This is a genomic window from Rhizobium sp. L1K21 (assembly GCF_024055895.1).
Taxonomy (GTDB): domain Bacteria; phylum Pseudomonadota; class Alphaproteobacteria; order Rhizobiales; family Rhizobiaceae; genus Ensifer_A.
In genome coordinates this window covers 2,378,519-2,492,595 of sequence record NZ_JAMXLE010000001.1, presented here as the reverse complement: position 1 = coordinate 2,492,595, position 114,077 = coordinate 2,378,519, and the positions used below count along the sequence as shown (strand labels likewise).

General features: G+C 57.6%; 105 protein-coding genes (1 of these 105 cut by a window edge). 57 read left to right on the top strand and 48 right to left on the bottom strand.

Annotated features, from left to right (window positions below; translation table 11 throughout):
• Positions 1 to 86 precede the first annotated feature (86 nt).
• Both NHF56_RS12050 and NHF56_RS12045 read right to left on the bottom strand, forming a co-directional pair.
• Complete coding sequence (locus NHF56_RS12050; protein WP_252804602.1) at positions 87 to 980, bottom strand: SMP-30/gluconolactonase/LRE family protein; 894 nt, start codon at positions 978 to 980, stop codon at positions 87 to 89.
• Positions 981 to 1,009: 29 nt separating this feature from the next.
• Entirely contained in the window at positions 1,010 to 1,777 is a 768-nt protein-coding gene (locus NHF56_RS12045; protein ID WP_252804600.1) for an SDR family NAD(P)-dependent oxidoreductase, read from the bottom strand.
• A 140-nt stretch (positions 1,778 to 1,917) separates the two neighbouring features.
• Between NHF56_RS12045 and NHF56_RS12040 the strand changes: the two genes are divergently transcribed.
• From NHF56_RS12040 to NHF56_RS11960, 17 genes are all read left to right on the top strand, one after another.
• Complete coding sequence (locus tag NHF56_RS12040) at positions 1,918 to 2,514, top strand: ANTAR domain-containing response regulator (protein WP_252804598.1); 597 nt, start codon at positions 1,918 to 1,920, stop codon at positions 2,512 to 2,514.
• Complete coding sequence (locus tag NHF56_RS12035) at positions 2,511 to 3,668, top strand: CmpA/NrtA family ABC transporter substrate-binding protein (protein WP_252804597.1); 1,158 nt, start codon at positions 2,511 to 2,513, stop codon at positions 3,666 to 3,668. Before NHF56_RS12040 ends, NHF56_RS12035 begins: the two co-directional genes overlap by 4 nt.
• A 358-nt stretch (positions 3,669 to 4,026) precedes the next feature.
• A complete protein-coding gene (locus NHF56_RS12030) occupies positions 4,027 to 5,421 on the top strand; it encodes a CmpA/NrtA family ABC transporter substrate-binding protein (protein ID WP_252804595.1) in 1,395 nt (464 codons plus the stop codon).
• Between the two features lie 80 nt (positions 5,422 to 5,501).
• Positions 5,502 to 6,587: an ABC transporter permease gene (locus NHF56_RS12025; protein ID WP_252804593.1), complete on the top strand. Its 1,086-nt coding sequence runs from the start codon at positions 5,502 to 5,504 to the stop codon at positions 6,585 to 6,587.
• 18 nt (positions 6,588 to 6,605) lie between these two features.
• A complete protein-coding gene (locus NHF56_RS12020; RefSeq protein WP_252804591.1) occupies positions 6,606 to 8,363 on the top strand; it encodes an ABC transporter ATP-binding protein in 1,758 nt (585 codons plus the stop codon).
• Positions 8,364 to 8,368: 5 nt separating this feature from the next.
• Complete coding sequence (gene nirB, locus NHF56_RS12015; protein ID WP_252804589.1) at positions 8,369 to 10,816, top strand: nitrite reductase large subunit NirB; 2,448 nt, start codon at positions 8,369 to 8,371, stop codon at positions 10,814 to 10,816.
• A 12-nt stretch (positions 10,817 to 10,828) separates the two neighbouring features.
• Positions 10,829 to 11,161: a nitrite reductase small subunit NirD gene (gene nirD / locus NHF56_RS12010; protein WP_252804587.1), complete on the top strand. Its 333-nt coding sequence runs from the start codon at positions 10,829 to 10,831 to the stop codon at positions 11,159 to 11,161.
• Between the two features lie 159 nt (positions 11,162 to 11,320).
• Entirely contained in the window at positions 11,321 to 13,981 is a 2,661-nt protein-coding gene (locus tag NHF56_RS12005) for a nitrate reductase (protein ID WP_252804585.1), read from the top strand.
• Positions 13,950 to 15,071, top strand: a complete 1,122-nt coding sequence (locus NHF56_RS12000; RefSeq protein ID WP_252804583.1) for a siroheme synthase — start codon at positions 13,950 to 13,952, stop codon at positions 15,069 to 15,071. Before NHF56_RS12005 ends, NHF56_RS12000 begins: the two co-directional genes overlap by 32 nt.
• 123 nt (positions 15,072 to 15,194) lie before the next feature.
• Positions 15,195 to 16,328 (top strand): Mrp/NBP35 family ATP-binding protein, encoded by a 1,134-nt coding sequence (locus NHF56_RS11995; protein ID WP_252804581.1) that lies wholly within the window; start codon positions 15,195 to 15,197, stop codon positions 16,326 to 16,328.
• Positions 16,329 to 16,609: 281 nt separating this feature from the next.
• A complete protein-coding gene (locus tag NHF56_RS11990) occupies positions 16,610 to 18,508 on the top strand; it encodes a potassium transporter Kup (protein WP_252804997.1) in 1,899 nt (632 codons plus the stop codon).
• Positions 18,509 to 18,617: 109 nt separating this feature from the next.
• On the top strand, positions 18,618 to 19,790 hold the full coding sequence (locus NHF56_RS11985) for a cell wall hydrolase (RefSeq protein WP_252804580.1): 1,173 nt from the start codon (positions 18,618 to 18,620) through the stop codon (positions 19,788 to 19,790).
• A gap of 299 nt (positions 19,791 to 20,089) precedes the next feature.
• Complete coding sequence (locus NHF56_RS11980; protein WP_252804578.1) at positions 20,090 to 20,422, top strand: AtpZ/AtpI family protein; 333 nt, start codon at positions 20,090 to 20,092, stop codon at positions 20,420 to 20,422.
• Positions 20,423 to 20,492: 70 nt separating this feature from the next.
• Positions 20,493 to 21,254: a F0F1 ATP synthase subunit A gene (locus NHF56_RS11975; protein ID WP_252804576.1), complete on the top strand. Its 762-nt coding sequence runs from the start codon at positions 20,493 to 20,495 to the stop codon at positions 21,252 to 21,254.
• Positions 21,255 to 21,321: 67 nt separating this feature from the next.
• Positions 21,322 to 21,546, top strand: a complete 225-nt coding sequence (locus NHF56_RS11970) for a F0F1 ATP synthase subunit C (protein WP_252804574.1) — start codon at positions 21,322 to 21,324, stop codon at positions 21,544 to 21,546.
• A gap of 87 nt (positions 21,547 to 21,633) precedes the next feature.
• The gene (locus NHF56_RS11965; RefSeq protein WP_252804572.1) at positions 21,634 to 22,236 is read left to right on the top strand and encodes a F0F1 ATP synthase subunit B; all 603 of its coding nucleotides are present in this window, start codon (positions 21,634 to 21,636) and stop codon (positions 22,234 to 22,236) included.
• 11 nt (positions 22,237 to 22,247) lie between these two features.
• Positions 22,248 to 22,739, top strand: a complete 492-nt coding sequence (locus NHF56_RS11960) for a F0F1 ATP synthase subunit B (RefSeq protein WP_252804570.1) — start codon at positions 22,248 to 22,250, stop codon at positions 22,737 to 22,739.
• A gap of 238 nt (positions 22,740 to 22,977) precedes the next feature.
• Here NHF56_RS11960 and NHF56_RS11955 read toward each other — a convergent pair whose 3' ends face one another.
• The 3 genes from NHF56_RS11955 to NHF56_RS11945 all read right to left on the bottom strand — a co-directional run bounded on the left by NHF56_RS11955 (position 22,978) and on the right by NHF56_RS11945 (position 26,197).
• A complete protein-coding gene (locus tag NHF56_RS11955) occupies positions 22,978 to 24,201 on the bottom strand; it encodes a diguanylate cyclase (RefSeq protein WP_252804567.1) in 1,224 nt (407 codons plus the stop codon).
• A gap of 72 nt (positions 24,202 to 24,273) precedes the next feature.
• A complete protein-coding gene (locus tag NHF56_RS11950) occupies positions 24,274 to 24,939 on the bottom strand; it encodes a ribonuclease HII (protein WP_252804564.1) in 666 nt (221 codons plus the stop codon).
• A 100-nt stretch (positions 24,940 to 25,039) separates the two neighbouring features.
• On the bottom strand, positions 25,040 to 26,197 hold the full coding sequence (locus NHF56_RS11945; protein WP_252804562.1) for a PA0069 family radical SAM protein: 1,158 nt from the start codon (positions 26,195 to 26,197) through the stop codon (positions 25,040 to 25,042).
• 140 nt (positions 26,198 to 26,337) lie between these two features.
• Between NHF56_RS11945 and NHF56_RS11940 the strand changes: the two genes are divergently transcribed.
• Entirely contained in the window at positions 26,338 to 26,859 is a 522-nt protein-coding gene (locus NHF56_RS11940) for a glycosyl transferase (protein WP_252804560.1), read from the top strand.
• Between the two features lie 3 nt (positions 26,860 to 26,862).
• Here the strand turns inward: NHF56_RS11940 and moaB are convergent, their stop codons facing one another.
• From moaB to NHF56_RS11920, 4 genes are all read right to left on the bottom strand, one after another.
• The gene (moaB, locus tag NHF56_RS11935) at positions 26,863 to 27,411 is read right to left on the bottom strand and encodes a molybdenum cofactor biosynthesis protein B (RefSeq protein ID WP_252804558.1); all 549 of its coding nucleotides are present in this window, start codon (positions 27,409 to 27,411) and stop codon (positions 26,863 to 26,865) included.
• Position 27,412: 1 nt separating this feature from the next.
• Complete coding sequence (locus NHF56_RS11930) at positions 27,413 to 28,321, bottom strand: 4-(cytidine 5'-diphospho)-2-C-methyl-D-erythritol kinase (RefSeq protein ID WP_252804556.1); 909 nt, start codon at positions 28,319 to 28,321, stop codon at positions 27,413 to 27,415.
• Entirely contained in the window at positions 28,311 to 30,497 is a 2,187-nt protein-coding gene (locus tag NHF56_RS11925) for a tetratricopeptide repeat protein (RefSeq protein WP_252804555.1), read from the bottom strand. The genes NHF56_RS11930 and NHF56_RS11925 overlap by 11 nt, the downstream gene beginning before the upstream one ends.
• A 149-nt stretch (positions 30,498 to 30,646) precedes the next feature.
• Positions 30,647 to 31,663, bottom strand: coding sequence for a polyprenyl synthetase family protein (locus NHF56_RS11920; RefSeq protein WP_252804552.1), 1,017 nt, complete (start codon positions 31,661 to 31,663; stop codon positions 30,647 to 30,649).
• Between the two features lie 105 nt (positions 31,664 to 31,768).
• On the opposite strand from NHF56_RS11920, the gene NHF56_RS11915 reads away from it, so the two are divergent.
• The 4 genes from NHF56_RS11915 (at position 31,769) to NHF56_RS11900 (ending at position 33,942) form a co-directional block, all read left to right on the top strand.
• Complete coding sequence (locus NHF56_RS11915) at positions 31,769 to 31,999, top strand: DUF2007 domain-containing protein (RefSeq protein ID WP_252804549.1); 231 nt, start codon at positions 31,769 to 31,771, stop codon at positions 31,997 to 31,999.
• A 1-nt stretch (position 32,000) separates the two neighbouring features.
• Positions 32,001 to 32,768, top strand: coding sequence for a tRNA1(Val) (adenine(37)-N6)-methyltransferase (locus tag NHF56_RS11910; RefSeq protein WP_252804547.1), 768 nt, complete (start codon positions 32,001 to 32,003; stop codon positions 32,766 to 32,768).
• A gap of 78 nt (positions 32,769 to 32,846) precedes the next feature.
• Positions 32,847 to 33,713 (top strand): S49 family peptidase, encoded by an 867-nt coding sequence (locus NHF56_RS11905; protein WP_252804545.1) that lies wholly within the window; start codon positions 32,847 to 32,849, stop codon positions 33,711 to 33,713.
• Between the two features lie 37 nt (positions 33,714 to 33,750).
• On the top strand, positions 33,751 to 33,942 hold the full coding sequence (locus tag NHF56_RS11900) for a hypothetical protein (protein WP_252804543.1): 192 nt from the start codon (positions 33,751 to 33,753) through the stop codon (positions 33,940 to 33,942).
• Positions 33,943 to 33,948: 6 nt separating this feature from the next.
• On the opposite strand, the gene NHF56_RS11895 is transcribed toward NHF56_RS11900, so the two are convergent.
• The 5 genes from NHF56_RS11895 to NHF56_RS11875 all read right to left on the bottom strand — a co-directional run bounded on the left by NHF56_RS11895 (position 33,949) and on the right by NHF56_RS11875 (position 37,012).
• Positions 33,949 to 34,332: a RidA family protein gene (locus NHF56_RS11895; protein WP_252804541.1), complete on the bottom strand. Its 384-nt coding sequence runs from the start codon at positions 34,330 to 34,332 to the stop codon at positions 33,949 to 33,951.
• 84 nt (positions 34,333 to 34,416) lie between these two features.
• Positions 34,417 to 34,704 (bottom strand): YciI family protein, encoded by a 288-nt coding sequence (locus NHF56_RS11890; protein ID WP_252804539.1) that lies wholly within the window; start codon positions 34,702 to 34,704, stop codon positions 34,417 to 34,419.
• 24 nt (positions 34,705 to 34,728) lie between these two features.
• Positions 34,729 to 35,304 (bottom strand): TetR/AcrR family transcriptional regulator, encoded by a 576-nt coding sequence (locus tag NHF56_RS11885; RefSeq protein WP_252804537.1) that lies wholly within the window; start codon positions 35,302 to 35,304, stop codon positions 34,729 to 34,731.
• 79 nt (positions 35,305 to 35,383) lie between these two features.
• Positions 35,384 to 36,325 (bottom strand): DMT family transporter, encoded by a 942-nt coding sequence (locus NHF56_RS11880; protein ID WP_252804536.1) that lies wholly within the window; start codon positions 36,323 to 36,325, stop codon positions 35,384 to 35,386.
• Between the two features lie 93 nt (positions 36,326 to 36,418).
• Positions 36,419 to 37,012 (bottom strand): hypothetical protein, encoded by a 594-nt coding sequence (locus NHF56_RS11875; protein ID WP_252804534.1) that lies wholly within the window; start codon positions 37,010 to 37,012, stop codon positions 36,419 to 36,421.
• Between the two features lie 170 nt (positions 37,013 to 37,182).
• Between NHF56_RS11875 and NHF56_RS11870 the strand changes: the two genes are divergently transcribed.
• Together NHF56_RS11870 and NHF56_RS11865 are read left to right on the top strand one after the other, a co-directional pair.
• On the top strand, positions 37,183 to 38,139 hold the full coding sequence (locus NHF56_RS11870; protein WP_252804531.1) for a glycine--tRNA ligase subunit alpha: 957 nt from the start codon (positions 37,183 to 37,185) through the stop codon (positions 38,137 to 38,139).
• Between the two features lie 63 nt (positions 38,140 to 38,202).
• Positions 38,203 to 38,376: a hypothetical protein gene (locus NHF56_RS11865; RefSeq protein WP_252804528.1), complete on the top strand. Its 174-nt coding sequence runs from the start codon at positions 38,203 to 38,205 to the stop codon at positions 38,374 to 38,376.
• Between the two features lie 53 nt (positions 38,377 to 38,429).
• Here the strand turns inward: NHF56_RS11865 and NHF56_RS11860 are convergent, their stop codons facing one another.
• Positions 38,430 to 38,621: a hypothetical protein gene (locus NHF56_RS11860; RefSeq protein ID WP_252804526.1), complete on the bottom strand. Its 192-nt coding sequence runs from the start codon at positions 38,619 to 38,621 to the stop codon at positions 38,430 to 38,432.
• A 231-nt stretch (positions 38,622 to 38,852) separates the two neighbouring features.
• On the opposite strand from NHF56_RS11860, the gene NHF56_RS11855 reads away from it, so the two are divergent.
• Genes NHF56_RS11855 through NHF56_RS11845 form a run of 3 tightly spaced genes read left to right on the top strand, consistent with a single transcriptional unit; the run spans position 38,853 to position 42,643 of the window.
• The gene (locus tag NHF56_RS11855; RefSeq protein WP_252804524.1) at positions 38,853 to 39,401 is read left to right on the top strand and encodes a LemA family protein; all 549 of its coding nucleotides are present in this window, start codon (positions 38,853 to 38,855) and stop codon (positions 39,399 to 39,401) included.
• Positions 39,402 to 39,440: 39 nt separating this feature from the next.
• On the top strand, positions 39,441 to 40,700 hold the full coding sequence (locus NHF56_RS11850; protein ID WP_252804522.1) for a 3-phosphoshikimate 1-carboxyvinyltransferase: 1,260 nt from the start codon (positions 39,441 to 39,443) through the stop codon (positions 40,698 to 40,700).
• Positions 40,701 to 40,723: 23 nt separating this feature from the next.
• The gene (locus NHF56_RS11845) at positions 40,724 to 42,643 is read left to right on the top strand and encodes a DUF2207 domain-containing protein (RefSeq protein ID WP_373456299.1); all 1,920 of its coding nucleotides are present in this window, start codon (positions 40,724 to 40,726) and stop codon (positions 42,641 to 42,643) included.
• Between the two features lie 25 nt (positions 42,644 to 42,668).
• Here the strand turns inward: NHF56_RS11845 and NHF56_RS11840 are convergent, their stop codons facing one another.
• On the bottom strand, positions 42,669 to 43,166 hold the full coding sequence (locus NHF56_RS11840) for a hypothetical protein (RefSeq protein WP_252804519.1): 498 nt from the start codon (positions 43,164 to 43,166) through the stop codon (positions 42,669 to 42,671).
• 229 nt (positions 43,167 to 43,395) lie between these two features.
• Here NHF56_RS11840 and NHF56_RS11835 point away from each other — a divergent pair, with 229 nt between their 5' ends.
• The 3 genes from NHF56_RS11835 to NHF56_RS11825 all read left to right on the top strand — a co-directional run bounded on the left by NHF56_RS11835 (position 43,396) and on the right by NHF56_RS11825 (position 46,723).
• Positions 43,396 to 43,956, top strand: a complete 561-nt coding sequence (locus tag NHF56_RS11835) for a hypothetical protein (protein ID WP_252804517.1) — start codon at positions 43,396 to 43,398, stop codon at positions 43,954 to 43,956.
• A 99-nt stretch (positions 43,957 to 44,055) separates the two neighbouring features.
• Positions 44,056 to 46,173, top strand: a complete 2,118-nt coding sequence (glyS, locus tag NHF56_RS11830) for a glycine--tRNA ligase subunit beta (protein ID WP_252804514.1) — start codon at positions 44,056 to 44,058, stop codon at positions 46,171 to 46,173.
• A gap of 46 nt (positions 46,174 to 46,219) precedes the next feature.
• Positions 46,220 to 46,723: a DUF523 domain-containing protein gene (locus NHF56_RS11825; protein WP_252804513.1), complete on the top strand. Its 504-nt coding sequence runs from the start codon at positions 46,220 to 46,222 to the stop codon at positions 46,721 to 46,723.
• Between the two features lie 5 nt (positions 46,724 to 46,728).
• Here the strand turns inward: NHF56_RS11825 and NHF56_RS11820 are convergent, their stop codons facing one another.
• The 3 genes from NHF56_RS11820 to purD all read right to left on the bottom strand — a co-directional run bounded on the left by NHF56_RS11820 (position 46,729) and on the right by purD (position 50,238).
• The gene (locus tag NHF56_RS11820; protein ID WP_252804512.1) at positions 46,729 to 48,120 is read right to left on the bottom strand and encodes an MATE family efflux transporter; all 1,392 of its coding nucleotides are present in this window, start codon (positions 48,118 to 48,120) and stop codon (positions 46,729 to 46,731) included.
• 189 nt (positions 48,121 to 48,309) lie between these two features.
• Positions 48,310 to 48,855 (bottom strand): plant virulence effector HPE1-like domain-containing protein, encoded by a 546-nt coding sequence (locus NHF56_RS11815; RefSeq protein ID WP_252804511.1) that lies wholly within the window; start codon positions 48,853 to 48,855, stop codon positions 48,310 to 48,312.
• Positions 48,856 to 48,966: 111 nt separating this feature from the next.
• A complete protein-coding gene (gene purD / locus NHF56_RS11810) occupies positions 48,967 to 50,238 on the bottom strand; it encodes a phosphoribosylamine--glycine ligase (RefSeq protein ID WP_252804510.1) in 1,272 nt (423 codons plus the stop codon).
• Positions 50,239 to 50,362: 124 nt separating this feature from the next.
• Here purD and ubiA point away from each other — a divergent pair, with 124 nt between their 5' ends.
• Positions 50,363 to 51,322: a 4-hydroxybenzoate octaprenyltransferase gene (ubiA, locus tag NHF56_RS11805; protein ID WP_252804509.1), complete on the top strand. Its 960-nt coding sequence runs from the start codon at positions 50,363 to 50,365 to the stop codon at positions 51,320 to 51,322.
• A 126-nt stretch (positions 51,323 to 51,448) separates the two neighbouring features.
• Here ubiA and NHF56_RS11800 read toward each other — a convergent pair whose 3' ends face one another.
• Complete coding sequence (locus tag NHF56_RS11800) at positions 51,449 to 52,018, bottom strand: DUF6101 family protein (RefSeq protein WP_252804508.1); 570 nt, start codon at positions 52,016 to 52,018, stop codon at positions 51,449 to 51,451.
• Between the two features lie 256 nt (positions 52,019 to 52,274).
• Positions 52,275 to 55,145 (bottom strand): DUF1217 domain-containing protein, encoded by a 2,871-nt coding sequence (locus NHF56_RS11795; RefSeq protein ID WP_252804507.1) that lies wholly within the window; start codon positions 55,143 to 55,145, stop codon positions 52,275 to 52,277.
• Between the two features lie 231 nt (positions 55,146 to 55,376).
• Here NHF56_RS11795 and modA point away from each other — a divergent pair, with 231 nt between their 5' ends.
• The 3 genes from modA to modC are packed head-to-tail and all read left to right on the top strand — an operon-like array spanning position 55,377 to position 57,970.
• Positions 55,377 to 56,159 (top strand): molybdate ABC transporter substrate-binding protein, encoded by a 783-nt coding sequence (gene modA / locus NHF56_RS11790; RefSeq protein WP_373456276.1) that lies wholly within the window; start codon positions 55,377 to 55,379, stop codon positions 56,157 to 56,159.
• A 30-nt stretch (positions 56,160 to 56,189) separates the two neighbouring features.
• Positions 56,190 to 56,885 carry a molybdate ABC transporter permease subunit gene (gene modB, locus NHF56_RS11785; RefSeq protein WP_252804505.1) on the top strand — a complete coding sequence of 232 codons (696 nt, stop codon included), beginning with the start codon at positions 56,190 to 56,192 and terminating at the stop codon, positions 56,883 to 56,885.
• Positions 56,885 to 57,970, top strand: coding sequence for a molybdenum ABC transporter ATP-binding protein (modC, locus tag NHF56_RS11780; RefSeq protein ID WP_252804503.1), 1,086 nt, complete (start codon positions 56,885 to 56,887; stop codon positions 57,968 to 57,970). Before modB ends, modC begins: the two co-directional genes overlap by 1 nt.
• On the opposite strand, the gene NHF56_RS11775 is transcribed toward modC, so the two are convergent.
• The 4 genes from NHF56_RS11775 to NHF56_RS11760 all read right to left on the bottom strand — a co-directional run bounded on the left by NHF56_RS11775 (position 57,971) and on the right by NHF56_RS11760 (position 61,462).
• Complete coding sequence (locus NHF56_RS11775) at positions 57,971 to 58,330, bottom strand: LysR family transcriptional regulator (protein WP_252804501.1); 360 nt, start codon at positions 58,328 to 58,330, stop codon at positions 57,971 to 57,973. It lies immediately after the preceding gene.
• Complete coding sequence (locus NHF56_RS11770) at positions 58,327 to 59,754, bottom strand: FAD-binding oxidoreductase (RefSeq protein WP_252804499.1); 1,428 nt, start codon at positions 59,752 to 59,754, stop codon at positions 58,327 to 58,329. Before NHF56_RS11770 ends, NHF56_RS11775 begins: the two co-directional genes overlap by 4 nt.
• 21 nt (positions 59,755 to 59,775) lie before the next feature.
• Entirely contained in the window at positions 59,776 to 60,747 is a 972-nt protein-coding gene (locus NHF56_RS11765) for an L-threonylcarbamoyladenylate synthase (RefSeq protein WP_252804497.1), read from the bottom strand.
• 103 nt (positions 60,748 to 60,850) lie between these two features.
• Positions 60,851 to 61,462, bottom strand: a complete 612-nt coding sequence (locus NHF56_RS11760) for a DUF6656 family protein (protein ID WP_252804993.1) — start codon at positions 61,460 to 61,462, stop codon at positions 60,851 to 60,853.
• A gap of 302 nt (positions 61,463 to 61,764) precedes the next feature.
• Here NHF56_RS11760 and NHF56_RS11755 point away from each other — a divergent pair, with 302 nt between their 5' ends.
• The 3 genes from NHF56_RS11755 (at position 61,765) to NHF56_RS11745 (ending at position 65,199) form a co-directional block, all read left to right on the top strand.
• Positions 61,765 to 63,546 carry an acyl-CoA dehydrogenase gene (locus NHF56_RS11755; protein WP_252804495.1) on the top strand — a complete coding sequence of 594 codons (1,782 nt, stop codon included), beginning with the start codon at positions 61,765 to 61,767 and terminating at the stop codon, positions 63,544 to 63,546.
• Positions 63,547 to 63,571: 25 nt separating this feature from the next.
• Complete coding sequence (locus NHF56_RS11750; protein WP_252804494.1) at positions 63,572 to 64,333, top strand: crotonase/enoyl-CoA hydratase family protein; 762 nt, start codon at positions 63,572 to 63,574, stop codon at positions 64,331 to 64,333.
• A gap of 251 nt (positions 64,334 to 64,584) precedes the next feature.
• A complete protein-coding gene (locus tag NHF56_RS11745; RefSeq protein ID WP_252804493.1) occupies positions 64,585 to 65,199 on the top strand; it encodes an outer membrane protein in 615 nt (204 codons plus the stop codon).
• A 66-nt stretch (positions 65,200 to 65,265) separates the two neighbouring features.
• On the opposite strand, the gene NHF56_RS11740 is transcribed toward NHF56_RS11745, so the two are convergent.
• The 4 genes from NHF56_RS11740 to odc2 form a co-directional block, all read right to left on the bottom strand.
• Entirely contained in the window at positions 65,266 to 65,778 is a 513-nt protein-coding gene (locus NHF56_RS11740; RefSeq protein ID WP_252804492.1) for a GNAT family N-acetyltransferase, read from the bottom strand.
• 113 nt (positions 65,779 to 65,891) lie between these two features.
• Positions 65,892 to 68,450: a cation-translocating P-type ATPase gene (locus tag NHF56_RS11735; protein ID WP_252804491.1), complete on the bottom strand. Its 2,559-nt coding sequence runs from the start codon at positions 68,448 to 68,450 to the stop codon at positions 65,892 to 65,894.
• A gap of 189 nt (positions 68,451 to 68,639) precedes the next feature.
• Positions 68,640 to 69,269: a GNAT family N-acetyltransferase gene (locus tag NHF56_RS11730; protein WP_252804490.1), complete on the bottom strand. Its 630-nt coding sequence runs from the start codon at positions 69,267 to 69,269 to the stop codon at positions 68,640 to 68,642.
• A 210-nt stretch (positions 69,270 to 69,479) separates the two neighbouring features.
• Positions 69,480 to 70,610, bottom strand: coding sequence for an ornithine/lysine decarboxylase (gene odc2, locus NHF56_RS11725; RefSeq protein WP_252804489.1), 1,131 nt, complete (start codon positions 70,608 to 70,610; stop codon positions 69,480 to 69,482).
• A gap of 561 nt (positions 70,611 to 71,171) precedes the next feature.
• Here odc2 and NHF56_RS11720 point away from each other — a divergent pair.
• The 4 genes from NHF56_RS11720 (at position 71,172) to NHF56_RS11705 (ending at position 74,650) form a co-directional block, all read left to right on the top strand.
• Complete coding sequence (locus NHF56_RS11720) at positions 71,172 to 72,065, top strand: LysR family transcriptional regulator (protein ID WP_252804488.1); 894 nt, start codon at positions 71,172 to 71,174, stop codon at positions 72,063 to 72,065.
• 111 nt (positions 72,066 to 72,176) lie between these two features.
• Complete coding sequence (locus NHF56_RS11715; RefSeq protein WP_252804487.1) at positions 72,177 to 72,806, top strand: LysE family transporter; 630 nt, start codon at positions 72,177 to 72,179, stop codon at positions 72,804 to 72,806.
• Positions 72,807 to 72,917: 111 nt separating this feature from the next.
• Positions 72,918 to 73,565 carry a DUF1007 family protein gene (locus NHF56_RS11710; protein WP_252804485.1) on the top strand — a complete coding sequence of 216 codons (648 nt, stop codon included), beginning with the start codon at positions 72,918 to 72,920 and terminating at the stop codon, positions 73,563 to 73,565.
• Positions 73,562 to 74,650: a nickel/cobalt transporter gene (locus tag NHF56_RS11705; protein WP_373456298.1), complete on the top strand. Its 1,089-nt coding sequence runs from the start codon at positions 73,562 to 73,564 to the stop codon at positions 74,648 to 74,650. The genes NHF56_RS11710 and NHF56_RS11705 overlap by 4 nt, the downstream gene beginning before the upstream one ends.
• A 22-nt stretch (positions 74,651 to 74,672) precedes the next feature.
• Here the strand turns inward: NHF56_RS11705 and NHF56_RS11700 are convergent, their stop codons facing one another.
• The 3 genes from NHF56_RS11700 to NHF56_RS11690 are packed head-to-tail and all read right to left on the bottom strand — an operon-like array spanning position 74,673 to position 77,347.
• Entirely contained in the window at positions 74,673 to 75,284 is a 612-nt protein-coding gene (locus tag NHF56_RS11700; protein WP_252804991.1) for an exopolysaccharide biosynthesis protein, read from the bottom strand.
• A gap of 60 nt (positions 75,285 to 75,344) precedes the next feature.
• Complete coding sequence (locus NHF56_RS11695; protein ID WP_252804483.1) at positions 75,345 to 76,601, bottom strand: class I SAM-dependent RNA methyltransferase; 1,257 nt, start codon at positions 76,599 to 76,601, stop codon at positions 75,345 to 75,347.
• Positions 76,598 to 77,347, bottom strand: coding sequence for a TlyA family RNA methyltransferase (locus tag NHF56_RS11690; RefSeq protein WP_252804481.1), 750 nt, complete (start codon positions 77,345 to 77,347; stop codon positions 76,598 to 76,600). Before NHF56_RS11690 ends, NHF56_RS11695 begins: the two co-directional genes overlap by 4 nt.
• A gap of 455 nt (positions 77,348 to 77,802) precedes the next feature.
• On the opposite strand from NHF56_RS11690, the gene NHF56_RS11685 reads away from it, so the two are divergent.
• Together NHF56_RS11685 and NHF56_RS11680 are read left to right on the top strand one after the other, a co-directional pair.
• Positions 77,803 to 79,665: a methyl-accepting chemotaxis protein gene (locus NHF56_RS11685; protein ID WP_252804480.1), complete on the top strand. Its 1,863-nt coding sequence runs from the start codon at positions 77,803 to 77,805 to the stop codon at positions 79,663 to 79,665.
• Positions 79,666 to 79,757: 92 nt separating this feature from the next.
• On the top strand, positions 79,758 to 80,756 hold the full coding sequence (locus NHF56_RS11680; protein WP_252804479.1) for a DUF4424 domain-containing protein: 999 nt from the start codon (positions 79,758 to 79,760) through the stop codon (positions 80,754 to 80,756).
• A 4-nt stretch (positions 80,757 to 80,760) separates the two neighbouring features.
• On the opposite strand, the gene dxs is transcribed toward NHF56_RS11680, so the two are convergent.
• Entirely contained in the window at positions 80,761 to 82,680 is a 1,920-nt protein-coding gene (gene dxs / locus NHF56_RS11675) for a 1-deoxy-D-xylulose-5-phosphate synthase (RefSeq protein ID WP_252804478.1), read from the bottom strand.
• A 96-nt stretch (positions 82,681 to 82,776) separates the two neighbouring features.
• Positions 82,777 to 83,700, bottom strand: a complete 924-nt coding sequence (locus NHF56_RS11670; RefSeq protein WP_252804477.1) for a pirin family protein — start codon at positions 83,698 to 83,700, stop codon at positions 82,777 to 82,779.
• A 971-nt stretch (positions 83,701 to 84,671) separates the two neighbouring features.
• Here NHF56_RS11670 and NHF56_RS11665 point away from each other — a divergent pair.
• Positions 84,672 to 84,971 carry a GIY-YIG nuclease family protein gene (locus NHF56_RS11665; RefSeq protein ID WP_252804476.1) on the top strand — a complete coding sequence of 100 codons (300 nt, stop codon included), beginning with the start codon at positions 84,672 to 84,674 and terminating at the stop codon, positions 84,969 to 84,971.
• 180 nt (positions 84,972 to 85,151) lie between these two features.
• Here the strand turns inward: NHF56_RS11665 and NHF56_RS11660 are convergent, their stop codons facing one another.
• The 5 genes from NHF56_RS11660 to NHF56_RS11640 all read right to left on the bottom strand — a co-directional run bounded on the left by NHF56_RS11660 (position 85,152) and on the right by NHF56_RS11640 (position 88,357).
• On the bottom strand, positions 85,152 to 85,406 hold the full coding sequence (locus tag NHF56_RS11660) for an exodeoxyribonuclease VII small subunit (RefSeq protein ID WP_252804475.1): 255 nt from the start codon (positions 85,404 to 85,406) through the stop codon (positions 85,152 to 85,154).
• A gap of 2 nt (positions 85,407 to 85,408) precedes the next feature.
• Positions 85,409 to 86,341, bottom strand: coding sequence for a histone deacetylase family protein (locus NHF56_RS11655; protein ID WP_252804474.1), 933 nt, complete (start codon positions 86,339 to 86,341; stop codon positions 85,409 to 85,411).
• A 142-nt stretch (positions 86,342 to 86,483) separates the two neighbouring features.
• Positions 86,484 to 87,050, bottom strand: a complete 567-nt coding sequence (locus NHF56_RS11650) for a biotin transporter BioY (protein ID WP_252804472.1) — start codon at positions 87,048 to 87,050, stop codon at positions 86,484 to 86,486.
• 27 nt (positions 87,051 to 87,077) lie between these two features.
• Positions 87,078 to 87,683, bottom strand: a complete 606-nt coding sequence (locus NHF56_RS11645; protein ID WP_252804470.1) for an energy-coupling factor transporter transmembrane protein EcfT — start codon at positions 87,681 to 87,683, stop codon at positions 87,078 to 87,080.
• Complete coding sequence (locus NHF56_RS11640; protein WP_252804990.1) at positions 87,677 to 88,357, bottom strand: energy-coupling factor ABC transporter ATP-binding protein; 681 nt, start codon at positions 88,355 to 88,357, stop codon at positions 87,677 to 87,679. Before NHF56_RS11640 ends, NHF56_RS11645 begins: the two co-directional genes overlap by 7 nt.
• Positions 88,358 to 88,408: 51 nt before the next feature.
• On the opposite strand from NHF56_RS11640, the gene NHF56_RS11635 reads away from it, so the two are divergent.
• The 7 genes from NHF56_RS11635 to NHF56_RS11605 all read left to right on the top strand — a co-directional run bounded on the left by NHF56_RS11635 (position 88,409) and on the right by NHF56_RS11605 (position 95,465).
• A complete protein-coding gene (locus NHF56_RS11635) occupies positions 88,409 to 88,891 on the top strand; it encodes a DUF1284 domain-containing protein (protein WP_252804468.1) in 483 nt (160 codons plus the stop codon).
• 402 nt (positions 88,892 to 89,293) lie between these two features.
• The gene (locus NHF56_RS11630) at positions 89,294 to 89,503 is read left to right on the top strand and encodes a hypothetical protein (RefSeq protein ID WP_252804467.1); all 210 of its coding nucleotides are present in this window, start codon (positions 89,294 to 89,296) and stop codon (positions 89,501 to 89,503) included.
• Between the two features lie 398 nt (positions 89,504 to 89,901).
• Positions 89,902 to 90,369 (top strand): hypothetical protein, encoded by a 468-nt coding sequence (locus NHF56_RS11625; protein WP_252804465.1) that lies wholly within the window; start codon positions 89,902 to 89,904, stop codon positions 90,367 to 90,369.
• 174 nt (positions 90,370 to 90,543) lie between these two features.
• The gene (locus tag NHF56_RS11620) at positions 90,544 to 91,737 is read left to right on the top strand and encodes a winged helix-turn-helix domain-containing protein (protein ID WP_252804463.1); all 1,194 of its coding nucleotides are present in this window, start codon (positions 90,544 to 90,546) and stop codon (positions 91,735 to 91,737) included.
• A gap of 122 nt (positions 91,738 to 91,859) precedes the next feature.
• Positions 91,860 to 92,636 (top strand): gamma-glutamyl-gamma-aminobutyrate hydrolase family protein, encoded by a 777-nt coding sequence (locus tag NHF56_RS11615; RefSeq protein WP_252804461.1) that lies wholly within the window; start codon positions 91,860 to 91,862, stop codon positions 92,634 to 92,636.
• A 236-nt stretch (positions 92,637 to 92,872) separates the two neighbouring features.
• Positions 92,873 to 93,454 (top strand): hypothetical protein, encoded by a 582-nt coding sequence (locus NHF56_RS11610; protein WP_252804459.1) that lies wholly within the window; start codon positions 92,873 to 92,875, stop codon positions 93,452 to 93,454.
• 100 nt (positions 93,455 to 93,554) lie between these two features.
• The gene (locus NHF56_RS11605) at positions 93,555 to 95,465 is read left to right on the top strand and encodes a methyl-accepting chemotaxis protein (RefSeq protein ID WP_252804457.1); all 1,911 of its coding nucleotides are present in this window, start codon (positions 93,555 to 93,557) and stop codon (positions 95,463 to 95,465) included.
• Positions 95,466 to 95,621: 156 nt separating this feature from the next.
• Here NHF56_RS11605 and ribB read toward each other — a convergent pair whose 3' ends face one another.
• Positions 95,622 to 96,722 carry a 3,4-dihydroxy-2-butanone-4-phosphate synthase gene (gene ribB / locus NHF56_RS11600; protein WP_252804455.1) on the bottom strand — a complete coding sequence of 367 codons (1,101 nt, stop codon included), beginning with the start codon at positions 96,720 to 96,722 and terminating at the stop codon, positions 95,622 to 95,624.
• A gap of 10 nt (positions 96,723 to 96,732) precedes the next feature.
• Complete coding sequence (gene aroC / locus NHF56_RS11595) at positions 96,733 to 97,830, bottom strand: chorismate synthase (protein ID WP_252804453.1); 1,098 nt, start codon at positions 97,828 to 97,830, stop codon at positions 96,733 to 96,735.
• 220 nt (positions 97,831 to 98,050) lie between these two features.
• On the opposite strand from aroC, the gene NHF56_RS11590 reads away from it, so the two are divergent.
• The 4 genes from NHF56_RS11590 (at position 98,051) to NHF56_RS11575 (ending at position 102,254) form a co-directional block, all read left to right on the top strand.
• Positions 98,051 to 99,157, top strand: coding sequence for an ABC transporter ATP-binding protein (locus NHF56_RS11590; protein ID WP_252804451.1), 1,107 nt, complete (start codon positions 98,051 to 98,053; stop codon positions 99,155 to 99,157).
• 65 nt (positions 99,158 to 99,222) lie between these two features.
• Positions 99,223 to 100,143 (top strand): ABC transporter substrate-binding protein, encoded by a 921-nt coding sequence (locus tag NHF56_RS11585; RefSeq protein WP_252804989.1) that lies wholly within the window; start codon positions 99,223 to 99,225, stop codon positions 100,141 to 100,143.
• An 8-nt stretch (positions 100,144 to 100,151) separates the two neighbouring features.
• Positions 100,152 to 101,849, top strand: a complete 1,698-nt coding sequence (locus tag NHF56_RS11580) for an iron ABC transporter permease (RefSeq protein ID WP_252804449.1) — start codon at positions 100,152 to 100,154, stop codon at positions 101,847 to 101,849.
• Between the two features lie 144 nt (positions 101,850 to 101,993).
• Positions 101,994 to 102,254 (top strand): DUF1344 domain-containing protein, encoded by a 261-nt coding sequence (locus tag NHF56_RS11575; protein ID WP_252804447.1) that lies wholly within the window; start codon positions 101,994 to 101,996, stop codon positions 102,252 to 102,254.
• An 8-nt stretch (positions 102,255 to 102,262) separates the two neighbouring features.
• Here the strand turns inward: NHF56_RS11575 and NHF56_RS11570 are convergent, their stop codons facing one another.
• The 4 genes from NHF56_RS11570 to NHF56_RS11555 form a co-directional block, all read right to left on the bottom strand.
• Positions 102,263 to 102,862: a histidine phosphatase family protein gene (locus NHF56_RS11570; protein ID WP_252804445.1), complete on the bottom strand. Its 600-nt coding sequence runs from the start codon at positions 102,860 to 102,862 to the stop codon at positions 102,263 to 102,265.
• 2 nt (positions 102,863 to 102,864) lie between these two features.
• On the bottom strand, positions 102,865 to 103,683 hold the full coding sequence (fabI, locus tag NHF56_RS11565; RefSeq protein WP_252804443.1) for an enoyl-ACP reductase FabI: 819 nt from the start codon (positions 103,681 to 103,683) through the stop codon (positions 102,865 to 102,867).
• A 130-nt stretch (positions 103,684 to 103,813) separates the two neighbouring features.
• A complete protein-coding gene (locus NHF56_RS11560; RefSeq protein ID WP_252804441.1) occupies positions 103,814 to 104,695 on the bottom strand; it encodes a DnaJ C-terminal domain-containing protein in 882 nt (293 codons plus the stop codon).
• Between the two features lie 107 nt (positions 104,696 to 104,802).
• On the bottom strand, positions 104,803 to 105,252 hold the full coding sequence (locus NHF56_RS11555; RefSeq protein WP_252804440.1) for an RT0821/Lpp0805 family surface protein: 450 nt from the start codon (positions 105,250 to 105,252) through the stop codon (positions 104,803 to 104,805).
• Between the two features lie 45 nt (positions 105,253 to 105,297).
• Between NHF56_RS11555 and pdxH the strand changes: the two genes are divergently transcribed.
• On the top strand, positions 105,298 to 105,918 hold the full coding sequence (gene pdxH / locus NHF56_RS11550) for a pyridoxamine 5'-phosphate oxidase (protein ID WP_252804438.1): 621 nt from the start codon (positions 105,298 to 105,300) through the stop codon (positions 105,916 to 105,918).
• 23 nt (positions 105,919 to 105,941) lie between these two features.
• Here the strand turns inward: pdxH and NHF56_RS11545 are convergent, their stop codons facing one another.
• Positions 105,942 to 106,997 carry a polysaccharide deacetylase family protein gene (locus NHF56_RS11545; protein ID WP_252804436.1) on the bottom strand — a complete coding sequence of 352 codons (1,056 nt, stop codon included), beginning with the start codon at positions 106,995 to 106,997 and terminating at the stop codon, positions 105,942 to 105,944.
• Between the two features lie 89 nt (positions 106,998 to 107,086).
• Positions 107,087 to 109,906: a bifunctional diguanylate cyclase/phosphodiesterase gene (locus NHF56_RS11540; RefSeq protein ID WP_252804434.1), complete on the bottom strand. Its 2,820-nt coding sequence runs from the start codon at positions 109,904 to 109,906 to the stop codon at positions 107,087 to 107,089.
• Between the two features lie 865 nt (positions 109,907 to 110,771).
• Here NHF56_RS11540 and NHF56_RS11535 point away from each other — a divergent pair.
• Positions 110,772 to 112,817 (top strand): EAL domain-containing protein, encoded by a 2,046-nt coding sequence (locus tag NHF56_RS11535; protein WP_252804432.1) that lies wholly within the window; start codon positions 110,772 to 110,774, stop codon positions 112,815 to 112,817.
• 6 nt (positions 112,818 to 112,823) lie between these two features.
• On the opposite strand, the gene tldD is transcribed toward NHF56_RS11535, so the two are convergent.
• A protein-coding gene (gene tldD / locus NHF56_RS11530) for a metalloprotease TldD (protein ID WP_252804988.1) crosses the window boundary here: on the bottom strand, positions 112,824 to 114,077 show its 3' portion. Its footprint extends 162 nt past the window's final position; 1,254 of the gene's 1,416 nt are visible here — the last part of the coding sequence; its start codon lies off the right edge, out of view; the stop codon is at positions 112,824 to 112,826.

Here is a 114,077-nt window from a genome sequence, read left to right as displayed (position 1 = left end):
GAATGGCCGGGGCGGTTTACCGCCCCGGTTTCGTTTTATGGATCTGATCGATATCCGCTTGTAATCAGGATCAGCATACTCTGTCTCTAGAGCTTGAAGTCTGGCTCGAGCCGGCCGTTTACCGCCACCCCGAGTTCGAATGTAAAGCCAGCCTGCGGCTCTGCGGCGAGCTGTTCGGCGCTCATGTCTTCCTTTGCGCTCGTCACCAGCAGCCGGTCCGCGTTGGGTCCTATGAATGCCGGGCAGCTGGTCTGCGATGTCGGCAGCTTGTATGCTGCGGTCTTGATCCCTGATGGGTCGTAGACCTGAACCTCGCCGACTCCCCAGCGCGCGTTCCAGATATTGCCGTCAGCATCGCAAACCGAGCCATCACAACCGCCGGGGTTTTGGCGCTCATCGGAAAAGACCTGAGGTGCACCGGCAGGCAGTCCTGTTTTCGGGTCCAGCGCCACTTTCTTGAGGACGTTTTCCACCGTATCGACAAAATAGCCGGTCGATCCATCTGGCGAAAAGCAGATGCCATTGGGAATGGAAATGCCGGAATAGAGTTTCGTCACCTTTGTGCCGGCCACGTGGTAGATGGAGCCGGCCCCTTCACGCCCGTCACCCGTCTTGGTCATCGTGCCGAACCACAAGGCGCCGGAAGGATGCACGCGTCCGTCGTTGGAGCGCATATGCGCCTCGTCCTTTTCGATTGCCACGGCAAGCTCCATGGCACCGCTTTCAACATCGCGGATATAAATGCCATGCTCGGAAACAACCGCCTGGCGCTTGTCATCGATGCGCGCCAGAACCGAGCACATGGCGGGCAGGGCGTGAACCTGCTTTTCGCCGCTCGAAAGGTTCAGTTCGTGCAACTCCTTGTGCACGATGTTGAACCAGAAGGCCGTATTGCGCACCGGGTCGTATGAGGGGCCTTCGCCCAGTTCCAAACCCGTTTCACAAAGCGCGCGGCCCTTAAATTCGTGTGTCTTGATCATCTTTTCTCGCCATTCTCATGTTGTTTTTCTCAGCAAACCCCGCCATCGACGACGATCGACTGCGCCGTGATGGCCGCCGATGCCGATGAAGCCAGAAACAGGCATGGACCAACCATATCCTCCGCGCTCAGGCTTCGCTTGATACATTGTTTGCCAATAAAGTCGTTGATCGAATCATCCGTCAACCAAAGTTCTCTCTGCCGCTCCGTCACCACCATGCCCGGCAAAAGCGCATTCACGCGCACATTATCCGGCCCGTAACGCCCGGCCAATGTTCGTGTCAGCCCTATGATCGCAGCCTTGGCCGTTCCATATGCTGGCACCGTTCCCATGTTCAGAAGAAACGCAATCGACGAAAAATTGATGACAGAACCTCTGCCGCTCGCAATCAGATGGGGCATGGCAGCCTGCGTGACAAACATCACCGGATCGAGATTGACTGCCAATGAAGCGCGCCATTCATCTTCGCTCAGACTATCCGCATCGTGCCGGTCGTCGCGGGCAGCATTGTTGACCAGAACCTGAATGCCGCCAAGCGCCTCTGCCGCATCTTGCACGGCAGCCTTGGATGCGCCGACATCCGACAGATCCGCATGAACGAAAATAGGCGGATGTTTTGCCTCGGGGAACGCTGTGGAAAGGGCAGTTCCGGCTGTTTGATCAATATCGATAAATGCAACCCGCGCACCTTGGGCGCAAAATCCGGCAACCAAGGCAGCGCCAATACCGGAGGCCCCGCCGGTGATCAGCACTGGCGCATCTTGAAGACAGGTGAAGTGAGCATGTGGTTGTGTCATGGAGCCTCCAGCTCACGCTTATAGTCCCGGTTTCCGGGTGTGAAAAGCGTGCCTTTGGTTCTTTAAAAAGTGCGCAGAAAATTGTGCACTGCTCAATTTTGTTGCATTGCACAAAATTTCACATTAGTTGTTGTTTCAACATGGCCTCAAGTGACCTGACAATATTGGTTATCGACGAAAACAAGCTGCGCGCATCCGTCATTGAGGCGGGATTGCGCGAGGCAGGGCACGCGCGCGTTACGATATTGCACGAGGTCTATGGCGCGGCGCGGCGAATAGAAGCGCTGCAGCCGGATGTGATCGTGATCGATCTCGAAAGCCCCAACCGCGACATGCTGGAAGCCATGTTCCAGCTTTCCCGCACGGTCAAGCGCCCCATTGCCATGTTCGTCGACAAGTCGGATCAGCGCTCCATTGAGGAAGCGGTGGAAGCAGGCGTCTCAGCCTATGTGGTTGATGGCCTGAAGCAGGAACGCGTCAAGACCATTCTCGATATGGCTGTGAGCCGTTTCAACGCCTATTCACGCATGGAGCGCGAGCTGGCCGAGGCCAGAAGCGAACTGGAAAACCGCAAGGTCATCGACCGCGCCAAGGGCATATTGATGAAAACGCGCGGCCTGAGCGAAGATGCAGCTTATAAATTGATGCGCAAGACAGCGATGAACCAGAACAGAAAAGTGGCTGAGATTGCCCAAAGCCTCGTTATGGCAGCGGGTTTGCTGGGAGATGAACTATGAGCGGCACAGGCGAAATCGTAGCGGGCTTCATGCCTCTCTCCGACAGCGCTATTCTTGTTGCCGCCGCAGAGCTTGGCTTTGCCGAAAACGAAAACTTGAAACTCACCCTGGTGCGCGAAACCTCGTGGGCCAATATCCGCGACCGTGTGGCGGTGGGGCATTTTCAGGCCGCGCACATGCTCGCCCCCATGCCCATTGCGTCCAATCTCGGACTGTCTCCCTTGCCCGTTCCCATCGTCGTGCCGCTGGCCGTCGGCCTCGGCGGCAATGCCGTGACGGTATCGTCGGCTCTGTTTGAGAAAATGTCGGCCGTCAGCCATGTCTCCGTTCTCGATGCGGCAGGCCGGGGGAGGGCGCTGGCGGACGTGATTGCTGCACGCAAAGCTTCCGGCGAGCCCATGTTGCGTTTTGCGGTCGTGCATCCGTTTTCTGCGCATAATTACGAGTTGCGCTATTGGCTGGCAGCCAGCGGCATCCACCCGGAAAAGGACGTTGAAATCATCGTCGTCCCGCCCTCCTTCATGGCTGATGCTCTGAAGGCCGGCGTCATTGACGGTTATTGCGTGGGCGAACCGTGGAACAGTGTGGCCGTTGCTGAAGGAACCGGCCATTTCGCCACGGTGAAGGCTGCCATCTGGAAGCTGAGCCCGGAAAAGGTTTTGGGCCTGAAAAAGGATTGGGCCGAAAAGAACGAGGAAGCGCTGCATGCGCTGTTGCGCGCCATGTATCACGCAGCCGTCTGGTGCCAGGAGCCCGCAAACCGTTTCCAGCTCGCCCGTCTTCTGTCAAAGCGCCAATATCTGGGATTGCGGGAAGACGTGATCCTGCCGGCCCTGGAGGGCAAGTTGCAGATCGGCGGCGGTGAATCTGCCGACATTCCCAACTTCTTCGTCCCGGCCGCTCACCACGCGACCTTTCCCTGGAAGAGCCATGCGCTCTGGTTCTACAGCCAGATGGTGCGCTGGGGCCATGCCGATGGTTCGCCAACCAATCAGGCTCTGGCCCGCAATTCCTACCGGCCCGACATCTATCGCGCCGCCCTGCAGCCGCTGGATATCCCGCTGCCCGAAGCGGATATGAAATCCGAAGAGAGCGACGGCGTCAGCGCCTTTTTCGATGGCGCACAATTCGACCCCGAAAACCCGCTTGCCTGATCAATGATCAAGGGCAGAGTTTGTTTAAAAACTAAGCGAAGCATAAAATTTAATCAGTATGGCTGATTGCATGTTGTGCGGTCGCTTTTGTCAGTCTGTGTTTCAAGATATTGAAATATATGAATAAATATCACTATCTCAAAATTGGCACGCTTCCTGCATTCTTTAATTACAAGTCCAGAGGGGACTTTAAATAAAGCATCCAACGAAGGGTGCACAAAGGCAAAGCCGCCAGACGCTCCGGGAGTACACCCAAAGGGAAGTACGCCGGAACCGTCTGGCGGCTTTTTATTTGTGCATCCTCCACGCGTGACGATCCGAACGGACCTGCTTCCGTTCGCAACTGGAGAAAGCGAACATGAAGATTGCCAAGAGAACATTCCTGAAGTCCGCCTCGGCGCTGGGCCTTGCGCTCGCGCTTGGCTGTCCAGGTGCTGCGAGCGCCGAAATGCTCGACGTCGAAAAGGACGAGCTGAAGTTCGGCTTTATCAAGCTCACCGACATGGCGCCGCTGGCAATCGCCTATGAAAAGGGCTTCTTTGAGGATGAAGGTCTGTTCGTGACGCTGGAGCCGCAGGCCAACTGGAAGGTTCTCCTGGATCGCGTCATCATCGGCGAGCTGGACGGTGCGCATATGCTGGCGGGCCAGCCGCTGGCCGCCACCATCGGCTTCGGCACCAAGGCACATATCGTTACACCGTTTTCCATGGACCTCAACGGCAACGCCATCACGGTTTCCAATGAAATCTGGGACATGATGAAGCCGAACATTCCCGAAGAAAACGGCAAGCCGGTTCACCCCATCAAGGCCGACGCTTTGAAACCTGTGGTCGACAAGTTCAAGGCAGAGGGCAAGCCCTTCAACATGGGCATGGTGTTTCCGGTCTCCACCCACAATTACGAACTGCGTTACTGGCTGGCCTCCGGCGGCATCAATCCCGGTTATTATTCCGAGAGCGATATTTCCGGCCAGATCAAGGCCGACGCGCTTCTCTCCGTCACCCCGCCGCCGCAAATGCCGGCAACATTGGAGGCGGGAACCATCGTCGGCTATTGCGTGGGCGAACCCTGGAACCAGGCCGCCGTCTTCAAGGGCATCGGTGTTCCGGTGATCACTGACTATGAAATCTGGAAGAACAACCCGGAAAAGGTCTTCGGCCTCACCAAGGAATTCACCGAGAAATATCCCAACACCACGCTTGCGCTGACCAAGGCGCTCATCCGCGCCGCCAAATGGCTGGATGAAGACAACAATGCCAACCGCGCCGAAGCGGTGGAAATCCTCTCGCGCTCCGAATATGTGGGTGCCGACGCCGAAGTTATTGCCAATTCGATGACCGGCACTTTCGAATATGAGAAGGGCGACAAGCGCGACGTCCCGGACTTCAACACCTTCTTCCGCGAATATGCGACCTATCCCTTCTATTCCGACGCCATCTGGTATCTGACCCAGATGCGCCGCTGGGGTCAGATCCCGGAATTCAAGGATGATGCCTGGTACGCAGAAACCGCAAAATCGGTCTACCTGCCCGACATCTACATGAAGGCGGCGGAACTGGTAATCGCCGATGGCAACGCCACCAAGGAAGACTTCCCCTTCGGCTCCGATGGCTATCGCCCGCCGGTCCCGGCGTCTGATTTTATTGACGGCATTGCCTACGACGCCAAGGCACCGAACGCCTATATCGACAGCCTGCCAATCGGCCTGAAGGGCCAGCAGAAGGTCGACGGTTCTGAAATCGTCGGCGGCTGATCGGACTCAAGACTTCCGGTTCCGGCGTTGCCGGGACCGGTCCCAATCCAAGCAGAAATCAAACTGGCGGACTAAAAATCATGGCCGATGCAACCTACACAACTGGCAACGATGGTGCTGAACGCGCTGCCCGCAAGGAACGCATGTTCCAGCGGATCAACAGGGCCGCAGGCTGGTTCGATGCGCTGGGTCTGGCCTTTGTCACGCCGCTTCTGAAAATCGCTGCTGGTGACAGCGTGAGTGAGCAGCTTCATGAACTCAAACGCGTGCTGCTGATCCCGCTGATGGGCATCGCTCTCTTTATTGCTGCCTGGGGTGTTCTGGCCCCGCAGGTTCAAACCTCGCTTGGTGCGATACCGGGTCCGGTTGCCGTGGCCGAGCAGGCAGGCGTCCTCTGGCAGGATCACCTCGATGAGCGCGCGAAAGCCGCCGATTTCTATGAACGGCAGGATGAGCGAAACGCCAAGCTGATTGCCGCCGGCAAGGAAGACAAGGTCAAATACCGCACCTATACCGGCAAACCGACCTATCTCGACCAGATTGTCACCTCGCTTTTCACGGTCGGTCTCGGATTTCTCATTGCAACGGCAATCGCCGTGCCGCTCGGCATCGCCTCAGGTCTCTCCCGCACGGTTAACGGTGCCATCAATCCGCTGATCCAGATCTTCAAGCCGGTCTCACCGCTCGCATGGCTGCCGATTGTCACCATGATTGTCTCGGCGCTCTATGTGAACCCGTCTGATCTCATGCCGAAGTCGCTGGTCATCTCTGCCGTCACCGTCACGCTCTGTTCGCTGTGGCCGACACTCATCAATACGGCCCTTGGCGTTGCCTCCATCGACAAGGACCTCGTCAATGTCGGCAAGGTGCTGCAGCTTTCCACCTGGACGACCATCCGCAAGCTGGTTCTGCCGTCTGCTCTGCCGCTCATCTTCACCGGTCTGCGCCTCTCGCTGGGCGTGGGCTGGATGGTGCTGATTGCCGCTGAAATGCTGGCGCAGAATCCTGGCCTTGGAAAATTCGTCTGGGACGAGTTCCAGAACGGCTCATCGGACTCGCTTGCCCGCATCATGGTCGCTGTTTTCACCATCGGCATCATCGGCTTCATGCTCGACCGCATCATGTATGCGCTTCAGCAGGCCTTCACCTTCTCTTCGAACCGCTAGTTAAGCAGGGACTGATCCATGACCATTCTTGAACTCAGCGACGTTTCGAAAGGATTTGGCAATGGCTCAGCACGCAACGACGTGCTGACCGGCGTCAACCTGAAGGTCGAAGAGGGTGAATTCATTGCCATTGTCGGTTTCTCCGGCTCCGGCAAATCCACCCTCATTTCGCTTCTGGCAGGCCTGCAGATGCCCGACAGCGGCGTCGTGCTCTTTCGCAATGCGGAAGTGACAGGCCCCACGCCCGAACGCGGTGTGGTCTTTCAAAACTACTCGCTCATGCCATGGCTTTCGGTAAACGCCAATGTCGCGCTCGCCGTCGATAGCGTCCACAAGGGCAAGTCCAAGTCAGAACGCAAGGCGCTGGTCGAAAAATACGTCGAAATGGTCGGCCTGGCCCATGCGAGGGACCGCAAGCCAGCGGAACTGTCCGGTGGCATGCGCCAGCGTGTGGCCGTCGCCCGTGCGCTTGCCATGCAGCCCGAAGTCTTGCTGATGGACGAGCCGCTTTCGGCGCTTGACGCCCTCACGCGGTCAAAGTTGCAGGATGAATTTGCCGAAATCTCCGAAAAGGAAAAGAAAACCATCATCCTCATCACCAACGATGTGGATGAGGCGATCCTGCTGGCAGACCGGATTATTCCGCTCACCCCCGGCCCGAATGCATCGCTGGGTGAGAGTTTTGAGGTCAACATCCCGCGTCCCCGCGACCGTGGCGAAATGAACCACAATGACGAATTCATCCGCCTGCGCGGTCTCATCACTGAATATCTGATGGACCTGGGGGCCGAGCGCAATACAGGAGGTGAAAGCGGCATTGTCCTACCCAATGTCGTGCCGATCACCCAGCGCGCGGATAAACTGCCAGATGCTTATGCCAAAGCAGCCGTTTCGCCCATTGAAAAGCGCTATGTGGAATTCCACGAAGTGCGCAAAGTCTATCCCACACCCAAAGGGCCGCTCACCGTTGTCGACGGTTTCGATCTGCGGATGGACAAGGGCGAATTCATTTCCGTGATCGGCCATTCCGGCTGTGGCAAGTCGACTGTTCTTTCCATGGTCGCCGGCCTCAACCCGATCTCGTCCGGCGGCGTGGTTCTTGATGGCAAGGAAGTGTCTGGCGCCGGTCCAGACCGTGCCGTGGTTTTCCAGGCCCCCTCGCTTCTGCCCTGGTTGACTGCGCGCGAAAACGTGGCGCTCGGGGTCGACAGGGTCTATCCGGATGCCACGCCCGCCGAGCGCAAGGATGTGGTGGAATATTACCTCTCCAAGGTGGGGCTCGGTGATTCCATGCACCGCATGGCCGCCGACCTTTCCAACGGCATGAAACAGCGTGTGGGCATTGCCCGCGCCTTTGCTCTGTCTCCTAAACTGCTGCTCCTCGATGAGCCCTTCGGCATGCTCGACAGCCTCACCCGCTGGGAGCTGCAGGAAGTGCTGATGGATGTGTGGAAGCGCACGAAAGTCACCGCCATCTGCGTCACCCACGATGTGGATGAGGCAATCCTGCTTGCCGACCGGGTGGTGATGATGTCGAACGGCCCGAACGCCAAGATCGGCAATATCATGGAGGTGGACCTGCCGCGTCCGCGCAGCCGCAAGGCGTTGCTCTCCCATCCCGATTATTACGCCTACCGCGAAGAGCTTCTCGATTTTCTGGAAGCCTACGAAGGCGGCGCAAACCCCGATCCCGAAACGCTTGAAGCCATTCGCAACAAGCGGACCGCCCGTATCGCCGCAAAAGCGGCAAACCACCCTCAATTCGCTGCGGAGTAAGACCCATGACACAAAAGCTTGTCATCATCGGTAACGGCATGGCCCCGGGGCGCATGTTGGAACACCTCTTCGAAACCGATCCGAACGCCTATGAGGTGACGATCTTCAACGCCGAGCCGCGGGTGAACTACAATCGCCTCAACCTCTCCTATGTGCTGGCGGGTGAAAAGACCTATGAGGACATCATCACCCATAGCGATGACTGGTATGCCGAACACGGCATCACGCTGCACAAGGGTGCCAAGGTTTCGCAAATTGAACGTGACGCCAAGACGGTGACCTCGGAAAACGGCATCACAGCTTCCTACGACAAGCTGGTGATCGCCACCGGTTCCTCGCCCTTCATCATTCCAGTCCCCGGTCACGAACTGCCGGGCGTCATGGTCTATCGCGATCTCGATGACGTGGAAAAGATGATGGAGGTTTCAAAGGGCAAAGGCAAAGCAGTGGTGATCGGGGGAGGGCTCTTGGGCCTTGAGGCAGCGGCGGGCCTCAAGGAACAGGGTATGGACGTCACCGTCCTCCACCTGATGCCGACCCTGATGGAGCGCCAGCTCGATCCGGCTGCTGCTTATCTTCTCGAACGCGCTATTGAACAACGCGGCATCAAGGTCATGACCAAGGCTAACACCCACGCTATTCTGGGCGTCGACAAGGTGGAAGCTGTGAAGCTCGATGACGGTACGATATTGGACGCCGATATCGTCGTCATGGCCGTTGGCATCCGCCCATCCACGCAGCTTGCCAAGGAGATCGGTCTTGATGTCGGTCGCGGCATTCTTGTTGACGATGTCATGCGCACCTCCGACCCGGATATCTACGCGCTCGGCGAATGCGTTGAACACCGCAACATGGTCTATGGTCTTGTCGCGCCCCTTTATGAAATGGGCAAGGTGCTGGCCGATCACCTGACCGGCGGTGCCGCCGAATATGCAGGTTCGGTCACCAACACGAAGCTGAAAGTGTCCGGCATCAATCTCTTCTCCGGCGGAGATTTCGCCGAAGGCGATGACCGCGAGGAAATCGTCCTGCGCGATGCGGTCGCCGGTGTCTACAAACGCCTGATCCTGAAGGACAACAGGATCATCGGTATCGTGCTCTACGGTGAAACATCCGACGGCGCCTGGTTCTTCGACATGCTGAAGAAAGGCACCGACATTTCCGAAATGCGTGAAACGCTGATTTTCGGCCAGGCCTATCAGGGCGGTTCGCCGCTGGACCCTACGGCGGCCGTTGCAGCCTTGCCGGATGATGCAGACATTTGTGACTGCAACGGCGTCTGCAAGTCCCAGATCGTGGATGCGATCAAGGGAAAAGGCCTCACCACATTCGATGAAGTCAAAGCCCACACGAAAGCTTCGAATTCCTGCGGCACATGCGCCGGTCTCGTGCAGCAGGTCATGCAGCTCACATTGGGCGATGCATTCAATGCCGATGCGATTACCCCCATGTGCGGCTGCACCGATCTTGGCCACAATGAAGTGCGCCACCTGATCGTCACCAAGGGACTGAAATCCATTCCCGCGGTTATGCAGGAGCTCGAATGGAAAACCTCCTGCGGCTGCGCCAAATGTCGCCCGGCGCTGAACTATTACCTCGTCTGCGACTTCCCGGATGAATATGCCGACGATTATCAGTCGCGCTTCATCAATGAGCGTGTCCACGCCAATATCCAGAAGGACGGCACATATTCTGTCGTACCGCGCATGTGGGGCGGTGTGACCTCTTCCGATGAGCTGCGCGCCATTGCCGATGTGGTCGACAAGTTCAAGATCCCGACCGTGAAGGTCACCGGCGGTCAGCGCATTGATATGCTCGGCATCAAAAAGGAAGACCTTCCGTATGTCTGGGCCGATCTCGGCAAGGCGGGCTTCGTCTCCGGTCATGCCTATGCCAAGGGCTTGCGCACGGTCAAAACCTGCGTCGGCACGGATTGGTGCCGCTTCGGCACGCAGGATTCCACCGGCCTCGGCATCAAGCTCGAAAAGTTCATGTGGGGCTCCTGGACACCCGCCAAGGTCAAGCTCGCAGTCTCCGGCTGCCCGCGAAACTGTGCGGAAGCCACCTGCAAGGATATCGGCGTCGTCTGCGTGGATTCCGGCTACGAAATCCATTTTGCCGGCGCGGCTGGTCTGGAAATCAAAGGCACGGAAGTGCTCTGCCGCGTGAAAACCGAGGAAGAGGCGATGGAATACATCGTCGCGCTCACGCAGATGTATCGCGAGCAGGCCCATTATCTGGAGCGCATCTACAAATGGGCGAAACGCATCGGCTATGACGAAATCCGCAAGGCCATCGTTGATGATGCAGCCAAGCGCGCGGCCTACTACGACCGCTTCGTCTTCTCCCAGAAATTCGCACAGGTCGATCCCTGGTCGGAACGCGTTTCCGGCAAGGACAAGCACGAGTTCAACCCGATGGCCACTGTCGGCTTCCCCCAGGCCGCAGAATAAGGAGATCAGATCATGGAATGGTTCGAAATCGGTCACATCGACGATATCCCGCTTCGTGGCGCACGCTGTGTCATGACGCCGCAAGGCAAGATCGCCATCTTCCGCACCGCGGATAACGAAGTGCACGCCATCGAGGACATGTGCCCGCATAAGAAAGGCCCGCTCTCTCAGGGCATCGTGCACGATGCATCGGTCACATGCCCGCTGCACAATTGGGTGATTTCGCTGGAAACAGGTCAAGCCAGAGGAGCGGACGAAGGTTCGGTCAAGACATTTCCGCTGCGGGTGGAGAATGGAATGATCTTCATGTTGCTCGGTGAAGAAGCATTGGTGGCTGCGGAGTAAAGGCATGGTCGGGTGTCAACGAGCGCCCTTCTCCCCTTGGGGAGAAGGTGCCCCGAAGGGGCGGATGAGGGGTTCCCAAAATGCGACCGCGGTGAGAACCCCTCATCGCCTCGTTTCACTCGGCACTTCTCCCCAAGGGGAGAAGAGGGGCGTGCAAACATGACCACCGAAACCAGGACCACCTGTCCCTATTGCGGCGTCGGCTGCGGCGTCATAGCCACCAGGCACGATGACGGCTCCGTCACCGTCAAAGGCGACCCGGATCACCCGTCCAACTATGGCCGTCTCTGCTCCAAGGGCTCAGCGCTTGGCGAAACGCTCGATATGGACGGACGGCTTCTCTATCCGGAAATCAACGGCGATCGCGCAAGCTGGGATAGCGCGCTTGATATCGTCGCCGAAAAATTCCTCTCCAGCATCCGCGAACACGGCCCGGATTCGGTCGCCTTCTACCTCTCCGGTCAGAGCCTGACGGAAGATTATTACGTTGCCAACAAGCTGATGAAAGGCTTCATCGGTTCGGCCAATGTCGATACCAATTCGCGACTCTGCATGGCCTCCTCCGTTGCAGGCCACCGCCGTGCTTTCGGGTCCGACACCGTTCCCGGCATCTACGAAGATCTCGAGCTTGCCGATCTCATTGTGCTCACCGGCTCCAATCTCGCCTGGTGCCACCCGGTCATTTACCAGCGCATTGCAGCCGCCAAGACCGCGCGGCCACATATGAAGATCGTGGTGATTGATCCGCGCCGCACCATGACCTGCGATATTGCTGATATGCATTTGGGCATCAAGCCGGATGCCGATGTTGCCCTCTTCAATGGGCTTCTTGCTCATCTGGCCCGTTCGCCAGCGTTCAACGCTGCCTATGTCGCGGCTTACACCGAAGGTTTTGACGACGCGCTGGCTGCGGCAAAAGAGCAAAACGCTACCACATTGTCTTCTATCACCGGTCTTTCCTGGGAGGAGCTGACGGCCTTTTTCGAACTCTTTGAGCGCACGGAAAAGGTCGTCACCTGCTATTCGCAAGGCGTCAACCAGTCGATGAGCGGCACCGACAAGGTCAACGCCATCATCAACTGCCATTTCGCCACGGGCCGCATCGGCAGGCCGGGCATGGGGCCGTTCTCGCTGACCGGCCAGCCCAATGCAATGGGCGGACGGGAGGTGGGCGGCCTTGCCAATATGCTAGCCGCGCATCTGGCGCTGGAAAACGAAGATCATCGCAGACTGGTTCAGGATTTCTGGAAAGCGCCGGTCATGGCCACGCGCGCAGGCCTCAAGGCCGTCGATATGTTCCAGGCGGTTGCCGATGGCCGCATCAAGGCGCTCTGGATCATGTCCACCAACCCGGTCGTTTCTCTGCCCGAGGCCGACAATGTGAAGGCAGCACTTGCAGCCTGCCCCTTCGTCGTGGTCTCCGATATCCAGAAAAATACTGATACGGCGGCATTTGCCGACGTTCTTTTGCCCGCGCTTGGTTGGGGCGAGAAAGATGGCACGGTCACCAATTCCGAACGCCGCATTTCCCGCCAGCGTGCGTTTCTGGCAGAACCGGGCGAGGCCATGGCCGATTGGCGGCAATTGGCCGAAGTCGGCAGGCGTATAGGCTTTGAAAGCGCCTTCGCCTGGGAAGACGCCTCAGAGGTTTTCAGCGAACATGCCGCCCTTTCAGCCTTGGAAAACAATGGCACCCGCGATTTCGACATCGGCGCACATGCGGCAATCTCCAAAAATGGTTTCGACGCACTCACGCCCTTCCAATGGCCGCAACCGGCAAACAAGCCGCCCGTCGAAACCCGCTTTTTTGCAGAAGGTGGCTTCTACACGCCAAACCGCAAGGGCCGCTTCATCGCCGTGCGCCAACAGGCTCATGAAATCGAGCCTGCTTATCCCTTCACGCTGAACACGGGCCGCATTCGCGACCAGTGGCACACCATGACCCGCACGGGGAAATCGGCCCGCTTGTCGCAACACATTGCCGAGCCATTCTGCGAGATCAATCCGGCGGATGCGGCTGAGCTTGGCGTTGCGCCCGCAAGTCTCGTGAAGATCGAAAGCCCCCATGGCACAAACATCGTGCGGGCCTTGGTGACACCCCGCCAGCGGCGCGGCTCTATCTTCATGCCCATGCACTGGACCGCCCAATTCGCATCGAGCGCGCGTGCCGATGTGCTGGTGAAAGCCAAGGTCGACCCGCATTCCGGCCAACCAGCATTGAAGCAGGCTGGCGTTTCCCTCAAGCCGTTCGCTGCGGGAGCATACGGCTTCGCCGTCACCGCGGAAAAGCCGGAGCATCTGGAAAACGTGCCATACTGGGCGCTTGCCAGAGCAGACAGCGGCTGGCGCATTGAACTCGGCTTTGACGAGCCTGTGGAGGATTGGGGCGCATGGTGCCGCAATGCTTTCGGCCTGTCCGGCGACGCCGAAATCATCGGCTACACGGATCGCCAAAAAGGCGTCGCGCGTCTTGCCTTCTTCGAGGGTGAAAAGCTGCTTGCAGCACTTTATGTCGCCACCGAACCTGTCGAAGTCTCGCGAAACTGGGCCGTCGCGCAGTTGGGCAAACACCATGGCAACACGCGCACCCGCTTCGCAATTGCCGCGGGCCGTCCGGGTCAAGACCAGCCGGACCCCGGTGCCATCGTCTGCTCGTGTTTTTCCATCGGCATCAACCAGATCACCAGCGCCATAGAGGCCGGTCATGCAACGGTCGAAGCCATCGGCGAATGCACGAAAGCCGGCACCAATTGCGGCTCCTGCCGTTCCGAAATCAGGGGGATGATCCATGAACACCGCCTTCCAGCAGCCGCAGAATAACAGGCCCGCTCGCCGGGTCGCCCGCATGGAGCCGCTCGCCAAGCTGCCCGTCTTCTGGGATTTGAACGGCAAGCCGGCTCTGATCGCCGGGGCCACGGACGCCGTTGCCTGGAAAGCAGAGCTTCTGGCGGCATGCGGCGCAGCGGTTCATGTTTACCTGGGCGACGAAAAGCCGACGCAAGAGCTTTCGTCCATTGATGGAAATCAAGGCAATATCGTTCTGGTGCAGGAAGATTGGCATGTGGCAGACCTGAGCGCCTTCGCAATGGCTTTAGCCGATTGCGCAGACGATCTGGAGGCGCGGGCATTCTACGAGGCTGCCCGCGCCGCCGGTGTCCCGGTCAACGTTATCGACAAGCCGGAATTCTGCCAGTTTCAATTCGGTTCTATCGTCAATCGCTCGCCCGTTGTGATCGCGATTTCCACCGATGGCGCTGCCCCCATTCTGGCGCAGGCGATCCGCCGGCGCATCGAAACGCTGCTTCCACCGGCGCTCAAAGGTTGGGCCGAGCTTGCCCGCAAGTTGCGCGGTGAGGTGACGGATCGGCTGGGGGCAGGCACGCCAAGGCGCCTTTTCTGGGAGCGTTTCGTCGACATGGCCTTTAAAGGCAACAACCAGCCCGACGAAGCCGACGAGCGCACGCTCATTGAAAGCATCGACAAGATTTCGGCCTTGGGCGAAAGCCTGGCAGGCAGCGTCACCTATGTTGGGGCAGGTCCGGGCGATGCCGAGATGTTGACACTGAAGGCTGTGCGTGCGTTGCAATCGGCAGACGTTATTCTCTATGAGGGTGGCGTGACAGCAGACGTGCTCGAACTTGCCCGCCGCGAAGCCAAGCGCCTCTTCGTCAGCGAATGCGGGGAAGGGGAAAATGCGGTTTCCAACGCGACCATCTCGCTCGTGCGCGCAGGCAAGCGTGTGGTGCGTCTGGTATCAGGAGATGCATCCCCGACACGGGAAATCGAGCGTGAAATGCAGGCTCTTGCCCGCCTTGGAGTTAACGCAAGCGTCGTTCGTGGCGTCAGTGCAGCGTCAGACAATTGGCAGGCAGAGCACGCTTTGCCGCAAAGGGGCAAGGCCTCGGCCTGACAGTTGACCGCGTTGGGTTCACTTCGGAAGAGATCGAAGCTCATCTATGTAGTCAGCCTTGATTTTGACGCCTGCATACATAGATTGCGCGCAAGCGCAAAAACCTGAAAGGCGACCGATCTCATGACTGACAAGGCCATCACCTCCATCAAAGACAGATTGCGCTCCCTGACCTTTCCAGGCGCGGACGGTGATATTGTCAGTCTCGGTCTTGTGTCTGATATTTTCGTCTCCGATGGAAAGGCTTATTTCTCGCTCTCCGTTCCTGCCGCCAGGGCTCAGGAGCTTGAACCTCTGCGTGAAGCGGCTGAAAAGGCAGCACTTTCCGTCGATGGTATCAAGAGCGCCGTCGTCGTCTTGACCGCCGACAAGAAAGCAGGCGAAGCGCCCGCGCAGCCAGCGCGCCCGGCACAACAAACACCCCGCCAGCCGCAGCGCCCGCAACAGCCCGCCAAGCAGGAAATCCCCGGCATTGGCGCGATTGTGGCGGTCGCCTCGGGCAAGGGCGGTGTGGGTAAATCGACAACGGCAGTCAATCTCGCGCTCGCCTTCCAGGCCAATGGTTTGAGGGCAGCGATTCTGGATGCCGATATTTACGGCCCCTCCATTCCGCGCCTTCTGCAGATTTCCGGCAAGCCGAAAACCTCTGACGGCCGGCGCATCATTCCGATGGAGAATTATGGCCTCAAAGCCATGTCCATGGGCTTCCTCGTGGATGAGGGAACCGCCATGGTCTGGCGCGGCCCGATGATCCAGTCTGCCCTTTTGCAGATGCTGCGCGAGGTCAATTGGGGCGATCTTGATGTGCTGGTGGTGGATATGCCGCCCGGCACCGGTGATGTTCAGCTCACCATGGCCCAGCAGGTGCCGCTTGCCGGCAGCGTTATCGTGTCGACCCCGCAGGATCTGGCGCTTCTCGATGCCCGCAAGGCCATCAACATGTTTGCCAAGGTGGAAATCCCGGTTCTGGGTGTTGTTGAAAACATGAGCTATTTCGTCTGCCCCGATTGCGGCGGTCGCCACGACATTTTCGGCCATGGCGGTGTGCGTCAGGAAGCCGAGAAGATCGGCGCGCCTTTCCTGGGCGAAATTCCGCTGGATATGGCCATCCGCGAAACCTCCGATGCCGGCACACCCGTCGTCGCAAGCGCACCCGATGGCGTGCATGCAAAGGCCTATCGTACGATAGCAGAAAATGTCTGGAACGCGATCAGCTCACGCAAACCCCGCTCAGCACCTGAGATCGTCTTCGAGTAAAAGCCGCCGATCCATAAGAAACTAAAGGCAATACTCTGCCCGAAAGGTTCACCAATGCGGCAATTGTGCAGCAACAATTTGCTTGGCACGGGGCCGCCATTGTGCTTTGACAATCTCAAAGTTTGACGGTTGGTCACAGCCAACCGCCTTTTCAACAACCATCGGGACAGCGCACCCTGTGTGACACTGACCGTGTGAGAGGATTTTCCGGGTTGTTTTTCAGTAAGCACGTTTTGCTGTCACTTCTTTCAGATCAATAAGACATCGGATTCGACATGGATATGACTGCCGAAGGCCATACGCATGGCGGTAATTCGGGCATCAAAGGGTTGCTGCTCGGCTCTTTGGGGTCGATTGGCGTCGTTTACGGCGATATCGGAACGAGCCCACTCTATGCTTTCAAAGAGGCACTGAGACCCGTGGCCGACGACGGGATCGGCCGCGGCGAGGTCATCGGCATCGTATCGTGCATGCTCTGGACGCTGACAATCATCGTCACGGTCAAATACGTTCTTTTCCTCATGCGCGCAGACAATGAAGGCGAGGGTGGAACGCTCTCCCTGTTGGCACTTTTGATGAAATCGGCGCGCGGCAGTCTTGTTCCGCTCATTTTCATGGGCATTGCCGGTGCAGCGCTTTTCATGGGTGATGCCATGATCACGCCGGCGTTGTCGGTGCTTTCTGCGATCGAAGGAACCGAATTCATCGAGCCCGGCATGGCCGATTATGTCTTGCCGGTTTCGCTAGGCATTCTCATTGCGCTCTTCCTGGTTCAGCGGCGCGGCACGGGCTCCGTGTCGGCCTTTTTTGGCCCGCTGACACTTCTCTGGTTCATCATGCTGACCGCTGTGGGCCTCTACCACGTCTCCGACGATTGGGACATTTTCCTGGCTTTCAATCCCGTTCACGCCATCGGCTTCCTGCTTGGCGAAGGCTGGCGCGGCATGGTGGTTCTGGGCGCTGTTTTCCTGACGGTCACCGGGGCAGAAGCGCTTTATGCCGATCTCGGACATTTCGGACGCAAGCCGATCCAGCTTGCCTGGTTCGCCGTTGTCTTCCCGGCCCTTGCAATCAATTATCTGGGGCAGGGGGCCTTTGTTCTCAAAAATCCCGCGGCGGCGTCCAACCCATTCTTCCTCATGTTTCCGGATTGGGCCCTGCTGCCAGCCGTGATCATGGCAACGATTGCCACGATCATCGCCAGCCAGGCTGTCATCACCGGCGCATTTTCGTTGGCCAGCCAGGCGATCCACATGGGTTTTCTGCCGCGCATGGAAGTACAGCACACCTCAGAACGGCATACGGGCCAGATTTATCTGCCGGCCATCAACGCCATTCTGGCAATCGGCGTCATCGTGCTGGTGCTGACATTCCGTAGCTCCGATGCTCTGGCCACCGCTTATGGCATTTCGGTAACCGGGGCGATGGTCATCACCACGCTGCTCGCGGGCGCTTATCTGCGGGCGAAGATGCGCTGGAACATCGGCCTGGTTACACTCATCCTGTTGCCACTGCTGGCGCTCGAGATTGTTTTCCTCGGGGCCAACCTGGTGAAGATCATCGACGGCGGTTACGTGCCGGTCATCGTTGCCGGCGCGTTCACACTCGTGATGTGGAGCTGGTGGCGCGGCAGCCAGCTTCTGATGGTCAAGGCGCAGCGTGGCGCGCTTCTTCTCGAAGAGTTCATTCCCATGATCTCGCGTGATGGCGAGCATGCGCCTGTGCGTGTTCCCGGCACCGCCATCTTCCTGACCAGCGATCCGGAATATACCCCGCCGGCGCTGATGCATAATCTCAAGCACAATCACGTGCTGCACCAGCAGAATATCATCCTGGTCGTCAGAACCGCGCGACGCCCCTATGTCGGTGAGAATGAGCGCTATCGCATCAGCCCGATTGCGGAAAGTTTCGAAAAGCTGGAAATCACCTTCGGTTTCATGGAAACGCCCAATGTTCTGCAGGCGCTCAGCAAAATCCGCAAGGAAGCCATGAAGTTCGAGATCATGTCGACCTCGTTTTATCTGGGCCGCAGGCAGCTGGTTCCCAGCCGCAACGAAGGCATGCCCTTCTGGCAGGACAGGATATTCATAGCGCTCGCCAATCTGGCAACCCGCCCGTCTGACTATTTCCGCCTGCCGAGCAACCGTGTCGTCGAACTCGGCACGCAAGTCGTCATCTGAACCTGTCCTTGGCGTTCAGCGGTCAATTCTGGCACGGCCTATTAACCATGTATCAAGGTTAATGATTCATTCTGCGCGACAGTTTGTATTTGGTTGTGGAGTTGAGTACGTGCGTAACAGAGTAGCGAAGCGTCGCGCGCATTCTTCGGTCGGACGCTTTTTGGTCACGCTTGCACTCGGTGCAGCGATCTATTCAGCCCTCCCGGAAAATGTTGGAAGATCCGATATCGCCGCCTATCTCGCCGGTATCAACAACAATGGCGAAGGCCGCGTCTACCTGACCCCGTCGCCCGCCGGCTCCATCCAGACTGTCGATATGGTCTTTGCCGATCCGGTCAAGACGGGATCGGTCATGCAAAGCGGTGGCGTGGAACTGCCCGGTGGTGAAAAGATTGCCATGCGCACGGAGGGCAAGCCCTACGAGACGACACCGGATGAAGATCGCGTTACCCGTGGCCTGAAAAAAGGCCGTGTTGTTGCCATCGCACCCGTGCAGCCGCCGAAAGACTTTTCTGCCGGCACAGTGCTTGATCGCGCAGCGTCGCTCTTGAAGCCTGTGGAAAAGGTCTCCCGCGAGACGGCCTTTCTCAAGCCCGCAATCAAGGGCAAGGAGCTGACGATTGCGCAGGCATTTTACGAACGCAAGCCGGTTCGGCAGAACCCCGGCGTGCCGCGTGAAATTGCAAGTCTGGTCAACAATGATCACGCCGATGTTCTGGCAACGGCCTATGCACCGCCCAAGCCGGATTATTCACGTCAGTCGCCCTTTGATTCCATTCTGAAAGCCGACAAGAACGCTGGACGCTTTATTCCCGAGGTTGGTCCAGGTGATCACGAGTGGGTGGCAACAGCACTTCCCGCTGATGTGTTTTCCGACAAGGAACAGCAATGCCTGGCCTCAGGCATCTATTTCGAAGCGCGCGGCGAACCCGTAAAGGGGCAGGCAGCCGTTGCCCAGGTCATTCTCAATCGCGTGCGCAATCCCACCTATCCCGGCACCATTTGCGGCGTCGTCTATCAGAACAAGCAATGGCGCAACCGCTGCCAGTTCTCCTTTGCCTGCGACAATATCCGCGACCGCATCCGCTCCAAGAGCAATTGGGAAACCGCCCGTGATGTGGCAATGGCCGTAACAGCCGGCAAGATCTGGCTGAAGGAAGTCGGCTCCGCCACCCATTATCACGCCACTTATGTACATCCGCGCTGGGCCCGCACCATGCAGAAGGTCGGTCGCATCGGTCTTCACATCTTCTATCGCACCTATGGCGGCGGTTGGTCTTAGACCGTCAGCTCCTTTCCAGCCTTTGAGCCCTCCACTGAGAGGGCTTTTTTGCATTGCATGATGCAATGCTGCGCCTCCCGGCATCTGCGAATTTGCAGATTTCCTTGAATAACGCATTAAGCGATTGTTTTAATGAGAGAAAAATCATTGCAATCAAGTTAACGCAATGCCTTGACTAAGGTGGCGGTCAAAACTATGTTGCGCCCGACTTCAAAGCGGGGCCAAATGCCACCAACGCTTGACCGTCGCGTCTGGTCTCGGCCGGATTTGTAAGGCGGAACACGGGTAGGAGCGGCAGAATGGATGAGCAGGGAGAAAGTCTCGACGAGCGCCTGAAGAAACTCGATAGCCAATTGGCTTCGAAAAAAGGGAAGGCGAACGGCGATGGGGAAAAAGAAACGTCGGGGCGTGGCAAAGGCTACACCACGGCGGTAAAGCTTTCCTCAGAGTTCATCGCAGCCATTGTGACGGGTGCGGTGTTGGGCTATCTCCTCGACTACTTCCTCGGTACGAAGCCGTGGGGCATGGTGATCTTCCTGCTCATTGGCTTTGCGGCCGCGATTTTGAACATGCTGCGTGCATCTGGCTATGTGGAAACACCTGAGCCGAAGCCGCGGGATAAGAAAGATTAAGCGGGCAGGCAACTGCCTTTGAGATAACGGAATATGCCCATTTGGGCGCTGAAACGAAAGAGAGAAACTCGTGTCAGGCGGCAAGGTCGATCCACTTCACCAGTTCCAGATTCAAGAACTTGTTCCGCTGCATTTCGGCGATTTGAATCTGTCGTTCACGAACTCGTCCCTGTTCATGGTGATTACGGTTCTGGCAGCCTCGCTCTTTCTGTATGTTGCTACATCCAGCCGCGCGCTCATTCCGGGTCGTCTGCAGTCCACGGCAGAACTTTCATACGAATTTGTCTCGAATATGTTGCGCGATGGCGCAGGAACCGCTGGCATGCGTTTCTTCCCGTTCGTTTTCTCGATCTTCATGTTCGTCCTGGTCGCCAACCTCTTCGGTATGGTGCCGTACTTCTTCACCGTCACCAGCCACATCATTGTCACCTTTGCGCTGGCCATTCTGGTGATCGGCACCGTCGTGATCTACGGTTTCTGGAAAAACGGCCTCAGCTTCTTGAACATTTTCGTTCCAAGCGGTGTCCCGGTGGCTCTGCTGCCGCTGGTTTCGCTTATTGAGCTTGTATCCTTCCTCTCTCGTCCGGTTTCGCTGTCTGTTCGTCTCTTCGCGAACATGCTTGCCGGCCACATCACGCTGAAAGTTTTCGCAGGCTTCGTCGGTATGCTGGGCGCCATGGGCGCGATCGGTATCGGCGGTGCAGTTCTGCCTCTTCTCATGACCGTCGCACTGACGGGTCTGGAATTCCTCGTGGCCTTCCTGCAGGCATATGTCTTTGCAGTGTTGACCTGCATGTATATCAACGATGCAGTCCACCCCGGTGGCCACTAAGGAATGAAGTCGCTGGCGCGGCAACGCGCCATCAAAGCCGCAACAACCATTTCTAAGGAGATCTAATATGGACGCGGAAGCAGCAAAATACATCGGCGCAGGTCTTGCTTGCCTTGGTATGGCCGGTACGGCTCTTGGCCTTGGCAACATTTTCGGCAACTATCTGGCAGGCGCTCTGCGCAACCCGTCAGCTGCTGATGGCCAGTTCGGCCGCCTGATTTTCGGCTTCGCCGTTACGGAAGCTCTGGGCATCTTCTCGCTGCTCATCGCTCTTCTGGCTCTCTTCGGCTAAGAAGCTCAAAACGACAGACCTTGGGCGCCTTCTTCGTTTAAGGTGCCCGGTCTGCTTTCTGGTCCTATTGCGCACCTGGAGGTGACAATGTTTTTTGTGACACCGGCATATGCCGAGGAGTCATCCGCGCATTCCGAAGGCGGTGACGCGGCGTCTCAGACGCACACCGAAACCGGCGTGCCGCATGAGGCCGGTCACGAAGGCGGCTTCCCGCCTTTCAATTCCGAATATTACGGCTCCCAGATCCTCTGGCTGGCGCTGACCTTCGGTGTTTTCTATCTGATTATCTCGCGCGTCGTTGCACCGCGCATCGGCTCCATTCTGGAAGACCGCCAGGACCGCATTGCGCGTGATCTGGACGAGGCCTCCCGCATGAAGTCTGAAGCAGACGATGCGATTGCAGCCTATGAGAAAGAGCTGGCAGCGGCAAAAGCCAATGCCGGTGAAATCGCCGCGCAAGCCCGCGAAAAGGCACAGGCTGAAGCCGACGCCGAACGCGCTGCCAGCGAAGCTGAACTCAGCAAGAAGATTGCCGCTGCTGAAAGCCGCATTGCGGAAATCACGCAGTCAGCACTTGCCGAAGTCGGCGTGATTGCTGAAGAAACCGCTGCTTCCATCGTTGAAGAGCTGATTGGAACCAAGGCAACCAAGGCCGAGATCGCATCCGCGGTCAAAGGCGCTGGCAAGTAAGGGAGGCTCTTATGGACGCTACATCACTGGCCAGCCTTTGGGCATTCATCGGTCTTCTGATCTTCCTCGGCATTGTTGTTTATCTCAAAGTGCCGGGCATGATTGCAAGGTCGCTGGATCGCCGCGCTGATGAGATCACCGGTCAGCTTGCCGACGCCAAGCGCCTGCGCGAAGAAGCCCAGCATCTGCTGGCCGAATATCAGCGCAAGCGCAAGGAAGCGGAAGAAGAAGCCCAGGCAATCGTTGCTTCTGCCAAGCGCGAAGCAGCGTCTCTGGCTGCTGAAGCCAAGCAGAAGACGGAAGAATATGTTGCGCGTCGCAACGCGCTTGCCGAAGCCAAGATCAAGCAGGCTGAAGATGACGCCATCGGCGCCGTTCGTGCCGCTGCTGTTGATCTCGCCATTTCTGCTGCGGAATCGGTTATCGCTTCCAAGGCCGACAGCGCTGCACAGACAAAGCTCTTCAAAAGCGCCGTTGACGAAGTCAAAACGCGTATGAACTGATCTCTTTGATAGAGTGATCAAAAAGGCCGCCCGAAAATGTTCGGGCGGCCTTTTGTGTTTCTGGGAGCTCTGTTTGATACGGCGGCACCGTCGCGAAACATTCTGCCGTGTGAAGCACCAATGCTCTGGCGGCAAGACGTCGATGTACAGAACAGTGGCTTTAAAAGAGCGCGATCGTTTCGCTTGTTGCTGAAGTTGCGATTGTCAGCCTGTGGCAAACGTTACTTGGATAATGGGCTCAGGCGGCGGCCCGATGGATGGTAACGGTATTGCGACCTTTTCGCTTGCCCTTATAGAGCGCATTGTCCGCCCGCTGCATGAGACGTGTCGCGTTCAGCGCATCGGGCGTTTCGGCGGTTGCGACACCGACACTCATGGTCACGACTGCGGTTTCGCCACGGCCATGATGCGGGATGGCCAGAGCCTGGACTTCGCGACGCAGCAACTCGGCGATACTCGATGCCTCCCCGCTGGCCGTCTCAGGCAGCACGAGGGCAAACTCTTCGCCACCCATCCGCGCCAACGTTCCGTTTTGCGCGTAGAGCGCCAAATGACTGGAGACGGTCTTCAGGCATGCGTCGCCGGCAGGATGTCCATAGTGATCATTGTAAGCTTTGAAATGGTCCAGATCGAACATCAGCAACGAAACCGGAGTCTTCGTTTGTGCCGCATGTTCCAAAGCGTCACGCAGGGCTTCGTCAAATTTGCGTCGGTTTGCCAGGCCCGTCAGCGGATCGGTCAGGGACAAGGCTTCCAACTGCCGGTTCTTCTCGTTCATCATCTGGTTCAAAATGCTTTCGCGCAGCACATGCAGATAATTGCGCCGATCGGAGCGTTCAGCACGGTAATTGGCAATCAATGTCAAAACGGCTGCCGCGACGAAGGTCTCGGCCATCGAGGCGGCAAGAACATGATTGTCGGCAAGATTATGAAACAGGGCGATCGACAGGATCGCCGCACCAACGGTCGTGGTTACCGCTGCATAGCGGAAGGACAAGGGCATGGCGATATTGCAGCCAATAATCACAAGCACGTCGCTGAAATACGTCCCCAGTGCCTGATCGGGCGTCAGATAGAGGTTATAGGCAAGAGGAATTGAGCAGAGGGAGAGATAGACTGCACTGATGAACAGCTCGCGGGTGACGCTGTTCATCAGGTTGAAACTGGCCAGAACGGAAAATGTCAGCGTCGGCAGCGAGAACGCCAGGTGGGTCAGCACGAAATAGCTGAAGACCATATCCGGTTTGATCCCGCCCCCCAGAACCAGCGCAGCAACAATGACCTCGTAGATAATGAAAACCAGAAAGCCTGCAATGGCACTCTGCCTGTTGCGCGCTGTATTTTGCCCGCTCTGGTAGAGAGCTTCGAGAGGCATCCCGAAGCGCAGGCGCGGGCCGCCGCGAAACAGCTCGACTTCCGTCTGCTGAAGCAATAGCTGGTCGCCCGCCTGCGCTTGCGGCATAAATTCTCTCCGGTCTTGAACACGCGCTGATGCTAGTGGCCGAACGTAAAGAAAGGCTCAAAATCAGGCCAATCAGACACTGTCAGGGCGGTATAGTGAACAAGGTCTGAAGGACATGCGATGCAACGGGCAAACGCCGTTTTCTTCAATGGCTGCGCGATGCGGCGCAGTGCCGTAACCGGCGTGTTTCTCAAAACCATAAGCAGGGTATATGCGTCCCGCCCGCGCCATCATCCGGTCTCGCGAAACCTTGGCAACGATGGAGGCTGCGGCAATCGACAGCGAGCGTGCATCGCCCTTGATGATCGCTTTGGCGGGGCAGGAGAGGCCGGGTGGAACATCGCGCCCATCAATGAGTGCAAAATCCGCTGTTTCTTCGAGCGCGCCAATCGCCCTGCGCATGGCATCAAGGCTTGCCTTGCGAATGTCGATGGCATCAATGGTGCGGGCACTCGACGAGGCGATGGAAACGATCGCGCTTTTCAATATGGCGTCAAAAAGCACGTCGCGTTTTGCTGCCGTCAGCTTCTTCGAATCATTCAGCCCGGGCGGAATATTCTTGGGGTCCAGGATCACGGCAGCGGCAACCACCGGACCGGCCAGTGGTCCGCGCCCGGCCTCATCCGCTCCGGCGACAAAGCGGGCACCGGCTTTGAGCGCCTGTTTCTCGAAGGTCATGTCGGGACCGTCAGGCATCGGGAAAAGAGAGAGGGAATCGGACGTTTTCTTGGCTGTCATGCGGCGGACAATGCACAAGCGCCCGATTCCCTGCAAGGCCGGATGGAGTGCGGGCCATCCGGAAGACCGCGGCGGGGCGGCAGCCGCGGAATGCAAAAGCCTAAAAAAGTGCCAGCTGGACACCCCCACCGGCAGGCGGGACAAAGAGATCGTCGCGCAGCGGAAAGCGCCCCTTGCCGAGACCAAGCCGTTTGCAGGCAATGTCGAAACGGCGCTGGATCTGCCAGGCATAGGGGCCTGCACCCTTCATGCGTTTGCCGAATTCCGCGTCATAGTCCTTGCCGCCGCGCATGGAGCGTACCAGCGACATCACGTGGCGATAGCGGCCCGGAAACTCCCGCAGAAGCCAGTCACGGAAAAGCGGGCTCACCTCCAGCGGCAGGCGCAGGATAATGTAATTGGCCTCCCGCGCACCGGCAGCCTTTGCACTATCGAGAATACGTTCAATCTCATGATCGGTCAGGCCGGGAATAACCGGTGCCACCATGCAGCCAACGGGAACGCCCGCCTCGGAAAGCGCCCGAATGGCCTCAAGCCGCTTGGACGGCGTTGCCGCACGCGGTTCCATGGCCCGCGAAACCGCACGATCCATGCTGGTCACCGAAATGGCGACCTTGGCAAGGCCGCGCTCGGCCATACGTGCCAGAATGTCCACATCGCGCATCACAAGGGCTGATTTCGTGACGATGCTCACCGGATGGTTTGCTGCCTCCAGCACTTCCAGAACCTGACGCATGATCCGCCATGTCTTTTCGATCGGCTGATAAGGGTCGGTATTGGTACCGATCGCAATCGTGCGCGGCTTGTAACCGGGCTTGGAAAGCTCCCGCTCCAGAAGTTTGGGAACGTCCGGCTTGGCAAACAGCTTCGATTCAAAATCGAGACCCGCCGAAAGCCCCATGTAGGAATGGGTGGGCCGCGCAAAGCAATAGATGCAGCCATGTTCGCAGCCGCGATAGGGATTAACCGACCGGTCGAAGGGAATGTCGGGCGAGGTGTTGCGCGTCAGCGCCGTGCGCGGCTTTTCAACCTGCGTTTCGGTCTTGAAAGGCGGCAGGTCTTCAAGCGTTTGCCAACCGTCATCGACTGTTGTGCGCGTGTGCTGCTCGAAACGCCCGGCAGGGTTCATGCCGGATGCGCGCCCACGCCTGCGGCCAACGTCCACCCGTTCGCCACCGGCATCCGCCAGGGCATTGGCAAAATCCGCCCGGTGGCCGGGAGCGAATGCCTCCCCGCCGATATGCATATGCGCAGCCATTGATTTCTCCCATGAACGCGGCGACTCGTCTCGCCGTTCAATGATTATATTCCTATCGTGATTGACGGAACATAGCAAGAACAAAAAATCTTTATGACGAGAATATGGCGTTGTGCGCTGCAATGCGCTAAGTGTGACCCATGTTAACGATCATCATGGAATGTCAGGATAATGAGGCGGAGGCGGCACATACGCTCTCAGCGCTTGTTGTTGGTGCCGTTGAAGGTTTGGTCAGCGACGTTGTAATTCTGGATGAGAGCGCAGGCGAAGGCATTCAGGCGCTGGCCGATGCGGCCGGTGCGCGTTTCCACCGCAAATGGGATATTCGTGAGGTCGTGAATTCCGCCCGTGGCAATTGGATATTGCTGCTGGAACCGGGCGCGCGGCTTCAGCCAGGCTGGGTGGAGGACCTTCTGGAATATCTTTCGCTTGGTCGCGATCCGGCGTGTTTCACCCCATCAAAAACCTTCCGAAAGCCGCTATTGAGGCGTTTTGGCCGTCGCCCGCCGCTGGAAAATGGTCTGCTGCTTACCAAGCTGGAAGCAAAGGCGCGCGCCCGCAGCGGCATGGCGCTTGGCGATTTTGCCAAGGGGGTGAAGAAACGTAAATTGAGAGCCGAGATCGCCCCAGCCTGGGTGGCGAATGGCCTGCGACGGGCCTGACTCTCAGCCTTTGCTGCGCTTCAGGTGCTCATCCAGCCGCGGCATGATTTCCACGAAATTGCAGGGCATGTGGCGATAGTCGAGCTGGTCTTTCAAAATCCCGTCCCAGGCGTCCTTGCAGGCACCGGGCGAGCCGGGCAGCACGAAGATATAGGTCGCATTGGCGACGCCGCCGGTGGCACGCGACTGGATTGTCGATGTGCCAATCTTCTCATAGGAAATGCGATGAAAGATCGCTGAAAAGCCATCCATCGTCTTTTCAAACAGGGGCTCCAGCGCTTCGGGCGTCACATCGCGTCCGGTAAAGCCCGTGCCACCGGTGGTGATCACGGCGTCAATCTTCTCATTCAGAGTCCAGGCTTCGACCTGCGCGCGGATTTTTTCCTTGTCGTCCGTCACGATGGCGCGCGCTTCCAGCCGGTGACCGGCACTCAGGATGCGCTCCGCCAACGTGTCTCCGGACTTGTCGTCGTCGAATGTCCGCGTGTCCGATACGGTCAAAACCGCAATACCGAGCGGGATGAAGGGTCTGCTTTCAGTATGGTCCGGCATGTCAGGCTCCCACAGTATCTGTTCGCAGCCAGTACCAGTCCGGCCGGGCGCGCTCAAGTGCAGCATGCGCATTATCGGCTTCCTGAGCCGTTTTGAATATGCCGAAACATGTCGCGCCCGAGCCGGACATGCGCACAAGTGCAGCCCCGCTCCGTTTGATGAGCTGCAGGACGATATCAATGTCCGGCACCAGAGCACGCGCCGGAGCTTCCAGGTCATTGCGCATGTCAAGCATCCGTTCGAGCCAGAGGCTTTGCTCGCAAATGCCGGGCAGGGCCGGCAAGGCTGCATTGACCCGCTTTTCCAGACGGCGGAATATCTCGGGTGTGGAAACGGCACAAAGCGGGTTGCCGAGAACCATCGCAAACGCCGGCAAAGTCGGTAATGGCTCGATAATCTCGCCAATACCGCGGGCCACAAGCGCCTTGCCCTCCAGGCACATGGGCACATCAGCGCCAAGTGAAAGCGCAAGAGACCGGAGGGTTTCAGCGCTGATCCGCTCGCCCCACAGGCTTTGCAGCGCGCGCAGCGCGGTTGCTGCATCGGTCGAACCGCCGCCGATGCCGGAGGCAACCGGCAGGTCCTTCTTCAGATGGATGTGAACAGGCGGCGCAGCAAAGCCTGCGCGCTCGTATTCCGCCCGCAACAGATTGCGCGCCTTCAACACCAGATTGCCCTCCGCATTCCCACCCGCCGCAGCAAGCGCCGCGCAAAAGCGCCCGCTCACCGAAAACCGGTCTTCAGTCGAGAGCCCGATGGAAATCGCATCGCCCTTAGATGCAAAGGTGACAAGGCTTTCCAGCGTATGGTAGCCGTCGTCGCGCCGCCCGGTCACATGCAGCGCCAGATTGATCTTGGCCGGCGCGCACCATGTTTCAGCGTTTTCCGGCCCGACCGGATCATTTGGCAATGCCGTCTCCAGCTCCCGGCGCTGGCAGTTTGATTTCCTGCCCCGGGAAAATCAGGTTGGGATTGGTTTTCAACTGCGGGTTAAGCCGGATGATCTCGTGGAATCGCATGCCTCCGCCAAGTGCATCCTCTGCAATTTTCCAAAGTGATTCGCCCAATCGCACCTTGTAGGCTGTCTTTTCGGGCACCTGTCCATCTGGCTCTTGCGCTTGTGGCTGCGCCTTCGTTTCCGGAGGAGCTTGCGCCTGGTCCGCATTGGCTGGCGCTTCCGTCTGGTCCCCTTCGGCAGGCGCTTCCGCCTGTGCGGTTTCTGCAGTTGCCTGCACCTGTTTCGTTTCGGAAGGCGTTTGCGCCGGCTCGGTGAAATTGTCGTCCGATGACGCGACTTCCACCGCCTTTTGCTTCGAATCCAGGCCTTCCTTCAGCTTGCGTTCGATCTCTGCCGGGTCGACTTCCGTATGTTCCTCGGTCTTGCTGGCTTCCAGCGCACGCCGCCACTGGAATGTCGCTTCGAGCTTACGCCCCACCTGCCAATAGGCGTCGCCCAGATGGTCGTTGATCGTCGAATCGTCTTCCTTCAGCGAGACAGCGCGTTCAAGGCTTTTGACCGCCTCTTCATATTCGCCGAGCCGGTAATGCGCCCAGCCGAGCGAATCGATAATATAGCCGTCATTCGGGCGCAGTTCCGCGGCCTTGGCGATCATGTCCATGCCCTCTTTGAGGTTCATGTTCTTGTCGATCCAGGAGTAGCCGAGATAGTTGAGCACCTGCGGCTGGTCGGGGAAAAGCTTCAGCGCTTCGCGGAAATTCGGCTCCGCCTTGTCCCACTCTTTCAAACGCTCATAGGCAATGCCGCGCTGGTAGAAAACACCCCAGTGCTCGCGCTGCGGGTCGGGTCCGATGGCCTTGACGGCAGCATCAAAATTGTCTGCCATGGCGCGGTAGTCTTTCTCTTCCGAAAGCACGCTGCCATAGGCGAGATAGGCGCGGAAATCGGACGGGTCGAGCGCAATCAGGCCCTTGAGCCGCTCGCGCGCTTCATCCATCTTGCCGATCTGCGCGAGATCAAGACCGAGCTGCAATTCGGAAATTTTCTTGTAAGGCGAATCCTCGCCGATCTGCTTGTAATATTCGATCGCCTTTTCCGGCTTTTCTGCCCCATCGGCAATATTGCCCAGAACGAATATGGCATCCGTCGCATCGCTATCCAGCTTGTGGGCAGCATGCAGATAAATGGCCACGATTTCATCCGTCGCGCCACGTCCGCCAGTCGATTGATTGAGCGCCGCACCAATGCCAAAAAGCACAGACGCTGCGCCATCTGTCGCGCTGGCAACTTCCTGCTTGGGAAGGTTGCCGGCCTCGATTGCTTCACGCACATTGTCCAGCACCGCAGAGCGGCCAGCGACGTCTTCGCTGGCGGCAAAGACGTCAAGCGCACGCTGCTTTTCCCCGCTTCGGGCTTCCAGTCCGGCCAGCGCGATCACCGAGCGCAGATAGAGATCCTGCGCGGTCGCGCCGCCCACCCTGTCCGACAGGACACTGCGGAAATAGCCCCGTGCTGCGTCGTCATCACCGCCGGCCAGCGCCATCGCGCCTGCGGTGTAATTCTTGAAGATTCCGAACCAGTCCGGACCTTTTAGGCCTTCGACCGTCTTCAGGGCCTCTTTCAGCGATCCTTTGTCGAACTGCGCCCAACCTGTCAAAAGCCCGTTCATCAGTAGATCGAGATCATTATTGGTCTGCTGCGAGAAAAAGCTGATGGCGGCCTCGGAATCGCCGTCTCGAATGGCGTCGAGACCGAGAACGAGCGAGGTGATCCGGTCGACATTCGTGTCGTCTTTCAGCTCGCGCGCTTCAAGCACGGCCTCATCAAAATTGCCATTCAGAAGAAGATTGATCAGCAGCCGTTCCTGAACGCTGATATTATCGGGCTCGAAAAGCATCGCCGTGCGGTAAAGATCCACCGCCATCTGATAGTCGCCGTTCACGTCGGCGGTAAAAGCACCCAAAAACGCACCGGAAAAACTATCCACCGAGGCAGGATCAAAGGGGCGGGCTTCCGCGGCTGGAGCCTCGGTTTTGTCTTCTGCCATTGCCAGTCCGGCCGTTCCTGTTGTGAGCGCCACAGCCATGGCAACGCCCGAGAGCAGCCGTCCGATTCTCATTTTCCGCATTTACTGACCTTTCCAAGCGGACCACGTCATCCTTGATGGGACAGACAGGCATGCGCGGCCACATTCTTGTGATTCTGACATGAGAATGGCTTTTTTGGAGCAAAGCCGCAACTTAATCCAGATTTGGAAGAAATCGCTATTCTCTCGGATCAATTCACGCGATCGATACAGAAATCGATCACTTCCAGGAGCGCGCTTTTAATCGCGCTGTCGGGAAGCGGCGCCAAGGCATCGCTGGCGATCGTGCCATAGTGGCGCGCACGCGTGATTGTATCGGCAAGACTGCCGTATTTGTTGATGAGCCCCAAAGCCCTTTCCAGATTTTCGTCGCTGGATTCGCCTTTTTCGATCGCATCGCGCCAGAAGGCGCGTTCGGCCTCTGTCCCGCGGCGATAGGCCAGAATGACCGGCAGCGTGATCTTGCCTTCGCGGAAATCGTCACCGGTATTCTTGCCGAGTTCGGCAACCTTGCCGCCATAGTCGAGAACATCGTCAACGAGCTGAAAGGCAAGGCCGAGATTCATGCCGTAGGATTTGAGCGCCTTGCGCTCTCCCTTGCCCTTGCCGGCAATGATCGGCCCCACTTCGGCGGCGGCTGCAAAAAGGGCCGCCGTCTTGGCGCGGATCACCGCCAGATAATCATCTTCCGTGGTTTCCATGTTCTTGGCCGCAGAAAGCTGCATCACTTCGCCTTCGGCAATCACGGTGGCGGCCGTCGCCAGCACGTCGAGCGCATCCATGGAGCCCGAATCCACCATCATCTTGAAGGCTTGGCCGAGCAAAAAGTCGCCGACAAGCACGCTGGCCTGATTGCCCCAGATCATCCGCGCGGTGGATTTGCCGCGCCGCATCGCGCTTTCGTCCACCACATCGTCATGCAGCAAAGTGGCCGTGTGCATGAATTCGACGGATGTTGCCAACAGAACGTCATTCTCGCCCTTGTAGCCATAAAGACCGGCCGCAGCCAGCGTCAGCATGGGGCGCAGGCGCTTCCCGCCTGATGAGATGAGGTGATTTGCGACTTCAGGGATCATCTGCACGTCGGAGCCGGCCTTGGACAGGATAAGCTGGTTGACCCGCTCCATGCCCCCGCGTGTCAGATCGACAAGCGGTTTCACCGAAGCCTGTTTGTTTTTGTTTTCCTCAAGCGGTATGACGACACCCACGCTCGAACTCCTTACATTTTATTTGTTCTACAATAGAAAAATGTGTCCGGGTGCGGCAAGTGGCGAATTGGCGCGGCTGATCAATTAGTGAGGAAAAATCAAGATATGCTCGAAATAGTCCGTTCCAACGATGCCGTTTTGTTGTCTCTGCTCGAAAGCCTGATGAAAGAGGCCGGCATTGCCTGCATGATTGCCGATCAGGGCATGAGCATTCTGGAAGGTTCGCTGGGTGCCATCCCGCGCCGCTTCATGGTCGATGCCGAAAGGGTGGATGAAGCACGCGCGATCGTTCGCGACGCGGGACTGGAGGCTGAATTGCGCGAGGAGAAGGAATAGGATGACGGAACACACCGTCGATGCGTTCCACTTCGGACGATTCTATCTTGTTCAGCCGGCCAAGGGCGGTCACCGCTCCGGCATGGACGCCATGCTGCTGGCCTCCATGGTTGATGGCAGGGGTGCGATCCGTGTGGCAGATTTGGGGGCAGGGGCCGGCGCTGCAGGCCTTGCTGTTGCATCACGCCTGGAAAATGCCGCTGTAACGCTCGTCGAGCGCTCCACGCTGATGGCTGATTATGCACGCCGCTCTGTTGACTTGCCGGAAAATGCTGATCTTGCCGGGCGGATCACTGTCATCGAGGCTGATGTCACACTCACCGGCAAGGCGCGCGTGGCCGCCGGTCTCGAAGACGAAGCCTTTGACCATGTGATCATGAACCCGCCTTTTAATGATGCCGCAGACCGGAAAACGCCCGATGCCATCAAGGCCGAGGCGCATGCCATGACTGAGGGGCTTTTCGAAAGCTGGATCAGGACAGCAGGCGCGATCATGAAACCGGGCGGCCAACTCTCCCTGATTGCCCGGCCCGAATCTATTTCTGAAATCATTTCAGCCTGCGGAAGGCGTTTCGGCGGTCTTGAGGTGACCTTGATCCACCCGCGCGAAGGCGAAAATGCCGTGCGCATGCTCGTCTCAGCCATCAAGGCTTCACGCGCGCGACTGAAAGTCCGTTCTCCCTTTTTCATGCATGGTGAAAACGGCCACAAGTTCACGCCTTTCGTCGATGACCTGAACAATGGCCGTACAGCCTATAGCCGACGCTGATGCATCAGCGGCAACCCTTGCCTTTCTTCAATCCGCACCTACATCAATGCGAACAAAGCAACGAAGCCAGGATTGAAGATGAGAAGCATGATCAGCCGTTACCTCCCGAAGAAATTCCGCAAGGAGGGAACCTTGATCCCCGTGGTGCGGATGCAGGGGGCGATCATGACCGGCGGCAGCCAGTTTCGACCGGCGCTCAATCTTGCAACGGTCGCGCCCGTACTCAACAAGGCGTTTTCCCTCAAGCAGAGCCCGGCTGTTGCCATCATCGTCAATTCGCCTGGCGGCTCCCCCGTTCAGTCGCGCCTTATCTATCAGCGCATTCGCGCGCTGGCCGAGGAAAAGGGCAAGAAGGTCTATATCTTCGTGGAAGACGTCGCGGCCTCTGGCGGCTACATGATCGCGTTGGCGGGTGACGAAATCTATGCGGACGAAACCTCCATCGTCGGCTCCATCGGCGTCGTCTCCGGCGGCTTCGGTTTTCCCGAACTCTTGAAGAAAATCGGTGTCGAACGCCGCGTTTACACCGCTGGCGAAAACAAGGTCATCCTTGATCCGTTCCAGCCTGAAAAAGAAAGCGATATCGAGATTCTGAAAAGCCTTCAGCTCGATATCCATCAGGTCTTCATCGACATGGTGAAAGCCCGCCGCGGCGCAAAGCTGGCGGACAGCGAGGAGATTTTCTCCGGCCTCTTCTGGACCGGCACCAAGGGCAAAGACCTAGGTTTGATCGATGGTCTTGGTCATATGCGCGAAGTCCTGAAGCAAGCCTATGGCGAGAAAACGCGCTTCGAGCTGATCTCCGGGGCCCGCTCCATGTTCGGCAGGCGTGTGCCGGGTGTGAATGTTTCCACCGAAATGGCGGCTGCCGGTGCAGACGGTGCCGTGCAGGCCCTTGCGCAAACGGCGGAAGAAAAGGCACTATGGGGACGCTTCGGGCTCTGATTGCCCGACACTCGTGTCAGGCGCCTTGGGGGATTGAATGCCGCAACTGATTCTTCTTCTGCTCATCGTGGGCGGCGGTTGGCTGCTTTACCGACGCTTCGTTTCCGATGCGGAAAAACTCACGCGCCGTTCCGATGAAAAGCGCAAGGAAGAGCGCAACGGCGCGCAAGGCACCCTGATCGAAGACCCGGAAACGGGCGAATACCGCCCAAAGCGCGATGACGAGTGAACGTCCTCAGGGGCGCTTCACCACAAGGTCGATCTCTATCAAGGCATCATAGGCAAGCCCGGTCACACCAACACATGTGCGCGCCGGCAGACGGTCGGCGGCAAAGTAGCTGCGATAGGTTTCGTTCATCGCCGCATAGTCCCGCTTGAACTCGGTCAGATAAACGCGGCACATCACAACGTGCTCCAGCCCAAGCTCAAGCCCTGCCAGCACCGTCTTCAGGTTCTCCATGACATTGCGCGTCTGCGCCTCAATGCCTTCGGGCAAAACACCGGGTGCATCAGGCGTGTCGGGCATCTGGCCGGTCACGAATACAAAACCATCCGTCTCCACCGCATGGCTGAACGGAGCGACAGGCTTCGGCCCGCCCGAAATCATGTGAAACTGCATATGGTGTCCTTCAAGTAAAATGCGAAACGATCATGGCGCAGCTTTGGCAACGGCGCCAGAGTGAATTTGAAGAACACGCGATGCTCAGGCCGCCAGGAAATCAAGCCGCGGGTCGGTCTTGCCGGGACTGATCTCCAATATCTCAGCCGTGACGACATTCTGGGCAACGAACGGGTCAATTGCAATGCGCGCTTCAAGCGCCTCACGCGTTACATTATGCGCAATGATGCTGCCGCCCTGTTTCGGCTCGATCGTACCGGTCAGGACAAAGATGCCGTCGTCAAAGCCCTGCCGTATCCACGCGTTGTGCCCATCCATATGCTGCGGCGCTGCAGTCTTGTTATCGGAAAATCTCAAGAAAACGACGTACATGTCTACCTCCGTCTGGAATGAATTTCAGGATGTCCGGGTTAAGCGTTTCGCGCACCACTCACACATTTCGTCGACCTCGCGCTGAACAAAAGCGGGATCGCGATATGCATTGGCAAGCATCGCAGCGCCCTGGCTGCGCGACAGGATATGCAGGGCAAATTCGCCTGACTGCGGTCCGCACCCACCGGCCTCGAATTGCTGCGTCAGCCAGTCGCGAAAGAGGGTGAAAAGCTTCACCGCCTCACCGCTCAGCGGGTGGTTCAGTTTCGCCAATTCGCTGCTCAGCGTACCGACCGGGCAGCCATAGGCCATGATTTTTGTCTGGTTGGTGATCAGGATTTTGATGAAACAGGTGATCCGCGCCAGCGGGTCGGGTGCATCCAGTTCCCATTGCAGCAGCATCGTGCCGCGATCTGAGAGCCGACGCTCTATCACGGCGGCCAAAATCTCGTCCTTGGTCTTGAAGTGATAGTAGAAATTGCCGCGCGAGATCTTCACTCGGGCGGCGATGTCTGCAAACGAGGTGTGCTCGTAGCCGTTTTCATAAAACAGCCTGTCGGCCACCTCCACAATCATATTCCGCGTGTCTGCTGCGCTCATCTGAAAATCTCTAGGGCATTTGTCCTAATTTCAGAAATAGGACAACTGTCCTAATGAGTCAAGCCAGATTTGGATGGAGCTATTCGATCAGGATGACAGGGCGTTTGTGACGTGGTCGCGCAATCCAGATGCCAGCAACGATAACACCAGCGCCCATTGCCTGCACAAGGCTCACCGGTTCGTCAACAAACACCCAGGCAAAACCGGCGGCTGCAACAGCCTCAATGAAAATGACCAGCGAGGAGAAGGTGGTCGGCAGCCGCCCAAGCGCAACGGAAAGCAGGCCCTGTCCGCCGACATGGCTGACCAAAGCCAGTGCAAACAAAACCGCCCAGCCGGAGGCCGATTTCGGGATCAGATTATCGTCCAGAAAAATGGCAAAGGCAAACAGCACCAGGGCGGTAACAATGCTCAGTTCGAAGGTGACACGCCCGGCACTCGATATCTTGCGGGCTGCGCCCACGCAGAGGAAATAAAGTCCGAAAAACATGCCGGTAATCACGCCTTGCGCATCTCCGATAGCATGTTCTGGATTGAGCCCGAGGCTCTCATAAACAAGCGCGCTGCCACCCAGAATACAAAGCGCCATGCCGCCCAGCACAATGGGTTCCGTGCGCTGCCGCAGCAAGAGAAAGCCAAACACCACCACCCAGATCGGGGCCATGGTGGCAAAGAAGGTGGCATTGGCAATCGTGGTGTTCACAATCGCCAGATGCCAGAACAACAGGTCACCAGCAAAAGCAAATCCGGCCAGAATGGTGGGCAGCGCAAAGCGTTTCACAACAGTACCGCGCAAGGGGCGCTCGTCCTGCTTCATCCAGAGCCACAAAACGGGCAGCGCGAGAAGCACGCGCCAAAAGGCGCTGGCCATGGGGCCGACATCGGCAAAGCGCACCAGCGTCGGCGACACGCTCATCGCCAATGCCGCCGCCACCATGGCCATAAGCCCCAAGGCCATTTCAGGGCCGGTATTGTCGCCGGAGCTGCTTTCGGGCGGGGCAGAAGGAGCCGTTTCGCGCATATGAATGATCCCGTGAATCGGCACAGTCGGCCACTGCGAGACTATGACATTCCCGCTTTCGGCGGTCCAAGTGAATTATATTGATGACAAGACTTACGGCTCGCCCCACAGAAGGGCGATCGATCCGACCTTGGGATTAAGCGTCACAAGGGTCTCGTTGGACGAAGAAATAACCTGGTCACCGGAGAGTTCCATCGGGACTTCGGTGTCGGGATCAGGGCTGAAACGTACACTCAAGCCGCAGCCGCCGTCGAGTGTGCTCAGCTTGCCATCAAGAAAATCGGTAACATAACCACCATAGTCCCAATCGAAACCGGAGATTTCAAACGGGCCGCCATTGGCCTCCAGCAGGGTCTGGAAATCATCGCCGATGGAAAGACCGTCTACGCTCCAGCCAGTCACACCGTCATCGGGCTGCACCGTGGCCAGCTCTTGCATCGCTTCGTCGAAGAAATAGACATTCAGCCGCTTGTCCGGATCATTCGGAAAAAGCTGAACACCTTGCTGGGTTTCGCCTTCCGCCCCGGGAAGATCGACGATCACGGCGTCTTCGCCAAAGCGTTGAGTCAGGCTTTCGGCACTATCGCCCTTTTGAATGGGATCGGAACAGGTCAGTTCTGCGGCAAGTGAAAAGGAAGGAAGGACAATGCCGGCTGCAAATGGCAAGAGGTAAAGCGGAAAGCGCATTTTCGTAAAGGGCTCCAAAAACATTCCCACATGGGAACGAACTTGATAATGCCATAAAGCATTCGGCTGGCAAGCGGGCATTATGGCCTAATCCGGCCAAGGTGCTTGACCCCCGCGCGAGGCCGTGGCAACTGTCCGCGCGAATTCAAACTGTATTCAGGCCCCATATCATGACTTCCAGCGTCCCGGATCATATGAACCCCAAGCGCTCGTTCCAGGCGCTCATCCTCACCCTCCACAATTATTGGGCGGACAAGGGCTGCGCGGTTCTTCAGCCTTACGATATGGAAGTGGGAGCCGGCACCTTCCACCCGGCAACGACGTTGCGTTCGCTTGGTCCCAAGCCGTGGAAGGCCGCTTACGTGCAGCCGTCACGCCGCCCGACCGATGGCCGCTATGGTGAAAATCCCAACCGTCTGCAGCACTATTATCAGTATCAGGTGATCCTGAAGCCAAACCCCTCCAACCTGCAGGAGCTTTATCTCGGCTCGCTGGAGGCGATCGGCCTTGATCCGCTGCTGCACGATATCCGCTTCGTCGAAGACGATTGGGAAAGCCCCACGCTGGGTGCCTGGGGGCTCGGCTGGGAATGCTGGTGCGATGGCATGGAAGTCTCGCAGTTTACATACTTCCAGCAGGTCTGCGGCATTGAATGCTCGCCCGTTGCCGGTGAACTCACCTATGGCCTGGAGCGCCTTGCCATGTATGTGCAGGGCGTCGACAACGTCTACGACCTGAACTTCAATGGCCGCGAAGGCGACGAGAAGATTTCCTACGGCGAGGTCTTTTTGCAGGCCGAGCAGGAATATTCCCGCCACAATTTCGAATTCGCCAACACCGAAATGCTGCACCGTCACTTCATCGATGCCGAAAAGGAGTGCCTGGCACTGCTGGAAGCCGGCGCGCCAGGGGACTCTGACAATCAGAAGCTCCATAAATGTGTCTTCCCAGCCTACGACCAGTGCATCAAGGCCTCACACGTGTTCAACCTGCTGGACGCCCGTGGCGTCATCTCGGTGACCGAGCGCCAGAGCTACATCCTGCGTGTGCGCACACTGGCCAAAGCCTGCGGTGAAGCGTTCTTGCTGACCGATGCGGGCGGGGCGAATTATGAGAGTGCGGCTTGATAGGCAGCCACTTATTGGGAAGCCCATGATATGCTATTGAAAGTGCATATTTTGGAGTTGATCATGCGTATATCAGACAGCCTCGCCACACGTATTCTTGGCAAGCTCGCCGAGATGACGCACCTGAAGAAAGGCGACCGTTCGCGTCTGGAGGCTCTGAATCGCATTCGCGATCTCTCTGGCCTGTTGCCTGAAGATTGGCGTTTCGATCGCGAAGAAGCCAACCTGCGCCGCTAAATCCGGTCCTGCTGAATTCAGAGGGCTCGTATCGTTCTCAAAGTTGCAGCCGATTAATCCACCCACTTCACACCCAATTCCCAATTCACCTTGAGTGTGGGAAATGTCCCGGCATCCGTCTGGCCGGAGATGATGCGCAGGCTTCGGCGCGTCCCGGCGGGCTCAACGCGTTCCATCGCCACGGCATAGTCGAAAAACAGAACCATCAGCGGCAGCGTTGCGAGCATTTTGATCAGCATTGTCATGGCGTCCATCCTGTCGTCCCGGTCTGAGAGCCAAGCCCTGCGGTTTGAACCGACTTGTCTTGGGCTTGGTCAGCACCATCCATGGGTGAAACGATAGGCGGGGCTGGCTCTGACGGCTGCTACCGCGGTAACAGGCTGTCGGGAAAAGATCGGCCAAAAGGCCCGTTTTCGGGTGATGACTTTGTCCGGTTCAAACGTTAATCTCCGGCAAGTTTCACCGGAGGGGTCCGAATGTATGTCCTGATCGTCGTTGCGGTTATCGCGGTCATTGTCGTTTTTCTTTACAACGGGCTCGTCAAATCCCGTCAGATGGCGGAGGAAGCCTGGTCGGGCATTGATGTGCAGCTCAAACGCCGCGCCGATTTGATCCCGAACCTGATAGAGACCGTCAAAGGCTATGCCAGCCACGAAAAATCGACGCTCGAAGAGGTGGTTGAATTGCGTAACAAGGCGCAAGGTGTTCCCACGGGCGATGTGGAGGGCAGGGCGGCGGCTGAAGGCATGCTGTCTCAGGCGCTTGGCCGCGTCTTCGCGCTTGCCGAAGCCTATCCGGATTTGAAGGCCAACGAAAATTTCGCTGAACTCCAGCAGTCGCTGGAAACGCTCGAAACCGAAATCCAGATGTCACGGCGTTATTACAATGGAGCCGTGCGCGATCTGAATACCAAGGTGGAAAGCGTTCCCACCAACTTCATCGCCAACGCCTTCGGTTTTTCCAAGAAGCCTTATTTCGAAATCACCAATGAGTCCGACAGGGCTGTCCCGCAAGTGAAGTTCTGATATGAGGCGGCAAAACGCAGCCCAGATTTAAAAAGACTGATGACAAAAGACACGCTGACAATCACGCCACCCACTCACGCGCTTCAGGGCCGGATCATGCCGCCGGGCTCCAAGTCCATCACCAATCGAGCGCTCCTGCTGGCCGGTCTGGCCAAGGGCGTCAGCAAGTTAGCCGGTGCGCTGAAGAGTGATGACACGCTCTATATGGCCTATGCCCTGCGTGCCATGGGCGTGGTCATTGAAGAGCCGGACCATACGACCTTCATCGTTCATGGCAATGGTGGCCTGAAGGAGCCGGAAAATGCGCTTTTCCTCGGCAATGCCGGTACAGCCACCCGTTTTTTAACGGCAGCTGTCGCCATGTTTGAAGGCACCTTCATCATCGATGGCGATGAGCATATGCAAAAGCGTCCCATCTCGCCGCTTGTCCATGGGCTCTCCACGCTGGGTGTGGATGTGCTCGCGCCCACCGGCTGCCCGCCGGTGACGGTTTGGGCCAAGGGTGGTTTTACGAAAAATCATGTCACAATAGATGCCGGTCTCTCATCGCAATATGTCTCCGCACTGTTGATGGCGGCGGCCTGCGGCAGGGAAGCATTCACCGTCGAACTCGCCGGTACGGCCATTGGCGCACGCGGCTATATCACGCTCACCACCGCCTGCATGGAGGCGTTCGGCGCCAAGGTTCACCAGGAAGGCGATGCCAAATGGATCATTGAGCCCACCGGCTACAAAGCTGCCGATTACCTGATTGAGCCGGATGCGTCAGCTGCCACCTATCTCTGGGCGATGGAAGTGCTCACCGGCGGAAAAATTGATCTCGGCGTTGCCGCATCCGAATTTTCACAACCCGATGCGCGTTCCTATGACATGATCGCCGCTTTCCCCCATATGCCGGGCTCAATCGATGGCAGCCAGATGCAGGACGCAATCCCCACGCTGGCTGTCCTTGCCGCCTTCAACAACAGCCCGGTGCGTTTTACCGGCATTGAAAACCTGCGTGTGAAGGAATGCGACCGCATTCGTGCATTGTCGCTGGGTCTCAACAATATCAGCGCCGGTCTGGCGGTCGAAGAGGGCGACGACCTCATCGTCAATGGCAATCCCGCACTTGCCGGCAAGCCGGTTGACGCATTGATCGACACCTTTGCCGATCACCGGATTGCCATGAGCTTTGCTTTGGCGGGTCTGAAGATCCCCGGCATCAAAATCGAAAATCCGTCCTGTGTCGCAAAAACCTATCCGGGCTACTGGGATGCACTGGCCTCGCTGGGCGTTGCGTTTGAAAGGCGCGCGTGATGAGACGTTCCTGGCGTGAGAGAATGCCGAAATGCATCGGCGCATTGCTTCCAGCATTCCTCGGCCTGCTGTTCATCGCAGCACAGGCACACGCCGCAGAAGTCATCAAGACCTACCACTCCGATATCGATCTTGCCAAAAGTGGCGAACTGACGATTGCGGAGACGATCACGGTCAATGTTGAGGGTGATCAAATCAATCACGGCATATACCGCGATTTTCCCCTGACGTTTGAAGATGCAACCGGCCGGATCCGCGAGGTGGATTTTGATCTGCTTTCCGTGGAGCGCAATGGCAAACCCGAACCGTATCACACCGAAAGCATTCCCAATGGTATTCGCATCTATGCGGGCAGTGCTGACGTCTGGGTCGATAGCGGTATTCAGGTCTACCGTTTCACCTACAAGACCGGTCGCCAGATTGACCTCTGGGATGATCGCGATGAGCTTTACTGGAATGTGACCGGCAACGGCTGGATCTTCCCCATCGAAAAGGCAACAGCGACGATCACGCTGCCAGACGGTGCAAGCGTCATCGATGTGTCGCTTTACACCGGCGCTCAAGGGGCAACGGGCAAGAATGCAAGGAGCGCGGTCGCTGGCAATCAGGTTATTGTGGAGACCACCCGCCCGCTGGCAGCCTATGAAGGTCTGACGGTCTCAGTCACCATGCCGCAGGGCACAGTCGACGAACCGACTGATGCCGATTTGCGCCGCTGGTGGTGGCGCGACAATCGCAACCTGATCCTCGGCCTCGTTGGCGCGATTCTGGTTTGGGGCTGGTACGGCTGGTCGTGGTCCAAGGTCGGTCGCGATCCGCCCCGCGGCATCGTCGTGCCGCGCTGGGATGCGCCCCACGGCCTGTCGCCTGCCTTGATCAAATATGTCGATGCCAAGGGTTTCGGCTCGGGCCAGTGGGAAGCCTTTTCCGCAGCCTGCATCAATCTGGCAGTCAAGGGGCTCATCACTCTGGAAGACCTCGATTCCGTCGTCACCATGCGTGCGGTGCCCGGTGCCAAAGGTGACGGCCTGCCCCCTGGCGAGGCGGTGATATTCGAAAACGTGCGCAAGAAGTCGGAAGGCTTCCGTATCGCCAAATCGAACGGAAAATCCGTTCAAACCCTCGGAGGCGATTTCGTCACCGCCATCGAGAAGGAACATCGCGGCAAATATTATCAGTTCAACGCGTCTTATGTTGTCGCTGGCATTGCGCTTTCGGTCATCGCTTTTGCCTCGATATTCATCTTTGGCCGGTTCTCCGACGATGCAATCGGTATGATCATATTCCCGAATTTTCTGGCGATTTTCATTGGCATATTCGCCGGCGTATTCGGCCGCGGCCTTTCAAACGCCTCGCTGGCCAAAAAGGGTCTGACGATCGTCATTTTTGCCATCGTCGGACTGTTCATTCTGGGAATCGTCGGCCTTCTGTTTGCAGCCACTTTCGATACGCTTTACGCAACCGGGGAATTGCCCGCCGTGCTCGCCATGTGCAGCATTGTGGTGGCCAATATCATCTTCTTTTTCATCATGGGCGCGCCAACGCCCCTTGGCTCCAAGATCATGGATGAGATCGCTGGGCTGCGCTTGTACCTGACTTTGGCTGAAAAAGACCGCATGAACATGCAGGGCGCACCAAAGATGTCGCCCAAACATTTTGAAACCCTGCTTCCCTATGCTGTTGCGCTCGGCGTTGAAAAACCCTGGAACGAAGCGTTTGAAAAATGGCTGGCGGATGCCAGGCTCAGTGAGCCCTATCAGCCTCTTTGGTACAGCGGCCACGGATACGATTCCTTCAGCCGCGGCATAAGCCACATATCCTCGTCCATGGCATCCACCGCCGTGTCCAGCCTTCCTGCACCGCCGCCAAGTTCTTCGTCTGGTTCGTTCGGCGGCGGTTCGTCCGGCGGCGGCGGCGGCGGTGGCGGCGGGGGCGGCTGGTAATCTCCGATCCCCACCGCCTGAAGCTTTACGCGGAGGTCTTGCCGCGGGCGCGGTAAATATCTTCGGCCAAGCCGTCCTGGCCGCCGTCATATTCCGAAATCAGCAGCGCCAGTTCCTTGTTGTTCTCGGCAAGCTCCATATTGATCTCCTTGATCATGGAGATCGTCAACGGCTCGTCTGCTGCGGCCTTCAAGGTCTGACGTACCTCAGTCAGCGTCGGCGAGCCTTCCCCGCCGCTCAGGTTGGAAATGAGCGCCTGAGCATACACCGTCGATACCATGCCCACGACACCACGCGGCTCTGCATCAAGCGAGCGGTCAATGGCGCGCGGATTGTTGTCGTTGAACCGGATCGGCCGCGGTTCGGGAAGCGGAATCTTGGTCTTGTTCGCCGGCAGGATAAAGGTCTTTACCTTCTCCGATGCGGCAAATGCGCTGCCTGCACTGGCAACGAGGGCCGGGGATGTTGCTGCCACAAGCGCAATCATCATTGCACCATGTTTGGTATATTTCGAAAACTGCATTTTTTCCTCCATCATGTGGAAGCGGCGGTTTCCGTGCGTCTCTGAGACGTCTCGGCGATTGTTCTTCTGCGCGCCGCTGCAAGTTATACTGATGAAATGTAAACCGATATGGCCGGGCAAAAGTTCCCCTGATGGCGAAGGACGCCAAAGACAACCTGTTTAAAAAGGAAACGGATTTTGAACCGGTACAAGCCTTTGACCCACTACGGTCAAAGGAAAAGGAAAGACCATGACCCGGAATTGGGACCGTGCCGCGGCTGCTATGCTGGCTTTCGCCACCCTCATATTGCTGACTGTGTTTTTTGAACACCGTCCCTTCTTCGATTGGGCCTTCACCCGCCATCAGAACACCGCCTCATGGGTGGCCCGCCCGCTCTTTTTATTACCCTTCTGCTATTTTGCCTTTCGCCGCTCACTCACCGGCATCATGGCATCCATTCTGGCGCTGTTGACCTCCATGTTCTGGTTTCCGGCACCTGCCGTGCCCCGCGAGGATGTCATGCGCTTCCTGGCGATGGAAAAAGACATTCTTTCTCAGGGCTGGTCTCTCACCAATATGGTGGGGGCATTGGCCGTTATTTTTTATGGCTGGGCGCTGGCGGCGGCGTTCTGGAAGCGGTCATGGAGGCTTGGCCTTGGTGTCGCTGCTGCGGGCGCGCTGGTGAAATCGCTCTGGAGCGTCATCTTCAGTCCAGAGGCAGGTCATTCCGTTCTGCCCTATGCCATAGGCGGCGTGATTGTGCTGGTGATCGCTGTTTTCATCGCGAACCGCATCAACCACTCGCGATAAGCCGACAGGGCTTTTCTCGCGCCAACTAGGTGACAATCGTCTCGCAGCTTGCTAAGTCCCGCGCACAGATTTCACAAGCAATTAGCAAGCTGAACAACCATGCCTGACCTCCTTCTCGAACTTCGCTCCGAAGAGATACCCGCACGCATGCAACGCAAGGCGGCGGGCGACCTGAAAAAGCTGCTGACGGATGCATTGGTCGATGCCGGTTTGACCTATGAGGGCGCACGCGAATATTGGACGCCACGCCGGCTGACGCTGGATATCCGTGGGCTGACGGCGCGGTCTGCCGATACGCGCGAAGAGCGCAAGGGTCCGCGCACCGATGCCCCAGAAAAGGCAATCGAAGGCTTTCTGCGTGGCGCAGGGCTGACCTCCATCGATCAGGCAGAGGTGCAGAACGATCCCAAAAAGGGTGATTTCTACGTCGCGGTCATCGAAAAGCCGGGCCGTGCTGCCGAAGAGATCATTGCCGAGGTTATGCCCGGCATTATCCGCAATTTTCCCTGGCCGAAATCCATGCGCTCGGGCGCGGCATCGGCCCAGCCGGGCGCGCTGCGTTGGGTGCGCCCGCTGCAGTCCATCGTCTGCACCTTCGGCGTGGAAAATGACGAAGTATCGGTCATTCCCTTTGAAGTCGACGGCATCACTGCATCGAACGTCACGTATGGGCACCGTTTCCACGCGCCGGAGCCGATCACGGTCAAGCGTTTCGACGATTATGTGGCTGCCCTGGAGAAGGCCAAGGTCGTTCTCGACGCCGAGCGCCGCAAGGAAATCATTCTGCAGGACGCCAAGAACCTCGCTTTTGCCTCCGGTCTCGATCTCGTGGAAGACGAAGGTCTTCTCGAAGAGGTCTCCGGTCTTGTTGAATATCCGAATGTCCTGATGGGCACCTTCGAAGAGGAATTTCTGGATATCCCGGACGAAATTATCCGCCTGACGATCAAGACGAACCAGAAATGTTTCGTCTGCCGCAAGGGCGGCGAGAATGCGCTGTCCAACCACTTCATCCTTGTTTCCAATATTGAAGCCAAGGATGGCGGCAAGGAAATCATGCACGGCAATGGCAAGGTCGTGCGCTCGCGCCTGTCGGATGCCGTTCACTTCTGGAAGCAGGACCAGCGCGATCTGCCGGATCTCGCCGAACTGAAGGACAGCGCCGCAAAATTCGATCTTGATCTTAAGAAGCCGCTCGATCAGCGCATGGCCAAGCTCGACCATCTGAACGTCACCTTCCATGCCAAGCTTGGCACGCAAGGTGAGCGTGTTGCCCGCATCCGTGCGCTGGCAAAGGAACTCAGCGCCATCACCGGTGCCGATCCAGCCAAGGTTGACCGTGCAGCTGTGCTCGCCAAAGCCGACCTGCGCACCGAGGCTGTCGGCGAATTTCCCGAGCTTCAGGGCATCATGGGCCACAAATATGCGCTCCTGCAGGGCGAGGACGCCGATGTCGCCGCCGCCCTCGAAGAACACTACAAGCCGCTCGGCCCATCGGACTCGCTGCCGACCAATCCGGTCGCCGCCACTGTTGCGCTCGCCGACAAGCTGGATACGCTCGCTGGTTTCTGGGCCATCGACGAAAAGCCCACAGGCTCGAAAGACCCTTATGCGCTGCGTCGTGCGGCTCTAGGTGTGATCCGCATTTTGCTGGAAAAGGGAAATGTCCGCCTGCCTTTGCTCACATTCGCCAAGGATGCGGACCTCCTGTCCTTCTTCCACGACCGCCTGAAAGTCTATCTCCGCGATCAAGGCGCGCGCCACGACATCATCGATGCCGTACTGACGCCGGAGGCCGACGATCTCTTGATGGTCGCCCGCCGCGCTGAAGCGCTCACCGCCTTCATCACCTCTGAAGACGGGCTGAACCTTCTCGCTGGCACCAAGCGCGCCACCCAGCTACTGGCCGCGGAAGAGAAGAAGGGCACGAAGGTTGCGCAAAGCGCCGATGAGGACCTCTTCACCGAGGCCGCAGAACGCGAACTCTTCAAGGCGATCAGCCTGGCCTCCATGGAAGCTGCCGAAGCCGTGAAGCGCGAAGACTTCCGTGAAGCCATGGAAGCGCTGTCCAAACTGCGCGGCCCGGTCGACCGCTTCTTCACCGATGTTCTGGTCAATGACGAGGATGAAGCCATCCGTGCCAACCGTCTGGCGCTCCTGGCCCTCATCCGTGAGACCACGGCAACGGTTGCGGACTTCTCCAAGATCAACGGCTAAAGACAGTCACCTTCTCAGCCTTCTGAGAGGGTGATAGTCTTGTTTCATGCCGAAAATCCTCATCTCCGCCTGTCTTGATGGTCGTCCCGTTCGTTATGACGGGCAGGCCAAGCCGCTTCTTGACTTGCGCGTTGAACAGTGGCGCGGCGAGGGGCGGCTGGTTTCCACCTGCCCGGAACTGGCCGGTGGTTTTTCAACACCGCGCCTGCCGGCCGAAATCGAAAACGGCATGACCGGCAGCGATGTTCTTGCGGGCAGCGCAAAAGTCATCGATAGCGCCGGGGCAGACGTGACGGCAGCCTATATGGATGGCGCGCAGGCAGCACTGGCGCTGGCGCGCGAGACTGGCTGCGCCTTCGCTCTCCTCATCGACGGCAGCCCATCCTGCGGTTCGGCCAAGATTCACGATGGTAGCTTTTCCGGGAACAAGCACGCCGGTGCCGGCGTGACGGCAGCCTTGCTTAAGCAAAACGGCATTGCTGTCTTTTCGCATCAGGAACTCGACGCACTGGAGCGGGCCCTCACGGGCGTACGCACTGATGGACGGTGACGCTTTCAGGCTTTGGCTTGAAAGAACAGCCCCAAGCGCGCGCCGCGCATTTTGCTGACGCGCGCCAGCACCAGAACGCAGACAGCCAGCATCGAAATATCGGCAATCGGCCAGGCGAGCCAGATACCGGGTTCTCCGAAGAAATAGGGCATGATGAGCCCAAGCGGTACGGCAATCAGATAGGTTCTGATCAGGCTCATCGCACCGGCTGCCCAGGCAATGCCGAGCGCCTGATAGTAGCCGGCAATCACAAACAGCGGCATGTTGAGCGCATAGGCCATCATCGCCACCGGCACGATGCGTGAGATTTCGCTCACCACCGCTTCGTTATCGACAAACAGCCGCCCGATTGGATCGGCAAATGCAATCAACAGAAGCTCGAAGAGCGCCGCATAGATAAAGGCTGTCAAAAGCGCCGTGACCAGGGTCTTGTTCGAACGCTGAAATTCGCCCGCGCCATAATTGTTTCCGGCCATGCTTTGGGCGGCGAGATTAAATGACAGGACCGGCATGAAGCCGAAGGTGAGGATGCGCGTGAAGATGCCGTATGCAGCGATGGTGTCTTCCGTATTCTCACCGCCCCACACGTTCAACATGGTAATGATCACGGCTGAATTAAGCGCGATCCCGGCAAAGCTCAGCGATGGCGGCAGGCCAAGCGCCAGCATGTCACGCCACTGGTAGGTCAGTTCGCCCCGCTGCGGCATATCCATGCGAAGGGCCATTCTGCCCGAGAAGCGCAGCGCAATCGCCCCTGCAAAGGCGAGCGTCTGTGCCGCAACCGTTCCCCAGGCAGAACCCGCCGTTCCCATGTCCAGCATGGCGATGAAAATATAGTTGAAGACAATGTTGAACAGCGTGGCAGCAACCCCAATCAGCGCCATGATCCCCGCCTTGCCTTCACTGCGCATTTCGTCGCCCTGAATGGACAGGAAAAACATCAGCGGCGACGTGTAGGTCAAGATGGCGACATACTGCCAGCCCTGGCGAGCAATCGCCTCATTACCGCTGGCTGCTGCCGAAAATCCCATTGCGCCGAAGGCGGTAAATCCAATGGCAAGCACTAGCGACACCACGAGTGCCAGGCTGTGTGAGGATAAAAACGCAGCCTTTGCCCGCACCAGATCGTCGCCCCCGATATAACGCGCGACGATGCTTGCCATGCCGGAGCCCAGCATCGTAGACAGGGCAACCAGCAGCATGAACATGGGGAAGGCAAGTGTCACCGCCGTCAGCGCATCGGCACCGGCATAAATGCCCAGAAACAGGGCGTCGACCACAGTGTACAGCCCGTTGACGATCATGAAAAACGCAATGGGAAGAACGGTTTTGAAATAAACGGCGGGGACAGGCCCGCTGAGATAGGGGTTGGCTCTTGGGGCCTCAATCATGCTCATGGCTCATTTCCGGACACTCGATTTTCATGATCGGGGGCCCGCATTGCCGCACGTCAGAGTGTGCTGAGCTTGAGAATGAAAACTTGACTTCACCATGCAAAATGCGCGGGACCGGCAGGCACAAGTAACCGTTAACCGCTATGCCGCACGGTGTTCATGATGTCAATTGAGAATCGCTCTCCGGATGGCCTAGTTCAGCCGCAGCTCAAGCGCTGTCGGGTTGAAATCGGCCTCTGGCGCGCTATCGACGCTCGCCGCAACCGGTTTCCCGTCTGGCGTCAGCGCTGCGGTCTTTGTGTCACGATCAACCTTTGGCGCATTTGCCGCAATGCGCGAGCGTGCCCATTCGTCCATGCTCTCTTTGAGCGCGGCCATCTCCGCCTTCTTGCGCATCTTGTCGCGATAGGCAATTTCGCGTTCTATAATCGGGGCCTGGGTGACAGAAACCCGGCGGATGGGCGAGCCACCCTGCCAGGCTTCAATGCGAACCACCTTCTTGTCGTCACCGGTACCGACGAATTCCAACCGTTCGGTCCCGTGTTTCAACTGTGGAACGATATAGTCGGGTACGACCTCGGGTTTCGGTCCATCGCAGGTCGCACATTTGAAATAGAAGACACTGCCGTTTGCACCGCTATCCGCGGGGAAGGTCTCAATGGAATGTGCCGTCAGGTTCCCGGCCAGAGCGGGCAGAGCCGCCAGGGTCAGAACAGAGCCAAGAATAATGCCACGCATGAGACGTCTCCCGCATTCAATCAGCGACGAGAATAACGCCCTATTGTTTCCAACCCGTCAGCAGAAGTGGTTAAACTTCGGTTAACGGGGCCGGATGATCATTGACGGCTTTCAGGCTTTTTCCCGCTCAATGGCGCGCCAGCCAATGTCGCGGCGGCAGAAGCCGTTTTCCCATTGAACAGCATCCACGGCAGCGTAAGCGCGGGTTTGTGCCTCCATCACGCTGGCACCGGTCGCCGTCACGTTCAAGACACGCCCGCCAGTTGCCACAAGTTGGCCGTCTTTCAACGCCGTGCCGGCATGGAATATCTTCGTTCCGTCAACGCTCTCGGGCAATGCGGCAATCACCGTGTTTTTCTCGTAAGACCCCGGATAACCCTTGGACGCCATCACGACGGTGAGCGCGGTTTCATCGCGCCATTCGGCCGTCACCTCGTTAAGCCTGCCTTCGGCAGCCGCAAGCAGGATTTCCAGAAGATCGGATTTCAGCCGCATCATCAGCACCTGGCACTCCGGATCGCCGAAACGAACATTGTATTCGATCAGCTCCGGCCCTTTTTCGGTGATCATCAGGCCGGCGAAGAAAACGCCGCTGAAGGGATGCCCGTCGGCGGCCATGCCGGCAACGGTCGGCTCGATGATTTCCTTCATGGTGCGCGTAACCATCGCCTCCGTCATCACCGGGGCAGGGGAATAGGCCCCCATGCCGCCCGTATTGGGTCCGGTGTCACCGTCGCCCACGCGCTTGTGATCCTGGGCTGATGCGAGCGCGAGAAGGTTCTTGCCGTCGCTGATACAGAAGAAGGACGCCTCTTCGCCATCGAGATAGGCTTCGACAACGACTTCTGCACCGGCCTCGCCATAAGCCCCTTCAAAACAATCGTCGATGGCGTTCAGCGCCTCATCCAGCGTCATCGCCACCGTCACGCCTTTGCCGGCGGCCAGACCGTCGGCTTTGATAACGATTGGCACACCCTGCTGGCGCACATAGGCCTTGGCCTTCGGCGCATTGTTGAAGCGTTGATAGGCACCGGTCGGGATGTTGTATTTCGCACAGAGGTCCTTGGTGAAACCCTTGGAGCCCTCCAGCTGCGCTGCTGCGGCAGACGGACCGAACACCTTGATCCCGGCAGCGCGCAGATCATCTGCAATGCCCGCGACCAGCGGCGCTTCCGGCCCTACGATGACAAAGGTAACAGCCTTTTCATTGCAGAACGCGATCACCGCATCGTGGTTGTCAACGTCAAGGCTCACCAGCGTGCCACAATCGTGCATGCCGGCATTGCCCGGCGCAATATAAAGCGTCGAAAGCAGCGGCGACTGGGCCATTTTCCAGGCCAGCGCGTGTTCACGCCCGCCAGAGCCGATCAACAGGACATTCATGCGTTTTGCCTCCGGAAAATTCTGACTTTCGCCTAGAGCCTGTGGATTGAGGCGTCAAGCGCAAGGGCCGAGTTTCCCGGCAAAACCGCTTGACGGCGGGCAGTCCTCTTGCCACAGATCGGGCATGAACCAGCAAACCACACATAGCGATATGGGACGCGTCTCTGACGCCCCTTCCAACAACTGGGTCTACAGGCTGCTGCCAAGAGGGCTCTGGCCCTATGCCCAGCTTGCCCGCTGGGACCGGCCCATTGGCTGGCAGTTGCTCATGCTGCCCTGTTTCTGGTCGGTGGGGCTTGCCGCAAACGTGGCCGCAGGTGCAGGCAGTCTGAATGTGGCACAGACCCTTTTGCATCTGTTTCTGTTTTTTGTCGGTGCGGTGGCCATGCGTGGTGCAGGCTGCACCTATAATGACATTGTCGACAAGGATATCGACATGCAGGTGGCGCGCACAAGGTCCCGCCCGCTTCCCTCGGGCCGGGTCACAAGCCGTCAGGCGAAAATCTTCATGCTGGCGCAAACCCTGGTTGGCCTTGTCGTGCTTTTGCAGTTCAACTGGTTTGCGGTGGCCCTCGGGGTCGCTTCGCTCGCCACCATCGCCATTTACCCCTTTGCAAAGCGGTTTACAGACTGGCCGCAATTTTTTCTCGGCCTGGCGTTCTCCTGGGGCGGTTTGATGGGATGGGCGGCAGCCTTTGGTTCGCTGTCACTTTCCTCCGTCATCCTCTACGTCGCGGCCATCGCCTGGACGATTGGTTATGACACCATCTATGCGCATCAGGACAAGGAAGATGATGCTCTCGTCGGTGTGCGTTCGACCGCGCGCCTGTTTGCCGAAAACACCGCCAAATGGCTCGTCGGCCTATTTGGCCTCACACTTCTCCTGCTTGTCGTTTCATTTGCACTCGCAGGCGTTGGTCTCGTCGCCTATCTCGGTCTCCTGGCAGCAGCGGTCGCCTTCGCCTATCAGATCCGTGCTCTCGATATCGATGACGGTGCGCAGTGCTTGAAACTCTTCAAGTTCAACGCCGTTGTAGGTGCCATTATCTTCGCCGGCCTCATACTGGCATTGCCCTTCGCCTGATCGAGCGCGGTCCCCAATAAAAAACCGGCTGCCAGGGAAAGCAGCCGGTTAAGGAGGGGGACTGGAGGGTCCAATATTTATTTTTATGTTGGGTCGACAACCGCCTTTTGCAAGGCGGCGCTCGAATTATGTGCGCGCGATGATTTCGCGGCCTTCGATCGACATTTTGAGACCAAGGCTGCCGGTGGTGCGGCGAACCAGGAACCGTGGACGACGATCAGCAAAGTTGGAATGACGCCGGCGCGGCTTTGGCTGCTTGGCTGAAACATTGGTCAGATGCTCTTCCAGCGGGCGGGCAACGCCATCGGCCTCCACCATCATCATGGGAATGCGATAGGCATCGGCCCAGTTGCGCCAGTCGGCCGCAATGTCGCAAAGGTCGTGTGCAACAAGAAGCGGAATGCACAGATCGGGGTCTTCATGGTGCAGTTCCAGCGTCACGGTCACTTCGCCATTGCCATGGTCGATTGCGCGGGCCGCAACGCCCTTGAAGACGCTTGCGGGCAAAGCCATGGAAATCGGCAGTCCGCTGGAGGGCAGAAGTCTTTTCAACACCGCGCCGCGTTCGTTGAGCGTGAAGCTCACGCTGCTGTTCTCGTTCGCCACCGCATAGCTCGCCTCGTGGGGAAACCGTCTGGGGTCCAGCCGGAACGTTGCGCCATCTGCCCATGCGGGTTTGAAGTTAGCATATTGCATCAGTTTAATGCCCTTGTTTTACCTTGAGGCCTGAGGCCTTCTTGTTATTGCTCAGGGGCTTTTCGCCCTCTTGTATCCGTGAAGGTAAGGGCTGGTACCTTCCGGTCTGCTTAAGAATCGAGGTTAAGAAAACTTTGCCTATCCAGATGGTTAGCAAAATCGAATCGGACAGGGTTTAGCAAATGTGAATATGCGTTCAACTGCTGTCGCAGGATGGTTCGGAGAACAAACGCAATCGTGCAAAAAGAACGCTGGATCAGCGCAGCTTGAGCTGGCTCAATGAATAGAGGGTATCCGCACTCAATCCGCTGCTACTGCCTGATAAAATGGAAACGACGGAATCCGTAGAGGAGTTTTCCAGGTCATATAGAGCAGTAAATTTCTGTATCAGGCTGGAAAGCTTGTCCTCGTCGCGCAGGTCTTCCAGGTTGAGATATTTCTCCACCAGCTCGGCCTGTTTCTCGATATCCTGTGAAGAGAAACTGTCGGGCAGGCTGAAGGTTGTTTTGAAGACCTCAAGCAACGCGGTGTCGCCAAGGATATCGTAGGCGCTCTTGATCGACGGCGCTTCACGCTCGAAATAAAGCGCCAGACGGACACCGGCACTGTCCTCTCCGGCCTCCTCTTCAATCGACTGTCGGTAGTAAAGGTTGACCGTCTTGAGAAGGTCTCCGGATGTCTGCACGCCGCCGACATCCTGGCTGCGGGTCACATGTCCGTTTTCGTCAAAATTGAACGTCGCAGCAAGTTCAGCGAAGCGATAATCGGATTGCTGATTGGCAAAGCTGTCCGGATCGGACAGATCCGATTGGAATATCTTTTTCATGAAGTCGCTGGTTACGTTTTCGGGATCAATGCCGCTGGCGATAAGAGCGAAATTCACGAGGCGGTCGTTCTTGAGGAAATCGTCCATCGTTTCGACCTTGAGTATCTCATCCTGATAATACTCGGCCTCGGTGTCCGCCTTTGCCCGAACGGCATCAGCCTGTTCAGCCTCTGCAAACGCGGTCTGCGCTATAATATACTTCTTTGAGAGGGAAATGATGGACGATTGTGACTGTGCCTGCATAGGCGACGTCACGTTGCCGTCTTCATCAATATTGAAGAATTTGGCAAACTGAATGTAGCGGTCGTCGCCAAGCCGGTTCGCATAGCTTCTCGGATCGTTGAGGTCGCTGGTAAGCACGCGCTGCATCTTGTAGCGGGACACTTCGTCTGCATCGAGCCCTGCTGCTTTGAGCGCAAATTCATAAATAAACTTGCCGTTTGCGTCCGAGCCGTCGAGCAGTCCCTTCAATCCTCCGTCATAGGCATTGAGCGCTATGTTGAATTTTTTGACGTCGAGCGCATCCTGCGCTTCATACTTGTCGTCATAGGCGGAGAAGTACCGGCTGTTGGTAATGCGAATGTTCTCATTGCTCATCGCCACTGCGCCAGAGGGGAGGGTGCCGTCCTCATCGTGATTGAAGTTGAATGCGCGTGAGAGTGCAACAAGGCCGTCGTAATTCGCCTTGCCCTTATATTCGGTGTTCAGATAGCTGTTTTCATCGTCAGGGTCGCTGGTAATCGCGTTGAGAAGCATCGACTTGACCACAACGCCATCAGTGATGCCGAAAGCGGTTTTCAGATAGTCGAAGATGCGATCGCCATCCGCGCCATAGAGCATCTCACGGGCGGTGGTGTAGTTGTTGACCGTCTCGGCGAAGAATTCGGTATTCAGCGTAGCGCCGGTCTTCGTTAGTCGGTCCTGTTTGTAGGCATATGCCTCGGTGATATCGTTGAGATTGGCATCGCTCAGGTATCCGCCAGCCGGCACGGTGCCGTCCGAGTTGAACTCGAAATCCTCGACAATGGCAACAAAAGCATTGACGCTGGTAATGGCGGCTTGCTGAGTTTGGATGATGGCATTCTGTTCGGCCTTGAAGGCCGTGCTTTCCGCGCCCGGCGCAGGCAGGTTTAACGAATCGTAGCTGTCGATAATGGCCTGCGTATCGCTGATGGCCGTATTTATTGTCGTGAGGTCAGGCGTGTAGTTCAGTGCATCTGAATCGGCTGAAATCTGTGTATTCAGATCGTCAATTTGCTGGTTGATATAGGTCGTGTCGGCACCAGGTTCCGTCAGCGCCGCTTGCCAATCGTAAAGCTGCGACTTCAAGTCGTTCAGGGACGTCAGGGTCGTCTTGTCCGCGTCCCATTTGTCGAACTCGGCCTGCAGTGGATCGATCTGCGCTTGCAGCGCTGCGGTGTCTGCGCCCGGTTCCTGTTGTTGTGCCGTCAAGAGGTCGATTTGATATTTCAGCTCCGTCGTCTTGTTGGAGACGAAATTATAGACCGTCGAATCCAGACTCTTTTTGGCTTCGGCAATATCGAGATCGATTTGGTGAACATCGGCACCCGTTTCATTGCGAGCGGTCTGAAGGTCCGACAAAGTAGTCTGCAGCGAAGAATAGGTGTCGCGCTGAGATATATAAGCATCTCTGATACTAATGAACGTATCGCGCTCGACGACAGGACTCAACTTGGCCTGTGCCGCGTCGATCTTATCTTGCGCCGTGGTGATATAGTTTTGAAGTTGGGTATCGGTGTCAGCAGGGGAGCTGACCAGCAATTCGCGCAGGAATGTATTGTCAAATGTGCTCGGGTTCAGCCCATAGGCCTCAAGCGTATAATCTCTGAGACGGCTATTGGCGATGAATTGATCGACGTTCTGCACGTATTGGGAATCGTTCATCACCTTGTAATAGCGTGTTTCAGAGCCGATCGTTTCCTCCAGCCTGTCGGAATAGTCGCCGTAGTCTTCAATCATGGCATCGGTCTGAGCCGAGCTCATCAAGGTTTTTGACTGCGCGCTCGCCTGATAGGCAATGGCGAAATCACGATAGCGCGAATCACTGAGCCGGTTCGCAAAGCTGCTGGAGTCTGTCAGGTCGCTCTCAAGGACCTGTTTCATGAACGCCTTTGCATAGGTCATGTCTTCAAGGCCATAGGCTTTCATCGCATACGAATAAAGCCGGTAGTCGTCCATGAATTCATCGACGGACGTTACCTTGACAATGTTTTCCTTATAATAGGCGGTGTCCCTCTGGACCTGCGGATCCGACGAGATGCGATTCATGCTCGCACGCATGTCTCTCGACCATAAATTGTAGCCTGAATAGGTTGAAACCATCGAGCTGATCCGGGGTAAATCTAAACTGAAAGCTTAACAAAAAAATCTTAACCAGAACTTTACGAATTGAACCTTGCGCGAATCGGAACTCACTTCGTCGCAATGTTGCATTTGGAGCTGCCAACCATCTTGCGCTACACGTTCAGTCGTTATATCCATTTGAATATAACGTAGATCATGGAGATTGGTGTGGTCAGGTTCCTGAAAATTCTCATCCCTGCAATTTTGCTCGTATCAACAAACCCGCTTTCGGCGCTGGCTGGCGAATTGCGCATCTTTGCAGCCGCCAGCATGAAAAACGCGCTCGACACTATCGCCGAGGATTGGCATGCAAAGACGGGCGACAATGTCGTTCTCACCTTCGCCTCATCCTCTGCCATCGCAAAACAGATCGAGCAGGGCGCACCAGCCGATATCTTCATCTCCGCCGATCTCGGCTGGATGGATTATCTCGAGAAGGCCGGAGAGATCAAAGAAGGAACCCGCATCAACCTGGCCGGAAACGCCCTGGTTCTGATAGCTCAAACTGGCGACGCGCGTGCATTGAAAGTGGATGCAGGCCTTGATCTGGCCGCCGCACTTGATGGCGGCAGGCTCTCCGTTGGCGCAACCGAAAGCGTTCCCGCCGGTCGTTATGCCAAGGCCGCCCTTGTCAGTCTCGGCCTGTGGGACAGCGTGAAAGATCACCTGGCGGAAGCCGAAAATGTGCGTGCCGCCCTGGCACTCGTTTCACGCGGCGAAGCGCCGCTCGGCATCGTCTATTCCACAGACGCGAAGGTGGATGCGGGCGTGAAAGTGCTGTCTGAGTTTCCCCAGACCAGCTATCCCCCGATCATCTATCCGGCAGCCGTGGTCAAATCGTCGACAGCAGAAGACGCAGGCGCGTTTATCAGCTACATGCAGGGCGCAGAGGCACAGAAGCGTTTTGCGGAGGCAGGCTTTACCGCCGCCCCTGAAAAGACGTCCAACTGAGCCGACAAGCACTTGAACTGAGCATTGCGTATGGAATTTCAACCGGAAGACTGGACGGCACTCGCCATCAGCCTCAAAGTGGCTGTGGTCGCAGTCATCTTCAGTCTTCCCGTCGGCATCGCGGTCTCCTGGCTTCTGGCGCGCAAGGAATTTCCCGGCAAGACCCTACTGAACGGCTTGGTCCACCTGCCGCTCATCCTGCCGCCAGTGGTGACCGGTTATCTGCTGTTGATCGCCTTTGGCCGCAAGGGTTTTCTGGGTGCCTTCCTCGACAATGCCTTTGGTCTTGTCTTTTCCTTCCGCTGGACGGGCGCAGCCCTTGCCGCCGCCGTCATGGGCTTTCCGCTCATGGTGCGGGCCATCCGCCTGTCCATTGAGGCCGTGGATCAGCGGCTCGAAGATGCAGCAGCCACACTCGGCGCGAGCCGTTTGAGCATTTTCTTCACCGTCACTCTGCCTCTGGCGCTGCCCGGCATTGTCACTGGGGCAATCCTGGCCTTCGCCAAGGCGATCGGCGAATTTGGCGCGACGATCACCTTCGTCTCCGCAATCCCCGGTGAAACTGAGACGCTGGCCTCAGCGATCTACGCCTATACGCAGGTTCCAGGCGGCGACGCCGGTGCGGCACGCCTGACACTGCTTGCCATCCTCATCTCCTTTGCAGCCCTCATTGCCTCCGAAGCGCTGGCGCGTCGCACGGCAAAACGCATCGGGAGCGCTGCCTGATGCTGGATGTTGCCGTTTCCCATCGTCAGGGCAATTTTAAACTGCATGCCGCCTTCACCATCGAAAGCGGCCTCACGGCGCTGATAGGCCCGTCCGGCTCGGGCAAGACAACACTTGCCAACATTGTCGCGGGCCTCGTTCGCCCGGACGAGGGAGAGATAAAATTCGGCGCGACGTCTTGGCTCGACACGGGCAAGGGGCTTTGGGTGCCGCCGCATAAACGCAATATCGGCTATGTGTTTCAGGAGGGGCGTCTCTTTCCTCAGATGACCGTCCGTCAGAATCTCACCTATGCCCGCCGCTTCAAGAAAGTGCCGGCCAACGAGAAACGCGATGCCGACCTGATCGACCTGCTCGGCATTCGGCATCTTCTGGATCGCAGGCCGGATAAGCTCTCCGGCGGCGAAAAGAGCCGCGTGGCCATCGGTCGCGCCCTCTTTTCCGCGCCGGACCTTCTGATCATGGACGAGCCGCTTTCCGCGCTTGACCCCGCCCGCAAGGCGGAGATCTTCCCGCATTTGGAATATATTCGCGACGAGACCGGTATTCCCGTCCTCTATGTCAGCCACCTGATGGAGGAGGTGGCGCGGCTTGCAACAAACGTCATCGCCATCGAAAACGGAAAAATCATCGCCAGCGGCAATCCGGCAGAGGTGCTTGGCAGTCAGGCAACGCTTCCCGCCACCATCCCCGCCGGCAGTTTCCTTCAGGCGCGCATTGAAGAGATTTTTGCCGACGAAGGTTTGATGAAGGCCAACTCAGCCGCCGGAACCCTCTATCTGCGTATGGCAGATGCGGAGGTGGGCGATACTGTCCGTGTCCACATTCCGGCAACCGAGATCACACTGACACGGCAGGTGCCCGAACAGATTTCGGCGCTGAACAGGCTCTCCGGTCGGGTCGAAACAATCCGTTCAGAGGGCGGCGAAACGGAGATTATCATCAATTGCGGCGGTGAGCGCATATTGTCGCGCATCACATCCCGTTCGGCTGAGGCCATGGCGCTGCAACCGGGCGTCGAGATTTTTCTGCTCTTCAAGGCCGTCGCCATCGGCAGACAGGGCCTGTTTCACAGGCACGGTTAATCAGGCTTCCGTCTCGGGCGGACGCGCATTGTCCGACAGCCACTTAAGATCGTCATCAATCGCCGCACGGCTCTTGGCTTCCATCGCCTCATAGCGGGCAAGAAGTGTTGCACCAAATTCCGTCAGCTCTGCACCGCCGCCATGCTTGCCGCCCGTTTTCTTGGCCACCGCATCTTCTAAAAACATGGCGTTTAGCTCGTCCACCAGCATCCAGGCACGACGGTAGGACATGTTCATGGCGCTGCCTGCCGCGCTGATGGAGCCATGCTCTTGAATGAGCTTCAAAAGCTGCGCCTTGCCAGGGCCAAGCGGATGCTTGCCCGGCAGTTCCAGTCGCAGCTTGAAGCGAACCGTGTTCACGGGATGACCACCTTGCCGGGGTTCATGATGTTGGCCGGATCGAATGAACGCTTCACCCGGCGCATGAGGTCCATCTCGATATCGCTGCGGATGGCGGCCAGTTCGTCGCGTTTCAATTGACCGATCCCGTGCTCGGCCGATATCGACCCGCCATAGGACATCACGATTGCATGCACGCGATGGTTCATCTCGTGCCAGAGGTCGAGAAAGGCTTGCTTGTCGGCACCCACTGGCTGCGAGATATTGTAATGGATATTGCCGTCACCCATGTGTCCGAAGGCGCAAATGCGCGCGCCCGGCACCATGTCCAGCACGGCGGCGTCAGCCTCTTTCATGAAGGCGGGGATGGAAGAGACCGGCACGGAAACATCGTGCTTGATCGACCCGCCCTCCGGCTTCTGCGCATCGGACATGGATTCGCGCATATGCCAGATGGCTTTGGCCTGCGCCTCGGAGGCGGCAATGGTTGCATCTTCGATCAGACCATCCTCAAAGGCTTTCTCCAAAACGGCCTGCATCATCCGCTCCGCCGTTTCGGCAGAATCGGATGACGAGATATCGACCAGCACATACCAGTTATGCGTTCCTTCCAGCGGATCGCGTGCGCCCGGCGTATGCTTGACGGTGAATTCCATGCCCACCCGCGCCATCAGTTCAAAGCCGGTGAGCGCGGTGCCGCACAGGCGCGAGGCAAGTTCGAACAGCTTCAGTGCATCTTCCGACGACGCCAAACCCGCAAGCCCGACCTGATGGCCGAGCGGTCGCGGAAAGAGCCGCAGCACTGCGCCGGTGATAATGCCGAGCGTGCCTTCCGCGCCGATAAAGAGGTCGCGCAGGTCGTAGCCCGTATTGTCCTTTTTCAGCCGCCGCATGCCGTCCCAGACTTCGCCGGTCGGCAGCACCACTTCGAGCCCCAGGCACAGATGCCGCATGTTGCCATAGGCAAGCACCGCCGTGCCGCCGGCATTGGTGGCCAGATTGCCCGCCACCCGGCAAGACCCTTCCGAGCCAAGTGATAGCGGAAAGAGGCGATCTATCTTTTCAGCGGCAGCCTGCACATCTTGAAGAATGCAGCCGCCATCAACGGCAATCACATTGGCAACCGGATCGATATCGCGAACACGGTTCATCCGTTCCAGCGAAACGACAATATCCGTACCCGTATCACGCGGCACCTGCCCGCCCACGAGACCCGTTCCGCCACTGACCGGCACAATGGGCGTCTTGGTTTCGCTCGCCAGCTTCAGGATGTCGGACACTTCCTGTGTCGAGCCCGGTTTTAAAACCAGTGGAGTCTTGCCATGGTAAAGCCCGCGTCCCTCGACCAGATAGCGCGCAATATCGGCTTCGGCCTGAAAGGCATGCGTCTCTCCGACAATGGCGGAAAAGCGGGCAATCAACTCTTCGCTCAAAGGCGCAGTCATGGTCTTCCTTTCAAAGTGCGTTCAAGGCCGCGGTGCAGCAGCCCGCATAAGGCGGTCGTTAATAGCTTCGCCCAATCCTGCCATCGGAATGGGCGCAACGGCAATGGTTTTGGCGCCGGTCGCATCGGCCTGCTTCATCATCGAAAACAGATTGGCCGCGGCCTCGCGCAGGTCGCCAGACGGGCTGAGGTCGAAAGAGAAAGTGGCCTCACCAGCATTGTCAATCGCCTGGCCGCCGAAATTGATCAAGGCCTCACCGGCATTCACCCGGTCTGCCGCAAGCCGCATTGCAGCACCCGGTGCGTAATGCGAGGCGAGCATGCCCGGCGCTTCGATGGCGGCGGCGTGGTCGGCCCCGCGCTCCACCGTGCAGCCTGTCGCTGTTTCTATGTCTTCCACGGCAACCCCGCCGGGACGGAGCAGGATGAGCCGGTCTCCTTCAACCTTGATGATGGTCGATTCGACGCCAACACCGCAGTCGCCCGCATCCAGAATAACGCCGAGCTTGCTGCCCAGATCGTCGGCCACATGTTGCGCGCTGGTGGGGCTGATCTTGCCGGATGTGTTGGCCGAAGGTGCGGCAAGTGGTTTGCCGTAGCGCGCGATGAGCTCGCCCGCAATGCTGCGCGGCACGCGTATACCGACAGTCGTCAGCCCGGCTGTGGCCAGTTCATGCACGCCGTTTTCCCTGGCTGGTAACACCAGCGTCAGCGGGCCGGGCCAGAAGGCTTTGCCGAGGCGCACCGCCAGCGGCGAAAATTCCGCATAGCGCTCAGCCATCTCCATATCCGCCACATGGCAGATCAGCGGGTTGAAGCGCGGCCTGCCCTTGATCTCGTAGATACGCGCAATGGCCTTCGGGTTCGTCGCATCGGCAGCGAGCCCATAAACGGTTTCGGTCGGTATCGCGACCGGCTCGCCGCGCGCCAGTTCGTCAAGTGCACGGGCGAGTGCATCATCCAGATTTGCCGATGTGTCCAGTATCGCAGCCATTTGCCATCCTTCTGCGACGTCTCTTATCGCCAGAACGGTCAGAAATTCAACGGGATTCGGAGCAGCATTGATCGATTGGTGCTCAATGGCGCGCGCAGCAGGTTCAGGCAATCGCCTGAATGATCCTGCGCAAATCCGCGGTCTTTGCGCCCAGCAGAAGCACATTCTTGAATGCCGACATGGGGTTGCCGGTTCGAAACAGAAGCCCGTTGTCGCGGATTTCACGATTGATCGTCAGCCGCCGTGTCTCGCCTTCGCCTTCCATTTTCATGGCAACGGCAAAATACATGCGCGAATAACGCGGGTCGACATGGCTGAAAAAGCGCTCGTCACCGGTAATCTCCGCGGCAAAGTTTGCGATGTAAAAGCCCCAGTTCACATTCTCATGCTCTGCAAAACTGGTCTTCGAGGCGGTCACGTGAACATAGCCCAGATGCGGGGCCGCAGGCAGGGTCTTGTGAAAGATCAGCTTGGGAAAACGGATATCGTAATGGAAGTTATTGAGCCGCTCATGGGTCTTGACCCCGGCACTTTCCAACCGTTTGCCGGTGCGCTCGGCCACCTCTTCATAGGTGAGATAACGTTTCTCTTCCTCTAGCCAGTCTTCTTTCCAGCGCTCGATACGGCCAGTGCGCAAAAAATTCGAATGAACGGCTCTCGTAGGCACGAGTGCTTTGCTGGTCGACTTTTTCGCGTAATATCTGAACTTCGTCATTTCGAGCATGGAAGCTGATGTCTCTGCTGGATAATATAGTTTTCTATGGTTAACAGTTTGCTGCTTCGCATCCGTGTGGTCGTGACGCACGTTAAGGCGAGGGGATTTCCCGAAGCTTGCTTTCGTGAAACTGCCATCTGCATTCTGCAAAATCGAAACGGTCTTTCGGGGTAGTCTGTTGCTCTGATGCATGTGTTGACGTTTACGTAAAAATAAATTAGCTCTCGAAGGTGGAGAAGCAGGCTCTTGAAGCCGCTGAGAGAGCATTCATTGAATGGCTTAAAACGGGAGAATTTCGTCTTATGTATAAGGCCCCTGTCGAAGATATCATTTTCACGCTGAAACACGTCGCCGGCCTCAAGGACGCCATGGACAAGGGTCTGATGGGCGATCTGAGCGAGGATCTTCTGGACGCCATCATCACCGAGGCAGGCCGTTTTGCAACCGAGGAAATGGCCCCGCTCGCCGAGATTGGCGACAAGCAGGGCGCCCGCCTTGTCGATGGATCCGTGAAGACCCCGGATGGCTGGCCAAAGCTTTATAAAAGCTGGTCAGAAGGTGGTTGGAATTCGGTGGCCGCACCGGCCGAATATGGCGGTCAGGAACTTCCTTGGTCCATCGGTGCAGCGACCTTTGAACTCTGGAGCGCATGCACGCTGGGCTTTGCCGTCGGTCCGGGCCTGACAATCGGTGCGATCGAGGCAATCAATGCACATGCCTCTCCCGAACTGAAAGAAAAATATCTCCCCAATATGATTTCGGGTCAGTGGATGGGTGCCATGGCGCTCACCGAACCGGGCGCAGGCACAGACCTTGGCGTGATGAAGTCGCGCGCCGAGCCGCGGGCTGACGGGACATACCGGATTTTCGGCCAGAAGATTTTCATCACTTACGGCGATCACGATTTCACCGACAACGTCGTTCATCTTGTGCTGGCGAAATTGCCCGGCGCGCCTGCCGGGTCACGCGGCATTTCGCTGTTCCTCGTGCCGAAATTTCTCGTCAATGAGGATGGCTCGCTTGGCGCGCGCAACGACTTCTTCTGCCACTCCCTGGAAGAAAAGCTCGGCATTCACGGCTCGCCCACCTGCACCATGATTTATGGTGACGGCAAATATGGCGACGAGCCGGGTGCCATCGGCTGGCTCGTGGGTGAGGAAAACAAGGGCCTGGCCGCCATGTTCACGATGATGAACAATATGCGTCTGGATGTCGGCCTGCAGGGCGTTGGCATCGGCGATGCGGCAACACAGAAAGCCATCGAATATGCCAAGGAGCGCCTGCAGGGCCGGGCGCCCGGCTGGACGGGCGAGGGCATGAGCCCGATCATTGAACACCCCGACGTTGCCCGCATGCTGCTGACCATGAAGGCGCAGGTTCAGGGCTCACGCGCCATCACCTATATTACCGCATTTGCCATCGACATGGCCAATTCCACAGAGGGCGATGAAAAGACATACTGGCAGGAGCGCGCCAATCTTCTGACCCCCATTGCCAAGTCTTTCCCGACCGACATGGGCGTGGAAGTGGCCTCCACAGGCATTCAGGTCCATGGCGGCATGGGCTTCGTGGAGGAAACGGGTGCCGCCCGCTATTACCGCGACGCGCGCATTGCGCCCATCTATGAAGGCACCAACGGTGTGCAGGCGGTCGATCTGGTAGGGCGCAAGCTGCCTCAATCCGGCGGTGAACACGTGCGCGGTTTTATCGCCGAGCTGAAAGAGATTGCCGAGCAAGTGCGAGGCTCCAACAAACCAGGGTTCGGCAACACGGCCGACAAGCTCGATGCCTCTCTGCAGGACCTGGAAGATGCCGTCGAGTGGACGCTTTCAGCACTGGCAGATGGCAAGATGGCTGAGGCGCTGGCCGGTGCCACGCCGTTGCAGCGTCTCTTTGGTCTGACACTTTGTGGCGTTTACCTCGCCAAGGGCGGTCTGGCTGACGTGGATGATGGCGGGCAGGAAAAGCGCATCGCGCTCTGCCGCTTTGCCGCTGAAAACCTGATTTCGGAAACATCGGCGCTGAAGGACCGCATCATCGGTGGTTCAGACGCACTGGCCGCAGCCCGCGCGGTTCTGGCCTGAAGAAGAGAGTTTGAGGGAGGACAAAATGAGCGAAGACCATATTCTGATTGAAAACCCCGAGGCGCATCCGGGCGTCCGCGTGATCCGCATGAACCGGCCGGACAAGAAAAACGCCCTGACGCGTGCCATGTATGACCGGATGGCCGATGCGCTCATCGACGCCGACAAGGACAGCAATGTCCGCGTTGTCGTCATGTTCGGCGTTCCCGGCTGCTTCTCCAGCGGCAACGACCTGAACGATTTCATGGCGATCGCCATGGAACCCTCGCAGGCCAAGGGTGTGAACCGCTTCATTCTCGAACTCGGAAAATTTGCAAAGCCGCTTTTGTCCGGTGTTGACGGTCTGGCAATCGGCATCGGCACCACGATGAACCTGCATTGCGATCTCACCTTTGCAACGCCGCGCTCTCAGTTCCGCACACCCTTTACCGATCTGGCACTCGTGCCGGAGGCTGCGTCTTCCTTGCTCGGCCCCGCCAGCATGGGCCATCAGCGCGCCTTCGCCATGTTTGCCGCTGGCATCGGCTTTACCGCAGAAGAGGCCCGTGATGCCGGCCTGATCTGGAAGGTCGTTTCCGAAGATGAGCTGGAAGCCGTCACCCTCAAGGCAGCGGATGATCTCGCCGCCAAGCCGCCGAATGCGCTGGCCATCTCTCGCAAGCTCCTGAAAAAGCCGGTGGACGATATCAATGCGCGCATGCACGACGAGCTCCACCACTTCGCCAACCAGCTCAAATCCCCGGAAGCCATGCAGGCATTTCAGGCGTTCATGAACCGGAAGAAGTAAGGCCTGTTCAGGCCATATTGATGAATTTTGAAACCGGCTCGAAAGGGCCGGTTTTTTTGTTGCTCTACAGCCATTTCATCCCATCGAAACCGGATCATGGTTATCGTCCAATTTTGGGCGCATCTGGCTTTGTTGTCGACAGGACTTGCCCACATGGATATTGCGACTTTGCAATCTTTTGGTGATCAACGGCTGCAGCGCACGGTCCGCGCGCTCCGTCAGATCTCGGAAATTATGGAGTGGGAGCAAACATGAAACTTGTTATTGCGTCGATGTCAGCAGCCGTCCTGTTTGCGGCCGCAGGGGCTCAGGCTGCAGATGGAAATATTCTCAGCGAGACACCAGTTTCGTCTTGGGAGGGGGTCTACGGCGGTGTTTACGGCGGGTTTTCTGCCCAAAATGGCCGTTCAACGGCTCTAGGCACGTCCGGGTCGAGCAACTACAGCGGCGGACGTATCGGTGCCTTTGCCGGCTATAATCTTGAGCTGGCACCATCGACGATTGCGGGCCTGGAAGGTGACTTCGGATATGACTACGCCAAGGTCAAATCCACCGGCGCGAAATTCGGCCCCATGTGGTCAGTGCGCGCTCGCCTCGGCTATTCCGTGGATAGTTTCCTGATTTACGGTGCTGCCGGTTACACCGGAACGCGCGCTGAAGTGACCAATATTGGCATCACCAACAGGGGTACGCTCAACGGCTGGACGGTTGGGGCAGGTGCTGATGTCAAAATCACCGAAAACGTGTTTGCTAGAGCCGAGTACCGCTTCAATCACGTGACCGGAAACATCAATGTCCTCGGCATACCAACGAGCAACCGGGTTCAGCAGCACGTCTTCAATGTGGGTCTCGGCTTCAAGTTCTGATCGCGCGCTGGCGTATCAGCCTCGCCTCTCTGGCGGGGCTTTCTACGTTACGGATGAGTCCGTGACCTAGCTCAGAACAAGGCGCATGCGCCCGGGTCGCGCACCGTCTTCGCCGGTTCCTTTGAAGCCCAGTTTTTCCAGCAATTTCCAGGATGCCACATTGGCGGTTCGGCATTCGGCAATCAGCCGCCGTTCCGGGAAAGCGGTCTTCAGTGCGGCCATGACAGCTGAAACGGCTTCGGTCGCGATACCCCTGCCATGCAGGTCACCCTTTACCCAATAACCGATTTCGGTCTCGCCGCTCTCATGCAGGTGCACCCCGATCAGCGCGGCCAACTCTCCGGTCTCGGAAAGCCAGCCACCGAGAAAATTGTCACGCCCGGTGCCGTCGCCAACGATCAGCGTCTGCGCATCATCCGCCGTAAAATTGTCAGGCAGGAAATGCACAACGCCGGTAATCCTCGGATCGTTGGTCATTTGGGCGAGTGCTTCTGAATCCTGGCTGGAAAGAAGCCGAATGGACATTCTCTCCGTCGAAAGGGGCAGTATTGCCACAAGTCGGTCGTGCAGTTCTGTCATTCTCATCTCACTCTCGTCACGCACTTTTCGGCCAAGCGGGCTTTTCGCCAGCATCGTGCCGCCCGATATCAGTGGCAGCGCCTGATTGGCAAGTGCACAAACCGTAACCAATCTCAACCGAGACGAAATCGCAGCATCTTTGCAGCCGTCAGTGCCGCAAAAAACAGCACAAAGCTTGCCGCGGCAATACCATATTGCTGCAGGGTCAGTGGCGCAAAGTCGAGAAGCCGCGTGAAGGCCGGCCAGACAAGCGCTAGCGCGGTAATCAAACCCACCAGACCTGCAACCCCCAGCAACGCCGAATTGGGCCGCGTCAGTTCAGAGCGCAACGAGGCGGAGAACGTGCGGTTTGTCAGCACAATGGCGAGAATGCTCAACACGAGAACAACAAATGTGAGGCTGCGAACCTCTTCGGCTGGCAGGCCTCCGTGAAGGCCAAAGAGATAAACGCCGCTCGAAAGCAGCAAGGCGGATATGCCCTGCAGGAAGGCAAAGGCGGCAAGACGACGAGGGAGAAGCCGCGCGCGCGGCGAGCGCGGTGGCCGCCGCATGATATCCCGCTCTTCGCGTTCAGCCTCGAAAACCAGACTGCAGGTCGGGTCAATAGCCAGTTCCAGAAGCGCAATATGGATCGGCCCGACAATGAATGGCATGCCAAACACAAGCGGCAACAAAGCCAATCCTGCAATGGGAATGTGAATGGCAAATATGAATATGGCAGCCTTGCGCATATTGTCGTAGATGCGCCGTCCGAGCTTGATGGCCGCAGGAATGGCCGTGAAGTCATCTTCCATGAGCACGATGGACGAAGCTTCGCGTGCAACATCGGTGCCGCGTTTGCCCATGGCAATGCCGATATGTGCGGCCTTCAGCGATGGCGCATCGTTTACGCCGTCGCCGGTCATCGCCACGATTTCACCGGCTGCCTTGAAGGCATTCACGATACGCAGTTTCTGTTCCGGCATGATGCGGGCGAAGACATTGGCGCTTCTGATCCGCTGGGTTAGCGCTGCATCATCGAGTTCGCCTAGCATCGCTCCCGTCACCACGTCGTCGCCCTTGATGCCAGCGTTGCGGGCAATGGCAAGCGCGGTTTCAGGATAGTCGCCGGTGATCATGACCACCCGCAAGCCTGCCGACTGGCAAAGTGCAATGGATTCGGGAACCTGTTCGCGCAGTGGGTCGGCAAGACCCGTCAGCCCGAGAAAGGAAAAGTCGAAGCCATGCGGCGTTTCAGGCCAGTCTGCGCCCGAATGGCCGGCTTCGGCAATGCCGAGAACCCTCTGGCCGCGCCGCGCCATGTCCGTTGCCTGCTGGAGAATGCGCTTAGCCATCGCGCCCTCGATTTTGCAGAGCTGCAAAATGGCTTCTGGCGCGCCCTTGGCAACAACGAGGCTGATTTTCTCCTCGTCTCTGGTATCCCAAACCTGCGTGACCGCCAAAAGATCGCGGCGCAGACCATATTCTTGCGCCAGTGTCCAACCATTCTCGCCGGGATGCCCATCCGGAAACACCGTCTCCGCATGGTCATGAAAGGCAATCTCCATCGGGTCGAATGGATTGACCGAACAGGCGAGAATGCCGCGTCCGAGAATATGGGTGAAGTCGCCATTCGGCAGCTCTGAGCTATCGGAAAGGTCGAATGCGGTGCCATCGGCAAGAACCAGCGAGACAATCGACATGCGGTTTTGGGTAAGGGTGCCGGTCTTGTCGGTGCACAATATGGTCGCAGAGCCCAGCGCCTCAATCGCGGACGCCCGCCGCGTCAAAACCTTCACCTTGGAAATGCGCCATGCCCCCATGGCCATGAACACGGTCAGGACAACCGGAAACTCTTCCGGCAGCATCGACATCCCAAGCGCAATGCCTGAAAGCAGGCCCTGAAGCCAGTCGTCATAGATGAGCCCGTAAAGCAGAACCGCCGAAAGGCTTGCCGCTGCACCCAACACGGCGAAAATCCGCACCAGACGGTAGATTTCGGCGGCCATTCGCGGCCGGTCCTCGCTGATGCCGCTGAGCGACTGGCCGACTTTTCCAAGCTCGCTGCGCGGCCCGGTCGCCGTCACTTCACAAATCCCGCTGCCGCGCACGATCATCGTTCCGGAATAGACAAAACCCTGACGGTCGCTTGTTTCAGCGTCGTTTTGCGCAACAACGAACTTGCTCACCGGCACCGATTCACCCGTCAGCAGCGCCTCGTCGGCTTGCAGGTCATGGCTGGTGCGCAAAAGCGCGTCGGCCGGAACCCGCTCGCCTTCGCCAATTTCAATCAGATCGCCGCGCACAAGTTGAGTAGCCGCGATCTTTCTGCGTTGACCGTCTCGAATGACGATTGCCTGCGTTCCGGTGAGGTTCTTGAGCGTTTCCAGAACACGCTCGGTCTTGAACTCCTGATAGAAGGTGATGCCGACCGACATGGTGGCAAAAAGCATCAGGATCAAGGCTTCTCCAAGGTCGCCCAGCAGCAAATAGATAACCGCGGCGGCAAGCAACAGCGCCAGCATGGGCTCACGAAGCACGTCGGCTGCAATGGAAAATGCGGAGCGTTTGCCATCCGAAGCGAGCTGATTGGGCCCCTCCTGTGCAAGCCTTGCGTTCGCCTCGTCTTCCGTCAGGCCGGTCAGGCATGCTCTTTCAGGTTTTTGCTGGTGCGACTTGTTCTGTTGGTGCATCTCTAAAACCCTCGCTCAAGCGAGGCCATGGCGTTTCTGGCTCGGTCCTGACCCTAGTCACGCTGGCAATGTGCACCTTGATGTGTGTCAAGTTTGGGAAAACGCGCAGAACCGGCCACGTGCCGCCACACGTGACCGGTTCTGGCATGGAAGCTGCTCCGCTATTGTCCAGCGGAACAGCCTACCCGCTCAGGCCGCCTTCCTGAGAGGGGTTCTGCTGAGCTTGATGCCCGCTGCTGTCAGCATGCCGCTGGCGCCCTGCAGCCATCCGTCAATGAGTTCGAGCGCCAGAAAACGATCGCGCTGAAACGGGCCCGGCATCATCAGCGTTTCCGTCTTGTCGGCAAAAAAGCCGAACCGCTCGTAATAGGGCGCATCGCCCACCAGAAGAACCGCACCATGGCCGAGCCGCTTGGCTTCCATGACGGCCGTGCGCATGAGCGCGCCGCCCACACCGCGCCCTTCATAGGCGCTATCGACCGCCAGAGGGCCGAGCAGAAGGGCAGGCAATGGCGCACCCTTCGGTGTGATACCGGCATGAACGTCCCACAGGCGCACAGTGCCGATCAACTGACCGTTCTCATCGCGTGCGACAAAGGCAAGTCCTTCCGCCGGCACGCGGTTGCGGCGCAGTTTCTCCGAGCTCTTCTTGCGGCGATCCGGCCCCATGGCGATATCAAGCAGACGCTCACGCGCCACGACATCGGCGGGCGTTTCGCGCTCGATCGTGTAAACGCTCTTCGGCGCAACCGGAAGAACGTCGTCTTTCGGATAGGTCGCCTCACGTACCGGAGGAAGAATATCAAGAACAGTGAGCATGGCGCTCTCCCGAACTTCATGTGCCGTTCATGCGGCTCGAAACGTGTGCCGCAAGACGCGGCGGTTGGACAAGGGGATCCTCGCCCCGGTTCTAGGGGGAGAGGATGTTTCGCACCGGGCAGCGTTGCTGCCCGGCCTTCAAACAGGTGAGGGGAATTGCTCTGTTTCGTGGCGGTCTCGGCGGCGTTCTGCCTCGCGAGCCCGGCGCGGTTAGATGCAATAGGACTTCAGCGGTTCAAAACCATTGAACGCGACAGCCGCATAGGTGGTCGTGTAGGCACCTGTGCCTTCGATCAGAACCTCGTCACCAATGGTGAGCGAGATCGGCAGCGGATACATGTTCTTTTCATACATGACGTCCGCCGAATCGCAGGTCGGGCCAGCCAGCACGCAAGGCTCCATGTCGTCGCCGTCACGGTCTGTGCGGATCGGATAGCGGATGGCCTCATCCATGGTTTCGGCCAAACCACCGAACTTGCCGATGTCGAGATAGACCCAGCGATGCGCGTCATTGTCGGACTTCTTCGAAATCAGCACGACTTCCGACTTGATGATACCCGCATTGCCGACCATGCCGCGGCCCGGTTCGATGATGGTTTCCGGTATCTGGTTGCCGAAATGCTTGGTCAGCGCACCAAAGATCGCCTGGCCGTAAGCTTCCGCCGTCGGGATGTCCTTCAGGTACTTCGTCGGGAAACCGCCGCCCATGTTGACCATCTTCAGCTCGATGCCCTGCTTGGCAAGCGAGGTGAAAACGCGCTTTGCATCAGCAAGAGCCGAATCCCATGCGTCGAGTTTCGTCATCTGCGAACCAACGTGGAAGGATACACCGTAAGAGGTGAGGCCAAGCTGGTGGGCATAGACAAGCACGTCGACAGCCATCTGCGGCACGCAACCGAACTTGCGCGACAGCGGCCATTCAGCGCCTTCGCCATCGGTGAGAACGCGGCAGAACACGCGGGCGCCAGGGGCGGCGCGGGCAATCTTTTCCACTTCCTCATGGCAATCAACAGCAAAAAGGGAAACGCCGAGCGCATGAGCGCGCGCTACATCGCGCTCTTTCTTGATCGTGTTGCCAAAGGAAATGCGGCTCGGCGTTGCGCCGGCATTGAGCGCCATTTCGATTTCAGCAACGGATGCGCAATCGAAATTGGAGCCCAGGCCAGCGAGAAGGCGCAGGATTTCCGGCGCCGGATTGGCTTTCACGGCATAATAGATCGAGGAGTTCGGCAGCGCGCGGCGGAATGCGTTGAAGTTGTTTTCAACGACATCAAGGTCCACCACCAGGCAAGGGCCTTCGGGCTGGCGGGTTTTGAAGAAGTCAATAATGCGCTGCGTCATGGTCGGATCTCCTCTGAGTTCCAAGGTTCAAATTCTCCGGCAAAAAGCCGGTAGGACAAAGGGTGTCAGAGATCGTCGAAGGAACCAGCCGGTGGAGACCCCGGAACCTTTTACGAACGCTTACACGGCGTTTGAACGAGCACACGGAAAATCCGCGCGATCATTCGCTTTGTCTGCCTTGGATTGGAGGGGTGGTCCCAACCGCACTTCCGGCAATGAAGATGTGTGCCTCATCTCGTAACCCCGGCTGTTGGAAAGCCGGCAGACACTAGAAAGGCCCGCACCGTCGTTGCTTCAAGATGTCCTCACTTTTCCGGTTGGCCGGAAGAGCGACTGGAGCGGTTAGTTCCAGGTACCTTACCGATGACCTCACCTTAGGACTGCTTTTGTCCAGTTCGAGGGTCGGCGGACACCCACAGGCACGTGCGACTTTGGGCAAGGGGACACTTAAGGGTGTTCGTTGTCATTTTCAAGAATTTTTTGGACCCCAAGCAAAAAAATTCGAAGATTGATTAGTCAGGTTGTGGTCCATATATACTGAACAAACCGGAGACATTGATCATGGATACACTCACCCGCATTCGCGCATTTATCGATGTGGTTGATGCACAAGGTTTTTCCGCAGCGGCACGGAAACAGGGACGCTCCAAGGCCCTGCTGTCCAAATATGTGCGCGAGCTTGAAGACGAGGTGGGTGCGCTTTTATTGAACCGGACGACCCGGCAATTTTCGCTGACCGATGCTGGCCGCACCTATTATGCCTCGGCCTCTGCGATCCTGAAGGAAATCGACGATCTTGCCGATCTCGTGCGCGAGACCAATTCCGATCTGAAGGGCCGCTTGAAAATATCGGTCCCCCGCACCTTCGCCGACGCCGAGGCCGGCCAGGCGCTCATCGATTTCGTCATCCAGAACCCGGAAGTGCGGTTGGAAATCAGCGCTGAAGATCGCTTCGTCGATCTGGTGGAGGAGGGTTTCGACCTCGCCATCCGCATCACCCGGCTTCAGGATTCCGGTCTCATTGCCAAGAAACTCGCAGATTTCAGTGTCATCATCTGCGCGACGCCCGCCTTCGTCGAGAAGTACGGCCCCATCGAGACGCCCGAAGACCTGGCACGCGTGCCGTGCCTGATTGATACAAACAGCAGAAATCGTGCCAACTGGCCGTTCCGCGACAAGGACGGCAATTCCTACTCGGTCAATGTCAAAGGCCCGCTCGAAATCAACAGCCCGCCGTCAACACTGCGCGCGGCGCTCAGCGGTCTGGGTGTCGCACTGCTGCCCGACTTCGTTGCCGCCAGCAGTCTTGAAAAGGGTGAACTGGTCCCGCTGCTCCAGGATTACATGCTGTCGGAATCTGGCATCTATGCCATCTATCCTCATCGCCGCTATCTGCCGGCAAAGGTGCGCGCGCTTGTCGACTTCCTGACTAACTGGTTCAAGAAGTGCGATTGAACGCGCGGTAACACTTCGGTCTTAATCGAAACATTTACGCAATGTGCATGATAGCCTTTTCATGAAAGCCGATTGCGGCTTGCATGCCGATTTTGTCGAAAGGTTTTGATTGTGATTGCTGAATATTTGCCGAAACTTTTGCTCGCCTGGTCCATCCAGCTCATGGGTGTTTTTTCGCCGGGGCCAAGCGTCATGCTGATCCTTGGCGTGGCCACCAGCAGTGGCCGTGCGCCCGCATTGATGACGGCCTTCGGGATTGCCTGTGGTTCCATCATTCTTTCCACCGCCACTGCGCTCGGCATTGCCGTTCTCTTTGCCGATGTCGCCGTCTTCATGACCGCGGTTCGCCTCCTGGGCGCTGCTTACCTTTTCTGGCTGGCCTTCAAGGCATTCGGCAAGGCGCTGAAAAATCCGCCGATCGCGTTTACGGCAAACCCGGCAAAAAGCATGCGCCGCACCGGGCTTGATGGTTTTCTGCTGCAGATTTCCAACCCGAAGGCGATCGCCTTCTGGCTGGCCATTGCCGGTGTCGGCGGCATCGGCAACGCACCGGCACCCATCATCGCGCTCTTCATTGCCGTTGCGTTCGTCAATTCCTTCGTTGGCCATGGCGGATATGCCCTGCTGCTCTCATCCCCGCCGATCCGCAATCTGCTCGTGCGGTTCCGCTCCTGGGTGGAGAGTTTTCTGGGCTGCTTCTTCGTCTTTGCGGGCTTCAAACTCCTGACCTCAAAAACGTAAGCGGGTTCCATGCGACAAACTGGTGCATGCAACCGCTTGCGCCGGCATTGACCCCATTTCGGTCTCAATTGTATGGAATCGCCGTTGAGGTCTTTCACTGGGAACCGAATCTTGAAAACGACGATCTTTCGTTTGGCGGCGGCCATCGTGTTCTTCCCGTGTGCTGCCTTTGCTCATCCGCACATTTTCGCCGAGGCGCATCTGGAAATTGTCGCCGGCGACGACGGAACGGTTTCGGAGCTGCGCAATGTCTGGCGTTTCGACGAGGTGTTCTCCTCCTCCGTTCTTCTCGATTTCGACAAGAACGCCGACAATCAGCTCGACCATAGCGAGCTGGCCGATGTCGGTGCAGTGGTGCTCGATTCCATGCAGGAATATGATTACTTCCTCAACATCACCCAGAACGGCAAGAACATCACGGTCAAGAAACCCTCACAGATGATCGCCGACTACAAGGATGGCCAGCTTCTGCTGATCTTCGCCGCCGAGCCAAAAGTGAAAATGCCCCTGAAAGGCAATATGAGTTTCGGCGTTTACGACCCCACCCTTTATACGGCCATGGATTTCCCAACCGACGGTGACATGATGGTGGAGGGCAAGGCCTTCAAAAAATGCACCCACAAGGTTGTCCGCCCTGATCCCGATGAAGTGATCTCCCAAAACCAGTCGCAGCTGACCGAAGCCTTCTGGAACGATCCGATGGGAACGGACAGATCAAAGCTCTTTGCAACGAGGATTGAGATCGCATGCGGTTCATGAAGGTGCACAAACCCGAATTCCTTATCGCCACAATCCTGCTTGCGCTCATGGCCAATCATGCCTTTGCAGCCTCACCACTGGGCATTGGCACAGCCGAGCCATCCTTCAATACCGGCGGCTTCGGCGGAAGCTTCCTCGCCTGGGTCAATGTCGAACAGCAGCGCTTTTACCGCGCGCTGACCACCGCTCTGTCGGCCATGCGGGCCGATCCTTGGAAGCTCTGGACACTCATCGGTCTGTCTTTCACCTATGGTGTCTTTCATGCCGCCGGCCCCGGCCACGGCAAGGCTGTCATTTCCTCTTACATGATCGCCAATGAGGTGCAACTGCGCCGCGGTGTTGTCATTTCCTTCATTTCGGCTCTGGCCCAGGGCGCGACGGCCATTCTTGTCGTCGGTGCAGCCTTTTTGGTCTTGCGCGGCACATCCATTTCGCTCACCAACGCCACCAATGCGCTGGAAATGGCAAGCTATGCGCTGGTCGCGCTCTTCGGTGCCTGGTTGCTTTATAAAAAGCTGAAGAGCCTCTTTGCGGCCAAACCTGTCGTCGCTTTGGAATTTGCCCACGCGCACGCCCATCACGATCACGGCCATTCCCATAGTCATCACGATCATGACCATCACCATACGCACAGCCACGCTCATGATCATGCCCATGCCCATGCCCATGTCCATGTCCATGCCCATCATCACCATGGTCCGGGAGAGGTCTGCGAAACCTGCGGTCATGCCCATATGCCACCGCCGGAAACGCTGGGCGCGAAAACCTTTTCGATCAGGGAAGCCTTTTCCGCCGTTTTCGCCGTCGGGCTGCGGCCATGCTCGGGCGCATTGATCGTTCTCACATTCTCGCTTCTGAACGGGCTTTATCTCGGCGGTGTTCTCTCCGTGCTGGCAATGTCCATCGGCACGGCCATCACCGTGTCCGTTCTCGCGATCATGGCCGTTTCGGCGAAGGGTCTGGCCGTGCGGATGGCAGGCGAAGGGTCCAAAGCCGTGATCATTGGCAATGCCATCGAAATTCTCGGCGCACTGCTGGTCATGCTCATGGGCATCATCCTGCTTCTGGCGGCACTTCAGGTTTAGATCCTGAGCGTAGTTCTCAGCGCTACCCGAGAACGAAGCGGTGAACGAAGAAGATCGCCGCTTTGACCATCCCGAAGACCACGCCGCCGGCAACCGCCATGGCAATCACGAAGGCGACGAGACCGCCAATAATCCAAACGCCATCGCGCCCGATAATGCCGAATGCCATGATCGAAATCGCCATGGCAGGCAACATATTGCCGAGCGGCACCGGCAGAAGCAGCACTATTGCCAGAATAAGGCACAGAAATCCGACGAAATATTCAAACGGCGGCTCGGTCAGGAACAGAAGTCGCATGCGCAACAAGCGCTCGGCCCAGGCAAGCCAGGGATTGCCCTTTTCAATAATGGCCACGAAATCGCTGTGTTTGATGGAGCGGTTGGCGATAAACCCCGGAAGCCAGGGTTTCATGCCGAATGTCAGCTGTGCTGCGAGAAAGACCAGCGGCGCACCCAGAATGGCAGAGGTGCCGGGCGGTGTCGGAATACAATTGGGAAAGGCAAAGATCAGCATCAACGCGCCAATGGCGCGGTCGCCCAGCACGTCGAGAAGGTCGCGGATATAAATGCGTTCCATCTTGCCGTTTTCGGCAATATTGCGAAGGATGCGCGATGTGCGAACCCGCCGCTCCATTTTGAGCTTTTTCGCTTCTGCTCTGTTGCTTGCCGTATTATCCATCAAAACACAGTTTCTTTACTTAATCCGCTCAAGCCCGGCAACCACTTCCACATGGGGTGACCATAGGAACTGATCAACCGGCGTAACACGCTTTATGCCGTAACCAGCGTCAACAAGAAGTGAAAGATCGCGCGCAAAAGTAACAGGATTACAACTGACTGCAGCGATCTTGGCAACGCCGGATCGCGCCAGCTCCTGAACCTGATTTTCTGCGCCGGCGCGCGGTGGATCGAACACAACGGCGTCGAAGGCCTTCAACTCCTTTGCCATCAAAGGGCGGCGAAAGAGGTCGCGTCGCTCCACCGTTACCGGTTTCAGCCCCTGCACGCCGCGCAGTCCGGCCTGAAGCGCAGCGAGTGGTTTTTCTTCCATCTCCACTGCATGCACCTTGGTTGTTTGCGCCAGACGCAAGGCAAAAGTTCCCGATCCGCAAAACAGATCGGCAACCGATTTGGCTTTGCCGACAATCTCGGACACCATCTCCGCCATCGCATTTTCCGCGGCCAGTGTCGCCTGCACAAAGGCACCGGGTGGCGGGGAGACATCCGCCGTACCGAATCGCAGAACCGGTTTCACCGGCTCCACCAGAATTTCACCGCCGAAGCTCAGCCGCGCAATGCCTTTGATGGCCAGAACACATTCCACTGCCTTCTGGCGGTTTTTGTCGGTTAACCTTTTCAGCCCGTCTATGGCGATATCAAGGCCGGTCAGGGTTTCCAGAACGCTTATTCTGAACGGCGAACTGTCAGAGGAAATGGCAAGCCCCACCCGTCGGATATCGTCCAGCCGTGCGACGATGGATGGATGGGAGATGGGACATTCGGATATGGCAACGATATGATGGCTACCCGCTTGGTTGAAGCCGAGAAGCAGACCCTTTTCCGTCTTGCGGGCCGCAAAAACGGCGCGCCGCCGCTCACCGGGTCGGCAGGTCACCAGCGCGCCCACCTCTGCTTCGATATGGCGTGCACGCAATGCGCTGACCACGAGGTCGCGCTTGAATTCGCCGTAAAGCGCGCCACTGACATGCTGCAGGGAACAGCCGCCACAGGTGCCGTTTACCCCGTCCGGTCCAAAATGGCGACAGGCAGGCGTCGCCCGTTGCAGCGAAGGCGTGGTCAGCGCCATCATCATGCCTTGGTTCTTTTCCCGCGCGATCTTCACCGTGTCGCCGGGACAGGTAAACGGCACGAAGACCGGCCCTTCCGGCGTCCTGGCAATGCCGTCGCCGCCGGCGCCCAGTGCTGTGATGTCAACCGTGTCTGCACTCATGTCTTCTGTCCCGCCAGCAGGAATTCTTCGTTTCCATCACCGCCTGAAATGGGCGAGGGTGCCACGCCGAGGCTTTTCCACCCGGCTATCGTGTTCAGCCAGACGGCCATGTCGTCCGCAATCATTGGCCCCATGGATTTGTCCTTGAGCAAGCCACCTTTTCCGATGGCATCGCGCCCTGCCTCGAACTGCGGTTTGACGAGCAGCAGGCAATATGCCCCTGGTGCCGCCAACAAAAGGGCGGGCGGCAAAGCCAGTTTGAGAGAGATGAAAGAGACATCGGAAACGACGAAGCCGATTTCTCGATCCCCCACATCCTCTTTCGTCAGTGTTCGCGCGTTGATCCCTTCAAGATTGGTGATCCGCGCATCGCCAAGCAGGCTTTCGTGCATTTGTCCGTGACCGACGTCAATTGCCGTCACATGCGCAGCACCGGCCTCCAGCAGCACTTGTGAGAACCCGCCGGTAGAGGCCCCGATATCGAGACAATTGCGGCCTGCAGGCGAGAGCGAAAATCGCGCAAGCCCCTCCTTCAGCTTCAAGGCTGCCCGCGAGACATAGGCCGAAGCGGGGTCATCAACCACGATTTCGGCGGTATCAGAAAATGTTGCACCGGCCTTTGTCACCTGCGCACCATTGACGTGCACCGTTCCACGCCCGATGGCATCGCGCGCCCGTGATCGGGAGGCAAAAAAGCCGCGCGAAACGAGCAATTGGTCCAGGCGCTGGGGTGCTTCGGAGATCATGAAATTCTCATGGCCTGTTGAAGAGCCCAGTGCAAGGCAAAATATAGGTCGCAATGGCTTGGGAAATATCCCTCTCATTAATTAAGCGTAAACTAATGCACGTAAGAGTGGCGATATTCAGAAATTGCAGTTTATGTTTATGATACGTCATCGCAATAGACACGGTTGGTCCGCCGGCCCTGTCCAGTGCGATGTTCCCCAATGACTGTCCGGGCGCTTCCGCCCCGGCTGTGGCCCAGCGATGGCCAAAACCTTATAGCCCGGCGCAAGCCGGGCTTCTTTCTTCAGTGAAATCCCCGAGACGGCAGCGTTCCGCTGAAAATTTGACGGACGTCAAGTTTCCATAATAAAAAGTCGAATTTCACGAATGTCCGGTGTCTGAATTCACGCATCATTAAGTTTGCTGTGGCCTTCTTCGGTTGAAATGATCCGCAACCGTTCGCGGCGATTCATCTATGACGGGACCGACGATGCTTTCCAAAATTCGCAATTTGCCGATGACACTCCAAATTCTCTTTGGAGTCTTTCTGGTCCTCGCCGCCGGCGAGACCTACAAAGTATCTACAACCATCGCACAGGATTGGAAGCAGATTGCGGTTGATGGTGAGCTGCGTGGCGATGCCGCCCTCGACATGTTGGAAGCACTGCATGTACAGGCCATGCTCAACCGCGGTCAGCTGGAAGAGGGTGACCCGGCGGTTGAAACGCTCAATGGCACGATGCAGCTGTTTTCCCAGCAAAATGAAAACACTGATATCTGGGTTGTGATGGCTCCGAAGGTCATCAACTTCCAGAAGGAAAACGATCAGCCGGTTCTGCTGCCCAAGGATTCCTTTGACGAGCAGGCCATCCAGAATGCAGCACACATTGCTCAGGTGGAGGGAAATCACCTGCGCCTGACCCGCCCGGTTGTTCTGGGCGTCGGCACTGCGGCTGACGAGCGCTGCGAAGGTTGCCACACGGGCATGATGGAAATCGAAAAGGGCGAGGTCATGGGCGCCTACAGTGCCGCCGTCGATCTCGGGCCTGAAATAGCAGCCTGGAAAGCGCGTCTGTGGACCCGTATCCTGACCGGCGTCGTCATGCTGGTTCTCACCCTCGGCTTCATCATGCTCATGCTGCGCTTGACCGCGCTGAAGCCGCTCCGTCACCTGGCCGCTGTCACCGGCAAGCTGGCTGAGGGCAATGTCGATGTTGCAACCGGCATGGAAGGCCGCCGCGACGAAATCGGCTCCTTGGCCCGCGCGCTGGAAATCTTCAGAAAAGCCGTCATCAGCAACAAACGTCTGGAGGCGGAAACCGAAGAACACCGCAAGCAGGCCGAAGCCAACCGCATCGCAGCCCAACAGCGCGCCGAAGCGGAAGCAGCCGAAAAACTGCGTGTTGCGACGGCCGGTCTCGCCAGCGGCATGAAGCGCCTTGCCTCCGGCGATTTGTCGTTCCAGATCGAAGAAAAGTTTGCGCCCGAATTCGAGGAGTTGCGTCAGGACTTCAACGCCTCGATCGAGCAGCTTGGCTCTGCGCTCCAGTCCATCAGCCGCACCGCAGTCGCCATCGACCGCGATTCCAGCGAAATCGCCACCGGCGTCGATGAACTCTCCAAGCGCACGGAAGATCAGGCCAGTTCTCTGGAACAGACAACCGTGGCTTTGGGGCAGATCACCGCCAATGTTCAAAGTTCGGCAACGCGCGTGATCGACACCCAGTCAATCGCGGCCGAGGCCAATGACAGTGCAGTGAAATCGCGGTCCGTCGTCTCCAACGCGGAAACATCCATGGAGCGCATTCAGGAATCCTCCGGCAAGATCGCCAGCATTATTGGTCTGATCGACGAAATCGCTTTCCAGACCAACCTCCTGGCCCTGAATGCCGGCGTTGAAGCCGCCCGCGCCGGTGATGCCGGCAAGGGCTTTGCGGTCGTGGCACAGGAAGTGCGTGCGCTTGCAGGCCGCTCGGCGGAAGCTGCCAAGGAAATCCGTGAGCTCATCGACAATTCCACCCACGAAATCGAGGGCGGCGTGCGCCATGTGCGCGAGGCCGGCGATGCGCTGACCAAGATTGCAGAACTCATTGCCTCGATCCACGAACACATGGATGCAATTACCGCCTCCTCCAAGGAGCAGTCCACCGGCATCGGTGAGGTGAACCGCGCTGCAGCAACGCTCGATCATGTCACTCAACAGAACGTCACCATGGTCGAAAAGGCCTCCGCCTCCAGCGCAAGCCTTGCAGAGGAAGCAGCCCTTCTGCGCGAAATGGTTGCCCGCTTCAAGCTGGCTGAGTCGGTGTCAGCGTCTGCGCGCGACCGCGCAGCCTGATTGGGATCACTTCATAACCGGGTCAGAACATGGTAGCTGTCGGCCCGGGATGATGTGAGCGGCGGGTTTGCCGCTACCCATGGGAGACACGCATGAAGAAGGCCGCATTCGCAACCATCTTGACCCTGCTTGCAGGAACGGCAGCCGCCAACGACACGATGGCCGAACTCAAGACCGGCGGCCTTGCCTTCATCACCACGCAAGACATTTCCATGGAGAGCGAACACCTCACCATCAGCCCCGAATTCGTGGATGTTCAATATCGTTTCCACAACAGCGCCGATCACGACATCGAAGCGCTTGTTGCCTTCCCGATGCCCGATATTACCGGCAGTGTCGATTTCATGACCGCGGTGCCGGACGATGCCGCCGACAATTTTCTCGACTTTACCGTCACCCAGGACGGCGTGGCCATCGAACCCAATCTGCAGCAGCAGGCCATCGTCGAAGGCGTAGATTTCACCAATCTCTTGAAAGAGCACGCAGTTCCCCTGACGCCGGTGGCCAACAAGACGATGGATGTGCTTGAGGCTCTGCCCAAAGATGTTCTCGATGAATGGGCACTCCTCGGTCTCATTTACATCGACGAATTTGATGCCGGCAACGGCTGGGAGCGCCACCCAAAGCCGCTATGGACCCTGAAATCGGTCTATTGGTGGAAAGCCAAATATCCTGCCGGGGCAGACACATCCGTCCATCACCGCTATCGCACAAGCCTTGGCGAGACCGTCTCCGTCACCTATCTCGACGATGGCAAGCCGCAAGGCGAGCGCTATGACGATTACGTCAAGCGTTACTGTATCGACGAGAGTTTCGTGAGGGTCGCCCAAAAGAATCGCGAGGCGGAAATGAATGGAATGCCGCTCTACACCGAGGCCTGGATTTCCTACATCCTGACGACGGGCGCCAATTGGTCAGGGCCGATCAAATCCTTCACCCTGACCCTCGACAAGGGCGACCCGAAAAACCTCATCAGCTTTTGTGGCGACGGCGTGAAGAAGACCGGCCCGACGACATTCGAGATGCATCTGACGGATTTCTATCCGCAGAAGGATCTCGACATACTGCTCTTGAAACGCTTCAATCCGTAAGGATTCAGCCGGCCGAACCAAGCCCCGCACTCGACTGACCGAGAGCTGCAAACACGGTTTTGACGATGCCGTGCCGGTCGAGACCAGCCCGCGCATACATCGCCTCCGGCTTGGCATGATCGAGCCACAGGTCGGGCAGCGCCATGGGGCGGACCTTGAGCCCGCCGTCCAGCAGGCCTTCACGGGCCAGGAAATTCAGCACATGCGATGAAAAGCCGCCGATTGCGCCTTCTTCGATCGTGATCAGCACTTCATGCTCATGCGCAAGACGGCGAATGAGGTCTTCATCGAGCGGCTTGGCAAAACGCGCATCCGCAACGGTGGTCGAAAGGCCCGCAGCCTCCAAATCTTCAGCCGCAGCCACGCATTCGGCAAGCCGGGTGCCGAAGGACAGGAGCGCAACCTTGGTGCCTTCCCGGATGATGCGGCCCTTGCCGATTTGAAGAATCTCTCCACGCTCGGGCATTTCCACGCCCACGCCTTCCCCGCGCGGATAACGGAACGAAATCGGGCCTTCGTCATATTCAACGGCGGTGCGCACCATGTGTTTGAGCTCCGCCTCATCGGCAGCTGCCATCACCACAAAGCCGGGCAGGGCGGCGAGATAGCCGGTGTCGAACGAACCCGCGTGCGTCGGCCCGTCCGCCCCCACAAGACCGGCACGGTCGATGGGAAAGCGCACCGGCAATTTCTGGATGGCGACATCGTGCACGACCTGATCATAGGCCCGCTGCAGGAAGGTGGAATAGATCGCCGCAAACGGCTTCAAACCTTCTGTTGCCAGCCCCGCAGCAAAGGTCACCGCATGCTGTTCTGCAATGCCGACATCGAATGTGCGGGCGGGAAATTCGCTCGCAAACTTGTCGACGCCTGTGCCACCCGGCATGGCCGCGGTAATCGCCACAATTCTTTCGTCGAGTCGGCCTTCCTGCACCAGCGTTTCGCCGAAGACAGACGTATAGCTCGGTGCGTTCGGTTTGGCCTTGGCCTGCGCGCCGGTGATGACGTCGAACTTGTTGACACCATGATATTTGTCGGCGGCCTTTTCAGCCGGTTCGTAACCCTTGCCCTTTTGCGTCACCACATGGATCAGCACCGGCCCTTCCGCATTGTCGCGCACATTGCGCAAAACGGGCAGAAGATGCTCGAAGGAATGACCGTCAATCGGCCCAACGTGATAAAAGCCCAGCTCCTCGAACATGGTGCCGCCGGTCACATAACCGCGGGCATGCTCCACAGCACGGGTAATCGCCCGGTCCACCTTCTTGCCGAGATAGGCTGTCAGTTTCTTGCCGAATTCGCGAATGCCCATATAGGTGCGGCCAGAGGCTAGGCGTGCCAGATAGGCGCTCATGGCACCGGTCGGCGGGGCAATCGACATATCATTGTCGTTGAGGATCACGATGAGGCGCGCATCAAGCGCACCGGCATTGTTCAACGCTTCGAATGCCATGCCCGCAGACATGGCACCGTCGCCGATAACCGCGATCACCTTGCGCCCGTCATGCTTGAGTTCGGAGGCCACCGCCATGCCGAGACCGGCGGAAATGGAGGTCGAAGAGTGACCCGCGCCAAACGGGTCGTATTCGCTTTCAGTGCGTTTGGTAAAACCGGAAAGTCCGTCTTCCTGGCGAATGGTCCGGATGCGATCGCGCCGCCCGGTCAGGATCTTGTGCGGATAACACTGATGGCCGACATCAAAGATCAGCCGGTCGTCTGGCGTGTCGAAAACCTTGTGAATGGCAATCGTCAATTCAACAACGCCAAGCCCCGCGCCCAGGTGACCGCCGGTCTGGGAGACCGCATCGATCATTTCTGCGCGCACCTCTTTGGCGAGGGCTGGCAGTTCCTTGTCCTCGATCTTTTTCAGGTCGGCAGGCGATAAAACCTGATCCAAAAGCGGTGTTGCTGGGCGTTGAGTCAATCTGGAAACCTTTTCAGGCAATAAACCAGTGACGGGGCATACTGTCAAAATCTAATTGGGGCAATGCGCGAATGCCGCTCATGGCGAAAAATACCATCAACCCTCCGGCAGCGGGATGAAATCCTCCTCATCGCCCGGCACAATGTCGAACTTGCCCGTACGCCATTCCTCCTTGGCCTGCTCGATCCGCTCTTTCGATGAAGAGACGAAATTCCACCAGATATAACGTTGGGAATCCATCGCATCGCCACCGAAGAACATCAGATGCGTTGCTTCTCTTCCCGCAGTGAACTCCACCGGAACCCCAGCCTTGAGCACCAGAAGCTGATCGGGCTCATACCATGTGCCGCCGGCCGTCACCCCGCCTTCGAGCACATAGACCGCGCGCTCTTCCCACTCGGGCTTCATCTGGAATGTGGCGCCCGGCTGCAGCCGGATATCGAGATAAAGCGTCTCGGTCGGCAGATTGACCGGCGAGCGCATGCCTTCCATATTGCCAATGATCAGCCGACCATTGACGCCGGAGGCTTCGAACTGCGGCATCTCTCCCCGGTCGATATGAGAGAATTTCGGATCGATTTCCTCCATCCCGTCCGGCAGCGCCAGCCAGGTCTGCAGGCCGGAAATCGAATGTTCCTTGCCTGCGAGATTTTCTGGGCTGCGCTCGGAATGCACAATGCCGCGTCCCGCCGTCATCAGGTTTACATCGCCCGGCTCGATCACCATTTCGACACCCAGGCTGTCACGGTGCTTGATCTGGCCGTCAAAAAGATAGGTCACGGTGGAAAGCCCGATATGCGGGTGCGGGCGCACTTCCATGGCCTGGCCCGCGCGCAGAAGGGCAGGTCCCATCCGGTCGAAAAAGATAAACGGCCCCACCAGCCTGCGCCGCGCCGAAGGCAGCGCTCGGCGAACCTCCATGGAGCCGATATCGCTGGTGCGCGGAATAATCAGCTGCTCAATTGCATCAACCTCGGCGGAATTGCCAAGCGTGGGATCATTACCGGGGAAAAAGGACATGGTCTTCAATGCTCCTGTTTCGATCAATTTAGATGATGGCCCAATGAATGCCAATGTTTGCCTGTGGTGACAGTGTGTCTTCGCAGAAGGGCGTTTGGTTGGACCGTGTTACGCCATCGCAGTTCATATTCAGCACCTCAACCCCGGCAAGCTTTCCGCTTCCGGGTTTCGCAGCATTTCTTGCTGGGACTCGCTGATCTTTCTCGGCGTTTCGCCTCGAAAGGCGTCCCGGATGGGTGCCCTCCTGACAGGGAAGGCGGATGGGGCGTTTTGTGCGCCACATTGTATTTTAGTTATGATGCGCACAAAGCGCCCCGCTTTCGGCAGTTGATCCCGTGACGTCCGCATCTCTGCCCATGTTGCCATTTGCGACTTCATGGTTGCGTGGACTTCGCAAAGCCGCCCACGTTTGACGTGGTCAAACGTGGATAAGCGGCTTTGCCTTTTTGGTGGCGCATGTGCCTTTCGCCCTGCAAAGCAGGAGGACATGCGCGCACACCGAGGGCCGTTTGGTGTGAACCCATTAGGCCCGACCCAAGGGGATGCATGTCTCACGGACCCAATGGCGAAGGTTCACGTCTTCCCTCCACCACCAGAACCGATCCCGCTCGCCACAGCGCCCTGTGGTGTATCCGTGCGGGACGGGGGTATTATGAGCATGTGGTGAGAGGGCGGGGATGAAAAAATAGTTATGCGATTGATTTTGCTTGTCTGAGGGCTGCGTTTATCCCCGTTTTGGCGGGGGCGCGTGATGACCAGCCCTCACCCTGAGGAGGCCGAAGGCCGTCTCGAAGGGCGAGGGCGGGTTGTTGCACGATAGGGGCCAGCCTGACCCTTCGAGGGTCGCTTCGCTCCCACCTTGAGGCATGAGGCTGGAGGATGGCCGGTGCTCAATGCAGGCCTCCCTTTGAGAGCTTGTTGCCTAACGTCACAATCCGTGACAGCCTAAAATTTGTATTTGGGGGCATGCAATGGAAGTCACGGTTTATATTCTGCGCTGCCGGGATGGGTCCTATTACACTGGCCTCACCAAACAGAATATCGAGGCGCGGCTTTGGGAGCATAATGAAGGTATCTACCAAGGCTACACCTTCAAACGCCGCCCGGTGGAACTGGTTTTCATGGAAGTCTACGACCGCATCATCGACGCTATTGCGCGGGAGCGACAGATCAAAGGCTGGAACCAGCGCAAGAAGGAAGCGTTGATTGCGCTGAATTATGAAGGGCTGCCGGATTTGTCGCGGCGTGGGCCGGTGGGAACGTCTGAGTAGCCCTCATCCTGAGTTGGCAGCTTTGCACCGACCTCATCCTGAGGAGGCCGAAGGCCGTCTCGAAGGATCGAAGCACGGGGATGCGTGGTTGGAAGTGTATGGGGCCAGCCTCGCCCTTCGAGGCCTCCGCTTGCGCTCCGGCGCCTCAGGATGAGGCTGGGACACCCCCCGCTCAGCCCTTCACCCCTCGTCGAGCGGTTCGGTGCCTTGTGGCTTTCCGGCGCGGTCGAGGCGGATTTTTTCGATGCGGGTTTCGGCGGCGGAAAGGAGCGTTTCGCAATGCTTTTTCAACGCCTCGCCGCGTTCGTAGATGGCAATCGACTGGTCGAGCGCAACATCGCCGCGCTCCAGCCGGGCAACGATATTTTCAAGCTCTGCCACGGCCTGCTCAAAGGAGAGTTCTTTCACCTCAGCGGGTTTTGCAGTCTCGGTCATCGTCATCCCTTCATCAGTCGCATTATGTGTTGGCCTGCCGATTCGGCGAGGCCCTCCAGATCATAACCGCCTTCCAAGAGGCTGACGACCCGGTTATTGGCGTGCTTTCCTGCAATATCCAGAAGTTTTCCCGTTGCCCAGTCGAAATCGCTGCCGGTCAAGTTGATCTGCGCCAACGGATCGCGGTGGTGGGCATCGAAACCGGCGGATATGATGATGAAATCCGGCGCGAAATCACGAAGTGCCGGCAAGACGCGCGAATGGAACGCCTCGCGGAAGTGATCCGAGCCGACATTGGGCGACAGCGGCGCGTTGACAATATTGCCGACGCCCACTTCTTCCTTTGCACCTGTGCCGGGATAAAGCGGCATCTGGTGCGTCGAACAGTAAAGAACGCTGGGATCGGTCTCGAAAATATCCTGCGTGCCATTGCCGTGATGCACGTCCCAATCGACGATGGCCACGCGCTCAACGCCGTGCTTCTGCTGCGCATGGCGGGCGGCAATCGCGGCATTGTTGAAAAAGCAAAAGCCCATGGCCTTCATCTTTTCGGCATGGTGGCCCGGTGGGCGGGCCGCGACGAAAGCATTGTCATGCGTGCCGGCCATCACATCGTCTACGGCCGCCAGCGCACCGCCAATGGCGGTAAAGGCGGCCTGCAGGCTTTTCACGCTGGCATAGGTATCGGATTCGACCTGCAGAATGCGATCATCCTCGTCCGGCATGGCACGCATGACGGCAAAGAGATGTTCTTCCGGATGGGCCAGAAGAACGGCATCTTCATTGGCCTGCGGCGCCTGCTTGCGGTCCAGCGGCGCAAAGCTTGCGTGTTCAAGCGCCAGGTTGAGCGCCCTGAGGCGATCCGGCCGCTCGGGGTGACCGGGTGGAACCTGATGTTCAAGAAAGATGGAATGTTCGTAAAGCCGTGTTGTCATGGCCGCACGCTAACGCCTCTCTTGAGGCAGGTCCACGGCAAATTGAGATCAAGCGCCAAAATCCGAAGCAGTGTTTCAACTGCAAACGGAAAGGCCCGGCAGGGTCGCTGCCGGGCCTGAATGGAACACAGATATCGCCGGATTAATGCGCGCGCTGCGGCAGAAGCGGATAGCCTGCGAGAACGGCGCGTGCAGCCAGCGTTGCGATCACGGCTTTGATAATGTCGCCCGGAATGAAGGCGAGATTGCCATAAAGCGCGGTCATGACGGGCGTGCCGGTGGAAAAGCAAAGCCATGCAATGCCGAGAGCATAAACCACGCCGATGCCGCCAATGATGCTGGCGACGAAGAAGCCGGTGAACTGCAGCACTTCCTTCTGGCCCTCGCGCACCATGCGCTCGGCAATAAGGCCGACGACATAGGTGCCGACGATCCAGCCCGCGATATAGCCACCGGTCGGGCCGATCAACACATCCAGGCCACCACGGCCACCGGAGAGAACCGGCAGGCCGATAGCCACCATCAGCACGACCAGCACATAGGCGAGCGCGCCGCGCTTTGCCCCGATAATGCAACCGGCCAGCATCACGCCCATGGACTGCGCCGTGATGGGTACGGGAATGAAGGAAATGGTGACCGGCGGAATGAAGCCGAGCACAACGATGATGGCCGCAAAAAGCGCAATCAGAACGATATCTTTGGTGGTCATGCGGTGTCCTCTCCTTTTGTTGGGATATCAATGCGCGCGCAAGCCGCGTGCATCAATGGCATCTGCAATCGTATCGGCATCCTTGAGCGCCATGATGATCAGCGGGCCAATGATGCGCGCCGTTTTGACCGGCAGGCCGCGGGCCTGATGGGCTTCCTTGAGCGCGTTGTAATGGTTGAATATCTCCGGCACGAAACGCAGAACCAGCCCGAAAGCCAGGCTGACATCATCGGCCCTCACGAGCCCCAGCCGCTCAAAGGGGCGCAACAGTTCGCTCACCGCCTCCATGAACGCGGCAATGGTCGTCGTGGCCGTAATCGATGCGGCCAGAAAGAGAATGGCAAGCAGCCGAAGCGTCGAGATGGTGGCCTCCTCGATCCCCAGCACATAGGCATTGACGAGCGCCAGTATGGTGATGGTGATGAGGATCGGACGAAGGCGGATTTCAGCCTCGCGCCAGGGCATGCCGAGCGTGGCATAAATCGTCAGCGTGATGAGAGCTGCGGCGGCCAGAACGACAGGCTGTGCAAAGATATAGAGCCCGATTGTCGTTAGAAGCAGGATGACAAGCTTGGTCTTCACGCCCAGGCGGTGGAGAGGCGTATTGCCTTCGATATAGAGGCTTTTCAACATGTGGCGACCGCCTCATAGTGGGCAATGGCCGAAGCCGGTGCGCCGTCGAAAACGATTCGGCCCTGATCAAACACCAGCACACGGTCGAAATTCGCGAGAAGGCCGAGATCGTGGCTGATGACGACGGCCGATTCCTCAAGTCCCAAAATCGCCTCGACCACCCGCTTGCGGTTCCTGATATCGAGCTGATTGACCGGCTCGTCGAAAATGAGGATTTCCGGGCCGGTGACGGCAACACTGGCAATGGCGGCCAGTTGCAGCTCTCCGCCGGAAAGCTCGTGGACACGCCGGTTGGCAAGATTTTCAATGCCGAACCGCTCAAGAATGGTCTTGATCCGCATGTCCAGATCATCGCCCTTGATGCCGCGCTGTTTCAATCCGAAAGCCAGATCTTCGCGCACAACCGGCATGATGAGCTGGTGCTGTGGATTTTGAAAGATAAAGCCGGCGAGCGCCAGAACAGCTTTGGCATCATCCTTTGTATCAAGACCGTTGACGGTGACATTGCCATTGGTCGGCTTCACCAGTCCATTGATCAGTTTTGCGAAAGTGGTCTTGCCCGAACCATTGAGGCCGATTATTCCGATACGCCGTTCCTCCAGTGTGAGAGAAAAGGGGTGCAGGGCGACACGCTCGCCAAAACGCACGCTGACATCGGAAAAACGGATATTCAAATTCAAACTGTCTCCGGCCTAACGCTGGCTCTATAGAGGATTAGCTGAGAGATGGAAACGGAATTTGCGGCGCAAACAGGTGCAAACGCGCCGGGGACGATCCGGCTCAGGGGCCATCATTTCCTCTGCCTGCTGACCTATAAGGGGCTTGGCTACACACCGGCCTTTGTGAAAAATCTTTCAAGAATTGCGCAGGCCATCAACGACGGTACACCTGTTATGCTCGCGCAAGGGCCAGACGATATCTGCAATGGACTATCGCTTGAGGACAGATTGCGCTGCGGTCACGATTGCGAAAAGGAAAGCGTCTATCGGCGCGACGCCCAAGCGATTGCGGCAACTGCACCGCTTCTCGATCTGAACATGAACGCGCCCTTCATCCTGACCGCCAACGCCGTGAAAACACTGCGTGCGGCCTTTGCGAGCGGTCAAACACGCGCTGGCTGCGTTGGCTGTCCGTGGGTGCAGACCTGCGATAACATTGCAGCAGATGGTTTCGCTGGCACCATCCTCCTTCCAGCTGATACGGAATGAAAAGCCCTGGAAAAGTGGGCTGACGCCGCAGCCGGAATATGAGATGCACCCACTATATTCATAGGAGCGTCGGGACTTTCGTCACTTGGTCAGAGAGTTGGCGTCTTGCAAAACGAACAACACTGTTCGACTCCTTCCGCGAGAGCTTTTCGAATTTTGGCGGCAAATTTGTCTCGATTGTTTGCTGCAAGGTAAGTCTTCCGCACCCGACGTATTAAAGCACCTTAGACCTGAGGCGAGGTGCCTAGTGTCCGAAACAGTTCTGCACACGAAACCAGTCGCCAAGAAAGCGATAAACGTCAGAAATCGCTTTATCTGAAGAGCTTTCGTAGAAGCGACCAAAAAGAAAAGGTGGTCTTGTTGTAAATCTTCTGCTTCATGGCCCGTTTAGGGTTGGTCACGGTGCTGATTGTGGATTTAGCTTTGCGAATCTCCTTTGGGACAAGCGTGCGCGTCTTGGCGCTTAAGATACGCTTGGGTGAAGTTCTGGCGGAAATCGAGCGCTTGATGCTCGGCTTCCTCATTCTGAATTTCATCGCTAAACCCTCAATCCAAGTGCCTGCATCGGTTTTGCAAAATGGCAGCAGCAAGACGCGCCGTGTTATTAGCTAGTCTCTATAAAGCTAATTATCACAGGCATGGCCTCAACACTACTATGTGTTGCAGGCAAGTAGCCTCCCTAATATTGAAGGAAAAAGGCTAACGCGCGAGGGGAAGTGGCGGCGCGAGATTGTCTAAAAAGTGTGGTCAATACTCAAACAGCTCTTGAGCTCGCATGTCCAACAAGAATCCACCGGTGATACTTTTGCCCGTAGGTACTGGTCAGAGTCGATATGGAGAGACTTGAAACCGTCGGTTTTATTCCCTATCATACATATAAGGTTTGCGCCCAAGCCTCCTCCCCTCAATGGGAAAGCATTTAGCATGCAGGGTATGAACTTGAGTTTTTTCTGTTCGAGCACTCACATAAGGGGGGATTGTGTTCATAGCTCGCAATAGGAGAACCTCAAATGGACCTATCTGCCCCTATCAATGAACTTAAACGCAAGGCTAAGCTTCTTCGCCGTGAAAGTGGCATGCCACATAACCAAGCCTTGGACCGCATTGCTAAAGATGAAGGGTATTCAAGCTGGAGTATTCTGATCCGCAAATACCAAGATCAGAAGCCCAAGCCAGTTCAGAAACTAAGACGCGGCTACCTCATCAAAAGTCTGCCATTCGATTCCGACTATCGAAATGAAGCGATAGAACTAGCCAACTCGACCTTTGAAGTCGTCATTCGGCGAATTGAACCTAATAATCCACAGCTAACGAGAAAACTTTGGAATGCGGCTGACTACATCGATAATCACCATCTGCATGACCATATGTTACCTATTGACAGCGAATATGCACTTTCGCTAATCGAGGCAGTCTTAGTGCATTACGTGATCAATTTAGCAATGAAAGCCGATAACATGGCCTCTAAAAATGGGTGATGCAAACTACATTGGGGGGCAGCGGCTCCCCAATGGTTAGTTCTAATTAAAGCCGAAGAAGTAAAAAAGCCAGAACCACCCTGAATAGTCCATCTTGGAATTTTCTCATCGTATTACCTTGTCTACGACTGCACAAATACTTGAACATATCATGAACATGTGCAGGATGGGTTCATGGCGATTCCGATTTCAAACACGGCCGCGCGGCGGATATTTCTGGCCAAACAGGGCCTGAGTGCGGACCCGTCGCGTAAACAGACGCGGCAGGGACTTCTCGACCTCATACACGGGATCGGTTTTGTCCAGGTGGACAGTATCCAGACGGTCAACCGGGCGCATGAGCAAATACTCTTTTCGCGCAACCAGACATTCAACCGTGCGCACCTGCGTGCGCTTCTGGAAGAGGAGCGGGGGCTTTTCGAGCATTGGACGCATGATGCTTCCATTATCCCGACCGCATTCTATCCCTATTGGAAACACCGTTTCCGCCGCAAGGAAGAGGTTTTGCGCGCACGCTGGGCCAAATGGCATGGCGAGGGTTTCGATAAATCCTTTGCGGAAACCTTTGCCCATATTGCCGAGCACGGCGAGGTGCTGGCCCGGGAGCTGAAAAACGCCGATCATAAATCCGGCGGCTGGTGGGAATGGCATCCGTCCAAGACGGCGCTCGAATTTTTCTGGCACACGGGCAAGCTTGCCATTTCCCGGCGCGAAGGTTTTCAGAAAGTCTATGACCTTTCCGAACGGGTCATTCCCGAACATCACCTCAGCGCCGAAATTGACCACGATGCCTTTGTCGACTGGGCCTGTCGCAGCGCGCTGGAACGGTTGGGGTTTGCCACCCATGGCGAAATGGCAGCCTTCTGGGATATCATCACACCGGAAGAGGCAAAGGCCTGGGTTTTGGAAAACCGGGCCGAGCTTCAAGAGGTGGAGATTACGCCTGCCGATGGCGGAAAGCCACGGGCGTCGTTTGTGCTGGCAGACTTCAAGCCGGATGCCGATATCTGGCCTGAGCCGCCGGGGCGCATTCGTGTGCTCAGCCCGTTCGATCCGCTGCTGCGCGACAGAAACCGGGCTGAGCGCCTGTTTGGTTTTCGCTATCGAATCGAGGTCTTTGTGCCGGAAGCCAAACGGGAATATGGCTATTATGTCTTTCCGCTTCTGGAGGGCGATCGCCTGATCGGACGCATCGACATGAAGGCGGACCGCAAGGCCAATGTTTTGAACGTGACGAAGCTCTGGCTGGAGCCAGGCGTCAAGGCTTCTGGTGGCCGTTTGGCCAAGCTGGAGGCTGAGCTTGCGCGCGTTGCGCGCTTTGCAGGCGTTGCCGATATTGTCTTTGTTTCGGGCTGGCGTGACGAATAGCTTTTCCTATATTGAATGAAATTATGTTCCAGGCGGTTTGGCTTTCGCGCTGACAACCGCTACATGAAAAGACATGGTGTTTTTAAACCCGCCAAGGCATGTTTTGAAGAAGGGCGAAGCAATTGAGCAAACCAGTCGTCGGTATTATCGGGAATGCGCTGAAGGTTGAAAATCGCTTTTCTGTCCAGATGGCGGGTGAAAACAACATGCGCGCCGTATTCGACACGATTGGCGCGCTGCCGCTGATTTTTGCCGGAAGCCCCGAGCTCACGAACATCGACGATCTTCTGGACGCAGTGGATGGTATTCTGCTCACCGGCGCCCGCGCCAATGTCCATCCGAGGCGCTTCGGTGCGGAGCCGGATGAACGCTATGAACCCTATGACGAGGCGCGCGATGCCGTTGCATTGCCTCTGGTGGATGCCTGCGTGGAGCGCGGCGTTCCCCTGTTTGGCATTTGCCGTGGATTTCAGGAAATTGCCGTTGCGGGCGGCTGTACCCTGCACCCGGAAATCCGTGACCTGCCGGGCCGCATGAACCATCGCATGCCGCGGCTGGAAAATGGCGAAATCCATCCCGATCCGGAGGTGGTCTTTGCCGATCGCCATGAGGTCAGGTTCACCGAAGGCAGTGTTTTCACAGAGATATTCGGCCGCAGCACAATCCGAGTGAACTCATTGCACGGGCAAGGCATTCTGGACCTTGGCTCCGATATCTCCGTTGAAGGCGTGGCAGAAGATGGCACCATGGAAGCCATCCGCCACAAGCGGGCAAAAGGTTTTGCCCTCGGGGTGCAATGGCACGCCGAATATGACCCGCAGACCAATCCGGTTAACGGTGCAATATTTCGCGCATTCGGAAATGCTGTTCAGAATCATAAAGATACAAGAAAAAAGTAGTGCTTTTCGGTAAAGTTATTGAGAGTAAATTCAATTTGGAAATTATGAGTCGTTGTTATGTTTGTCATTAACCATTTCAAAGCTAAGTTGTATTGATTTATTACACACCCAATATAAAAGCCCCTAAATATGACTATATAGGAAGCGTTAGTCTCGAGTTTACCATCTGGTAATCAGGATGATTTAGGTTGCTCTCAAATAGGAGTAACTGAAATATGCGAATATCAGCTCTAGCTATGACCCTAGCTCTTGTGGCCGGAAGCGCCCACGCGGAGCCTCCGAAGCCGGATTTCAAGGCTCTCGTAACGCCTTCAGTGCTGAACGACATTCGCGGCTGGATCGATACGGAGATCGTCCGTCTGTCGGTCAGCTCGCAGAACAATCGCCTGCACAAACTTGAGCAGGCAAAGATTGATGCACTGGACAAACAGTGGCGTGCCGAGCGCGAAGCCGACGACAAGCCGTTGATTGCAGCCACCTTGTCCAATCCTCTTTCGAATTATCTCATCCGCATGCAGGGCCGATCAGTCGGTCTTTATGTCGAAATTTTCGTCATGGACCAGAACGGGCTGAACGTGGGCCAGAGCTCCGTTACCAGCGACTTCTGGCAGGGCGACGAAGACAAGTTCCAGAAAACCTTCGATGTGGGTTCTGACGCCGTGTTTGTCGACGAGCCCGAATGGGACGAGGACAACAAGATCTGGCGCGGTCAGGTGAGCTTCACGATCAACGACGAGAACAAGACAAACAAGCTGGGCGCGGTGACGGTCGAGCTGAACATCACCGAGCTGCAGCGCCGCACAGGCTATGGAAGCTGATTTTCCCCAATTTGCTGAGTTCAAAGCCGCCACACCCTACATTTACGGCTTTTGACTTTGCGCCTGAGGATCAGCGGAACGAGGAAGAATTGAGGCTATCATGCTGAAAAATCTATCAGTTAACATCAAGGGGCTCGTGGCCTTCGGCGTTCTGTCGGTCACCGCCATCGGTGCGAGCGTCTATATTTACGCGCTTTCTACGACGGCAGCACGGATTGCCGAAGACAATCTGGCCATTTCGCGCACGCTTAATGAGGCCGAGGCGCTTCAGAGCGACGTGACGGAGGCAAACCTTGCCTTCAAGAACTTCATTTTGACCGGCAACCGTGACTTTGTTGCCGACTTCGAAACTTACGATGGCAAAGTGGATAGTGACGCCGAGACGTTTGGCAAAAGTCTTGCCGAGATCGCCCCTTCTGAGGTCGACAACCTGAACGCCGCCATCAGCGAGCTGCAAACCTGGCGCAAAGATGTCGTCAACCGTCAGATCAAGCTGATGCGCGATCCAATGACGGTGGAACTGGCCCGCGCAATCGAGCTGACGGGCGACGGCCGCCGCCTGCTCGGAGCCTTTTCTGAAAACTTGGGCCTCGTGAAGGAAACGCTCAACAAGCAGGTGGCCATCGCATCCGCAGCGCAGAAATCAGCACTTTCCATGGTTGAACTGGTGAGCCTTGCAACGGCGATTGTCGTTGGCCTGCTGGCTGCCCTTCTCGCCTATGCAAACTTCGCCATGGTGTCGCGCCCGCTCTCCAGGCTCGCGGATGTGACAGCAAAGCTCGCAAATGGCGATTTGAATGTTCAGATCGACAAGGGCGGCAAGGACGAAATCGGCCAGATGGCCGCATCCATGGAAATCTTCCGTGAGGCTGCCGTTGCCAACAAGCGCCTGGAGGCAGAAGCAGAAGAAAACCGCAAGCGCGCCGAAGCCGATCGCATCGCCGATCAGCAAAAAGCCGAAGCCGATGCCGCCGAACGTCTCAGGATTGCCACATCCGGTCTCGCAGCCGGGCTGAACCGCCTTGCAGCCGGCGACCTCTCCGTCGAGCTCAACGAAGCCTTCGCCGCTGACTTCGAACAGTTGCGGCATGACTTCAACACGTCAGTCAAGCAGCTCGGCAGCACGCTTTCTTCCATCATGAACAGCGTGAATACGATGGAAAGCGGTACCCGCGAAATCGCAGGCAGCGCCGACGATCTTTCCAAACGCACGGAGACACAGGCAGCCTCCATTGAACAGACTGCCGCTGCCGTTGAAGAGATCACATCCAACGTGGTCAGCTCCACCAAGCGCGTGGAAAAAGCCCGTGAGGTTGCCTCTCAGGCCAACACGTCTGCAACCAAGTCTGCGGAAATCGTCATCCGCGCTGAAGACGCAATGCGCAAGATCGAGGAAAGCTCCGGTCAGATTTCCAACATCATCGGTGTGATTGACCAGATCGCCTTCCAGACCAACCTTCTGGCCCTGAATGCGGGCGTTGAAGCTGCCCGCGCCGGTGATGCCGGCAAGGGTTTTGCCGTTGTCGCCCAGGAAGTGCGTGAACTGGCGCAACGTTCCGCCCAGGCAGCACAGGAGATCAAGTCGCTGATCGAGAATTCTTCCAACGAAGTCTCCAACGGCGTGAACATGGTGCGTGAAACCAGCGAGGCGCTGAACACGATCGGCAGCTTTATCACCGAAATGAACGAGCACATGGAATCCATCGCCGTCTCGGTGAAGGAACAGTCGCTCGGACTTACCGAAGTCAACCAGGCTGTCAACGCGATGGATCAGATGACCCAGCAGAACGCGGCCATGGTGGAAGAGGCCAATGCGGCAACCGCCGGCCTTGCTTCGGAAGCCTCCAACCTGCGCGAACTTATCGGCCAGTTTACACTCGCCGGCGGGGCGACAGCGCAGTCGACAGCGCTGCGTCAGACTGCACGCGCCATGGCCAGCGAGCCAAGCGCTGCATCAAGAACCTCCGCTGCGCCGGCCAAGGTGGCCAATGGCGGCTGGGAAGAGTTCTAGAGCGGTTCCGCTTCTGGCGTGAGCGAAAAAATCTAGACTGTTTCAGTCAAAAACTGAAACAGTCTGGGAAACCAGTCGGATCATGAAATGAAACGGCCCGCCTGAGAGCGGGCCGTTTGCTATACGGGGTTTGGCTCAATATTATCGCCCGACACTCTAACCCTTGATCGTCTCCGTGATCTGGATCCCAAAGCCCTCGAGCCCCACATAGTGGCGCTCGCGTGTGGTCAGGAGCTTGATGGAGTTGACACCGAGATCACGCAGAATCTGCGCGCCAAGGCCGATTTCCAGCCATTCGTTTTCGCGTTCCTGCGCTTCTGCATGCCCTTCACGGCTGTGGCCGAGCTTGCGGCCCGTCTCGTGATGTCCAACGCCGACGGAACCCTCGCGCAGGTAAACGATGACGCCGCGTCCCATCTCTGCAATGGTTTTCATGTAGCGGTTGACGGGTGAACCCGCACCGAACACGTCGTCCGTCACATTCTCCGGATGCAGCCGCACCGGAATCTCTTCGCCGTCGCGAATGTCGCCGAAAACGATGGCAAGGTGCTGCATCGGGTCCCAGGGCAGCGAATAGGCAAAGGCCTTGGCTGGCCCATATGGCGTTTGGATGGACGATTCGGAGATGAACTCAATCAGCTTTTCCTTGCGCTGGCGATGCGCAATCAGGTCGGCAACGGAAACCTGCTTCAAGCCGTGTTCGACAGCAAATGCGCTGACCTGCGGCCCGCGCATCACCGTGCCGTCATCGTTGACGAGTTCGCAGATCACGCCAACCGGCGGCAGACCGGCCAACCGGCAAAGATCAACGGCAGCTTCCGTGTGGCCCGAACGCATGAGCACGCCGCCCTCGCGCGCAATCAAGGGAAACACATGGCCTGGACGCACGAAATCGGCAGGTCCGGCATTCGGATTGGCAAGATTGCGGCAGGTGAGCGTGCGATCCTCGGCAGAGATGCCGGTCGTTGTTCCGTGTTTGTAATCGACAGTCACGGTAAACGCCGTTGTATGCGCGGAATCGTTTTCCGCCACCATGGCTGTGAGGTTCAGCCGGTTGGCCTCCTCGCGCGGCATGGGCGTGCACACGATGCCGGATGTGTGGCGCACGATGAACGCCATCTTTTCCGGCGTGCAGTGAACGGCGGCGACGATGAGATCGCCTTCGTTTTCGCGGTCGTCATCGTCGGTGACAACAACAACTTCGCCAGCCTCGAAGGCACGGATAGCGTCGACGACGCGCTTCTGGTCATAGGCCATCGGTAAATTCCTATCTTTGACGCCCGGTCTGTCCACGATCGCGCAAATAATGATCGGCGATCGTGCAGGCCATCATGGCTTCTGCAATCGGCACAGCGCGAATGCCCACGCAGGGGTCGTGACGGCCCTTGGTGCGGATTTCGACGTTCTGGCCGTCGGCATCGATGGATTGGCGATGTGTGAGGATGGAGGAGGTGGGCTTCACCGCAAAGCGCGCCACAACCGGCATGCCGGTGGAAATGCCGCCCAGAATGCCGCCGGCATTGTTGGAGAGGAAAATCGGCTTGCCGTCATTGCCCATGCGCATTTCATCGGCATTTTCCTCGCCGGTGATTTCAGCCGCCTCGAAACCATTGCCGATCTCAACGCCCTTCACGGCATTGATCGACATCAGGTTGGAGGCAATGTCCTGATCGAGCTTGGCATAGATGGGTGCACCGAGACCCGCCGGAACGCCTTCGGCAACCACCTCAATCACCGCGCCGACCGAAGAGCCGGCCTTGCGGATGTCATCGAGATAGGCTTCCCAGACAGGAACGATGGCCTTGTCCGGCGCAAAGAAGGGGTTGTTGCGCACTTCCGACCAATCCCAGTTGTTGCGGTCGATCTTGTGCTTGCCGATCTGCACCAGTGCCGCGCGGATCGTGACACCGGGGATCACCTTGCGGGCAAGGCCGCCAGCGGCAACGCGCGCTGCCGTCTCGCGGGCAGACGAGCGCCCCCCGCCGCGATAATCACGAATGCCGTATTTCGTATCATAGGTATAATCGGCATGGCCCGGACGATATTGCCGGGCAATCTCGCCATAATCCTTCGAGCGCTGGTCGGTGTTTTCGATCAGCATCGAAACCGGCGTGCCGGTGGTAATGAGCGTTTCGCCATCCTCGTCCAGCATCGTGCCGGACAGCACTTTGACTTCATCGGCCTCGCGGCGCTGGGTGACAAAGCGTGACTGACCGGGCTTTCTCAGATCAAGCCATTCCTGGATTTCCGAGACCTTGAAACGCAGGCCGGGAGGGCAGCCGTCAACAACGCAGCCAAGCGCTGGTCCATGGCTTTCGCCCCAGGTTGTTACGCGGAAGAGGTGCCCGAACGTGTTATGCGACATAAGAATTGAACCACAGGTTTCAGCAGGTCTTGCCCCGCCGACTTTCATTGTGCGGTTCTAATAGCGGAAAATTCTGCGAAGGAAAAATTTTTTAAACGCCAATTGGCACAAATCCAATGCGGAAGCGCTTTCGACACGTCACCGAACCGTCATCAAACTGTCATGCACCGCCACTAGTACCGGAAACGGAGACTTCAAAGGGGTAACCCGGGGGCACATTTTGGCGAAGGACGGAAAATCGGCAGTTGCAGCCGTGGCTGGCGCGCGCATTCTTATTGAGAATGTGTCGAAGAGCTTTGGCGGGCCGGCGATTCTCGATAACGTCGGCCTTGATATCGCACCGGGCGAGGTGGTTGCGCTGCTCGGATCGTCAGGCAGCGGCAAGACCACGCTTCTGCGCATGATTGCAGGTCTTGCCACGCCGACCGCAGGCCGCATCGCAATCGCCGACACCGTGGTTGCCGATGCCGGAAGCGGACGGTTCGTGCCGCCGGAAAAACGCTCCATCGGCATGGTTTTTCAGGATTACGCGCTTTGGCCGCATATGACTGTTGCCGGCAATGTATCCTTCCCGCTCGAAATGCAGGGCGTGGCCGCGCCTGAGCGTGCGCGCCGGGTGGCAGAAGCCCTGGAACTGGTCAATCTCGGTGCCATGGCAAGCCGGTCGCCGGCCACGCTGTCCGGTGGTCAGCAGCAGCGCGTGGCGCTGGCCCGCGCCATTGCCGCCAGCCCCTCGGTCATTCTGTTCGACGAACCGCTTTCCAATCTCGACCGCGAATTGCGCGAGCAGTTGGTCATCGATATCGCCGCCCTTGTGCGTTCGCTCGGCCTGACGGCTGTCTATGTCACTCACGATCACAGCGAAGCCTTCGCCATGGCCGACCGTGTTGCGGTGATGGTGGGGGGACGTCCTGTGCAGGTCGCATCGCCTGAAGACCTCGTCAGCGCCCCCAGCAGCGCCGATGTCGCCAGCTTCTTGAAACTCGGTCTCGTTGCTGCCGGAAAACGAGAGGCAGACCGCGTGGTGTTCAAGGAAACGAACGAAACGCTTCGCCTGCCGGATGACTTTGCCGGAAGGGCAGGCGAGGGGCATTTGTTCGTGCCGCGCAACGCCCTGTCGATTGCTGCACCCGATGCGGCCCGGCTGCCCGGACGCGCGGTTCATTCGGCATTTCGCGGCGACGGTTATCAAACCCGCATTCAACTGGCCTGCGGCATTGACCTCGATCTGGCAAGCGACCGGCGCATTGGCGACGGCGAACCGGTCGGCGTCGATTTCGCCTGGGAACGCGCCCGCTGGTTTGCCGCAGATCCCATCAACGCATGAGACAACCTTTTTTGAAAGAGGAGACTAACGTGAAGACATTTGCAAAATTCATATCGACCGCTGCCATGGCATTGGCTCTGGCCGGTGCTGCACAAGCTGCAGACCTGACCGTTTATAGCGCTGGCCCCGGCGGCCTGATCGAAAAGCTCGCCGAAGGTTTCAAGGCGGCCACCGGCAAGGAAGTAGCCGTTTTCCAGGCCACCACAGGCAAGGTCATGGCTCGTCTGGAGGCTGAACAGGCAAGCCCGGTCGCCGATATCGTCATCTCCGCATCCTGGAGCACGGCAACCGATTTCGACAAGGACGGCATGCTGCTGGAATATACGAGCCCGAACGCTGAAAAGGTTCCGGACTTCCTGAAAAGCAACACCTATGTCGCGCAGGGCATTTCGGCACTCGCCATTGCCGTGAACACAAAAAGCGGTGTGCCTGAGCCGAAAGACTGGTCTGATCTCGCAAAGCCGGAATACAAGGACCTCGTGACCATGCCTGATCCGGCAAGCTCCGGTTCGGCCTATGAACTGGTGGCTGCCCTGACGGCCGATCAGAATATCGGCTGGGCGCTCTTTGAACAGTTGCAGGAAAACGGCATGATCGTGCCGGGTGCCAATGCCGCTGCCTTGAACCCTGTTCTGCAGGGCGCACGCGCTGCCGTTTTCGGTGCCGTTGACTATCAGTCCTTCGAGCAGATTGAAAAGGGTGAGACGCTGAAGGTGATCTTCCCGACCTCCGGCACGGTGATTGCGCCGCGTCCGATGATGATCCTGAAGTCCAGCCAGCATGCTGATACGGCCAAAGCCTTCATCGACTACGTGCTGTCCGACGAAGGTCAGGCCGCCGTTGCCGCTGCCTGGCTGATGCCGGCACGCAGCGATGTCGGCGCCGAACGCCCGCTGATGTCCGACCTGAAACTTCTGAGCGTCGACCCGGCCACGGACCGCGAGGCCGTCCTGAAGAAGTTCGCTGAAATCTTCGCGTCGAACTGACCGGGTCCATGACCACTTTGGCCAAAGGCAAGATCAACGATAGGCAAAACGGGGGTGGCATTGCCGCCCTCGTCGTGCCTGTTCTGCTGCTGCTCGTTGCCTTTCCGCTCCTGTTTATCGTGCTGCAGGCCATCTTTCCCGATATCGGCAAAGGCTCGCTGGCCGAACCGTTCTCACTGGTCGGCAAAACCCTTTCCGATGAACGGCTGATCACCTGGACCCTGAACACCTTGAAGCTTGGCACGGGCGTGGTGCTGGGTGCGGCTTTCGTCGGTGTGCCGCTGGGTCTCCTGCGCGGTCTTTTCAGAATGCCGGGCGGCGCGTTATGGGATGTGATCTTTACCGTCCCCTTCGCCATACCGCCCTATATTGCCGCGCTTGGCTGGATTTTCTCGCTGCAGCGGCGTGGTTACCTCGAACAGTTGCTCGGCTTCAATCTCGGCCAGTTCCTGTTTTCCTATTGGGGCGTCGTCTTCGTGATGACGTTGAATGTCTTTCCGGTCGTCTATTTTGCCGTGTCACGCAGCGTTGCCTCCATTTCGGGCCGCTATCTGGAGGCTGCCCGCGTGTGCGGCGCCTCGCCGCGTGTCGGGCTCACCCGCATTCTCCTGCCGCTCACCCTGCCGGCCATCGCCGCCAGCCTGCTCCTCGTTTTCGCCATGTCGATTGAAGAGTTCGGCACCCCGGCGGTGCTGGCCGCGCGCTCCGGTTTTCTCGTCCTGGTCACCGGTATCGAGCAGCGCTTGACCGACTATCCGATCGATATGCCGGGTGCCTCCATTCTGTCGATCATCCTCGTTCTCCTGGCATTTGCCGCCTTCATGGGCCAGAACTGGCTCGTCAACCGGCGCGATTCCGGCACGGCGTCCGGCAAGCCGACACGGCAGGAACAGATGGAGCTTGGCCCCTATGCGCCGCTTGCCGTCGGCTTCTTCGTGCTTGTCGCGCTGGTCGGAACCATTCTGCCGATTGCCGGCGTCTTGTTGACGGCCTCGACCCGCACGATCTCCGGCGGCTTGAGCCTTTCAAACCTGTCGCTTGATCATTTCCGCATGCTGGGCGACAACACGGCTGGTGCGCTGGAAGCGCTTATCACCAGCTTCACGCTTGGCATCAGCGCTGCCGTGATCACCGGTCTCATCGGCGTGCTCACCGCGCTTGTCACCGTCAGGCAAAAAACGTTCCTCGCCCGTATCCTCGATTTTCTGAGCCTGATCCCGAATACCATTCCGGGCGTCGTCATCGCGGTGGGTTTGATCCTTGCCTGGACCCAGCCATGGCTGCCGGTGACGGCCTATAACACGCCCTGGGTGCTGGTCTTTGCCTATTGCGGCCTGCTCTTGCCCTATCCGGTTCGTTACGCCACCACGGCAATCCGCCAGTTGGGAACCGGCATGGAAGATGCAGCCCGCGTTTTTGGTGCAAGGCCAATCACCACCATCCGCCGCATTGTCATACCGCTCATTTTCCCGAGCATGCTGGCGGCCATGTTGCTTGTCTTTGCCGTTGCCTCGCGGGAACTGGTGGCGACCATACTTCTGGCACCGCTTGGAACGGTTACCATTGCTACCTTCATCTGGAGCCAGTTTGATCAGGGCTCCGTCGGTCTCGGCATGGCCATGAGTTCGGTTGCAATCCTTATCACGCTGACGGTTCCAGCACTTGCGGCTTTGCTCACAAGAGGCGGCAAGAGCAGGACGTCTTGAACCCGCGCAGACGGCAATTGCGGCATCAACAAGATTTTGACCAATGTAAATTCCGCCATATTTATCGTTCAGATGCCTTGCCAACGATCAACGAATAACCCTAACTTCGCCCGCATGGCGAAACCGGGACGGGAAATACCAAAGATGCGAAAAATCATAGCCGCCGCGGCCATTGCCGCTAGCCTGACAATGCCGCTTGCCGCCAGGGCAGACAGCGGCGATGTGGAAGCCAAGATCACCTCCGTCGATCCGGCAACGCAGACGATCGTGCTGGACAATGGCAAGGACTATCATACCCCTTCGGAGTTCAATTACGAGGGGCTTGAGCCCGGCGTTGAAGTGGTGATCTATTATTCCGAAGAAAACGGAAAACGCGTTATCGACGATTTGGAAGTGATCGAATAACCGATACTCTAAAGCCACTCGGCTTTTTCACGCGTAAATTTCAAGATGCGATCCTGCGGCACGTTCTCGCGTGCTGCCTTTTGCGGCTCAAGCGTGCCGCTGAGCTTGAACAGTGCACGAATAACGCCGCCATGGGTCACGCAGACTGTGGGCCTCTGTAGCCGCTCCAGCCAGGCGGCAATCCGCCAAGACAGCGTTTCATAGCTTTCGGCATCCTCGCCGGGCGGCATGTAGTGCCATTTGTCCGCCTTGCGCTCTCTCATCTGCTGAGGATAACCCACCCGCAATTCCGCTTCCGTCTGGCCTTCCCATTCGCCGAAGCTGAGTTCGAGAATGGCTTTTTCCATGGAAAACTGATCGGCAGGCATAAGGCCCGCGGCTTCGCGCACCAGCATCATGGTTTCGCGGGTTCGCACCAGCGGACTTGCAACAAAGTCGAAGCTTTCCAGATCATCACCAAGGGCAAGCCGCAATGCGACACCGTTGGCGCGCGCCTGCGCACGGCCAATATCGTTCAGCGGAATATCGCGCTGTCCCTGGAAGCGCCCCTCGGCATTCCAGTCCGTCTGTCCATGGCGGATGAAATAATGCGGGCCGGCTGCCAGCATTCTCAATCCTTGACGACGGAAATGTCGGGCGCGTCCACCGCCTTCATGCCAACGGTGTGGAAGCCGGAATCGACATGGTGAACCTCGCCGGTAACACCGGTCGAAAGATCTGAGAGCAGATAAAGGGCTGAATTGCCCACTTCGCCAATCGACACATTGCGCTTCAGCGGCGCGTTATACTCGTTCCACTTCAAGATGTAGCGGAAGTCGCCGATACCGGAGGCCGCCAGCGTCTTGATCGGACCAGCGGAAATTGCGTTCACGCGGATGCCGCGATTGCCAAGATCAACGGCCATATAGCGCACGGAGGCCTCAAGGGCCGCCTTTGCAACGCCCATCACATTATAATGCGGCATGACCTTTTCAGCACCGTAATAGGTGAGCGTGATCATGGAGCCGCCCTCGTTCATGATCTTTTCAGCGCGCTGCGCAACCGCGGTGAAGGAGTAAACGGAGATATCCATGGAGCGCAGGAAGTTTTCCCGGCTCGTGTCAACATAGCGTCCGGTCAGCTCTTCCTTGTCGGAATAGGCAATGGCATGCACGACAAAATCGATCTTGCCCCATTTGGCTTCAATCGTGTTGAAGACGGCGTCGATGCTTTCCATCCTGGTGACATCGCAGTCGCCGGCCATGAAGGCACCCAGTTCGCCGGCCAGCGGCTCAACGCGCTTTTTCAGCGCATCACCCTGCCATGTGAAGGCAAGTTCGGCGCCGGCATCGGCACATGCTTTGGCGATACCCCAGGCAATCGACCTGTTGTTTGCAACGCCCATAATAACGCCGCGTTTGCCGCTCATCAGACCACTCGTCTGAACCATTGACTGCCCCCTGGATCGTTCAATTGAGATGCCTATGGCACAGTGCGCAATGCGGTTCAAGCGCGCGTCACATCTTCATCCATCATGCTTCGTAACACTTGGTTCGTTTTCGTGAACCCAGGCCGCGGTGTTAAAGAAAAAGCCCTTCGCGCATGGACCGCATGAGGTCTTTGACCTTGTCGTCGGGGTGATCCCACAGCATCACGCGCACCTCGGCATAGAGCTCGCCGCGCTCGCCGTTTGCCTTCGGCAGGCCCTTGCCGCGCACAGGCAGGGTGCGGTTCGAGCCGGTCCATTCCGGCACCGTGATTCGCATCGGACCATCCGGCGTATCCACAATGGTTTCGCAGCCGAGAACCGCGTTTTCAATATCGACCGCCAGATCGACGTGGAGATCGCTGCCGGAAAAGCGAAACAGTTTGTGTGGCCTGATTCGAATGGTGGCAACGACATCGCCGCGTTGCATGCCCGCTATTTTATGGCCCTGGGCCGGTACTCGCACCAACGCGCCATCCCGCACCGTCTCCGGCAATGGCACTCTCAGGCTGCGCCCATCAGGCAGTGTCACTTGCGGGCTCTCGCCCTTGAAGATCGCCTCAATGGTCACCCATGCATCGACCGCCATATCGGGTGCTTTTTCGGTCGGGGGAGGGGCGGTGAATTTGCGAAACAGGTTGCCGAATGCGCCGGCGGCTGCAGAAGCCGCATCGGGTGCGGCACGTTCTGAAGCCCCGCCGGGTCGGTTTGCCCTTTGGTTCTGCTGCGGCTTTTCACTTGCGCTGCGTTTGCGCCGCTCCTCGGCAGCGCGCCGCTCCATGTCGTAACGATAGCGCCGTTCCGGGTCTTTCAACAGCTGATAGGCCTGACCGATTTCGGCAAAGCGCGTATTGGCCTCCGGATCGTTCTGATTTCGATCCGGATGCAGGGATTTTGCAAGTGAGCGCCATGCCGCCTTGATCTCGTCAGGGCCGGCGGAGCGTCTTACCCCGAGAACCGCATATGGGTCGCGCATTCAGGCTTCCAGCTTCATAGTCGCATTGATACGCCAGTGACCTTAGGCGCTCAACACGGAACGAAGCTTGCGTGTGCGAGGATCGTGAAATGGATAAGTTCTGGGGCTCAGCCCTGCTTCTCGAACCGCACCATGTGCCATTCGCCATCTGCCCCCAGGCACGTGCGTCCGGCATATTTGGAGACACCGGAATAGCTGTGGCTCGTGGTGATGAAGTCGCGGCAGACCACGCCGTCCTTGGAGAGTTCGGACAGCTGATCGACCGTTCCCGCGCTGCCGGTAAAGGAATTTGCCCAAGGCACAGCGTTACCCTCCAATTTGCCGATATCGGCGGAGGTGACTGCATTGCGCACGGTGATTTCGTCGGAGACCGTCTTTTGCTCGGAGCCGCTGGTGCCGGTGGTGATTGAAGGGTCGGGTGCGGCAGATTCAAGCCCAAACCCGTTGCCGATGCATCCGCTGAGAAAAGGCAGGCACATTGCAATGGTAACAAGATTTAAAAGCGGCAGATGCCGTCTTTCCCTTGTATCACCGGCTTGCTTTGCTATGTCTTTCACTTAGCCGTCCCAGCACATGTACTCATCAACAAACAGGCCGATAACATGACAGATAATGGGTTAATAACAAGTGACTTTCAGGCGCAAAATGAGCCATTCACCGTTTTTGCCGAATGGTTGAAGGAAGCCACGGAAACGGAAATCAACGACCCCAATGCCCTGGCGCTGGCAACCGTCGATGAAACCGGCATGCCCAATGTTCGCATGGTTCTGCTCAAGGGCTTCGACGAGCGCGGCTTTGTCTTCTACACCAATTTCGAGAGCGCCAAGGGACACGAAATTCTGGGCCAGATGAAGGCAGCCATGTGCTTTCACTGGAAATCCAGACGCCGCCAGGTGCGCGTGCGCGGCGAAATCGAGGTCGTTTCGAGTGAGGAGGCCGACGAATACTTTGCATCGCGTCCGCGCGGCAGCCGAATTGGTGCCTGGGCGTCCAAACAGTCGCGACCGCTCGAAAGCCGTTTCGCGCTGGAAAAGGCGGTTGCCGAATACACCGCAAAGTTTCACGTCGGCAGCATCCCGCGCCCGCCGCACTGGTCGGGCTTTCGGCTCAAGCCCGTTTCGATCGAATTCTGGCAGGATGGCAAGTTTCGACTCCACGACCGCATCCGGTTTGTCCGCACGGAAGATGGAGAAGCATGGGAAAAGGCGCGCCTCTACCCCTGATGGCCTGATCCCTGGTGCAGCCTTCAGCCGGTCATGCCGAATGGCAGACCGCCGGCAAGCGCACGCACATAGCGCGCCTTCTGATAAAGCCCGTTGAGTGAAATGCGCGGCAGGGCGTAAGGGCGCGAAAGCGCATTTGTGCCCAGGGTGCCGGGTTGCGTCGTGACCGCGAGTTTGAAGCCGCATTCGCCGGCCAGTCGTTCATCGCGGCCACTCACGGCTGTGCGGAAGCCATAAGGATAGGCCAGCGTGCAGGGCCGGATACCCGTGACGGCCTCGACGTAATCGGCAGATTCGCGCATTTCCGTCGCCGCCGTCGTGTCATCCAGAAAGGCAAGCGCGCGGTGCGAGCATGTATGCGCACCGATGGAAACGAGTGGCTGGCGGGCAAAATCGCTCAACTCCGCTTCATCCATCACCAATGTGTCGACGATCCCCAATGGATCGATGCCGCATTTTTCGGCGGCGATATTCAGGGCTGCGATAGCGGAGTTTTCATGCCGGCCGATAATGTGGCGGGCAAGGCGCTCGCTGACTGCCGTCTTTTCTGAAAGGCTTCGGCAGTGCAGCGTCTCGGGGCCAGACCCGAAATCGTATTCAAACGCATCCTGCGTGTTCAAAAGGGCTGCCACCGTTTCCCACCAGATCGTGTTGGTTCTGCGGGTCAGGCCGCGTGCGGCAAATACGGTGAAGGGTGCCTGATAACGCGTGAAAACAGGCAGCGCATCGCTGGCATTGTTGCGGTAGCCGTCATCGAGGGTAAAGACAGCGAACGATTTGCCGTCAGGCTCTTGAAGCCGCGCTTTGATCGCATGCAGCGGGATGATTTCATAGCCCTCGTCAAGCACGGTCTTGATGGCAGTATCCAGGAAGTCAGGCGTAACGGAAAGATGCGCGTTGGGTGAAAATCCGCAGACCCTGCCTTCGCGCACATGATGCAGTGTGAAGATGACGCCGCGATGGCGGCTTTTCTGCCCGTAAGGGAGCATGCGCAGCATATTGGCGAATTCCAGCCCAGCCGAAATAGCAAGCCATTTCGCGCTGTCTTTGGCCAGGTATTTCAAGCCCTTGCTGTTCATGAAGTCGAAAAACCCCTAAAATAACCGGGTCACTTTAGTTCAGGGGGTGTTAATTACCGATAAATGCGGCTGCAATTTACGGGCGAGTATCAGCCATCTTTTCTGTTGTTTTCCGAAAACGCGTCGCTCCATTCAACAAGAGCCTGCTTCGGCATGGCCCGGCACCACAGAAAGCCTTGCCCCTCGCGACAGCCGGCATCACGTATCCATTCGGCTTCAGCCGCCGTTTCAATGCCTTCGGCAACGGTATTCATGTTCAGGCCATGCGCCATGTCGATAATGGCTTTCACAAGAACGGCCTTTTTTTGATCGGAAATCACATCGCGCACAAATGAACGGTCGATCTTCAGTGTGCTGATCGGATAGCTGATCAGATAGGACATGGCCGAATAGCCGGTACCAAAATCATCAATGGCGACGTTGAGGCCAAGTTCGGTGAGCGCCTTGAGAAGTGTCGCCGCCTTCATCTGATCGGAAATCATGAGGCTTTCGGTGATTTCAAGCTCCAGCCATTCCGGGCGGCATTGCGTGCTTCTCAATGTCTGTTGAACAAGCGAAAGAAAATTGTCGGCCATCAGCTGGACCGGTGAAAGGTTGACCGCGATCTTGACCGGTTTGGCGCGCTTTTCATTCCATTCACGCGCGAAGATACAGGAATCGGTCAATGTCTTTTCGCCGAGAGTAAGGATGAGCCCTGTTTCCTCTGCCAGTGGGATGAACATGGCAGGCGGAATGTTTCCGCGCCGCGGATGGCGCCAGCGCATGAGTGCCTCAGCGCCGGTTATCGTGTTGCTTGCCAAGTCGAATTTGGGTTGGAAATGGGTTTCGAACTGGCCGTTTTCGAGGGCCGTGCGAATGTCAGCTTCCAGCGAGAAGCGATCGCGGCTGCGTTGCAGCATCTCGGGCTCGAAGAGGCGATAGCTGGCCGTGCTGCTTTTCTTGGCTTCACTCAGCGCCAGCCCGGCCTGTGAAAGCGCTTCATCGGAATCCTTCACATTGCCTGGCAGGATGACGACACCGATTTTGGCACTCAGGGTGATGTAGCGCCCATCAATGAACTGGGGTTTACCGATCAGGTCCAGCAAATGTGCTGCAAAGGCCTCTATCTGATCGGGAGCAGACATTGTCGTCTGCACCAGAAACTCGTCACCTTTGATGCAGGCCGTATAGGCACTGCCGTTGGCATTCTTGATGCGCTCGGCGAGGCGGATCAGCAGGCTGTCGCCGGCAGCAAGCCCGATGGAATCGTTGACCTCGCCAAAACGATGCAGATTGATCAGCAGAATGGCAGCACCAGCAGAGCCGCGGCGAAGAGATTGCAAGAGCGTTTCCAAACGTTCGCGGGCGTGGCGTTCATTGGGCAGACCCGTAAGGGGATCGTTGTGGGTCAGCTCAGAAAGTTGACTGCGCGCCCTTTGCAATTCGAGCGTCATGTTCTTCTGACGCGTGATGTCCCGGGCAATGCCCACCGACCCTTCGACAGTGCCGCCTTTGCCGCTGATGGGAAAGACGGAAATGTCCAGATAGCGGGTTTCGCCGCTGGCCGAATACCACGCGACCTCGTGAAGGCTGACAAACTTTCCTGCCGCCAGATCAGCGATCCTTGGTGGTGTGGATATTTCGGGTGGAAGCGTGGCCATGCCATCGAGTGTGCGTTTGGAGATGACGTCATAGGCAAAAAGCCCGGTCATCGCCTGGAAGGAATTGTTGACCGCTACAAAATATCCATCCGCATCCCTGATCCAGACCGCCTCTTGCGTTGCGTCGAGGACGGTTTTCATCTGATGGATCAGTTCATCAAGCCCGTCATGCTTCATGTCGTCATCGGCAGGGTCCCGTCGCCCTGCAGCGACCGTGTTGCCAACGATCAGCACGCCCAAGACGGTTCCGTCGGGGGCAAGGTCAGGAATGAAATCGATGGTTTCCAGCGATTTCATGCCGGCCTCGACAATCATCTCGAGCTCAACCTTATGCGGGCGTCGCGTGTCGATAGCCTTTTGGAAATGCCGGCGAAAAGCGCCGCCATCCCGATCGAAGAAGCTGCTCTTGAAGATATTGATACGGCTGAGCTGCTCAGGACTGGTGCCAAACAGATTGCGTGTCGTCTCGTTCATGTAAACGGTATCGCCGGACACGGTGTGGTAGACAATCTTGGTGTCCAGCGTATCGAGAATTTTGCGGAGCCGACCAAGTTCATCGGCCATTTCGCGCTGGTGTTTGTCGCTGTTGCTGAGGCTGCGAATGAAACACAAGAGCCCGCAAACGTGGCCGCTCTCGTCGCGCACGGGCTGGCGAATGACTTCAACCATGACGAATTCATTGGTGCCCGGCTTGTGCGATGCCTCGGTGGAGTGGATACGCTTGCCTGTTTCCATTGCCTTGATATCTTCAAGAACCGCATTGCGGGTCGGCTCGATACCGAAAAGCTCCTGCGCTGTCTTGCCGATTGCCTCACCAGGCTTCAACCGACAGAACTCGTCGAACTTGGGATTTGTGTACAGGAATCGACCGAGGAGATCCTTATAATAGACCGCGCTCCAAGAGCTTTCGGTGAGTTTGAGCCACTGCAGCAAGAGATTTCTGGTGGTGCCGTTGGGCGTGCGATTGGGGTATTCAGCGCCTTCTTCAAAGGCATATCCGTGCCAGAAAGTGCCGCCCGATCCGTCGTCGGCCATGTGAATATCCAGTTCTACGCCTTTCAAACAGGACAATTTCAACTGATGCCGGCCTTCGCCATAGGCATTGCTGGTGAGCGCGTCGGTCAATTCGCTCAACAGCGCCTTGCTGAAGCTTGCAGCAGTCAACCCTTCGCCGAAGGATTTGTATTCCGCGCACAATAATGCCCTGGCAACATTGCCGCAGTAAGCAACGTCCAGTTCTGCATCGGCGCTCCAATGAAAAATGAACATTTCGTCTGCGACGCCGGTGCTGTTTTCGCCCGTTTGCAATAACTTATCTTTGGCGATCATCGACTCCGAATTCTGTTGCGCGCGACCAAAGGCTCAATTCTAAAACGACTGAACTGTCCCTCGTAAGCCGGAGACAAATCCAATCACCAAAATCCGGAAATCGCAATGGATGCGCGCCATAAATACAACCCGTGGTAACGAACTTGTGATATGATAATATCAAGCGGCCAATTTTCAATTAGCCTAAAGAGGTGTCCAGATTAGCATTTGTCATTTTGGAGTAATGTAAGATCGCCAGCTTGATCCATGATTTCCGGACGGTCTTGTTTCCGGGCTGATATCTGTGGATTAAGATTATGAATACACGGGAGAAAACCCGCTTCCGCCACAGTTCATATTTTGCTTTCTCCGTCGCGTCATCTCGCTCTGCAGGTGGTTTGATATGTCCAGTACCGCATCAAACGCCCACAATCATACATGTTGTCTTTGTACTGCGGGCGATTGAGCGCCGATTCGGATGACTGGCCTCAAAGCGTTGGCCCGCCTTTCGGCGTCGTTAGGACGATTTTGCGCGTGCCTGATCTTTTCGCGCAAAGATTGAAAAATTCCGCCTCCAAAGAATATTTAAACGTCCAATTGATCCGCGCGCCCGTGATCTCTCGTGGCGCTGGCCGCATGCGATAAAGCAAAGGTCTGCCATGCGGCGAAACCTTCTTTTCCATCAGCTGTATTGAACAAGTAATAAAGGTTTTGTCACGATCCTCACGGGCTTTACTAAAAGTATTGGAAGGTTACTGGTCTATCCTTATAATTGCAAAACGGCCCGTTTGATTCGGGCGGTCTGATCGAACCTTTCGGAGGGCGTGTGGCGACTGATTTTTCGCCCGAGTGGCTGGAACGGATTTTGGGCGGTGTCAGTGAAGAGGCCCGCAGCGATGTCCACCGCCTCTATCAGGCTTACACGACCGCCAGTCAAAAAGCCGATCGCATGCAGCGTTCGCTCGACGCGCTGCCGGAGGAATTTGATATCAAGGATAAGCAAAGTCGCTTCCTTGGTCACATCACCACCCAGAAACAGACGGAAATGATGCTGCGCGCGCAGACTGAAATTCTGGAAATGGTGGCAACCAACCAGCCTTTGCAGGCTATTTTTCAGCGCATATCGAAGTTGAATGATGAGCAGGCCAATGGCGTCTACAGCTCCATCATGCTTCTGGACCGCGACGGCAAGCATTTTACCGATTCCGTTTCGGCCTTTTTGCCCGAAGCTTATACCAAGCAGTTTCTGGGGGTTGAAATCGGTGACAATATCGGCTCCTGCGGAACAGCCTGCTTTCGCAAGCAGACGGTAATCGTCGAAGACATCTATTCCGACCCGAAATGGGCACCGTTCAGAGATGCCGTGCGACCATTCGGCTATCGCTCCTGCTGGTCTTCGCCCATCATGCGTTCCGATGGGTCGGTGGCGGGCAGTTTCGCGCTCTATTCCAAGAGTGCGCGCAAGCCCACCAACTTCGAAGCGCAGCTCTTCGATGTCGGCACCTGGCTTGCCTCGATTGCGATTGAAAGCCACAGCGCGGTCCAGGCTGTCAGGATCGCTGCGGAGACCGATCCGCTTACAGGTCTGAACAATCGTGGAAATTTCAGCCGGCAGCAGCAGGCCTGGATCAAACGAGCCCGGCAGGATGAAAGCCGGTTTGCCACGATCTTTATCGACTTGGATGGCTTCAAGCTCGTCAATGACCGCTACGGCCACAAGGTCGGCGATGACTATCTGAAGCTGGTTGGTGCGCGAATGCGTGAGATCGGCGTAGACGACTACGTGATGGCGCGGGTCGGTGGCGACGAATTTGCGCTTCTGCGTACCGTTGAAGGCGAGATTGCCCAACTCAAGACGGAGGTCGAAACCTTCATGCATCGGCTGAGCCAACCGCTGGATGTTCACGGTTTGCGGCTTTCGGTGTCCGGCACCGCGGGTGTCGCCATTTTCCCTGACCATGGGAATCTGGCCGATACGCTGCTCACGAATGCCGATTCAGCCATGTATTACGCCAAGAAGCGGGGCAGCGGTCAGGTCAAACTGTATAATGTGTCCATCGACAACGAACACCGCAGCCGCGAAATGCGCATTGCCGCGCTCGAAAAGGCGATTACCCACGGCGAGATCGATCTGGATTTTCAGCCGCAATTTGATCTCGTCAAAGGAGGGATCGACGGTTTTGAAGCCCTTGCGCGCTGGCAGCACCCGCAGCTTGGTCGCTTGAGCCCCGCCTATTTCATCGACCTGGCCGAGGAGGCGGGCTTGATCGTGCCGTTGGGGGGCAGCGTGCTCAACCGCGCCTGCAAAAGGGCAAAGAGCTGGTCAGACAAGACCGGGAAATGGGTTTCGGTTGCCGTCAATGTCTCCGCCTTGCAGTTTACCGATGGCATTATCCTGGAGCAGGTGCGCCAGGCGCTTTCCAAAAGCGGTCTTCCGGCCGCCTGTCTGGAGCTGGAACTGACCGAGACCGCGCTAGCCGACACCAAAAGCGCAGCAGCCACGATGGCCGAACTGCATGGCATGGGCGTGCGCACGGCGCTGGACGATTTCGGAACGGGCTATTCGAACCTTTCGGCGCTCGCAGCCATGCCGCTGGACAGGCTGAAGATCGACCGCTCGATCATTCAGGATATTCCCGGCAACCCGGCTGCCGCCTCCATTGCATCCGCCATCATCGCCATGGGCCAGAAGCTGGAGATGAAAGTTCTTGCCGAAGGCGTGGAAACCCGCGAACAGCTCGATTTCCTCAAGGAAAACGACTGCGATGCGGCGCAAGGCTATTATCTCGGCCGCCCCGTCAGTTTCGAAGACGCTCTCGCCATGCTCATCAACAGCGAGTTGGATGTGGTCGCCACCTCATCGCGGCGCTGACGGCTATTAAGCCTGCGTGCCGCCGACAGTTACCTGATCCATTCTCAGATGCGGCTGGCCAACGCCGACAGGCACGCCCTGACCCGCCTTGCCACACATGCCGATGCCGGGATCGAGTTTCATGTCGTTCCCGACCATGGAAATGCGTTTCATGGATTCCGGCCCGTTGCCGATCAGCATGGCGCCCTTCACCGGCGCGCCCACCTTGCCGTCTTCGATGAGATAGGCTTCTGTGCAGCCGAACACAAACTTGCCCGAGGTGATATCGACCTGTCCTCCGCCGAAGGAAACGGCATAAATGCCCTTCTTCACCGAGCGGATGATTTCTTCCGGTGTCTTGTCGCCACCCAGCATGTACGTATTTGTCATGCGCGGCATGGGGCGGTGTGCGTATGACTGCCTGCGTCCGTTTCCGGTCGGCTTCATGCCCATCAGGCGCGCATTCTGCCGATCCTGCATATAGCCAACGAGCTTGCCGTCTTCGATGAGTGTATTATAGCCCGAGGGTGTACCTTCATCGTCGACCGTAAGCGAACCGCGCCGCTCATCAATCGTACCGTCGTCGACAACCGTTACACCCGGAGCGGCCACCATCTGGCCCATCAGACCGGCAAAGGCGGATGTCTTCTTCCGGTTGAAGTCGCCTTCCAGCCCGTGGCCGACGGCCTCATGCAGCATCACGCCCGGCCAGCCGGAGCTCAGCACCACATCCATGGTGCCGGCGGGCGCATCCACGGCCTCAAGATTGACGAGCGCCTGACGAAGCGCCTCGTCGCAGGCATGTTCCCAATGATGCCGCGTAACGAGTTCGCCAAAACCGCGCCGCCCGCCGGAACCATAAGAACCGGATTCCTGCCGGTCGCCTTCGCCAGCCACCACCGAAACGTTGAGGCGGGTCATCGGGCGGATGTCGCGCACGCGGTGTCCATCGCGGCGAATGATCTCCACGACCTGCCAGCTGGCGGTGATGGAGGCTGTGACCTGGCGCACCCGCGGGTCCTTGTTGCGCAGATAGGCATCGATTTCCTGCAAAAGCTTGGCCTTGGCCTCGAAGCTTGGTTCCCCAATCGGATTGATGTCGGGATAGAGCACCTTGTTGGTGCGCTGCGGTGCTGCTGCGTAATTGCCGCTGTAGCCTGCGGTGACGCCGCGCACAGCATCGGCAGCCCGCTTCAGCGCCGCTTCTGAAAGGTCGCCCGCATGGGCATAACCAACCGCTTCACCGGCAACCGAGCGCAGCCCGAAACCCTGATCCGTGTT

What these genes read in the sequence shown, in the direction of transcription:
- NHF56_RS12050 (WP_252804602.1), bottom strand. Translation starts at nt 980, where the DNA reads ATGATCAAGACACACGAATTTAAGGGCCGCGCGCTTTGTGAAACGGGT.
- NHF56_RS12045 (WP_252804600.1), bottom strand. Translation starts at nt 1,777, where the DNA reads ATGACACAACCACATGCTCACTTCACCTGTCTTCAAGATGCGCCAGTG.
- NHF56_RS12040 (WP_252804598.1), top strand. Translation starts at nt 1,918, where the DNA reads ATGGCCTCAAGTGACCTGACAATATTGGTTATCGACGAAAACAAGCTG.
- NHF56_RS12035 (WP_252804597.1), top strand. Translation starts at nt 2,511, where the DNA reads ATGAGCGGCACAGGCGAAATCGTAGCGGGCTTCATGCCTCTCTCCGAC.
- NHF56_RS12030 (WP_252804595.1), top strand. Translation starts at nt 4,027, where the DNA reads ATGAAGATTGCCAAGAGAACATTCCTGAAGTCCGCCTCGGCGCTGGGC.
- NHF56_RS12025 (WP_252804593.1), top strand. Translation starts at nt 5,502, where the DNA reads ATGGCCGATGCAACCTACACAACTGGCAACGATGGTGCTGAACGCGCT.
- NHF56_RS12020 (WP_252804591.1), top strand. Translation starts at nt 6,606, where the DNA reads ATGACCATTCTTGAACTCAGCGACGTTTCGAAAGGATTTGGCAATGGC.
- nirB (WP_252804589.1), top strand. Translation starts at nt 8,369, where the DNA reads ATGACACAAAAGCTTGTCATCATCGGTAACGGCATGGCCCCGGGGCGC.
- nirD (WP_252804587.1), top strand. Translation starts at nt 10,829, where the DNA reads ATGGAATGGTTCGAAATCGGTCACATCGACGATATCCCGCTTCGTGGC.
- NHF56_RS12005 (WP_252804585.1), top strand. Translation starts at nt 11,321, where the DNA reads ATGACCACCGAAACCAGGACCACCTGTCCCTATTGCGGCGTCGGCTGC.
- NHF56_RS12000 (WP_252804583.1), top strand. Translation starts at nt 13,950, where the DNA reads ATGAACACCGCCTTCCAGCAGCCGCAGAATAACAGGCCCGCTCGCCGG.
- NHF56_RS11995 (WP_252804581.1), top strand. Translation starts at nt 15,195, where the DNA reads ATGACTGACAAGGCCATCACCTCCATCAAAGACAGATTGCGCTCCCTG.
- NHF56_RS11990 (WP_252804997.1), top strand. Translation starts at nt 16,610, where the DNA reads ATGACTGCCGAAGGCCATACGCATGGCGGTAATTCGGGCATCAAAGGG.
- NHF56_RS11980 (WP_252804578.1), top strand. Translation starts at nt 20,090, where the DNA reads ATGGATGAGCAGGGAGAAAGTCTCGACGAGCGCCTGAAGAAACTCGAT.
- NHF56_RS11970 (WP_252804574.1), top strand. Translation starts at nt 21,322, where the DNA reads ATGGACGCGGAAGCAGCAAAATACATCGGCGCAGGTCTTGCTTGCCTT.
- NHF56_RS11965 (WP_252804572.1), top strand. Translation starts at nt 21,634, where the DNA reads ATGTTTTTTGTGACACCGGCATATGCCGAGGAGTCATCCGCGCATTCC.
- NHF56_RS11960 (WP_252804570.1), top strand. Translation starts at nt 22,248, where the DNA reads ATGGACGCTACATCACTGGCCAGCCTTTGGGCATTCATCGGTCTTCTG.
- NHF56_RS11955 (WP_252804567.1), bottom strand. Translation starts at nt 24,201, where the DNA reads ATGCCGCAAGCGCAGGCGGGCGACCAGCTATTGCTTCAGCAGACGGAA.
- NHF56_RS11950 (WP_252804564.1), bottom strand. Translation starts at nt 24,939, where the DNA reads ATGACAGCCAAGAAAACGTCCGATTCCCTCTCTCTTTTCCCGATGCCT.
- NHF56_RS11945 (WP_252804562.1), bottom strand. Translation starts at nt 26,197, where the DNA reads ATGGCTGCGCATATGCATATCGGCGGGGAGGCATTCGCTCCCGGCCAC.
- NHF56_RS11940 (WP_252804560.1), top strand. Translation starts at nt 26,338, where the DNA reads ATGTTAACGATCATCATGGAATGTCAGGATAATGAGGCGGAGGCGGCA.
- moaB (WP_252804558.1), bottom strand. Translation starts at nt 27,411, where the DNA reads ATGCCGGACCATACTGAAAGCAGACCCTTCATCCCGCTCGGTATTGCG.
- NHF56_RS11925 (WP_252804555.1), bottom strand. Translation starts at nt 30,497, where the DNA reads ATGCGGAAAATGAGAATCGGACGGCTGCTCTCGGGCGTTGCCATGGCT.
- NHF56_RS11915 (WP_252804549.1), top strand. Translation starts at nt 31,769, where the DNA reads ATGCTCGAAATAGTCCGTTCCAACGATGCCGTTTTGTTGTCTCTGCTC.
- NHF56_RS11910 (WP_252804547.1), top strand. Translation starts at nt 32,001, where the DNA reads ATGACGGAACACACCGTCGATGCGTTCCACTTCGGACGATTCTATCTT.
- NHF56_RS11905 (WP_252804545.1), top strand. Translation starts at nt 32,847, where the DNA reads ATGAGAAGCATGATCAGCCGTTACCTCCCGAAGAAATTCCGCAAGGAG.
- NHF56_RS11900 (WP_252804543.1), top strand. Translation starts at nt 33,751, where the DNA reads ATGCCGCAACTGATTCTTCTTCTGCTCATCGTGGGCGGCGGTTGGCTG.
- NHF56_RS11895 (WP_252804541.1), bottom strand. Translation starts at nt 34,332, where the DNA reads ATGCAGTTTCACATGATTTCGGGCGGGCCGAAGCCTGTCGCTCCGTTC.
- NHF56_RS11890 (WP_252804539.1), bottom strand. Translation starts at nt 34,704, where the DNA reads ATGTACGTCGTTTTCTTGAGATTTTCCGATAACAAGACTGCAGCGCCG.
- NHF56_RS11885 (WP_252804537.1), bottom strand. Translation starts at nt 35,304, where the DNA reads ATGAGCGCAGCAGACACGCGGAATATGATTGTGGAGGTGGCCGACAGG.
- NHF56_RS11880 (WP_252804536.1), bottom strand. Translation starts at nt 36,325, where the DNA reads ATGCGCGAAACGGCTCCTTCTGCCCCGCCCGAAAGCAGCTCCGGCGAC.
- NHF56_RS11875 (WP_252804534.1), bottom strand. Translation starts at nt 37,012, where the DNA reads ATGCGCTTTCCGCTTTACCTCTTGCCATTTGCAGCCGGCATTGTCCTT.
- NHF56_RS11870 (WP_252804531.1), top strand. Translation starts at nt 37,183, where the DNA reads ATGACTTCCAGCGTCCCGGATCATATGAACCCCAAGCGCTCGTTCCAG.
- NHF56_RS11865 (WP_252804528.1), top strand. Translation starts at nt 38,203, where the DNA reads ATGCGTATATCAGACAGCCTCGCCACACGTATTCTTGGCAAGCTCGCC.
- NHF56_RS11860 (WP_252804526.1), bottom strand. Translation starts at nt 38,621, where the DNA reads ATGACAATGCTGATCAAAATGCTCGCAACGCTGCCGCTGATGGTTCTG.
- NHF56_RS11855 (WP_252804524.1), top strand. Translation starts at nt 38,853, where the DNA reads ATGTATGTCCTGATCGTCGTTGCGGTTATCGCGGTCATTGTCGTTTTT.
- NHF56_RS11850 (WP_252804522.1), top strand. Translation starts at nt 39,441, where the DNA reads ATGACAAAAGACACGCTGACAATCACGCCACCCACTCACGCGCTTCAG.
- NHF56_RS11845 (WP_373456299.1), top strand. Translation starts at nt 40,724, where the DNA reads ATGCCGAAATGCATCGGCGCATTGCTTCCAGCATTCCTCGGCCTGCTG.
- NHF56_RS11840 (WP_252804519.1), bottom strand. Translation starts at nt 43,166, where the DNA reads ATGCAGTTTTCGAAATATACCAAACATGGTGCAATGATGATTGCGCTT.
- NHF56_RS11835 (WP_252804517.1), top strand. Translation starts at nt 43,396, where the DNA reads ATGACCCGGAATTGGGACCGTGCCGCGGCTGCTATGCTGGCTTTCGCC.
- glyS (WP_252804514.1), top strand. Translation starts at nt 44,056, where the DNA reads ATGCCTGACCTCCTTCTCGAACTTCGCTCCGAAGAGATACCCGCACGC.
- NHF56_RS11825 (WP_252804513.1), top strand. Translation starts at nt 46,220, where the DNA reads ATGCCGAAAATCCTCATCTCCGCCTGTCTTGATGGTCGTCCCGTTCGT.
- NHF56_RS11820 (WP_252804512.1), bottom strand. Translation starts at nt 48,120, where the DNA reads ATGAGCATGATTGAGGCCCCAAGAGCCAACCCCTATCTCAGCGGGCCT.
- NHF56_RS11815 (WP_252804511.1), bottom strand. Translation starts at nt 48,855, where the DNA reads ATGCGTGGCATTATTCTTGGCTCTGTTCTGACCCTGGCGGCTCTGCCC.
- purD (WP_252804510.1), bottom strand. Translation starts at nt 50,238, where the DNA reads ATGAATGTCCTGTTGATCGGCTCTGGCGGGCGTGAACACGCGCTGGCC.
- ubiA (WP_252804509.1), top strand. Translation starts at nt 50,363, where the DNA reads ATGAACCAGCAAACCACACATAGCGATATGGGACGCGTCTCTGACGCC.
- NHF56_RS11800 (WP_252804508.1), bottom strand. Translation starts at nt 52,018, where the DNA reads ATGCAATATGCTAACTTCAAACCCGCATGGGCAGATGGCGCAACGTTC.
- NHF56_RS11795 (WP_252804507.1), bottom strand. Translation starts at nt 55,145, where the DNA reads ATGCGTGCGAGCATGAATCGCATCTCGTCGGATCCGCAGGTCCAGAGG.
- modB (WP_252804505.1), top strand. Translation starts at nt 56,190, where the DNA reads ATGGAATTTCAACCGGAAGACTGGACGGCACTCGCCATCAGCCTCAAA.
- modC (WP_252804503.1), top strand. Translation starts at nt 56,885, where the DNA reads ATGCTGGATGTTGCCGTTTCCCATCGTCAGGGCAATTTTAAACTGCAT.
- NHF56_RS11770 (WP_252804499.1), bottom strand. Translation starts at nt 59,754, where the DNA reads ATGACTGCGCCTTTGAGCGAAGAGTTGATTGCCCGCTTTTCCGCCATT.
- NHF56_RS11765 (WP_252804497.1), bottom strand. Translation starts at nt 60,747, where the DNA reads ATGGCTGCGATACTGGACACATCGGCAAATCTGGATGATGCACTCGCC.
- NHF56_RS11760 (WP_252804993.1), bottom strand. Translation starts at nt 61,462, where the DNA reads ATGACGAAGTTCAGATATTACGCGAAAAAGTCGACCAGCAAAGCACTC.
- NHF56_RS11755 (WP_252804495.1), top strand. Translation starts at nt 61,765, where the DNA reads ATGTATAAGGCCCCTGTCGAAGATATCATTTTCACGCTGAAACACGTC.
- NHF56_RS11750 (WP_252804494.1), top strand. Translation starts at nt 63,572, where the DNA reads ATGAGCGAAGACCATATTCTGATTGAAAACCCCGAGGCGCATCCGGGC.
- NHF56_RS11745 (WP_252804493.1), top strand. Translation starts at nt 64,585, where the DNA reads ATGAAACTTGTTATTGCGTCGATGTCAGCAGCCGTCCTGTTTGCGGCC.
- NHF56_RS11740 (WP_252804492.1), bottom strand. Translation starts at nt 65,778, where the DNA reads ATGACAGAACTGCACGACCGACTTGTGGCAATACTGCCCCTTTCGACG.
- NHF56_RS11735 (WP_252804491.1), bottom strand. Translation starts at nt 68,450, where the DNA reads ATGCACCAACAGAACAAGTCGCACCAGCAAAAACCTGAAAGAGCATGC.
- NHF56_RS11730 (WP_252804490.1), bottom strand. Translation starts at nt 69,269, where the DNA reads ATGCTCACTGTTCTTGATATTCTTCCTCCGGTACGTGAGGCGACCTAT.
- odc2 (WP_252804489.1), bottom strand. Translation starts at nt 70,610, where the DNA reads ATGACGCAGCGCATTATTGACTTCTTCAAAACCCGCCAGCCCGAAGGC.
- NHF56_RS11720 (WP_252804488.1), top strand. Translation starts at nt 71,172, where the DNA reads ATGGATACACTCACCCGCATTCGCGCATTTATCGATGTGGTTGATGCA.
- NHF56_RS11705 (WP_373456298.1), top strand. Translation starts at nt 73,562, where the DNA reads ATGAAGGTGCACAAACCCGAATTCCTTATCGCCACAATCCTGCTTGCG.
- NHF56_RS11700 (WP_252804991.1), bottom strand. Translation starts at nt 75,284, where the DNA reads ATGGAGCGGCGGGTTCGCACATCGCGCATCCTTCGCAATATTGCCGAA.
- NHF56_RS11695 (WP_252804483.1), bottom strand. Translation starts at nt 76,601, where the DNA reads ATGAGTGCAGACACGGTTGACATCACAGCACTGGGCGCCGGCGGCGAC.
- NHF56_RS11690 (WP_252804481.1), bottom strand. Translation starts at nt 77,347, where the DNA reads ATGATCTCCGAAGCACCCCAGCGCCTGGACCAATTGCTCGTTTCGCGC.
- NHF56_RS11685 (WP_252804480.1), top strand. Translation starts at nt 77,803, where the DNA reads ATGACGGGACCGACGATGCTTTCCAAAATTCGCAATTTGCCGATGACA.
- NHF56_RS11680 (WP_252804479.1), top strand. Translation starts at nt 79,758, where the DNA reads ATGAAGAAGGCCGCATTCGCAACCATCTTGACCCTGCTTGCAGGAACG.
- NHF56_RS11670 (WP_252804477.1), bottom strand. Translation starts at nt 83,700, where the DNA reads ATGTCCTTTTTCCCCGGTAATGATCCCACGCTTGGCAATTCCGCCGAG.
- NHF56_RS11665 (WP_252804476.1), top strand. Translation starts at nt 84,672, where the DNA reads ATGGAAGTCACGGTTTATATTCTGCGCTGCCGGGATGGGTCCTATTAC.
- NHF56_RS11660 (WP_252804475.1), bottom strand. Translation starts at nt 85,406, where the DNA reads ATGACCGAGACTGCAAAACCCGCTGAGGTGAAAGAACTCTCCTTTGAG.
- NHF56_RS11655 (WP_252804474.1), bottom strand. Translation starts at nt 86,341, where the DNA reads ATGACAACACGGCTTTACGAACATTCCATCTTTCTTGAACATCAGGTT.
- NHF56_RS11650 (WP_252804472.1), bottom strand. Translation starts at nt 87,050, where the DNA reads ATGACCACCAAAGATATCGTTCTGATTGCGCTTTTTGCGGCCATCATC.
- NHF56_RS11645 (WP_252804470.1), bottom strand. Translation starts at nt 87,683, where the DNA reads ATGTTGAAAAGCCTCTATATCGAAGGCAATACGCCTCTCCACCGCCTG.
- NHF56_RS11635 (WP_252804468.1), top strand. Translation starts at nt 88,409, where the DNA reads ATGGAAACGGAATTTGCGGCGCAAACAGGTGCAAACGCGCCGGGGACG.
- NHF56_RS11625 (WP_252804465.1), top strand. Translation starts at nt 89,902, where the DNA reads ATGGACCTATCTGCCCCTATCAATGAACTTAAACGCAAGGCTAAGCTT.
- NHF56_RS11620 (WP_252804463.1), top strand. Translation starts at nt 90,544, where the DNA reads ATGGCGATTCCGATTTCAAACACGGCCGCGCGGCGGATATTTCTGGCC.
- NHF56_RS11610 (WP_252804459.1), top strand. Translation starts at nt 92,873, where the DNA reads ATGACCCTAGCTCTTGTGGCCGGAAGCGCCCACGCGGAGCCTCCGAAG.
- NHF56_RS11605 (WP_252804457.1), top strand. Translation starts at nt 93,555, where the DNA reads ATGCTGAAAAATCTATCAGTTAACATCAAGGGGCTCGTGGCCTTCGGC.
- ribB (WP_252804455.1), bottom strand. Translation starts at nt 96,722, where the DNA reads ATGGCCTATGACCAGAAGCGCGTCGTCGACGCTATCCGTGCCTTCGAG.
- aroC (WP_252804453.1), bottom strand. Translation starts at nt 97,830, where the DNA reads ATGTCGCATAACACGTTCGGGCACCTCTTCCGCGTAACAACCTGGGGC.
- NHF56_RS11585 (WP_252804989.1), top strand. Translation starts at nt 99,223, where the DNA reads ATGGCATTGGCTCTGGCCGGTGCTGCACAAGCTGCAGACCTGACCGTT.
- NHF56_RS11580 (WP_252804449.1), top strand. Translation starts at nt 100,152, where the DNA reads ATGACCACTTTGGCCAAAGGCAAGATCAACGATAGGCAAAACGGGGGT.
- NHF56_RS11575 (WP_252804447.1), top strand. Translation starts at nt 101,994, where the DNA reads ATGCGAAAAATCATAGCCGCCGCGGCCATTGCCGCTAGCCTGACAATG.
- NHF56_RS11570 (WP_252804445.1), bottom strand. Translation starts at nt 102,862, where the DNA reads ATGCTGGCAGCCGGCCCGCATTATTTCATCCGCCATGGACAGACGGAC.
- fabI (WP_252804443.1), bottom strand. Translation starts at nt 103,683, where the DNA reads ATGGTTCAGACGAGTGGTCTGATGAGCGGCAAACGCGGCGTTATTATG.
- NHF56_RS11560 (WP_252804441.1), bottom strand. Translation starts at nt 104,695, where the DNA reads ATGCGCGACCCATATGCGGTTCTCGGGGTAAGACGCTCCGCCGGCCCT.
- pdxH (WP_252804438.1), top strand. Translation starts at nt 105,298, where the DNA reads ATGACAGATAATGGGTTAATAACAAGTGACTTTCAGGCGCAAAATGAG.
- NHF56_RS11545 (WP_252804436.1), bottom strand. Translation starts at nt 106,997, where the DNA reads ATGAACAGCAAGGGCTTGAAATACCTGGCCAAAGACAGCGCGAAATGG.
- NHF56_RS11540 (WP_252804434.1), bottom strand. Translation starts at nt 109,906, where the DNA reads ATGTTCATTTTTCATTGGAGCGCCGATGCAGAACTGGACGTTGCTTAC.